General features: G+C 66.6%; 100 protein-coding genes, 1 pseudogene and 1 riboswitch (2 of these 102 only partly in view). Of the genes and pseudogenes, 80 read left to right on the top strand and 21 right to left on the bottom strand.

Going from position 1 to position 115343, the window contains the following annotated elements; all coding sequences use genetic code 11:
* On the bottom strand, positions 1-840 hold the 5' end (the start) of the coding sequence (locus AC3B6A_RS04240; protein WP_488401062.1) for an ATP-binding protein. The gene continues 1503 nt to the left of window position 1, outside the view; only the first 840 of its 2343 coding nucleotides appear in the window; its start codon is at positions 838-840; the stop codon falls past the left edge of the window.
* Between the two features lie 124 nt (positions 841-964).
* On the opposite strand from AC3B6A_RS04240, the gene ada reads away from it, so the two are divergent.
* From ada to AC3B6A_RS04190, 10 genes are all read left to right on the top strand, one after another.
* On the top strand, positions 965-2026 hold the full coding sequence (gene ada, locus AC3B6A_RS04235) for a bifunctional DNA-binding transcriptional regulator/O6-methylguanine-DNA methyltransferase Ada (RefSeq protein WP_488401061.1): 1062 nt from the start codon (positions 965-967) through the stop codon (positions 2024-2026).
* Positions 2027-2271: 245 nt separating this feature from the next.
* Positions 2272-3180, top strand: a complete 909-nt coding sequence (locus AC3B6A_RS04230; RefSeq protein WP_488401060.1) for a glutamate/aspartate ABC transporter substrate-binding protein — start codon at positions 2272-2274, stop codon at positions 3178-3180.
* Positions 3181-3430: 250 nt separating this feature from the next.
* The gene (locus AC3B6A_RS04225; RefSeq protein ID WP_488401059.1) at positions 3431-4177 is read left to right on the top strand and encodes an amino acid ABC transporter permease; all 747 of its coding nucleotides are present in this window, start codon (positions 3431-3433) and stop codon (positions 4175-4177) included.
* On the top strand, positions 4174-4842 hold the full coding sequence (locus tag AC3B6A_RS04220; RefSeq protein ID WP_488401058.1) for an amino acid ABC transporter permease: 669 nt from the start codon (positions 4174-4176) through the stop codon (positions 4840-4842). Before AC3B6A_RS04225 ends, AC3B6A_RS04220 begins: the two co-directional genes overlap by 4 nt.
* The gene (locus AC3B6A_RS04215; protein WP_488401057.1) at positions 4839-5573 is read left to right on the top strand and encodes an amino acid ABC transporter ATP-binding protein; all 735 of its coding nucleotides are present in this window, start codon (positions 4839-4841) and stop codon (positions 5571-5573) included. Before AC3B6A_RS04220 ends, AC3B6A_RS04215 begins: the two co-directional genes overlap by 4 nt.
* 71 nt (positions 5574-5644) lie before the next feature.
* Positions 5645-7318 carry a gamma-glutamyltransferase gene (ggt, locus tag AC3B6A_RS04210; RefSeq protein WP_488401056.1) on the top strand — a complete coding sequence of 558 codons (1674 nt, stop codon included), beginning with the start codon at positions 5645-5647 and terminating at the stop codon, positions 7316-7318.
* Positions 7319-7401: 83 nt separating this feature from the next.
* Positions 7402-9294: a sensor histidine kinase gene (locus tag AC3B6A_RS04205; protein WP_488401055.1), complete on the top strand. Its 1893-nt coding sequence runs from the start codon at positions 7402-7404 to the stop codon at positions 9292-9294.
* A complete protein-coding gene (gene aauR / locus AC3B6A_RS04200; protein ID WP_488401054.1) occupies positions 9291-10625 on the top strand; it encodes a two-component response regulator AauR in 1335 nt (444 codons plus the stop codon). The genes AC3B6A_RS04205 and aauR overlap by 4 nt, the downstream gene beginning before the upstream one ends.
* 89 nt (positions 10626-10714) lie before the next feature.
* Positions 10715-11164 (top strand): hypothetical protein, encoded by a 450-nt coding sequence (locus AC3B6A_RS04195; RefSeq protein WP_488401053.1) that lies wholly within the window; start codon positions 10715-10717, stop codon positions 11162-11164.
* A 414-nt stretch (positions 11165-11578) separates the two neighbouring features.
* On the top strand, positions 11579-11821 hold the full coding sequence (locus tag AC3B6A_RS04190; RefSeq protein ID WP_488401052.1) for a hypothetical protein: 243 nt from the start codon (positions 11579-11581) through the stop codon (positions 11819-11821).
* Positions 11822-11827: 6 nt separating this feature from the next.
* Here the strand turns inward: AC3B6A_RS04190 and AC3B6A_RS04185 are convergent, their stop codons facing one another.
* Positions 11828-12439 (bottom strand): class I SAM-dependent methyltransferase, encoded by a 612-nt coding sequence (locus AC3B6A_RS04185; RefSeq protein ID WP_488401051.1) that lies wholly within the window; start codon positions 12437-12439, stop codon positions 11828-11830.
* Positions 12440-12814: 375 nt separating this feature from the next.
* Between AC3B6A_RS04185 and AC3B6A_RS04180 the strand changes: the two genes are divergently transcribed.
* From AC3B6A_RS04180 to prpF, 5 genes are all read left to right on the top strand, one after another.
* Complete coding sequence (locus AC3B6A_RS04180) at positions 12815-13525, top strand: GntR family transcriptional regulator (protein WP_488401050.1); 711 nt, start codon at positions 12815-12817, stop codon at positions 13523-13525.
* A complete protein-coding gene (prpB, locus tag AC3B6A_RS04175) occupies positions 13522-14409 on the top strand; it encodes a methylisocitrate lyase (RefSeq protein ID WP_488401049.1) in 888 nt (295 codons plus the stop codon). The genes AC3B6A_RS04180 and prpB overlap by 4 nt, the downstream gene beginning before the upstream one ends.
* A gap of 219 nt (positions 14410-14628) precedes the next feature.
* A complete protein-coding gene (gene prpC, locus AC3B6A_RS04170) occupies positions 14629-15789 on the top strand; it encodes a bifunctional 2-methylcitrate synthase/citrate synthase (RefSeq protein WP_488401048.1) in 1161 nt (386 codons plus the stop codon).
* A complete protein-coding gene (gene acnD / locus AC3B6A_RS04165) occupies positions 15789-18398 on the top strand; it encodes a Fe/S-dependent 2-methylisocitrate dehydratase AcnD (RefSeq protein ID WP_488401047.1) in 2610 nt (869 codons plus the stop codon). Before prpC ends, acnD begins: the two co-directional genes overlap by 1 nt.
* A 133-nt stretch (positions 18399-18531) precedes the next feature.
* Complete coding sequence (prpF, locus tag AC3B6A_RS04160) at positions 18532-19719, top strand: 2-methylaconitate cis-trans isomerase PrpF (RefSeq protein ID WP_488401046.1); 1188 nt, start codon at positions 18532-18534, stop codon at positions 19717-19719.
* Between the two features lie 203 nt (positions 19720-19922).
* Here prpF and AC3B6A_RS04155 read toward each other — a convergent pair whose 3' ends face one another.
* From AC3B6A_RS04155 to AC3B6A_RS04145, 3 genes are all read right to left on the bottom strand, one after another.
* Positions 19923-20513, bottom strand: a complete 591-nt coding sequence (locus tag AC3B6A_RS04155; RefSeq protein ID WP_488401045.1) for an LON peptidase substrate-binding domain-containing protein — start codon at positions 20511-20513, stop codon at positions 19923-19925.
* A gap of 112 nt (positions 20514-20625) precedes the next feature.
* Positions 20626-21339 (bottom strand): LrgB family protein, encoded by a 714-nt coding sequence (locus AC3B6A_RS04150; RefSeq protein ID WP_488401044.1) that lies wholly within the window; start codon positions 21337-21339, stop codon positions 20626-20628.
* Positions 21339-21701 carry a CidA/LrgA family protein gene (locus tag AC3B6A_RS04145; protein WP_488401043.1) on the bottom strand — a complete coding sequence of 121 codons (363 nt, stop codon included), beginning with the start codon at positions 21699-21701 and terminating at the stop codon, positions 21339-21341. The genes AC3B6A_RS04150 and AC3B6A_RS04145 overlap by 1 nt, the downstream gene beginning before the upstream one ends.
* A gap of 181 nt (positions 21702-21882) precedes the next feature.
* Here AC3B6A_RS04145 and AC3B6A_RS04140 point away from each other — a divergent pair, with 181 nt between their 5' ends.
* From AC3B6A_RS04140 to AC3B6A_RS04130, 3 genes are all read left to right on the top strand, one after another.
* A complete protein-coding gene (locus tag AC3B6A_RS04140; protein WP_488401042.1) occupies positions 21883-22338 on the top strand; it encodes a MaoC family dehydratase in 456 nt (151 codons plus the stop codon).
* 92 nt (positions 22339-22430) lie between these two features.
* Complete coding sequence (locus tag AC3B6A_RS04135; protein WP_488401041.1) at positions 22431-24161, top strand: C13 family peptidase; 1731 nt, start codon at positions 22431-22433, stop codon at positions 24159-24161.
* Between the two features lie 29 nt (positions 24162-24190).
* Positions 24191-24832 (top strand): oxidoreductase, encoded by a 642-nt coding sequence (locus tag AC3B6A_RS04130; RefSeq protein WP_488401040.1) that lies wholly within the window; start codon positions 24191-24193, stop codon positions 24830-24832.
* 456 nt (positions 24833-25288) lie between these two features.
* Here AC3B6A_RS04130 and AC3B6A_RS04125 read toward each other — a convergent pair whose 3' ends face one another.
* From AC3B6A_RS04125 to AC3B6A_RS04105, 5 genes are all read right to left on the bottom strand, one after another.
* The gene (locus tag AC3B6A_RS04125) at positions 25289-25576 is read right to left on the bottom strand and encodes a YceK/YidQ family lipoprotein (protein ID WP_488403508.1); all 288 of its coding nucleotides are present in this window, start codon (positions 25574-25576) and stop codon (positions 25289-25291) included.
* The gene (gene ubiX / locus AC3B6A_RS04120) at positions 25566-26195 is read right to left on the bottom strand and encodes a flavin prenyltransferase UbiX (protein WP_488401039.1); all 630 of its coding nucleotides are present in this window, start codon (positions 26193-26195) and stop codon (positions 25566-25568) included. Before ubiX ends, AC3B6A_RS04125 begins: the two co-directional genes overlap by 11 nt.
* Positions 26196-26198: 3 nt before the next feature.
* Positions 26199-27551 carry a UDP-N-acetylmuramate:L-alanyl-gamma-D-glutamyl-meso-diaminopimelate ligase gene (gene mpl, locus AC3B6A_RS04115; protein WP_488401038.1) on the bottom strand — a complete coding sequence of 451 codons (1353 nt, stop codon included), beginning with the start codon at positions 27549-27551 and terminating at the stop codon, positions 26199-26201.
* Between the two features lie 401 nt (positions 27552-27952).
* Entirely contained in the window at positions 27953-28096 is a 144-nt protein-coding gene (locus AC3B6A_RS04110; protein WP_488401037.1) for a hypothetical protein, read from the bottom strand.
* A 49-nt stretch (positions 28097-28145) separates the two neighbouring features.
* Complete coding sequence (locus AC3B6A_RS04105) at positions 28146-30065, bottom strand: sigma-54-dependent Fis family transcriptional regulator (protein WP_488401036.1); 1920 nt, start codon at positions 30063-30065, stop codon at positions 28146-28148.
* Between the two features lie 325 nt (positions 30066-30390).
* On the opposite strand from AC3B6A_RS04105, the gene exaC reads away from it, so the two are divergent.
* The gene (gene exaC / locus AC3B6A_RS04100) at positions 30391-31911 is read left to right on the top strand and encodes an acetaldehyde dehydrogenase ExaC (protein ID WP_488401035.1); all 1521 of its coding nucleotides are present in this window, start codon (positions 30391-30393) and stop codon (positions 31909-31911) included.
* Positions 31912-32114: 203 nt separating this feature from the next.
* Here exaC and AC3B6A_RS04095 read toward each other — a convergent pair.
* The 3 genes and pseudogenes from AC3B6A_RS04095 to qhpR all read right to left on the bottom strand — a co-directional run bounded on the left by AC3B6A_RS04095 (position 32115) and on the right by qhpR (position 35764).
* Positions 32115-33247, bottom strand: a pseudogene (locus AC3B6A_RS04095) (IS3 family transposase).
* A 78-nt stretch (positions 33248-33325) separates the two neighbouring features.
* Complete coding sequence (locus AC3B6A_RS04090) at positions 33326-34255, bottom strand: IS110 family RNA-guided transposase (protein ID WP_488401034.1); 930 nt, start codon at positions 34253-34255, stop codon at positions 33326-33328.
* A 456-nt stretch (positions 34256-34711) separates the two neighbouring features.
* Positions 34712-35764, bottom strand: a complete 1053-nt coding sequence (qhpR, locus tag AC3B6A_RS04085) for an AraC-like transcriptional regulator QhpR (protein WP_488401033.1) — start codon at positions 35762-35764, stop codon at positions 34712-34714.
* Positions 35765-36095: 331 nt separating this feature from the next.
* Here qhpR and eat point away from each other — a divergent pair, with 331 nt between their 5' ends.
* The 56 genes from eat to AC3B6A_RS03805 all read left to right on the top strand — a co-directional run bounded on the left by eat (position 36096) and on the right by AC3B6A_RS03805 (position 98828).
* A complete protein-coding gene (gene eat / locus AC3B6A_RS04080; RefSeq protein WP_488401032.1) occupies positions 36096-37460 on the top strand; it encodes an ethanolamine permease in 1365 nt (454 codons plus the stop codon).
* Between the two features lie 11 nt (positions 37461-37471).
* The gene (locus AC3B6A_RS04075; RefSeq protein WP_488401031.1) at positions 37472-38866 is read left to right on the top strand and encodes an ethanolamine ammonia-lyase subunit EutB; all 1395 of its coding nucleotides are present in this window, start codon (positions 37472-37474) and stop codon (positions 38864-38866) included.
* 25 nt (positions 38867-38891) lie between these two features.
* On the top strand, positions 38892-39698 hold the full coding sequence (gene eutC, locus AC3B6A_RS04070) for an ethanolamine ammonia-lyase subunit EutC (protein WP_488401030.1): 807 nt from the start codon (positions 38892-38894) through the stop codon (positions 39696-39698).
* A 635-nt stretch (positions 39699-40333) separates the two neighbouring features.
* Complete coding sequence (locus AC3B6A_RS04065; RefSeq protein ID WP_488401029.1) at positions 40334-41722, top strand: TrkH family potassium uptake protein; 1389 nt, start codon at positions 40334-40336, stop codon at positions 41720-41722.
* Between the two features lie 269 nt (positions 41723-41991).
* Complete coding sequence (locus AC3B6A_RS04060) at positions 41992-42555, top strand: GspH/FimT family pseudopilin (protein WP_488401028.1); 564 nt, start codon at positions 41992-41994, stop codon at positions 42553-42555.
* Positions 42552-43148, top strand: a complete 597-nt coding sequence (pilV, locus tag AC3B6A_RS04055) for a type IV pilus modification protein PilV (RefSeq protein ID WP_488401027.1) — start codon at positions 42552-42554, stop codon at positions 43146-43148. Before AC3B6A_RS04060 ends, pilV begins: the two co-directional genes overlap by 4 nt.
* Positions 43145-44032: a PilW family protein gene (locus AC3B6A_RS04050; protein WP_488401026.1), complete on the top strand. Its 888-nt coding sequence runs from the start codon at positions 43145-43147 to the stop codon at positions 44030-44032. Before pilV ends, AC3B6A_RS04050 begins: the two co-directional genes overlap by 4 nt.
* Positions 44029-44604: a hypothetical protein gene (locus AC3B6A_RS04045; RefSeq protein ID WP_488401025.1), complete on the top strand. Its 576-nt coding sequence runs from the start codon at positions 44029-44031 to the stop codon at positions 44602-44604. The genes AC3B6A_RS04050 and AC3B6A_RS04045 overlap by 4 nt, the downstream gene beginning before the upstream one ends.
* Entirely contained in the window at positions 44591-48046 is a 3456-nt protein-coding gene (locus AC3B6A_RS04040) for a pilus assembly protein (protein ID WP_488401024.1), read from the top strand. Before AC3B6A_RS04045 ends, AC3B6A_RS04040 begins: the two co-directional genes overlap by 14 nt.
* Positions 48043-48492, top strand: coding sequence for a type IV pilin protein (locus AC3B6A_RS04035; RefSeq protein ID WP_488401023.1), 450 nt, complete (start codon positions 48043-48045; stop codon positions 48490-48492). The genes AC3B6A_RS04040 and AC3B6A_RS04035 overlap by 4 nt, the downstream gene beginning before the upstream one ends.
* A 124-nt stretch (positions 48493-48616) precedes the next feature.
* A complete protein-coding gene (locus tag AC3B6A_RS04030; RefSeq protein ID WP_488401022.1) occupies positions 48617-49081 on the top strand; it encodes a GNAT family N-acetyltransferase in 465 nt (154 codons plus the stop codon).
* A 93-nt stretch (positions 49082-49174) separates the two neighbouring features.
* Entirely contained in the window at positions 49175-50041 is an 867-nt protein-coding gene (locus AC3B6A_RS04025) for a substrate-binding periplasmic protein (RefSeq protein WP_488401021.1), read from the top strand.
* A 200-nt stretch (positions 50042-50241) separates the two neighbouring features.
* Complete coding sequence (locus AC3B6A_RS04020) at positions 50242-50901, top strand: DedA family protein (RefSeq protein WP_488401020.1); 660 nt, start codon at positions 50242-50244, stop codon at positions 50899-50901.
* A gap of 7 nt (positions 50902-50908) precedes the next feature.
* Positions 50909-51727, top strand: a complete 819-nt coding sequence (locus AC3B6A_RS04015) for a M90 family metallopeptidase (protein ID WP_488401019.1) — start codon at positions 50909-50911, stop codon at positions 51725-51727.
* 81 nt (positions 51728-51808) lie between these two features.
* Positions 51809-52339, top strand: coding sequence for an inorganic diphosphatase (ppa, locus tag AC3B6A_RS04010; RefSeq protein WP_488401018.1), 531 nt, complete (start codon positions 51809-51811; stop codon positions 52337-52339).
* A 297-nt stretch (positions 52340-52636) separates the two neighbouring features.
* Complete coding sequence (locus AC3B6A_RS04005; RefSeq protein WP_488401017.1) at positions 52637-53263, top strand: START domain-containing protein; 627 nt, start codon at positions 52637-52639, stop codon at positions 53261-53263.
* 621 nt (positions 53264-53884) lie between these two features.
* Positions 53885-55441 (top strand): type VI secretion system protein TssA, encoded by a 1557-nt coding sequence (tssA, locus tag AC3B6A_RS04000; RefSeq protein ID WP_488401016.1) that lies wholly within the window; start codon positions 53885-53887, stop codon positions 55439-55441.
* A gap of 34 nt (positions 55442-55475) precedes the next feature.
* Positions 55476-55976, top strand: coding sequence for a type VI secretion system contractile sheath small subunit (gene tssB / locus AC3B6A_RS03995; RefSeq protein ID WP_488401015.1), 501 nt, complete (start codon positions 55476-55478; stop codon positions 55974-55976).
* 27 nt (positions 55977-56003) lie between these two features.
* A complete protein-coding gene (gene tssC, locus AC3B6A_RS03990) occupies positions 56004-57479 on the top strand; it encodes a type VI secretion system contractile sheath large subunit (RefSeq protein ID WP_488401014.1) in 1476 nt (491 codons plus the stop codon).
* Between the two features lie 14 nt (positions 57480-57493).
* Positions 57494-57901 (top strand): type VI secretion system baseplate subunit TssE, encoded by a 408-nt coding sequence (gene tssE, locus AC3B6A_RS03985; RefSeq protein ID WP_488401013.1) that lies wholly within the window; start codon positions 57494-57496, stop codon positions 57899-57901.
* A gap of 10 nt (positions 57902-57911) precedes the next feature.
* Positions 57912-58409 (top strand): PAAR domain-containing protein, encoded by a 498-nt coding sequence (locus AC3B6A_RS03980; RefSeq protein WP_488401012.1) that lies wholly within the window; start codon positions 57912-57914, stop codon positions 58407-58409.
* A 12-nt stretch (positions 58410-58421) separates the two neighbouring features.
* Positions 58422-59246, top strand: coding sequence for a hypothetical protein (locus AC3B6A_RS03975; RefSeq protein WP_488401011.1), 825 nt, complete (start codon positions 58422-58424; stop codon positions 59244-59246).
* Positions 59236-59568 carry a hypothetical protein gene (locus AC3B6A_RS03970; RefSeq protein WP_488401010.1) on the top strand — a complete coding sequence of 111 codons (333 nt, stop codon included), beginning with the start codon at positions 59236-59238 and terminating at the stop codon, positions 59566-59568. The genes AC3B6A_RS03975 and AC3B6A_RS03970 overlap by 11 nt, the downstream gene beginning before the upstream one ends.
* A 44-nt stretch (positions 59569-59612) precedes the next feature.
* Positions 59613-60149 (top strand): hypothetical protein, encoded by a 537-nt coding sequence (locus tag AC3B6A_RS03965; RefSeq protein ID WP_488401009.1) that lies wholly within the window; start codon positions 59613-59615, stop codon positions 60147-60149.
* Positions 60150-60404: 255 nt separating this feature from the next.
* The gene (gene tssF, locus AC3B6A_RS03960; protein WP_488401008.1) at positions 60405-62192 is read left to right on the top strand and encodes a type VI secretion system baseplate subunit TssF; all 1788 of its coding nucleotides are present in this window, start codon (positions 60405-60407) and stop codon (positions 62190-62192) included.
* Positions 62156-63163 carry a type VI secretion system baseplate subunit TssG gene (gene tssG, locus AC3B6A_RS03955; RefSeq protein WP_488401007.1) on the top strand — a complete coding sequence of 336 codons (1008 nt, stop codon included), beginning with the start codon at positions 62156-62158 and terminating at the stop codon, positions 63161-63163. The genes tssF and tssG overlap by 37 nt, the downstream gene beginning before the upstream one ends.
* 13 nt (positions 63164-63176) lie before the next feature.
* Positions 63177-65759: a type VI secretion system ATPase TssH gene (gene tssH, locus AC3B6A_RS03950; protein WP_488401006.1), complete on the top strand. Its 2583-nt coding sequence runs from the start codon at positions 63177-63179 to the stop codon at positions 65757-65759.
* A 10-nt stretch (positions 65760-65769) separates the two neighbouring features.
* On the top strand, positions 65770-67278 hold the full coding sequence (locus tag AC3B6A_RS03945) for a sigma-54 interaction domain-containing protein (protein WP_488401005.1): 1509 nt from the start codon (positions 65770-65772) through the stop codon (positions 67276-67278).
* A gap of 70 nt (positions 67279-67348) precedes the next feature.
* Positions 67349-67489, top strand: a complete 141-nt coding sequence (locus tag AC3B6A_RS03940; protein ID WP_488401004.1) for a type VI secretion protein — start codon at positions 67349-67351, stop codon at positions 67487-67489.
* A 17-nt stretch (positions 67490-67506) separates the two neighbouring features.
* A complete protein-coding gene (gene tagH / locus AC3B6A_RS03935) occupies positions 67507-68703 on the top strand; it encodes a type VI secretion system-associated FHA domain protein TagH (RefSeq protein ID WP_488401003.1) in 1197 nt (398 codons plus the stop codon).
* 5 nt (positions 68704-68708) lie between these two features.
* Complete coding sequence (gene tssJ / locus AC3B6A_RS03930; RefSeq protein WP_488401002.1) at positions 68709-69191, top strand: type VI secretion system lipoprotein TssJ; 483 nt, start codon at positions 68709-68711, stop codon at positions 69189-69191.
* A gap of 1 nt (position 69192) precedes the next feature.
* Positions 69193-70524, top strand: a complete 1332-nt coding sequence (gene tssK / locus AC3B6A_RS03925) for a type VI secretion system baseplate subunit TssK (RefSeq protein WP_488401001.1) — start codon at positions 69193-69195, stop codon at positions 70522-70524.
* Between the two features lie 4 nt (positions 70525-70528).
* Positions 70529-71398, top strand: a complete 870-nt coding sequence (gene icmH / locus AC3B6A_RS03920) for a type IVB secretion system protein IcmH/DotU (RefSeq protein WP_488401000.1) — start codon at positions 70529-70531, stop codon at positions 71396-71398.
* 15 nt (positions 71399-71413) lie between these two features.
* Positions 71414-74950 carry a type VI secretion system membrane subunit TssM gene (gene tssM / locus AC3B6A_RS03915; RefSeq protein ID WP_488400999.1) on the top strand — a complete coding sequence of 1179 codons (3537 nt, stop codon included), beginning with the start codon at positions 71414-71416 and terminating at the stop codon, positions 74948-74950.
* Positions 74950-75678, top strand: coding sequence for a PP2C family protein-serine/threonine phosphatase (locus AC3B6A_RS03910; RefSeq protein WP_488400998.1), 729 nt, complete (start codon positions 74950-74952; stop codon positions 75676-75678). Before tssM ends, AC3B6A_RS03910 begins: the two co-directional genes overlap by 1 nt.
* Positions 75675-76673, top strand: coding sequence for a serine/threonine-protein kinase (locus tag AC3B6A_RS03905; protein ID WP_488400997.1), 999 nt, complete (start codon positions 75675-75677; stop codon positions 76671-76673). Before AC3B6A_RS03910 ends, AC3B6A_RS03905 begins: the two co-directional genes overlap by 4 nt.
* Positions 76674-76695: 22 nt before the next feature.
* Positions 76696-78738, top strand: a complete 2043-nt coding sequence (locus AC3B6A_RS03900; protein ID WP_488400996.1) for a type VI secretion system Vgr family protein — start codon at positions 76696-76698, stop codon at positions 78736-78738.
* 61 nt (positions 78739-78799) lie between these two features.
* A complete protein-coding gene (locus AC3B6A_RS03895; protein WP_488400995.1) occupies positions 78800-81562 on the top strand; it encodes a glycoside hydrolase family 19 protein in 2763 nt (920 codons plus the stop codon).
* Positions 81559-82452 (top strand): tetratricopeptide repeat protein, encoded by an 894-nt coding sequence (locus AC3B6A_RS03890; protein WP_488400994.1) that lies wholly within the window; start codon positions 81559-81561, stop codon positions 82450-82452. Before AC3B6A_RS03895 ends, AC3B6A_RS03890 begins: the two co-directional genes overlap by 4 nt.
* 149 nt (positions 82453-82601) lie before the next feature.
* Positions 82602-83069 (top strand): hypothetical protein, encoded by a 468-nt coding sequence (locus tag AC3B6A_RS03885; RefSeq protein WP_488400993.1) that lies wholly within the window; start codon positions 82602-82604, stop codon positions 83067-83069.
* A 610-nt stretch (positions 83070-83679) separates the two neighbouring features.
* Entirely contained in the window at positions 83680-83925 is a 246-nt protein-coding gene (locus AC3B6A_RS03880) for an exodeoxyribonuclease VII small subunit (protein WP_488400992.1), read from the top strand.
* Complete coding sequence (ispA, locus tag AC3B6A_RS03875; protein WP_488400991.1) at positions 83922-84809, top strand: (2E,6E)-farnesyl diphosphate synthase; 888 nt, start codon at positions 83922-83924, stop codon at positions 84807-84809. Before AC3B6A_RS03880 ends, ispA begins: the two co-directional genes overlap by 4 nt.
* 123 nt (positions 84810-84932) lie before the next feature.
* On the top strand, positions 84933-85607 hold the full coding sequence (locus AC3B6A_RS03870; protein WP_488400990.1) for a GntR family transcriptional regulator: 675 nt from the start codon (positions 84933-84935) through the stop codon (positions 85605-85607).
* A 113-nt stretch (positions 85608-85720) separates the two neighbouring features.
* Entirely contained in the window at positions 85721-86665 is a 945-nt protein-coding gene (locus AC3B6A_RS03865) for a 4-hydroxyproline epimerase (RefSeq protein WP_488400989.1), read from the top strand.
* On the top strand, positions 86662-87774 hold the full coding sequence (locus AC3B6A_RS03860) for an NAD(P)/FAD-dependent oxidoreductase (protein ID WP_488400988.1): 1113 nt from the start codon (positions 86662-86664) through the stop codon (positions 87772-87774). The genes AC3B6A_RS03865 and AC3B6A_RS03860 overlap by 4 nt, the downstream gene beginning before the upstream one ends.
* Positions 87767-88003, top strand: coding sequence for a 2Fe-2S iron-sulfur cluster-binding protein (locus tag AC3B6A_RS03855; protein WP_488400987.1), 237 nt, complete (start codon positions 87767-87769; stop codon positions 88001-88003). Before AC3B6A_RS03860 ends, AC3B6A_RS03855 begins: the two co-directional genes overlap by 8 nt.
* The gene (locus AC3B6A_RS03850) at positions 88000-89247 is read left to right on the top strand and encodes an FAD-dependent oxidoreductase (protein WP_488400986.1); all 1248 of its coding nucleotides are present in this window, start codon (positions 88000-88002) and stop codon (positions 89245-89247) included. The genes AC3B6A_RS03855 and AC3B6A_RS03850 overlap by 4 nt, the downstream gene beginning before the upstream one ends.
* 95 nt (positions 89248-89342) lie before the next feature.
* Positions 89343-90095 carry an AraC family transcriptional regulator gene (locus AC3B6A_RS03845; protein ID WP_488400985.1) on the top strand — a complete coding sequence of 251 codons (753 nt, stop codon included), beginning with the start codon at positions 89343-89345 and terminating at the stop codon, positions 90093-90095.
* A gap of 240 nt (positions 90096-90335) precedes the next feature.
* The gene (locus tag AC3B6A_RS03840) at positions 90336-91148 is read left to right on the top strand and encodes an ABC transporter substrate-binding protein (protein ID WP_488400984.1); all 813 of its coding nucleotides are present in this window, start codon (positions 90336-90338) and stop codon (positions 91146-91148) included.
* Between the two features lie 70 nt (positions 91149-91218).
* Complete coding sequence (lhpI, locus tag AC3B6A_RS03835) at positions 91219-92937, top strand: cis-3-hydroxy-L-proline dehydratase (RefSeq protein WP_488403506.1); 1719 nt, start codon at positions 91219-91221, stop codon at positions 92935-92937.
* Positions 92937-93602: an amino acid ABC transporter permease gene (locus AC3B6A_RS03830; protein WP_488400983.1), complete on the top strand. Its 666-nt coding sequence runs from the start codon at positions 92937-92939 to the stop codon at positions 93600-93602. The genes lhpI and AC3B6A_RS03830 overlap by 1 nt, the downstream gene beginning before the upstream one ends.
* 11 nt (positions 93603-93613) lie before the next feature.
* Positions 93614-94264: an amino acid ABC transporter permease gene (locus tag AC3B6A_RS03825; protein ID WP_488400982.1), complete on the top strand. Its 651-nt coding sequence runs from the start codon at positions 93614-93616 to the stop codon at positions 94262-94264.
* Positions 94257-94979 carry an amino acid ABC transporter ATP-binding protein gene (locus AC3B6A_RS03820; RefSeq protein ID WP_488400981.1) on the top strand — a complete coding sequence of 241 codons (723 nt, stop codon included), beginning with the start codon at positions 94257-94259 and terminating at the stop codon, positions 94977-94979. Before AC3B6A_RS03825 ends, AC3B6A_RS03820 begins: the two co-directional genes overlap by 8 nt.
* Positions 94980-95037: 58 nt before the next feature.
* Entirely contained in the window at positions 95038-96069 is a 1032-nt protein-coding gene (locus tag AC3B6A_RS03815) for a trans-3-hydroxy-L-proline dehydratase (protein WP_488400980.1), read from the top strand.
* Between the two features lie 102 nt (positions 96070-96171).
* Entirely contained in the window at positions 96172-97089 is a 918-nt protein-coding gene (locus tag AC3B6A_RS03810; RefSeq protein ID WP_488400979.1) for a dihydrodipicolinate synthase family protein, read from the top strand.
* Positions 97090-97250: 161 nt separating this feature from the next.
* Entirely contained in the window at positions 97251-98828 is a 1578-nt protein-coding gene (locus tag AC3B6A_RS03805; RefSeq protein WP_488400978.1) for an aldehyde dehydrogenase (NADP(+)), read from the top strand.
* A 682-nt stretch (positions 98829-99510) separates the two neighbouring features.
* On the opposite strand, the gene AC3B6A_RS03800 is transcribed toward AC3B6A_RS03805, so the two are convergent.
* Complete coding sequence (locus AC3B6A_RS03800; RefSeq protein ID WP_488403505.1) at positions 99511-100506, bottom strand: Ldh family oxidoreductase; 996 nt, start codon at positions 100504-100506, stop codon at positions 99511-99513.
* 261 nt (positions 100507-100767) lie between these two features.
* On the opposite strand from AC3B6A_RS03800, the gene dxs reads away from it, so the two are divergent.
* A complete protein-coding gene (gene dxs / locus AC3B6A_RS03795) occupies positions 100768-102678 on the top strand; it encodes a 1-deoxy-D-xylulose-5-phosphate synthase (protein ID WP_488400977.1) in 1911 nt (636 codons plus the stop codon).
* Positions 102679-102711: 33 nt separating this feature from the next.
* Positions 102712-102890, top strand: a riboswitch (cobalamin riboswitch).
* Between the two features lie 105 nt (positions 102891-102995).
* On the top strand, positions 102996-104867 hold the full coding sequence (locus tag AC3B6A_RS03790) for a TonB-dependent receptor domain-containing protein (protein WP_488400976.1): 1872 nt from the start codon (positions 102996-102998) through the stop codon (positions 104865-104867).
* Between the two features lie 1065 nt (positions 104868-105932).
* On the opposite strand, the gene AC3B6A_RS03785 is transcribed toward AC3B6A_RS03790, so the two are convergent.
* The 4 genes from AC3B6A_RS03785 to AC3B6A_RS03770 are packed head-to-tail and all read right to left on the bottom strand — an operon-like array spanning position 105933 to position 109588.
* Entirely contained in the window at positions 105933-106541 is a 609-nt protein-coding gene (locus tag AC3B6A_RS03785) for an HAD family hydrolase (RefSeq protein ID WP_488400975.1), read from the bottom strand.
* An 8-nt stretch (positions 106542-106549) separates the two neighbouring features.
* Positions 106550-107419 carry an acyl-CoA thioesterase II gene (gene tesB, locus AC3B6A_RS03780; protein WP_488400974.1) on the bottom strand — a complete coding sequence of 290 codons (870 nt, stop codon included), beginning with the start codon at positions 107417-107419 and terminating at the stop codon, positions 106550-106552.
* 13 nt (positions 107420-107432) lie between these two features.
* Complete coding sequence (locus tag AC3B6A_RS03775) at positions 107433-109049, bottom strand: nitroreductase family protein (RefSeq protein WP_488400973.1); 1617 nt, start codon at positions 109047-109049, stop codon at positions 107433-107435.
* Positions 109046-109588, bottom strand: coding sequence for a GNAT family N-acetyltransferase (locus AC3B6A_RS03770; protein ID WP_488400972.1), 543 nt, complete (start codon positions 109586-109588; stop codon positions 109046-109048). The genes AC3B6A_RS03775 and AC3B6A_RS03770 overlap by 4 nt, the downstream gene beginning before the upstream one ends.
* A gap of 178 nt (positions 109589-109766) precedes the next feature.
* On the opposite strand from AC3B6A_RS03770, the gene AC3B6A_RS03765 reads away from it, so the two are divergent.
* Positions 109767-110690: a histone deacetylase family protein gene (locus AC3B6A_RS03765; RefSeq protein WP_488403503.1), complete on the top strand. Its 924-nt coding sequence runs from the start codon at positions 109767-109769 to the stop codon at positions 110688-110690.
* Here the strand turns inward: AC3B6A_RS03765 and AC3B6A_RS03760 are convergent.
* Positions 110675-111175, bottom strand: coding sequence for a hypothetical protein (locus tag AC3B6A_RS03760; protein WP_488400971.1), 501 nt, complete (start codon positions 111173-111175; stop codon positions 110675-110677). The two genes, AC3B6A_RS03765 and AC3B6A_RS03760, sit on opposite strands and share 16 nt — an antisense overlap.
* 379 nt (positions 111176-111554) lie before the next feature.
* Here AC3B6A_RS03760 and AC3B6A_RS03755 point away from each other — a divergent pair, with 379 nt between their 5' ends.
* Together AC3B6A_RS03755 and AC3B6A_RS03750 are read left to right on the top strand one after the other, a co-directional pair.
* Positions 111555-112730, top strand: a complete 1176-nt coding sequence (locus tag AC3B6A_RS03755) for a TIGR03862 family flavoprotein (protein WP_488403502.1) — start codon at positions 111555-111557, stop codon at positions 112728-112730.
* 60 nt (positions 112731-112790) lie between these two features.
* Entirely contained in the window at positions 112791-113396 is a 606-nt protein-coding gene (locus tag AC3B6A_RS03750; RefSeq protein ID WP_488400970.1) for a GNAT family N-acetyltransferase, read from the top strand.
* 398 nt (positions 113397-113794) lie between these two features.
* Here AC3B6A_RS03750 and AC3B6A_RS03745 read toward each other — a convergent pair whose 3' ends face one another.
* Both AC3B6A_RS03745 and AC3B6A_RS03740 read right to left on the bottom strand, forming a co-directional pair.
* Positions 113795-115267, bottom strand: a complete 1473-nt coding sequence (locus AC3B6A_RS03745) for an aldehyde dehydrogenase family protein (RefSeq protein ID WP_488400969.1) — start codon at positions 115265-115267, stop codon at positions 113795-113797.
* 10 nt (positions 115268-115277) lie between these two features.
* On the bottom strand, positions 115278-115343 hold the end of the coding sequence (locus AC3B6A_RS03740; protein ID WP_488400968.1) for a zinc-dependent alcohol dehydrogenase. It continues 975 nt past the right edge of the window; 66 of the gene's 1041 nt are visible here — the last part of the coding sequence; the start codon falls outside the window, past its right edge — the gene reads right to left on this strand; it ends in the stop codon at positions 115278-115280.

Here is a 115343-nt window from a genome sequence, read left to right as displayed (position 1 = left end):
GGCGATCACGCCCACCACCCAGGGCCAGGCGATCTGCAGCAGGTGCATCCAGTCGAACACATCCAGCGCCGGCAGCCAGCGCGCCTGGATTTGCTCCTGCTCGCTGCGCGTGATGTTGCCCAGCGCGCGGTCGAGCAGCGGCACCAGCGGCTCCAGCTCCTTGCGCACGGCGAAGCGCACCTGGCTGTTGCCCAGGCCGCTATCGCCGCGGACCTCCAGGTTGCTCAGGCTCAGCTGTTCGATCAGGTAGCTGGAGGTGATCAGGTTGCCCACATAGGCATCGGCCTCACCGGTGGAGACCGCCTTGAGGGCGGCGGCGGAGTCCTCGCGGATCACGAAGAGGATGCCCGGCACCGCCTTCTCCAGCAGCTCCTGCACGGCATAGCCCTGCTCCACCGCCACCCGCCGGCCGGACAGGTCGTCGAGCACGCGGATGGTGCTGTCGCGGCGGGCGAAGATCAGGCTGCTGGTCAGCAGGTACGGCTGGCTGAAACTCAGGAAGTGCCTGCGGTCCTCGGTCATCGCCACCGACGGCACCAGGTCCACCTCGCCGGCGCGCACGGCGGCCAGCACCTCTTCCCAGGTGTTGAACAGCACCGGCTGGAACTTCATCCCCAGGCGTTCGGCGATCAGCTGCAGGTAATCGGCGCTGATGCCGTGGAACTGGTCGAACTCGTCGATCACCTCGAACGGCGGCCAGCCGGCGCGGTACAGCCCGACGCGGACCGGCTCGTGGGCACCGATGAACGCCCGCTCCTGGTCGGTCAGTGCGAGGCCCGCCGCGTGCGCCGGGGCATACAGCGCGACGAGCAGCAGGCAGCAGAAGCAAAGTCGAAGCAAGGCAACGCTCTCTGAGGTCGGACACCGGCAAGCGTAGTCCGCGGTTTGAAAACGCGATGCGGATTGCCCGCTCGCAACGCCGGACAGACAATTTCCCCATCGGCGAATTCCCTGGAGACCCGCCATGACGAGCATCGAACTGAATCCCGAACGCTGCTGGCAGGCCGTCTGCGAGCGCGACCCGCGCTTCGAGGGGCGCTTCGTCTTCAGCGTGCGCTCCACCGGCGTGTACTGCCGCCCCAACTGCCCGGCGCGGCGGCCCGCGCGCGGCAACGTGGCCTTCCACGCCGACGCGGCCGCCGCCGAAGCCGCCGGCTTCCGCCCGTGCAAGCGCTGCACGCCGAACGGCCCGAGCCCCCGCGAGCAGCTGGATGCGCTGGTCGCCGCGGCCTGCGAGCTGCTCGACCGCGCGGACAAGCCGCTGACCCTCGGCGAACTGGCCGGGCGCATCGGCCTCTCCGCCTCGCACCTGGCCCGCGCCTTCAAGGCCCGCACCGGCCTGACGCCGCGCGCCTGGGCCGAATCCCGGCGCGAGCAGCGCCTGGCCGCCGCCCTGCCGCAGGCGCGCTCGGTGCTGGATGCGGCCCTGGAAGCCGGTTACTCCGGAACCCGCGCCCTCTACGCCAGCGCCACCCCGCTGAGCCCGGCGCAACGCCGGCAGAAGGGCGCCGGCGAGCGCCTGCGCTACGCCATCGCACCCTGCCCGCTGGGCCGGATGCTGCTGGCAGCCACCGACAAGGGGGTCTGCGCCCTGCTGTTCGGCGACGATGCCGGCGAGCTGGAACGGCAACTGGCCGAACGCTTCGGCGCCGCCGAGCGGGTGCGCGACGACGCCGGCCTGGGCGACTGGCTGAACCGGGTGCTGGCGCAGCTGGCCGAACCCGAACAGGCCGCCCGCCTGCCGCTGGACCTGCACGGCAGCGCCTTCCAGCTGCGCGTCTGGCACGCCCTCACGCGCATCCCCAGCGGCGAGACGCGGCGCTACGGCGAACTGGCCGAACAGCTGGGCAGCCATCCGCGCGCCATCGCCCGCGCCTGCGCCAGCAACAACGTCGGCCTGCTGGTACCCTGCCACCGGGTGGTCGGCAGCGCGGGCGAAGGTGGCTACCGCTGGGGGCTGCCGCGCAAGCGCGAACTGCTGCACCGCGAGGAGCGCGCCGCCGGCCAGGTCAGCGACAAGGACTGAGGCCGGCGCACAGCGCCCTTTCGTTCGGATTTCCGAACGTGATTTCCGCGAATATCCGGATGACCGAACGCCGAGCCATTCCCGGCATCGCGCGGATCAAAAAAATATCCTTTGTATTCAGTAACTTGCCGAAATAACGAAGAGTTGGCACAGAGCCTGCTCCTGTTCATCCCGAGCATGCGGCATGGCTACCCCTCGCCAGTCGCAGGACTGAATAACAAACACAACCAGTCGAGGAAGATTCCATGCGTTTCGCACCCCGTGCGCTGGGCGCCGCCATTGTCGCAGCCCTGCTCGCCACTCCCGTGGTCGCCGAAGAACTCACCGGTACCCTGAAGAAGATCAAGGACTCCGGCACCGTCGTCCTCGGCCACCGTGACGCCTCCATCCCGTTCTCCTACCTCGGCACCGATCCGCGCCAGCCGGTGGGCTACTCCCACGACCTGCAGCTGAAGGTCGTCGAGGCGCTGAAGAAAGAGCTGGGCATGCCCGACCTGAAGGTACGCTACAACCTGGTCACCTCCCAGACCCGCATCCCGCTGGTACAGAACGGCACCGTGGACATCGAGTGCGGCTCCACCACCAACAACCTGGAGCGCCAGAAGCAGGTCGACTTCTCCGTCGGCATCTTCGAAGTGGGCACCCGCCTGCTGACCAAGACCAGCTCGGGCATCAACGAATTCTCCGACCTGAACGGCAAGAACGTGGTGACCACCGCCGGCACCACTTCCGAGCGCCTGCTCAAGCAGATGAACGCCGAGAAGAAGATGGGCATGAACATCATCTCGGCCAAGGACCACGGCGAGTCCTTCCTGATGCTCGAATCCGGCCGCGCCGTGGCCTTCATGATGGACGACGCGCTGCTCGCCGGCGAAATGGCCAAGGCCAGGAATCCGGCCGACTGGCACGTGGTCGGCACCCCGCAGTCCTTCGAAATCTACGCGTGTATGGTCCGCAAGGGCGATGCGCCGTTCAAGAAGGTGGTCGACCAGGCCATCGCCGGCACCTTCGCCTCGGGCGAGATCAACAAGATCTACGACCACTGGTTCATGCAGCCGATCCCGCCGAAGAACCTGAACCTCAACTTCCCGATGAGCGATGAGCTCAAGAAGCTGATCGCCACTCCGACCGACAAGTCTGCCGAGCAGATGTAACGGTCGCGCGCGGCTGAGCCCATAAGGCACAGCCGCGCGGGGGATCGGGAGCGCCAGCCAGGCGCTCCCGGCCCATATCCCAACCTGACGAATCCGGAACATCCGCTACCCGCGGGTGGCGGGCCGCTCTGCGCCCGCTTCCGGCTTCGTACCGTGAAAACAAATGCCTGCTCACGCTCCGCGAACCTGCCGCCAATGCAGTTCGGCCGACGCGCAGCGGAACGTGGACAACTCTGAGGGGAAACCCGACATGGATTACAACTGGGACTGGGGCGTGTTCTTCAAGTCCACCGGGATCGGCGACGAACGCTACCTGGACTGGTTCATCACCGGCCTGGGCTGGACCATCGCCGTTTCGCTCACGGCCTGGATCATCGCCCTGGCGCTCGGCTCGCTGCTGGGCGTGATGCGCACCCTGCCCAACCGCTGGCTGTCGGGCATCGCCACCGCCTACGTGGAACTGTTCCGCAACGTGCCGCTGCTGGTGCAGCTGTTCATCTGGTACTTCCTGGTGCCGGACTACCTGCCGCAGCCGCTGCAGGACTGGTTCAAGCTGGGCATCGCGCCGGAAACCTCGGCCTTCATCAGCGTGATCGTGTGCCTGGGCCTGTTCACCGCCGCGCGGGTCTGCGAACAGGTGCGCACCGGCATCCAGGCGCTGCCCAGGGGCCAGCTCGCCGCCGCCAGCGCCATGGGCTTCCGCCTGCCGGCGGTCTACCGCCACGTGCTGCTGCCGCAGGCCTTCCGCATCATCATTCCGCCGCTCACCTCGGAGTTCCTCAACGTCTTCAAGAACTCCTCGGTGGCCTCGCTGATCGGCCTCATGGAGCTGCTGGCGCAGACCAAGCAGACCGCCGAGTTCAGCGCCAACCTGTTCGAGGCCTTCACCCTGGCCACGGCGATCTACTTCACCCTGAACATGAGCCTGATGCTCGGCATGCGCTTCGTCGAGCGCAAGGTCGCCGTGCCGGGCCTGATCTCCGTGGGAGGCAAATGATGGACTTCAGCCAGATCGTTCCTGCCCTCCCCGGCCTCTGGGAGGGCATGCTCGCCACCCTGCAGCTGATGGCGCTGGGCGTGCTCGGCGGCGTGGTGCTGGGCACCCTGCTGGCGCTGATGCGCCTGTCGAGCAGCAAGCTGCTGTCGAACATCGCCGGCTTCTACGTGAACTATTTCCGCTCGATCCCGCTGCTGCTGGTGATCACCTGGTTCTACTTCGCGGTGCCGTTCATCCTGCGCTGGATCACCGGCGAGGACACCCCGGTGGGCGCGTTCACCTCGTGCCTGGTGGCCTTCATGATGTTCGAGGCGGCCTACTACTGCGAGATCGTCCGCGCCGGCATCCAGGCCATCCCCAAGGGCCAGATCGGCGCGTCCTACGCCCTGGGCATGACCTACGGCCAGGCCATGCGCCTGATCATCCTGCCCCAGGCGTTCCGCAAGATGACCCCGCTGCTGCTGCAGCAGAGCATCATCCTGTTCCAGGACACCTCGCTGGTGTACTCGGTGGGCCTGATGGACTTCCTCAACGCCGCCCGCTCGCGTGGCGACATCATCGGCCAGCCCCATGAATTCCTGATCTTCGCCGGTCTCGTCTACTTCGTCATCAGCTTCGCCGCGTCCTTCGGCGTGAAGCGCCTGCAGAAAAGGTTAACCGTATGATCTCCATCGATAACGTCAGCAAGTGGTACGGCGACTTCCAGGTTCTCACCGACTGCAACACCCGGGTTTCCAAGGGTGAAGTGGTGGTGGTCTGCGGGCCGTCCGGCTCGGGCAAGTCGACCCTGATCAAGTGCGTCAACGCGCTGGAGCCGTTCCAGAAGGGCGACATCACCGTCGACGGCACCTCCATCGCCAATCCCAAGACCGATCTGCCGAAGCTGCGCTCGCGCGTGGGCATGGTGTTCCAGCACTTCGAGCTGTTCCCGCACCTGTCGATCACCGAGAACCTGACCATCGCCCAGCGCAAGGTCCTCGGCCGCAGCAAGGAAGAGGCGATGGACAAGGGCATGAAGCTGCTCGACCGCGTCGGCCTCAAGGCCCATGCGCACAAGCACCCCGGCCAGCTCTCCGGCGGCCAGCAGCAGCGCGTGGCGATCGCCCGCGCGCTGGCGATGGACCCGATCGTCATGCTGTTCGACGAACCGACCTCGGCGCTCGACCCGGAGATGGTCAACGAGGTGCTCGACGTGATGGTCCAGCTCGCCCAGGAAGGCATGACCATGATGTGCGTGACCCACGAGATGGGCTTCGCGCGCAAGGTCGCCGACCGGGTGATCTTCATGGACCGCGGGCAGATCGTGGAGGACTGCGCGAAGGAGGAGTTCTTCGGCGACCTGCACAACCGTGCCGAACGCACCCAGCAGTTCCTCGCCAAGATCCTGCCGCATTGATACTCCCGGGGCGCTGCGGTTCGCCGGGGCGCTCCACCTCACCTGACGCACAACAATAAAAAGGAAGTCCCATGCGCGTGCTCCACTTCACGAAACTCCCCCTGGGCGTCGCGATCCTCGCCGCCAGTTCCTCGGTCTTCGCCGCCACCCTCGACGGCGGCGCGGTCGCGGCGCCGGACCAGTACGGCGCCAAGGTCGCCGCCGAAGTCCTGAAGAAGGGCGGCAACGCCGTCGACGCCGCGGTCGCCACCGCCTTCACCCTCGCGGTCACCTACCCCGAAGCCGGCAACATCGGCGGCGGCGGCTTCATGACCCTGTACGTCGACGGCAAGCCGTACTTCCTCGACTACCGCGAGATCGCGCCGAAGGCCGCGACCAAGACCATGTACCTGAACGACAAGGGCGAGGTGATCGAGAACCTCAGCCTGGTGGGCACCAAGGCCGCCGGCGTGCCCGGCACCGTGATGGGCCTGTGGGAGGCGCACCAGCGCTTCGGCAAGCTGAAGTGGAGCGAACTGCTGACCCCGGCCATCGGCTACGCCAAGACCGGTTTCAAGGTCGCCGACCAGCAATACCAGTACCGCCAGGACGCCATCGCGCTGTTCAACGGCAAGACCAACTTCGGCGACTACTTCGGCACCATGAAACCCGGCGAGACCTTCAGGCAGCCGGAGCTGGCCAGGACCCTGGAGCGCATCGCCGACAAGGGCCCGGACGACTTCTACAAGGGCGAGACCGCCAGGCTGCTGGTCGCGCAGATGAAGCACGACGGCGGCCTGATCACCGCCGAGGACCTCAGCGGCTACGAGGCCAAGTGGCGCGAGCCGATGCGCATCGACTGGCAGGGCAACACCCTGTACACCGCGCCGCTGCCGAGCTCCGGCGGCATCGCCCTGGCCCAGCTGATCGGCATCAAGGAACAGCGCGCCGCCGACTTCAAGGGCGTGGAGCTGAACTCCGCCAAGTACATCCACCTGCTCGCGGAGATCGAGAAGCGCGTGTTCGCCGACCGCGCCGACTACCTGGGCGACCCGGACTTCTCCAAGGTGCCGGTGGCCCAGCTGACCGATCCGGCGTACATCGCCAGGCGCGCCAAGGAAGTGAATCCGGACGCCATCTCGGCAACCGAGAAGGTCCGCCCGGGCCTGGAACCGCACCAGACCACGCACTTCTCCATCGTCGACAAGGACGGCAACGCGGTCAGCAACACCTACACCCTGAACTGGGACTTCGGCAGCGGCGTGGTGGTCAAGGGCGGCGGCTTCCTGCTCAACGACGAGATGGATGACTTCAGCGCCAAGCCGGGCGTGGCCAACGCCTTCGGCGTGGTCGGCAGCGACGCCAACGCCATCGAGCCGGGCAAGCGCATGCTCTCCTCCATGAGCCCGAGCATCGTCACCCGCGACGGCAAGGTCAGCCTGGTGCTGGGCACCCCCGGCGGCTCGCGCATCTTCACCTCGATCTTCCAGGTGCTGAACAACGTCTACGACTACCACCTGCCCCTGGAGAAGGCCGTGGCCGCGCAGCGCGTGCACCACCAGCTGCTGCCCAAGGACACCCTCTACTTCGACGCCTACGCGCCGCTCACCGGCAAGGTCGCCGACGAGCTGAAGACCCTGGGCTACACCCTGGCAGACCAGGGCTGGAACATGGGTGACATCCAGGCCATCCGCGTCGACGGCAAGGCCCTGGAAACCGCCTCCGATCCGCGCGGCCGCGGCGTCGGACTGGTGGTCAAGCCCTAAGCCCGCGAGAGCGCACCGTGTGGTACCCGAGCCAGTCCATCGCCGCCCCCCGGTGTTGGGCTGGTTCGGCCCGGGCGCCTGTGATGCAATGCGCTCCCAGCCCATTGCCACCGCCGCTCATCGTGAAGCCACGCCTGCTGCGCAACCTCCTCGTGCCTCTCCTGCTGCTCCTGCTCACGCTGGGCTTCGGCTACGGCGGCTACCTGGTCAGCGACGGCGCCGGCACCCGCGCCCTGATCGGCAGCGGCGAACGCCAGCTGGAGCTGCACGCCCGCGGCGTGGAGAGCGAGATGAGCCGCTATTCCTACCTGCCCAGCGTGCTGGAGCTGGAAAAGAACGTCACCCGCCTGCTGCTCGACCCCACCCCGTACAACCGCAGCCTGGTCAATGCCTACCTCGAAGGTCTGAACAGCCGCGCCGGCAGCCGCGCCATCTACCTGCTGGACACCTCCGGGCGGGTGCTGGCCACCAGCAACTGGCAGAAGGTGGACAGCTACCAGGGCGAGGACCAGTCGTTCCGCGCCTACTTCCAGGACGCCATGGCCGGCCGCCCGGGGCGCTTCTACGGCATGGACAGCACCACCGGCGAGCCCGGCTACTACCTGGCCCACGGCCTGGTCAGCGGCGACCGGATCATCGGCGTGGCGGTGGTCAAGGTGCGGATGGAGGCGCTCGAACAGCGCTGGGAAAAGGCCCGCCTGCAAGCCTTCGTCAGCGACGAGAACGGCATCATCATCCTCTCCAGCGACCCCGCCCTGCGCCTGCAGGCGGTGCGCCCGCTCAGCGCCGACGACAAGGAGCGCCTGGCGCGCAGCCTGCAGTATTACTGGTGGGCGCTCAACGAATGGCAGCCGCTCTCGCGCCGGCCCCTGGGCGAGGGCGTGGAGGAAATCAGCTTCCCGCCGCGCGCGCCGGAGGTCGACGGCCACCGGCCCGTCAGCTACCTGATGCAGACCCGCCGGCTGAACGACACCTCGTGGAACTTCACCCTGCTCAGCCCGCTGCACGACGTGCGCCGCGAGGCGATGATCCACGGCATGCTCGCCGCGCTGGGCTTCGCCCTGCTGGCCTTCCTGCTGATCGCCTGGAACGAGCGGCGCAAGGTCATCGCCACCCGCCTCGCCGCCCGCGAGGCGCTGGAGCAGGCCAACAACGCCCTGGAACGGCGCATCGCCGAACGCACCGGCGACCTGCGCGCCAGCAACCAGCACCTGCGCGAGCAGATCCGCGAACGCCGGCAGGCCGAGGAAACCCTGCGCAAGGCCCAGGACCGCCTGGTACAGACCGGCAAGCTGGCGGTGATCGGGCAGATGTCCACCAGCATCGCCCACGAACTCAACCAGCCGCTGGCGGCGCTGCGCACCCTCTCGGGCAACACCGTGCGCTTCCTCGCGCGCGGCAAGCTGGACGTCGCCAGCAGCAACCTGGTCGCCATCAACGAAATGGTCGACCGCATGGGCCGCATCACCGCCAGCCTGCGCTCCTTCGCCCGGCGCGCCGACGACCACGGCCAGGCCTCCCTGGGCCAGGCGGTGGACGCCGCGCTGATGGTCCTGCAGGTGCGCCTGGGCGAAGTGCCGGTGACCCTGCACCGCGATGTCCCCGACGCCCGCCTGGCCATCGACCAGACCCGCCTGGAGCAGATACTGGTCAACCTCATCGCCAATGCGCTGGACGCCATGGGCCCGCAGGAGGACCGCCAGCTCTGGCTGGAAGGTCGCGTCGAGGGCGACGGCCACTACCGCCTGGTGGTGCGCGACAACGGCCCCGGCATCCCGCAGGACGCGCGCGCGCACCTGTTCGAACCCTTCTTCACCACCAAGCCCGGCGAACTCGGCCTGGGCCTGGGCCTGACCCTTTCGGCCAGCCTCGCCACCGCCGCCGGCGGCAGCCTCGGCGTGGCCCACCCGGAGGCCGGCGGCACCGCCTTCGAGCTCAACCTGCCGCTGCTGCCCGCCCTGGAGAACCCCACATGAGCGAAGAATCCCTGCGCGTCCTGGTCGTCGAGGACGACCCGCACGTCCTCCTCGGCTGCCAGCAGGCGCTGGCCCTGGAAGACATCGACAGCGACGGCGTGGGCAGCGCCGAGGAAGCGCTGAAAAAGGTCGGCGCCGACTTCCCCGGCATCGTCGTCAGCGACATCCGCATGCCCGGCATGGACGGCCTGCAGCTGCTGGAGAAGCTCAAGGCGCTCGACCCCAGCCTGCCGGTGGTGCTGATCACCGGCCACGGCGACATCGCCATGGCGGTGAAAGCCATGCGCGACGGCGCCTACGACTTCATGGAAAAACCCTTCTCCCCCGAGAAGCTGGTGGAAACCGCGCGCCGGGCCCTGGCCCAGCGCGCCCTGACCCGCGAGGTCAGCCAGCTGCGCCGCCAGCTCGCCGGCCGCCAGGCCCTGGAAAGCCGGCTGATCGGCCGCTCGCCGGCCATGCAGGCGCTGCGCGAGCTGATCGCCAACGTCGCCGACACCTCGGCCAACGTGCTCATCGAAGGCGAGACCGGCACCGGCAAGGAACTGGTCGCGCGCTGCCTGCACGACTACAGCCGGCGCCAGGCCAAGCCCTTCGTCGCGCTCAACTGCGGCGGCCTGCCGGAAAGCCTGATCGACAGCGAAATCTTCGGCCACGAGGCCCACGCCTTCACCGGCGCCGGCAAGCGGCGGATCGGCAAGATCGAGCACGCCAACGGCGGCAGCCTGTTCCTCGACGAGATCGAGAGCATGCCGCTGAACCTGCAGATCAAGCTGCTGCGCGTGCTGCAGGAACAGCAGTTGGAACGCCTGGGCTCCAACGAACTGATCCCGGTGGACTGCCGGGTGATCGCCGCGACCAAGTCCGACCTCGCCGCCATGGGCCGCGACGGCAGCTTCCGCAGCGACCTCTACTACCGCCTCAACGTGGTCACCCTGAACCTGCCGCCGCTGCGCGAGCGCCGCGAAGACATCCTGATGCTCTTCGAGCACTTCCTGCAGCAGTCCTCGCTGCGCTTCGACCGCCCGGCGCCGGCCATCGACAACGCCACCGCCGCCACCCTGATGGCCCACGACTGGCCGGGCAACGTGCGCGAACTGCGCAACGTCGCCGAACGCTTCGCCCTCGGCCTGCCGGTGCTGGCCGGCGGCAACCTCGGCCCGGACGCTGGCGAGCCGCGCTTCGCCGAGGCCGTGGAAGCCTTCGAGAAGAGCCTGCTGTCCACCGCCCTGGAACGCCACGCCGGCAACCTCAGCCAGGCCGCGGCGGCCCTGGGCATGGCCAAGACCACGCTGTTCGACAAGGTGAAGAAGTACGGCCTCAAGGGCGAATAGCCTCCCGCGCGTCACCGGCCCCATTGATCTGCGCTACCGCCTCCCGGACACTAGCGCCCTTTCCACCGGCCGCACGAGCGGGAGCCACCATGTCCACCCAAGCCGAAACCCTCTGGAACCAGCTCTGCGCCGATGCCGGCGTCGACCCGCAGCAGCGCATGGCCGCGCGCCGCGCCATCCTCGCCAGCGCCGAGGCGCTGGACGCCAACGTCTACCGTCCGGACGACAACGACCCGGACGCCGAAGAGCTGGACATGGGCGACGCCAAGGTCCTCTTCCTCGGCCCCTTCGAAGCCCCCGCCGACTGGGACGCAGCCGAACGTGAAGACTTCTTCGACGATGCCGACCCGGCGCTGTTCTTCAACGCGCGCATCGAGTCCGAGGCCGAGCCGGGCACGCCGGGCTTCTTCGTGCCGGAAGTCGGCGACTTCCTGGCCGTGATGGACGCCGGCAAGATCCAGATGTACTTCCTCCACGACTGGCGCGAAGACAACGACGGCTGCACCTGCGTGCTGATCCGCGACGATATCCAGCTCTGATCCGAATGACGCTTTCGTAGGAGCGGACCTTGTCCGCGATCCGGCCGAAAGGCCGGCCTGTTACGCCTTCGCGGACAAGGTCCGCTCCTACGAAAAGCGCCCCCTCCTGACCACGCACCGCACGCCCCCGATACACCGCTTGAACGCCCGGCTGAACGCCGCCTCGGACGGCTGGCCGAGCCGCCCGGCCAATTCCGCAACACCGATTTCCCGCTCCTGCAGACAGCCCGACACCACGGCGGCACCGTTCGAGGACTTCTCCGGAGACTGGGCGGCAGCTTTTGCAGCGTCGCCGTGGGAGAAACGCCCTGGAGGAAAATAATTTCCTACAAATTTATCGGATACCTCCGATGAACTCGGCGCCGGGCCGCTGTCTAGAGTAGACGCCCCATTTTTCCCACCGGACCATCCACCATGCATGACGATCCCGACAGCCTCTGGGTCGAAGTGGAGACCTGGTCTCCCTACCGCCCGCAACGCATCCTCCACGGCCGCATCAGCCGGGAAGACTTCCTCGCCCTGCACGAAGGCCATGCGCCCGCCATGGTGCGCCTGGACGACTGCCAGAGCGGCGAGTCGCCCCGCGGCGCGGTGCAGGACCTGTTCCTCAGCAGCTCGCACATCCTCAGCGTCACGCCGCTGGGCCGGGCCGCCTGAGCCGCGTCAGTCGGCCATGCCGCGGTAGACGTAGGTCATCGGCCGGGGCCCCGGCAGGTAGTCCTGGGTCAGCTCGCGCAGGTTGAAGCCGCCGGCCTCGATCAGCGCCGGCATGTCGCGGTCGAGGTGGCAGCCGCCGGCCAGCGGCTTCCACACCGGCGTCAGCCGGTGCTGCCAGGCGCGCACGCCGGCATCCGGCGCCAGGCCGTGTTCGCAGAAGAGGAATTCGCCGCCGGGCTTGAGCACCCGGCGCATTTCCTTCAGCGCCGCCACGGCATCGGGGATGCTGCACAAGGTGAAGGTGCAGACGATGCTGTCGAAGCTGCCGGCGTCGGCGCGGATCTCGCCCAGCTCCAGCGCCACCATCTCCACCGGGATGCCGATGCGCGCGACGCGCTCGCGGGCGAGCTTCTGCATCTGCGCCGCCGGGTCGACCCCGACGATTGTCGACACTTTCGCCGGATCGTAGAACGACAGGTTCAGCCCGGTGCCCAGGCCGATCTCCAGCACCCGGCCCTGGGCGCGGGGCACCAGCAGCGAGCGCTGCTTCATCACATCGCCCAGGCCGCAGGCGAAATCGATCAGCCGGGGCAGGACATAGCGATCGTAGAGTTGCATGTGCGCGATCTCCGTTTTTCCGCCGATCCGAGGATCTGTACGAGAAGTCGTCGAGCGAAGGTGAGGCTAGGCAAAAATCGGTGAGGAAGCGGAGTTTACGTGCTGTAAATGAGCATTCCGAACCGATTTTTAACGACGCATCACCGATGCGCAGACACTTTTCGTACAGAGCCAGGCGGGCTTGGGCAGCACCGGCAGGCAGGCCCGAGGAAGGGATATCCGCCATTCCCGCGGACAGCGCCGCCGGCTGACCGCTCCGCTCAGGTATAAACCCGGGGGCTTGTTAGACGATTGTCGACACTTCATCAAATCTTCATTGACCAAGGTGTATTTGAGGGGTAGCTTTCGCCGCACATCAAGAAGATTGTCGACACCATGAACGATAGCCTGACCCTGCCAAGCCTGCTTGCGGACGACAGCGAGACCCTTTCGGAGCACGTGTTCCGCAAGATCCAGTCGGCCATCGTCAAGGGCGAGATCGCCCCCGGCAGCAAGATTTCCGAGCCGGAGCTGGCGCGCACCTACGGCATCAGCCGCGGCCCGCTGCGCGAGGCGATCCACCGCCTGGAAGGCCAGAAGCTGCTGGTGCGCGTGCCGCACGTCGGCGCGCGGGTGGTGTCGCTGAGCCACGAGGAGCTGCTGGAGCTCTACGAAATCCGCGAATCCCTCGAAGGCATGGCCTGCCGCCTGGCCGCCGAGCGCATGAGCCAGGCGGAGATCGACGAGCTGCGCCAGGTGCTCGACACCCACGAGCGCGACGAGGCCTTCCAGGCCGGGCGCGGTTACTACCAGCAGGAAGGCGACTACGACTTCCACTACCGGATCATCCAGGGCAGCGGCAACCGCACCCTCACCCGCATGCTCTGCGGCGAGCTCTACCAGCTGGTGCGCATGTACCGCCTGCAGTTTTCGGCGACGCCCAACCGGCCGCGCCAGGCCTTCGCCGAGCACCACCGGATTCTCGACGCCATCGCCGACCGTGACGGCGAACTGGCCGAACTCCTGATGCGCCGCCACATCGGCGCATCGCGACGCAACATCGAACGGCAGATAGCCCAGCCCCCAGTAGAACGAGGTGAACAATGAGCAACAAGACCGCAGGCCAGCGCTTCCGTGACGCCCTTGCCGTAGAAAAGCCGCTGCAGGTGATCGGCGCGATCAACGCCAACCATGCGCTGCTGGCCAAGCGCGCCGGCTTCAAGGCCATCTACCTCTCCGGTGGCGGCGTGGCGGCGGGCTCCCTGGGTCTGCCGGACCTGGGCATCAACACCCTGGACGACGTGCTCACCGACGTGCGCCGCATCACCGACGTCTGCGACCTGCCGCTGCTGGTCGACATCGACACCGGCTTCGGCCCCAGCGCCTTCAACATCGAGCGCACCGTGAAGAGCCTGATCAAGGCCGGCGCCGCCGCCGCGCACATCGAGGACCAGGTCGGCGCCAAGCGCTGCGGCCACCGTCCGGGCAAGGAAATCGTCTCCGTCGAGGAAATGTCCGACCGCGTGAAGGCCGCCGCCGACGCCAAGACCGATCCGGCCTTCTTCCTCATCGCCCGTACCGACGCCATCCAGGCCGAAGGGGTGGACGCGGCCATCGAACGCTGCCAGCGTTATGTCGAGGCCGGCGCCGACGCCATCTTCGCCGAGGCCGCCTATGACCTGCCGACCTACAAGCGCTTCGTCGACGCGCTGAACGTGCCGATCCTGGCCAACATCACCGAATTCGGCGCCACCCCGCTGTTCACCCGCGACGAGCTGGCCTCGGTCGGCGTGGCCATCCAGCTCTACCCGCTGTCGGCCTTCCGCGCCGCCAACAAGGCCGCCGAAGCCGTCTACACCGCGATCCGCCAGGAAGGCCACCAGCAGAACGTGATCGAGCTGATGCAGACCCGCGCGGAACTGTACGACCGCATCGGCTACCACGCATTCGAGCAGAAGCTCGACGCGCTGTTCGCCGCCGGCAAGAAGTGATTTCCCCTTCGTTCGGGCCAAGCCTGAACGAAGCGTAGGGTGCATAACGCCCCAGGCGTTATCCACCCTTGGCTGTAACGAACGGCGGATAACGCTTCGCGTTATTCGCCCTACGCCAAGGCGAAGTCCGAGTGGCTTTCGCCAACCAGATTCGAACCGATATCCCGGCCCGCGCCGGGGGAAAAGAACAAGCAACCGGATTTGATGAGGAGACTCGCGATGAGCGCTACCGCAGAAACCACCACCGGCTTCAAGCCGAAGAAGTCCGTGGCCCTGAGTGGCACCGCCGCTGGCAACACCGCCCTGTGCACCGTCGGCCGTACCGGCAACGACCTGCACTACCGTGGCTATGACGTCCTGGACTTCGCCAACCGCTGCGAATTCGAGGAAATCGCCCACCTGCTGGTCCACGGCAAGCTGCCCAACGCCGCCGAGCTGGCCGGCTACAAGGCCAAGCTGAAGGCCCTGCGCGGCCTGCCGGCCGGCGTCAAGGCCGCCCTGGAAACCCTGCCGCCCTCGGCCCATCCGATGGACGTGATGCGCACCGCCGTGTCCGTGCTCGGCTGCCTGTCGCCGGAGAAGGACGACCACAACCATCCGGGCGCCCGCGACATCGCCGACAAGCTGATGGCCTCCCTCGGCTCCGCGCTGCTCTACTGGTACCACTTCAGCCACAACGGCAAGCGCATCGACGTCGAGACCGACGACGACTCCATCGGCGGCCACTTCCTGCACCTGCTGCACGGGCAGAAGCCGCGCGAGTCCTGGGTGCGCGCCATGCACACCTCGCTCAACCTGTACGCCGAGCACGAGTTCAACGCCTCCACCTTCACCTCCCGGGTGATCGCCGGCACCGGCTCGGACATCTACTCCTGCGTCGCCGGCGCCATCGGCGCGCTGCGCGGCCCGAAACACGGCGGCGCCAACGAGGTGGCCTTCGAGATCCAGAAGCGCTACGACAACCCGAACGAAGCCGAGGCCGACATCCGTGCCCGCGTCGAGCGCAAGGAAGTCGTGATCGGCTTCGGCCACCCGGTCTACACCGTGTCCGACCCGCGCAACAAAGTGATCAAGGAAGTCGCCCACCAGCTCTCGGCCGAGCAGTCCAACACCAAGATGTATGACATCGCCGAGCGCCTGGAAAGCGTGATGTGGGAAATCAAGAAGATGTTCCCCAACCTCGACTGGTTCAGCGCCGTCAGCTACCACATGATGGGCGTGCCGACCGCCATGTTCACCCCGCTGTTCGTGATCGCCCGTACCGCCGGCTGGTCCGCCCACGTCATCGAGCAACGCATCGACGGCAAGATCATCCGCCCGAGCGCCAACTACGTCGGCCCGGAAGACCTGCAGTTCGTGCCGCTCAAGGACCGCAAATGATGAACACTCAATTCCGCAAACGCCTGCCCGGCACCGCGCTGGATTACTTCGACGCCCGCGAGGCGGTCGAGGCGATCCAGGCCGGCGCCTGGGAAAAACTGCCCTACACCTCCCGCGTGCTGGCCGAACAGCTGGTGCGCCGCTGCGACCCGCAGGACCTGACCGCCTCGCTGGAGCAACTGGTCTACCGCAAGCGCGACCTCGACTTCCCCTGGTACCCGGCGCGCGTGGTCTGCCACGACATCCTCGGCCAGACCGCGCTGGTCGACCTCGCCGGCCTGCGTGACGCCATCGCCGAACAGGGTGGCGACCCGTCCAAGGTCAACCCGGTGGTGCCGACCCAGCTGATCGTCGACCACTCGCTGGCCGTGGAGGCCGCGGGCTTCGACCCGGATGCGTTCGAGAAGAACCGCGCCATCGAAGACCGCCGCAACGAGGATCGCTTCCACTTCATCGACTGGACCAAGACCGCGTTCAAGAACGTCGACGTGATCCCGGCCGGCAACGGCATCATGCACCAGATCAACCTGGAGAAAATGAGCCCGGTGGTCCAGGCGCGCGGCGGCGTGGCCTTCCCCGACACCTGCGTCGGCACCGACTCGCACACCCCGCACGTGGATGCCCTGGGCGTGATCGCCATCGGCGTCGGCGGCCTCGAAGCCGAGACCGTGATGCTGGGCCACCCGTCGATGATGCGCCTGCCCGACATCGTCGGCGTCAAGCTGACCGGCAAGCGCAAGCCGGGCATCACCGCCACCGACATCGTCCTGGCGATCACCGAGTTCCTGCGCAAGGAGCGCGTGGTCGGCGCCTACGTCGAATTCTTCGGCGAGGGCGCGGACAGCCTGACCATCGGCGACCGCGCGACCATTTCCAACATGTGCCCGGAATACGGCGCCACCGCCTCGATGTTCTACATCGACGGCCAGACCATCGACTACCTCAAGCTCACCGGCCGCGAGCCCGAGCAGGTGGCGCTGGTGGAGAACTACGCGAAGACCCTCGGCCTGTGGAGCACCACCCTGGAGAAAGCCGAGTACGAGCGCGTGCTGGAGTTCGACCTGGGCACCGTGGTGCGCAACATGGCCGGCCCGTCCAACCCGCACCGCCGCCTGCCGACCTCGGCGCTGGCCGAGCGCGGCATCGCCGACGAAGCCAAGCTGCAAGCCGGCAAGGGCGAAGAAGCCCAGGGCCTGATGCCCGACGGCGCGGTGATCATCGCCGCCATCACCAGCTGCACCAACACCTCCAACCCGCGCAACGTCATCGCCGCCGGCCTGGTGGCGAAGAAGGCCAACGCGCTGGGCCTGGTGCGCAAGCCGTGGGTGAAGACCTCCTTCGCCCCGGGCTCGAAAGTCGCCAAGCTGTACCTGGAAGACGCCGGCCTGCTGCCGGAGCTGGAGAAGCTCGGCTTCGGCATCGTCGCCTATGCCTGCACCACCTGTAACGGCATGTCCGGCGCGCTGGACCCGGTGATCCAGAAAGAGATCATCGACCGCGACCTGTACGCCACCGCCGTGCTCTCGGGCAACCGCAACTTCGACGGCCGCATCCACCCCTATGCCAAGCAGGCCTTCCTCGCCTCGCCGCCGCTGGTGGTCGCCTACGCCATCGCCGGCACCGTGCGCTTCGACATCGAGCAGGACCCGCTGGGCACCGACAAGAACGGCAACCCGGTCACCCTGAAGGACCTCTGGCCGACCGACGAAGAGATCGACGCCATCGTCGCCGCAAGCGTCAAGCCGGAGCAGTTCAAGCAGGTCTACATCCCGATGTTCGACCTGGGCAGCGTGCAGGAAGCGGAAAGCCCGCTGTACGACTGGCGCCCGATGTCCACCTACATCCGCCGTCCGCCGTACTGGGAAGGCGCGCTGGCCGGGGAACGCACCCTGAAGGGCATGCGTCCGCTGGCGATCCTGCCGGACAACATCACCACCGACCACCTGTCGCCGTCCAACGCCATCCTGGCGGACTCGGCCGCTGGCGAGTACCTGGCGAAGATGGGCCTGCCGGAGGAGGACTTCAACTCCTACGCCACCCACCGCGGCGACCACCTGACCGCCCAGCGCGCCACCTTCGCCAACCCGCAGTTGGTCAACGAAATGGCCGTGGTCAACGGTGAAGTGAAGAAAGGCTCGCTGGCCCGCGTGGAACCCGAGGGCCAGGTGATGCGCATGTGGGAAGCCATCGAAACCTACATGAACCGCAAGCAGAACCTGATCATCGTCGCCGGCGCCGACTACGGCCAGGGCTCGTCCCGCGACTGGGCGGCCAAGGGCGTGCGCCTGGCGGGCGTGGAAGTGATCGTCGCCGAAGGCTTCGAGCGCATCCACCGCACCAACCTGGTGGGCATGGGCGTGCTGCCGGTGGAGTTCAAGCCGGGCACCACCCGCCTGACCCTGGGCCTGGACGGCACCGAGACCTACGACATCAAGGGCGACGTCTCGCCGCGCTGCGACCTGACCCTGGTCATCCATCGCAGCAATGGTGACGTCGTCGAAGTCCCGGTCACCTGCCGCCTGGACACCGCCGCCGAAGTGAAGGTGTACAACGCCGGCGGCGTGCTGCAGCGCTTCGCCAAGGACTTCCTCGAGTCGTCCGCGGCGTGATGCAACAGCCGGCCCGTCCAAGCGGCGGGCCGGCACCAATCCTGTAGGAGCGAGCTTGCTCGCGAACGGCCCCGCAGCGGGGATGGGTTCGCGAGCAAGCTCGCTCCTACGAAAAGCAAACAGGATCGTACCCATGCCCCACGTACCCCAAGTGAAGATCCCCGCCACCTACATCCGTGGCGGCACCAGCAAGGGCGTGTTCTTCCGCCTGCAGGACCTCCCCGAGCGCTGCCAGGTGCCCGGCGAAGCCCGCGACAAGCTGTTCATGCGCGTGATCGGCAGCCCCGATCCGTACAGCGCGCACATCGACGGCATGGGCGGCGCGACCTCCAGCACCAGCAAGTGCGTGATCCTGTCGAAAAGCACCCAACCGGATCACGACGTCGACTACCTCTACGGGCAGATTTCCATCGACAAGGCCTTCGTCGACTGGAGCGGCAACTGCGGCAACCTCTCCACCGCCGCCGGCTCCTTCGCCATCCACGCCGGGCTGGTCGATCCGTCGCGCATCCCGGACAACGGCACCTGCGTGGTGCGCATCTGGCAGGCCAACATCCAGAAGACCATCATCGCCCACGTCCCGGTGACCAACGGCCAGGTCCAGGAAACCGGCGACTTCGAGCTGGACGGCGTGACCTTCCCCGCCGCCGAGATCGTGCTGGAGTTCCTCGACCCGTCCGACGACGGCGAGGACGGCGGCGCCATGTTCCCCACCGGCAACCTGGTGGATGACCTGGAAGTCCCCGGCGTCGGCACCTTCAAGGCGACCATGATCGCCGCCGGCATCCCCACCATCTTCGTCAACGCGCAGGACATCGGCTACACCGGCACCGAACTGCGCGAAGCGATCAATGGCGACCCGGAACAGCTGGCGCGCTTCGAGCAGATCCGCATCGCCGGCGCCCTGCGCATGGGCCTGATCAAGACCCCGGAAGAGGCCGCGACCCGCCAGCACACGCCGAAGGTCGCCTTCGTCGCGCCGGCGCAGGACTACCGCGCCTCCAGCGGCAAGCTCGTGCAGGCCGGCGACATCGACCTGGTGGTGCGCGCGCTGTCCATGGGCAAGCTGCACCACGCCATGATGGGCACCGCCTCGGTGGCCATCGGCACCGCCGCCGCCGTCCCCGGCACCCTGGTGAACCTCGCCGCCGGCGGTGGCGAGCGCAGCGCCGTACGCTTCGGCCACCCCTCCGGCACCCTGCGCGTGGGCGCCGAGGCCAAGCAGGTGAACGGCGAATGGACCGTGACCAAGGCCATCATGAGCCGCAGCTCGCGCATCCTCATGGAAGGCTGGGTACGGGTGCCGGGCGATTCGTTCTGATCGCCGGCGTTACCGTTGAAAGCACAAGGCCCGCATTCGCGGGCCCTGTTGCATCCGGACCAGGGACGCCCCTACGAAAGCAACACCGCACGGCGCTCCCCGGGCGAACCGCTTTTGATCTCGTAGGAGCGGAGCTTCTCCGCGATGCTCTTCGGCAGGGCTGACATTTCGCGGACAAGGTCCGTTCCTACAAGAGCGCCACGTCAGACGACGAAATCGCCCTGCAGCTGCTCCAGCAACACCTGGATGCGCGCCAGCCGCATGCCGGGGTCGTCCATCTCCAGCAGCACCTGCTTCTGCTGGTGATCGAAGGGCAGCAGGTAGGCCAGCTGGCAGGCCAGCTCCTGCTGGCCGCTGACCGCCCCGCCCATCTCCAGCGCGGAAACCATCGGGTGCATCGACAGCGCCTCCAGCAGCGCCGCCAGGTCGTCGTGCTCCTGGGTCAGCGGCTGGTCGGGTAGCTCCTCCAGCCACTCCACCTCGGCCACGGTCAGTTGGTCCGATTGCACCTCGGCGGAAATCACCCGGAAGCGCCGGCCGCCCTCGACACGGATGCCCAGCAGACCGTTGGGCCGCTGCTGCCAGTCGCGCACCAGCGCCTCGCAGCCGACCAGGCTGTAACGCCCCGGTGCGTCACCGACCTCCTCGCCCTCGACGATGGCCACCACGCAGAAGCCGCTGCCCTGCTTCATGCAGCGGCCGATCATGTCCAGGTAGCGCGCCTCGAAAATCTGCAGGTCGAGCCGGCAACCGGGAAACAGCACGGTGTTGAGGGGGAACAGCGGGAAACTCATGGACACTCCATCATCGGGTCGGGCCTGTTCACGATCTCGCGAACCAGGGCGTTTGCCAACGCACGCTGAACCAGCCGCCCGGGCCGACGCGCATCGGATCGTCAACCGGCTCTCAAGCGATCAGCGCTACCGCCAACGGTAGCAGCACTGCCGTGGCCACGCCCATCAGGCTCATCGCCAGGGCGGCGAAGGCGCCGCATTCCTCACCCTCCTGCAACGCGCGGGAAGTGCCCACGGCGTGGGCGGTCATGCCCAGCGCCATGCCCTGCGCGGCCGGATGGTGGACGCCGCAGAGGCGCAGCAGTTCCGGGCCGAGGATGGCGCCGAGCACGCCGGTGATCAGCACGAACACCGCCGCCAGCGCCGCCACGCCGCCGATCTGGCTGGCCACCAGCATGGCGATGGGCGAGGTCACCGACTTGGGCGCCAGGCTCATCAGCAGCTCGTGGTCGACGCCGAACGCCCAGCCCAGGCCGATGCCCAGCCCGGTGGCGAACAGGCCGGCCACCGGCAGGGTGATCAGCGTCGGCCAGAACAACTGGCGGATGCGTTTCAGGTTGAGGAACAGCGGCACCGCCAGGGCCACGGTGGACGGACCGAGGAGGATGGTCAGCACCTTGGCGCTGGCGCTGTATTCGGTGTAATCGATGCCGCAGGCCAGCAGCACCGCGATGACGATCAGCATCGACACCAGCACCGGCTGCAGGAACACCCAGCGCGTGCGCTCGTAGGCGGCCAGCGCCAGCTGGTAGGCGCCCAGGGTGATGCCGACGCAGAACAGCGGATGGTGGATGACGGACGACACCGCGCCTTGCCAGTCGAACATCAGGCGTTCTCCTTGCGCTGGCGCTGGCGGTCGATGAGCTTCTGCATCAGCCAGCCGGCGAAGACGAAGGACACCAGAAGCGACAACCCCAGGGTGCCGACGATGGCCCAGAAGTCCGCGGCGATCTGCCTGGCATATGCCATCACCCCGACCGCCGCCGGCACCAGCAGCAGCGGCAGGTAGCGCAGCAGCGAGCCGGCCGCCTCGCTGACCGGCTTGCTCACCTCGCCGTTCCACACCAGGAACGCGAAGAGCAGCACCAGCCCAATGATGGGGCCGGGGATCATGTGCAGGATGAGAGCATTCAGGCCCGTGCCGAGCAGTTGGAACAGCACCAGCCAGGTCAGGCCACGTAACAGCATTGGGACATCTCCAGCGCAAGGAGGCGCCATTATGCCCGCCCGGCGCCCGCTATGGCTCGGCATTCGTCCAAAGCATGAGCGCCGGGCCGGCTTGACCCTGCCCGGTACGCGTGCTGATCTACAGGCAGCTTCACGCCCCGCTGGACGCACTAAGAAGAACAACGTATTCCCCGGAGGAAACATGGCATTCGTACCCGCAAGCGCACTGAAGGACTACATCGGCAAGGACCTGGGCCATTCGCAGTGGATCACCATCGATCAGCAGCGCATCAACCAGTTCGCCGAGTGCACCGAGGATCACCAGTTCATCCACGTCGACCCAGAAAAGGCGAAGAAGACCCCGTTCGGCGGCACCATCGCCCACGGTTTCCTCTCCCTCTCGCTGATCCCGAAGCTCTGCGAAGGCCTGCTGGTGATGCCGGAAAACCCCAAGATGGTGGTCAACTACGGCCTCGACAGCGTGCGTTTCATCCAGCCGGTGCCGGTCGGCTCGCGCGTGCGCCTGCAGGTGACCATCAGCGACATCACCGAGAAGAACCCCGGCCAGTGGCTGATCAAGGCGCGCTGCACCCTGGAGATCGACGGCCAGGCCAAACCCGCCTACATCGCCGAATCCCTGAGCCTGTGCTTCGTCTGACAGCCAGCGCACAGCCCTGAAAAAAAGCCCGCGCCAGCGGGCTTTTTTACGTCACACTGCAAGCGCGTCCCGCTGCCCGACCCGAGATCGCCATGCCCCGCCTGCTCCTGCCCCTCGGCCTCGCCCTGCTCCTTGCCGCCTGCGGCGAAGGCGAACCCCTGACGCCGCCCGACGGCCGCCTGCCCGACGGCGCGCGCTACCGCGGCGAGCTGGTCAACGGCCAGTTGCAGGGCCAGGGCCGCCTGGACTACCCCAACGGCGCCTGGTACGCCGGCAGCTTCGACAAGGGCCTGCAGAGCGGCCAGGGCGAGTGGCACGGCAGCGACGGATCGACCTATGTCGGCAGCTTCCGCGAGGGCCTGTTCGATGGCCAGGGGCGCCTGCAGTTCGCCGGCGGCAGCGTCTACGAGGGCCAGTTCAAGCAAGGCGAGTTCGACGGCGAAGGCCGCCTGAGCCAGGGCCAGACCCGCTACAGCGGCGGCTTCCGCAAGGGCCGCTACGAAGGCTCCGGCACCCTCGAACTGCCCGACGGCACCCGCCACCAGGGCTGGTTCGCCCACGGCGAGGCCAACGGCGAAGGCGCCCGCCTGGACAGCCTCGGCAACCAGTACACCGGCCAGTTCCGCGACGGCGCGCTCAACGGCAAGGGCACCTTCCGCGACGATGCCGGCGACCGCTACACCGGCGAATTCCGCAACGACCAGTTCGACGGCAAGGGGCGCTTCCAGAACACCGACGGCGACGTCTGGCTCGGCCGCTTCCGGGAAGGCTCGCTGGACGGCGCGGGCGAATTCATCGGCAGCGACGGCAGCCGCTACCTGGGCGAGTTCCGCCAGTGGCGCTTCGACGGCAAGGGCACCCTCAGCCAGGCCGACGGCCAGACCTACAGCGGCGGCTTCGCCCGTGGCGAGTACTCCGGCGAAGGCACCCTCACCCACGGCGACGGCAGCGTGCAGCGCGGCAGCTGGCGCGGCGGCCAGCGCGTACGCGACGAGCACGGCGCGCTGCTGCCCAACGCGCTGGAAATCGGCCTGCTGGAGCAGGGCCAGCTGCTGGACAAGGCGCTGGCGGCCATCCCGCCCTCCACGCAGGCCATCGAACTCTACGGCCTGAGCCTGGGCGGCGACGGCAAGCAGAGCGTGTTCCTGCGCGAGGCCGACTATGTCGCCGACCTGCTCGGCAAGCGCTTCGGCGGCCGCGGCGTGGTGACCCTGGTGAACCACCGCGACCACCTCACCGACCGCCCGCTGGCCACCCGCGAAAGCCTCGCCCGCACCCTGCGCACCCTGGCCGAGCGCAGCGGGCCGGAAGACCTGATCTTCATCTACCTGACCAGCCACGGTTCCCACGACCACCAGCTGGTGCTGGACATGCCGGGCCTCAAGCTCAACGACCTGCCGGCCAGCGAACTGGCGACCCTGCTCGCGCCGCTGAAGGACCGTCACAAGGTTCTGGTGATATCGGCCTGCTACAGCGGCGGCTTCATCCCCGCACTGAAGGACGACAAGACCCTGATCATGACCGCCGCCCGCAGCGACCGGGTATCCTTCGGCTGCTCCGAGGAGGCCGACTTCACCTACTTCGGCGACGCGCTGTTCGCCCGGGCGTTCCAGCAGACCGACGACCTCAGGCAGGCCTTCGCGCTAGCCAGCGACACGGTGGCCCGGCGCGAGAAGGAGGAAGAGTTCGAAGCGTCGGAACCGCAACTCTGGGCACCAACGGCGGTTCTAAACCAGTGGAAGGCGTTGCGTACGCAGCAGCGCCGGGCGGCGCCCGATGCCAGGAGAGTCGCCGCACAGGCAAAACAGAAGGCCGGCAACTAAGCTTGTCAGTGTGTAAGGGAGAAACACAGATGTACTCAACACCGACGAATATCCTGCTGGCTGGCGCCACTGGCCTGACCGGTGAGCACCTGCTGGACCGCATGCTCAACGAACCCACCGTCAAACGCGTGCTCGCTCCCACCCGACGGAAGCTGGCCGAGCACCCGCGCCTGGAAAACCCCATCGGCCCGCTGGCCGAACTGATCCCGCAGCTGACCCGGCCGATCGACACCGTGTTCTGCTGCCTGGGCACCACCCTCAAGGAGGCCGGCTCCGAAGAGGCCTTCCGCCGCATCGATTTCGACCTGCCGCTGGCGCTGGGCGAACGCGGCCTGGAGCTCGGCGCGCGGCACTACGTGGTGATCAGCGCGCTGGGCGCCGACAGCAAGTCGTCGATCTTCTACAGCCGGGTCAAGGGCGAGCTGGAAGACGCCCTGCGCCAGCAAGGCTGGCCGCAACTGACCATCGCCCGCCCCTCGCTGCTGCTGGGCCAGCGCGAAGAGGTGCGCCTGGCCGAACTGCTCGCCGCGCCCTTCGCCCGCATCCTGCCGGGCAAACTGCACGGCATCGAAGCCTGCGCCCTGGCCCGCGCGCTCTGGCGCCTGGCGCTGGAAACCGGCAAGGGCACGCGCGTCGTCGAATCGGACGAGCTGCGCAGGCTGGGCAAGTAACTTCCTCGCAGGAGCGGACTCCGCCCGCGATGGGCCGGCGCAGGCCGGCAGGTATCGCGGAGAAGCTCCGCTCCTACAAGATCAAAAGCCCCTCCGCCTGACCCCACCTGCGCGCCCCGCTCCGCCAATGGGAGAGGGGATCATTCGGTGCCCAATGAACTCTCGACGCCAGCCGGCACCGCCTCTCCTTGTCAAGGCAAGGTCTGGCGTTAGCGGCTCTCGCAGGAGCGGACCTTGTCCGCGATCACGGGCGTAGCCCGCTCCTGCAGGCCAAACGGTGGATAACGCCGGACCTTGTCCGCCCTGCGCAACTACGCGTCATTGTCTTTCACGCGAGCGGAGAAGCGCTTTTCGTAGGAGCGAGCTTGCTCGCGAACATGCCCCACTGCGAGGCTGGTTCGCGAGCAAGCTCGCTCCTACAGGGGGTGGTGCGGACCTTGCCTGCGATTTCCGCCGTCAGTTCCCGCCCCACACCTGCAGGCCGATGCCCAGTTCCGCCGCCAGGGAGAACGGCAGCAGCAGCGTATCCAGCAACGCGCTGCCCGGCAGGTCGAGGCCCGGGTGGGCCGGCGGCTCGGTGCCGAAGCGGTCCATCGGGCAGCAGCCGCCATTGAGCGAATACCAGTTCAGCCGGGTGCCGGCGTAGATCAGCGGCGCGCCGGGCTTGCTGGCGTCGAGGGTCTTCACCGTGGCGCAAGCGCCCAGTTGCAGCAGCAACAGGGCGGCGAGGAGCTTATTCGTCACTGACAAGATGGTGTTCGCCCCAGCGCGGCAGCATGTCCTGGGGAATCCCCAACTGGTTGAGGATGCGCGCGACGACGAAGTCGACCAGGTCGTCCACCGTCTGCGGCTGGTGGTAGAAGCCCGGCGCCGCCGGCAGGATCACCGCGCCGAGGTTGGAGAGCTTGAGCATGTTCTCCAGGTGGATGCTGGAGAACGGCGTCTCGCGCGGCACCAGGATCAGCTGGCGGCGCTCCTTCAGCGCCACGTCGGCGGCGCGTTCGATCAGGTTGTTGCAGGCGCCGGTGGCGATGGCCGAGAGCGTCCCCGTGGAACAGGGCACCACCACCATCGCGCTGGGCGCGCCGGAGCCGGAGGCCACCGGGGCCATCCAGTCTTCCTTGCCGTAGACGCGGATCTGCCCCGGCGCGGCGCCGGTGTATTCGCTGAGGAAGGCCTGCATCGCCTGCGGCTTGCCCGGCAGGGTCACGTCGGTCTCGGTGGCCACCACCAGCTGCGCGGCCTTGGAGATCAGGAAGTGCACCTCGCGGTCCTCCTGCACCAGGCAGTCGAGCAGGCGCAGGCCGTACTGGGCGCCGGAGGCGCCGGTCATGGCGAGGGTGATGCGTTCGGCTCCGGCCATGGCTCAGCCCTCCAGCGCCTTGGCCAGCTTGCCGTGCAGGCCGCCAAAGCCGCCGTTGCTCATGATCACCACCTGGGTGCCCGGCGTGGCGATGGCCTTCACGCCCTCGATGATCGACTCCAGCGAGTCGCACACCCGGGTCGGCACGGTGGAACCGGCGACGGTGGCGGCCAGGTCCCAGCCGAGGTTCGGCGGGGCATACCAGAACACGTTGTCGGCCTGCACCACGGAATCCGGCAGGCCATCGCGGTGCGCGCCGAGCTTCATGGAGTTGGAGCGCGGCTCGACCACGGCGATCACCGGCGCATCGCCGACGCGCTTGCGCAGGCCGTCGAGGGTGGTGGCGATGGCGGTCGGGTGGTGGGCGAAGTCGTCGTAGATGGTCACACCGTTGACTTCGGCGACCTTCTCCATGCGCCGCTTGACGCTCTTGAACGCCGACAGCGCGGCGCAGCCCAGCTCCGGCACCACGCCGACATGGCGGGCCGCCGCGAGGCAGGCCAGGGCGTTGGCGACGTTGTGCTGGCCGGTCAGTTCCCAGTCCACGGTGCCCTGGGGCTTGCCGTCGAACAGCACCTCGAAGTGCGAGCCGTCCTCGCTGAGCAGCCGCGCCTGCCACTGGCCGCCTTCGCCGGTGGTCTCGACCTGCGTCCAGCAGCCCATGTCGATCACGCGCTTGAGCGCGGTCTCGGCGGTGGGATGGATGATCAGGCCTTCGCCGGGGATGGTCCGCACCAGATGGTGGAACTGCCGCTCGATGGCGGCGAGGTCGGGGAAGATGTCCGCGTGGTCGAATTCCAGGTTGTTCAGGATCGCCGTGCGCGGGTGGTAATGGACGAACTTGGAGCGCTTGTCGAAGAAGGCGCTGTCGTACTCGTCCGCCTCGACCACGAAGAACGGCGTGCCGCCCAGGCGCGCGGAAACGCCGAAGTTCTGCGGCACGCCGCCGATCAGGAAGCCCGGGCTCATGCCGGCGTGTTCCAGCACCCAGGCCAGCATGCTGCTGGTGGTGGTCTTGCCGTGGGTGCCGGCGGCGGCCAGCACCCAGCGGCCCTGCAGCACGTGGTCGGCCAGCCACTGCGGGCCGGAAACGTAGGGCAGGCCCTTGTTCAGGACGTATTCCACCGCCGGGTTGCCGCGCGACAGGGCGTTGCCGACCACCACCAGGTCCGGCGCCGGGTCGAGGTGCGCCGGGTCGTAGCCCTGCATCAGCTCGATGCCCTGGGCTTCGAGCTGGGTGCTCATCGGCGGGTAGACGTTGGCGTCGGAACCGGTCACGCGGTGGCCAAGCTCCTTGGCCAGGACGGCCAGCGACCCCATGAAGGTGCCGCAGATGCCGAGGATGTGGATATGCATGCAGACTCCTGCAATCAAGCCTTTCCAGGCGCTTCGAATGGGCGGCAGAGTAGCACAGCGCACCCCCGCACGGCCCGCCGCCGGGGCATCAGACGACGAGGTGGGGAGGCGGTTCCCGGCGGTGTGCGACGCATCGCCAGTTCTGCGCCGACCCGTAGGGTGGATAACGTTCGACGTTATCCACCATTTGACCTAGGACCGGTGCCGGGACTGTCTTCCGCCGGGAAATCGGTGCCAGAGCGTCCCCCTCACCCAGCCCTCTCCCGCGTGAGAAGCGGGGCGCACAGCCAGGGTTAGAGTGAGGAGCTTTTGATCTCGTAGGAGCGGAGCTTCTCCGCGATAGCCGTGGCACGGCGTCGGGATTTCGCGGACAAGGTCCGCTCCTACAAGGGCAATCCCGCTCAGGTGCGGCGGCTCAGGCCGTGGCGGTTCAGTTTGCGGTACAGCGTATTGCAGCTGATGCCCAGCTGTTGCACCCGGCTGATGATGTGCCAGCGCAGCGCCTCCAGCGAGCCGTAGGATGGGTGGAGCGCAGCGATACCCATGCTGTTCCGGTACGCAGCATTGATGGGTATCGCTGCGCTCCACGCCATCCTACGAAAGGCCCTTCCGGCTCAGGCCGTGGCGGTTCAGTTTGCGGTACAGGGTGTTGCGGCTGATGCCCAGCTGCTGCGCCGCCCGGCTGATGTGCCAGCGCTGCGCCTCCAGCACTTCCAGCAGGGCATTGCGTTCGGCGGCGCCGAGGGTGTCGCCAACCGCGTCGCTCGCCGCCACCGGCCTGACCGCCGCAGGAGCCGGCGCGCGGCGCAGGTCCGGCGGCAGGTCGGCCATCCGGATGCGCCCGCCCTCGCACAGCGCGCACAGCGTGCGCAGCACATTGCGCAATTGGCGCACGTTGCCCGGCCAGGGGTAGTCGAGCAGGTGCCGGCGCACGTCGTCGTCCAGCCGCACCGCGCGGCCCTTGCTCTCCTCGGCCAGCAGATGATCGAGCAGCGCGCCGCGATCCTCGCGCTCGCGCAGCGGCGGCAAAGCCACCACCAGGCCGTTGAGGCGGTAATAGAGGTCCTCGCGGAACTGCCCGGCGGCCACCAGCGCCTCCAGATCGCGGTGGCTGGCGCTGATCAGGCGGATATCCACGTCCTGCGGCTCGCCGCCGATGGGCACCACCTGGCGCTCCTCCAGCACGCGCAGCAGGCGCGTCTGCAGGGTCAGCGGCATGTCGCCGATCTCGTCGAGGAACAGCGTGCCGCCGTCGGCCTGCTGCAGCTTGCCGCGCATGCCCTCCTTGCGCGCGCCGGTGAAGCTGCCGCCGCGGTAGCCGAACAGCTCGCTCTCGATCAGCGTCTCGGGAATCGCCGCGCAGTTCAGCGCGACGAAGGACTTGCCGGCGCGCTCGCCGCCCTGGTGCACGGCGCGGGCGAAGGCCTCCTTGCCGGTGCCGGTCTCGCCCTGCAGCAGCAGCGGCACGTCATGGGCGTAGACCTTCAGCGCCCGGCGGAAATCATGGGCCAGCTGCGGATCGTCGATGCACAGCCCCTTGGCCAGCGGCGCACGCGGCAGCACGGGAGCGGCCGGTACGCAGCGCTGCCCGCGCAGCAGCGCGAACAGCGCGCGCCCGGAACGCGTGCGCAACGGCCAGCTGGCCGTGGGCTGCGGGTCGGCGCGGCTGAAGAGGTCGTCCAGCCGGCAGTCGAAGAACTGTTCCAGCGAGCGCCCGAGCAGGCTTTCGCGATGGCTGCCGAGCAGGTTGATGGCGCTCTGGTTGGCCGCCCGGATGCGCCCGTCGCCGTCGAAGGCGAGCAGGCCTTCGCTGAACAGGCCGAGGCCGTCCGGCCGCAGGTGGAAGCGCAGCAGCCACTGGTCCTCGAAATGGCGCAGGAAGTAGCAGCTCTCGATGGCCTTGGCCGACAGGTTGACCAGCGCCATGGTGTGGAACTGGCTCTGCCGCGAGACCTCGCGGCGCGCGGAGGACACATCGAGCACCGCCAGCAGTTCGCCCTGCGGGTCGAACACCGGGCTGGCGGAACAGGTCAGCCCGGTGTGGCGGCTGCGGAAATGTTCGTCCTGGTGGATGGTCAGCGCCTGGCGCTCCACCAGGCAGGTGCCGATGCCGTTGGTGCCCTCGCGCGCCTCGCTCCAGTCGGCGCCGAGCCACAGCCCGGCCTGCTCGAAGGTGCGGCGGTCGGCGTCCTCGCTGATGCAGTTGAGGATGACCCCGCGCGAATCGGTGAGCAGCACCGCATGACCGGCGCCGGAGAGCTGCTGGTGCAGGCTGTTCATCTCGCCGCTGGCGATCTCCAGCACCTGGCAGTGGCGCTCGCGGACTTCGAGCATGCGCGCGTGTTCCAGCACGGACGGCGCCATGGGCTGCGCCGGGTCGAGGTGGTACTGCTCCAGGCAGCGCATCCAGGAGCGGGCGATCGACGGGTCCGCGCCGGGGGCTCCGGCACGGGCCTTGCCCTCGGCCACGGTCATGACCTGGCGGGCGTGGCGGCTCAAATCGTTGGCGCGCATTCTTGTTGTTCTCCGCAATGGGGACGGGGAGGCAGCCCCGAGGCCCTGGCGCAGTCTTGTCGGACAATCTGCCAGGACGCAGGACAGCATCCCCCACGCGCAGGGCCAATGCAACGCCCGTCCGACCGTCAGGTCGCGACTGTCACGAATACGGGACAAAGTGTCACGACGCAGCGTCCCAGACCTGCCACAGCGCGCTTTCCGGCGTATCCGGACGCAAGCCCCGGAGCCTTGTGCGGCGCGGTTTGCACTGGCATGGCCCGGCCCTTGCTCTACGCTTGTTCAACGTCCTCCCCAACAAGCACAAGACCCAGGAGATCCGACCATGCGTTATGCCCATCCCGGTAGCGAAGGCGCCATCGTTTCCTTCAAGGCGCGCTACGGCAACTACATCGGCGGCGAATTCGTCCCGCCGGTGAAAGGCCAATACTTCACCAACACCTCGCCGGTGAATGGCCAGCCCATCGCCGAGTTCCCCCGCTCCACCGCCGAGGACATCGACAAGGCGCTGGACGCCGCCCACGCCGCCGCCGACGCCTGGGGCCGCACCTCGGTGCAGGACCGCTCGCTGGTCCTGCTGAAGATCGCCGACCGCATCGAACAGAACCTGGAACTGCTGGCTGTCACCGAAACCTGGGACAACGGCAAGGCCGTGCGCGAGACGCTCAACGCCGACATCCCGCTGGCCGCCGACCACTTCCGCTACTTCGCCGGCTGCATCCGCGCCCAGGAAGGCACCGCCGCCGAAATCAACGACAGCACCGTGGCCTACCACATCCACGAGCCGCTGGGCGTGGTCGGGCAGATCATCCCGTGGAACTTCCCGCTGCTGATGGCCGCCTGGAAACTCGCCCCGGCCCTGGCCGCCGGCAACTGCGTGGTGCTCAAGCCGGCCGAGCAGACCCCACTGGGCATCTGCGTGCTGATGGAACTGATCGGCGACCTGCTGCCGCCGGGCGTGCTCAACGTCGTCCAGGGCTTCGGCAAGGAGGCCGGTGAAGCGCTGGCCACCAGCAAGCGCATCGCCAAGATCGCCTTCACCGGCTCCACCCCGGTGGGCTCGCACATCCTCAAGTGCGCCGCCGAGAACATCATCCCGTCCACCGTGGAGCTGGGCGGCAAGAGCCCGAACATCTACTTCGAAGACATCATGCAGGCCGAGCCGACCTTCATCGAGAAGGCCGCCGAGGGCCTGGTGCTGGCCTTCTTCAACCAGGGCGAGGTGTGCACCTGCCCGTCCCGCGCGCTGGTGCAGGAGTCCATCTACCCGCAGTTCATGGAAGTGGTGATGAAGAAGGTCAAGGCGATCAAGCGCGGCGACCCGCTGGACACCGACACCATGGTCGGCGCCCAGGCTTCGCAGCAGCAGTACGAGAAAATCCTCTCCTACCTCGACATCGCCCAGCAGGAAGGCGCGCAGGTCCTCACCGGCGGCCAGGTCGAGCACCTGAGCGGCGACCTCGCCAGCGGCTATTACATCCAGCCGACCCTGCTGAAGGGCACCAACAAGATGCGTGTGTTCCAGGAAGAAATCTTCGGCCCGGTGGTCGGCGTCACCACCTTCAAGGACGAGGCCGAAGCGCTGGCCATCGCCAACGACACCGAGTACGGCCTCGGCGCCGGCCTCTGGACCCGCGACATCAACCGCGCCTACCGCATGGGCCGCGGCATCAAGGCCGGCCGCGTGTGGACCAACTGCTACCACCTGTACCCGGCGCACGCCGCCTTCGGTGGCTACAAGAAATCCGGCGTGGGCCGCGAGACCCACAAGATGATGCTCGACCACTACCAGCAGACCAAGAACCTGCTGGTCAGCTACGACATCAACCCGCTGGGCTTCTTCTGATCCACCCGCCCGGCACACGCCGGGCGGCTTCCTCGATCTCTCTTTGCGCGGCCCGCGGGCCGCGCTTTTTTATGCCCGCGAAAAACTGCCGAGGCGGCGGCTTTTCGTAGGAGCGGATCTTATCCGCGAAGGCCGCAGGCGGTTCGGACCATCGCGGACAAGGTTGTAGTGGTCCGGTTTTTCTAGACACCGCTATAGGAGCATCAAGCCGCCCGCGCCTCGAACACGGCTGGCGGCAACTGCTTCGTTGTCGAATGAAGACGCTGATGGTTGTAGTAGGTGGCGACGAATCGTGTCACATCGGCTTTGGCTTCGTGCTGGTCTCGATAGCGCCGCTCGCCTATCCACTCACGCTTCAAGCTGGCAAAGACTCGCTCCACCACTGCATTGTCCCAGCAATTGCCGCGCCGACTCATGCTCTGCACGATCTGCAAACGTCGCAGCATGTCCACAAAGCGCTCGCTGCTGTACTGGCACCCCTGATCGGAGTGGAACATCAGGCCGTTGTCCGGGTGTCGCATCGACACGGCGAGCTCCAGGGCCTGGATCACCAAATCCGTATCAGCCACGGACGAGAATGCCCAGCCCACGATTCGCCGGGCATACAGATCGACCACGATAGCCAGGTACAGCCAGCCACGCGCCGTACGCAGATAGGTGATGTCGCCGGCCCAGACCTGATTCGGGGCTGCCGGCTGGAATTGGCGATTGAGGTGGTTGGGGGCCGCCGCTGCCGGCTTGGTGTGCCGCCGATAGTGCTGATTGCGCCGTCGAGCCACCGCCAGGCCAGCCTGACGCATTAGGCGGCGAGCCCGTTGCCGACCCACCGCATGCCCCTGCTGACGCAAGGCCGCCGACATCCGGCGTGAGCCATAGGTGTGCCGGCTGCTTTCATGCAGGTCCGTGACGGCCGAGAGTAGCGGGCTGGGTGGTTTCGGGCGCTTATGACGCGCCGCGTAGTAACTGCTGCGCGCCAGTCCAAGCAGGCGACAGCAGCGCGTGACGCTCATGGCCCCCTTCACTCGGTCGATCATTTGCCAGCTCGCAGCATTTCCCGAACGAAGAAGGCCGTGGATTTTTTTAGCGTGTCACGCTCTTCCTGCGCCTCTGCCAGTGCGCGCTGCACCTGCGCCAACTGGCTCTCCAGTGCACGGATGCGCTGGGCATCATCGATGACTGAACCCGGTTGCTCAGCCCGCCATTGCGAGACCCAACGCCGCAACGCCGTCGGTCCCACCCCCATGGCCTGTGCTGCCTGCGGCACCGAGTAGCCCTGCGCTACCACCAGTTGCACTGCTTCGCGCTTGAGCGCGTCCGATAGTTTTCTATGACCCATGTAAATCACCTCAATAGTCGCGTTAGTTAACTCGCTCCTATCTCGGTGTCCAGAATTTCCGGACCACTACACTGTCTTTTACTCGAAGTCAGTTCTCCAGCAAGTGCCGTCCCGGACCATCGCATTGAGCCGTACGATCAGAACTCGCATGCAGGCCACCAACGCGACTTTGGCGCATCGGCCGTTTTCGCGTAGGCCGTGATAACGAAGAGCGAAGCTCTTCTGGTAACGAATGACCGACCAGGTTGCCATGTAGAGGATGCGTCGAATCATGCCGCGCCCTCCGCGGATACGGCGTTGCCCCGACTTCTGGCCGCTGTCGCTGTTGTAAGGGGCCAAGCCGACCAGGGCGGCGATCTGGCGACGGTTGAGTTGTCCCAGTTCTGGCAGGTAAGCCAGTAATCCTGCGACGGTTACCGGGCCTACGCCCTTGACCTGACTGAGTTGCTGGACCTGCTCGGAGTCCACCGCAGCCATGGCCTCGGCGATTTGCTCGTCATAGCTGCAAATTCTGGCCTTCAAGGCCTTGATGGCGTCCTCCAGGCATTGGCGGACAAAGGGGTCGTTGGCCTGTTGCAGGCGCCGGCGCTCATCATCGCGCTGCCCAACCAGTTGCTCGCGACGTTGCACCAGCTCTCGCAGCCGCCGGCGCTCCGGCGAAAGAACCGTACTGGGGGCTTCCTCCAGCGTTTGGGCCAGATGCGCCAGGACGGCCGCATCGATGGGGTCGGTCTTGGCCAACTTGCCCATGGCGGTAGCAAACGCCCGAACCCGTGTGGGATTCAAGCGAGAGACTGCGTGGCCGGCTCGGGACAAGGCATGCAGGACGCCTCGCTCATATCCACCGGTAGCCTCCAGCACAATGCGGCCGGGCTTCTCCTCGGCGAAGAGCGTCACTAACTGCTGATGTCCCGCTTCGTCATTGGAAACGCTCAAGCTCCTGCCCTGTGGGCGGAACCATACGGCCAGCGAGTCCTTGGCAACATCGATACCGATCCAACACGTCATGCTTCAACCCTCGTAAACTACATGGCGAGAGCGCTCTGACTGCCCACGCTTGTGGTTCGAGGTTGTACTCGTTCAACTGTTCGGGCTTTGGTCAGAGGACGGCGGGAGGCAGCTTGGGCTCCTACTCGTGCTGCTAACACTGCGGACCTGCAGCTTGCTTCCCGCCGCTCTCACCTTCGATCCTACCGAAGTCAGCAGACACAAGCGGACCTTGTCCGCGAAATCCCGACGCCGTGCCACGGCTATCGCGGAGAAGCTCCGCTCCTACGAGGGCAGCCCGCGCGGGCATGGGCGTGGAACACGCCTCGGTCTCGCGCGCGGGCCGCGCTTTTATGCCCGGGGAAAACCGCCGAGGCGAGGGGTTTTTCGTAGGAGCGAGCTTGCTCGCGAACCAGCCCCGATGCGGAAGTTGTTCGCGAGCAAGCTCGCTCCTACAAGGGGTGATCTCGGCGTGGGTCAGTCCACGTCGCTACGCCACTGCCGCGGGCTCACGCCGAACCACCGGCGAAACGCGCGGGAAAAGGCGCTGGTCTCGGAATACCCCAGCAACGGCGCCAGTTCGGAGATAGGCCGCTGGCGCTGGCGCAGGTAATGCAGCGCCAGCTCGCGGCGGGTGTTTTCCACCAGCTGGCTGAAGCTCAGCCCGGCCTCGCGCAGGCGGCGCTGCAGGCCGGCGGTGGTGAGTTCGAGCTGCTCGGCGATGAGCTCCAGCGACGGCTCGCCCTCGCTCAGCGCCAGGCGAATCTGCGTACCGGCGTCCTCCACCAGATTCGGCGCCCCGCCCTGCTCGCCCAGGCGCCGGATCACGTCCTGCACCAGGAACAGCAGGTTGGCGTCGCGCTCGGGCATCTGCCGGCCGTAAAGGTCGCGCTTGGGAATCAGCATCGAGTTGCAGCCGCGCTGGAACAGCACCGGCGCATCGAACACCCGGCCGTGCTCCTGCCAGCCTTCCGGCCGCGCGTGCTCGAAACTCACCGCGCGCGGCGCCCATTCGGGGCCCAGCACATGGCGCATCAGGTTCAGCGCCATGCCCAGGGTCAGCTCGGCGTCCTGGCGGCGGTCGAGGATCGCGCCGTGGCGCACCTGGTAGTCGAAGCGGTAGCACTCGCCGCAATCCACCAGGCGGATCAGCGTGTCGTGCTGGTGATAGGGAAAGGCCGCGGCGAAGTTCTTCAGCGCCGCCTCCAGCGTCTCCGAGCAGAGCCCGACGTAGCCCAGCAGGCCCAGCTCGCGCGGCCGGAACTGCTCGCCATAGCGCAGCCCGAAGTTGTCGCAGCCCGACTGCCGCGCGGCCTCTTCGAGCACCTGGCAATAGTTGGTCAGCGCCAGGCTCAGGGTCGGATGCAGCAGGCGCTCCGGATCGATCCCGGCGCGGCCGAAGACCCGGTCGATATCGCCACCCTGGTCGCCGATGAAGCGGCCCAGACCGCTGGCCGCAGCGGACAGCACGCCGATGTTGCTGGCCAGAGGCACGCTCAGGCCGGGGTGGGAGAACAGGGGCTGACTCATGTCGGTTACCGATCTTGTTTTATGAAACACGCAAGGCACTTTGTCCCCGGAAAACGGGGACGGTTTTACAAAGCAAATCCCGTGCCTCGCCGTCATCGCGCAAGCTGCCGGACCCAGCGCCGCGCCTGGCCTGCAGCTGCCACCGCATGGGGCATCTGGCATGAATCCGGCACCGTAATCGGGCACCGCACCCCGCGTGGGGCGATGGGTAACAGCAAGTTGACCCTGCGCGGCGAAAGCCGGTTCCAGCGGTCAAGTCTCGCAAGGACCGCCGCCACTACCATCGAGGCTCAGGTATCCGTCCACGCCCCACGGGGAAAGAGGAATAACGATGAGCGCATCACAACTAAAACCGACGCTTGGAACCTTGCACCTCTGGGGCCTCGCCGTGGGCCTGGTGATCTCCGGCGAGTACTTCGGCTGGAGCTACGGCTGGGCCGCCGCCGGCACCCTGGGCTTCCTCGTCACCACGCTGCTGGTCGCGGTGATGTACACCTGCTTCATCTTCAGCTACACCGAACTGACCACCGCCATCCCCCACGCCGGCGGGCCCTTCGCCTACAGCGTGCGGGCCTTCGGCAAGACCGGCGGGATGATCGCCGGCATCGCCACCCTGATCGAATTCGTCTTCGCCCCGCCGGCCATCGCCATGGCCATCGGCGCCTACCTCAACGTGCAGTTCCCCGGGCTCGATCCGAAGTGGGCCGCCACCGGCGCCTACGTGATCTTCATGACCCTGAACATCCTCGGCGTGAGCATCGCCGCCACCTTCGAGCTGGTGGTGACCGTGCTGGCGGTGGCCGAGCTGCTGGTGTTCATGGGCGTGGTGGCGCCGGGCTTCAGCTTCAGCAACTTCGTGCTCAACGGCTGGGCCGGCTCCGATCAGTTCGGCACGCCGGCACTGGCCGGCATCTTCGCCGCGATCCCCTTCGCCATCTGGTTCTTCCTCGCCATCGAAGGCGCCGCCATGGCCGCCGAAGAAGCCAAGGACCCGAAACGCACCATCCCGCGCGCCTACATCGCCGGCATCCTCACCCTGGTGGCGCTGGCCATCGGCGTGATGATCTTCGCCGGCGGCGTTGGCGACTGGCGCACCCTGTCGAACATCAACGACCCGCTGCCGCAGGCGATGAAAGCCGTGGTCGGCAACAACTCCACCTGGATGCACATGCTGGTGTGGATCGGCCTGTTCGGCCTGGTGGCCAGCTTCCACGGCATCATCCTCGGCTACTCGCGGCAGTTCTTCGCCCTCGCCCGCGCCGGCTTCCTGCCGCGCGGCCTGGCCAAGCTGTCGCGCTTCCAGACGCCGCACCGCGCCATCCTCGCCGGCGGTGCGGTGGGCATCGCGGCGATCTTCAGCGACGGTCTGATCAGCCTGCAGGGCATGACGCTGACCGCGGCGATGATCACCATGAGCGTGTTCGGCGCTATCGTCATGTACATCATGAGCATGTTCAGCCTGTTCAAGCTGCGCCGCAGCGAGCCGGACCTGGAGCGCAGCTTCCGCGCCCCCGGCTACCCCATCGTGCCCGCCATCGCCCTGGCCCTGGCCCTGCTGTGCCTGGCCGCTATGCTCTGGTTCAACAGCGTCATCGCCTCGGTGTTCCTGGTGCTGATGATCGGCGGCTGCTCCTGCTGCAGCATCGTCATCAGCCTCAACCGCGGCACCGACGCCTCGTTCGCCAGCCAAGGTTGAGAGGAGCCGCCATGTCCGGATTCGCCCACAGCGTCGGTGGCCAGACCTGGCGCTTCGACAGCCTTCGCGAGGTGATGGCCAAGGCCAGCCCGGCGCGCTCCGGCGACCGCCTCGCCGGGGTCGCCGCCGGCAGCGACGCCGAGCGCGTCGCCGCGCAGATGGCCCTGGCCGACATCCCGCTCAAGCGCTTCCTCGACGAAGCGCTGATCCCCTACGAAAGCGACGAAGTCACCCGGCTGATCATCGACAGCCACGACCGCCAGGCCTTCGCGCCGGTCAGCCACCTCACCGTGGGCGGCCTGCGCGACTGGCTGCTCGGCGATGCGGCCGACGAGAGCAGCCTGCGCGCCCTGGCGCCGGGGCTGACGCCGGAAATGGCTGCCGCCGTGTCGAAGATCATGCGCGTGCAGGACCTGGTGCTGGTGGCGCAGAAGATCCGCGTGGTCACCCGCTTCCGCAACACCATGGGGCTGCGCGGGCGCATGTCCACGCGCCTGCAGCCCAATCACCCCACCGACGATCCGGCCGGCATCGCCGCCAGCGTCCTCGACGGCCTGCTCTACGGCAACGGCGACGCCATGCTCGGCATCAACCCGGCCACCGACAGCCTGCAATCGATCTGCACCCTGCTGGAAATGCTCGACGCCATCATCCAGCGCTACGAAATCCCCACCCAGTCCTGCGTGCTCACCCACGTCACCAGCTCCATCGAGGCGATCAACCGTGGCGCCCCGCTGGACCTGGTGTTCCAGTCCATCGCCGGCACCGAGGCCGCCAACGCCAGCTTCGGCGTGAGCCTGTCGATCCTCAGGGAAGGCTACGAAGCCGGCCTGTCGCAGAAGCGCGGCACCCTGGGCGACAACCTCATGTACTTCGAGACCGGCCAGGGCAGCGCGCTGTCGGCCAACGCGCACCATGGCGTCGACCAGCAGACCTGCGAAGCGCGCGCCTACGCGGTGGCGCGGCACTTCAAGCCGTTCCTGGTGAACACCGTGGTCGGCTTCATCGGCCCGGAATACCTCTACAACGGCAAGCAGATCATCCGCGCCGGCCTGGAAGACCACTTCTGCGCCAAGCTGCTCGGCGTGCCCATGGGCTGCGACATCTGCTACACCAACCACGCCGAGGCCGACCAGGACGACATGGACATGCTCCTGACCCTGCTCGGCGTGGCCGGCATCAACTTCATCATGGGCATCCCCGGCTCCGACGACGTGATGCTCAACTACCAGACCACCTCCTTCCACGACGCGCTCTACGTGCGCCAGACGCTGGGCCTGAAACCCGCGCCGGAATTCGAAGCGTGGCTGGAACGCATGGAAATCCTCCATCAGCGCGACGGCCACGTGCACATGGCCGACCGCCTGCCCGGCGCCTTCCGCCAGGCGCTGGCGCAACTGTCCTGAAGTCCATCGAATTGAGGAGAAACAGATGAGCGACAGCGCCACGCCCAACCCCTGGCAGGAACTGCGCCGCCTGACCTCCGCGCGCATCGCCCTGGGCCGCGCCGGCACCAGCCTGCCGACCCGCGCGCAGCTGGACTTCCAGTTCGCCCACGCCCAGGCGCGCGACGCCGTGCACCTGCCCTTCGACCGCGACGGCCTCGCCCGGCAACTGGCCGAACGCGGCCGCGACACCCTGCTGCTGCACAGCGCCGCCACCGACCGCGACACCTACCTGCAACGCCCCGACCTCGGCCGCCGGCTGGACGAAGAGTCGGCGGAACTCCTCCGCCGCCACGCCGACCGCCACCCCCAGGGCTACGACCTCGCCGTGGTGATCGCCGACGGTCTCTCCTCGCTCGCCGTGCAGCGCCACAGCCTGCCCTTCCTCGAACGCATGGAGGAACAGGCGCGCAACGAAGGCTGGAGCCTGTCGCCGGTCGCGCTGGTGCAGCAGGGCCGCGTCGCCGTGGCCGACGAAGTGGCCGAGCTGCTGCGGGCGAAGATGGTGGTGATCCTGATCGGCGAACGCCCCGGCCTCAGCTCGCCGGACAGCCTCGGCCTGTACTTCACCTGGGCGCCGAAGGTCGGCCTGAACGACGCCTACCGCAACTGCATCTCCAACGTGCGCCTGGAGGGCCTGAGCTACGGCCTGGCCACCCACCGCCTGCTCTACCTGATGCGCGAAGCCTGCCGGCGCCAGTTGTCGGGGGTGAATCTCAAGGATGAAGCGCAGTTGCCGGTGCTGGAGGGAGACAGCGCGCCCTTGCACGGCAACTTCCTGCTCGGCGGCTGAGCGAAGGTGGCGAGCGATTCCTTAAAACATCGCGCGCCATGATCCCTTGGTCCGGGTGCTGGCGTAGTCGACACAACTCCGCACGCTCGCCACGCGGCTTGCCATTGCCTGGAAAAGCATCGTCACCTTATTGCTCGTACTGGCGCTTCCGTTTGTCCGGCCGACCTTCAGCGATACCGGGCGTCTCGGCTACAGGATGAAGCGACGTACCGGTAAGCATCCGATCGGTTGCCTTGCGTTTGGAGTATTCGGGAAAGCCTCGTCCGGCCCGGGCCATGAACACTCCTCGCGGTGAATATTATCCACTTCAAGTCAATGTCCGCTCATCCCGGGAAAGACCAGGCATCGAGTCGCATTGAGCACGGATGGCAATAACAGGTCTTCCCAGGACTATTCGCCATATCGGTGCCACACCGGATTTGTGCACGTTTGCCCGAGGAGTGGAACGCAGGCTCCGGCCGTACGGAGCGAGAAAATTTACGCATTCTTTACGGCCAACGGGATCGGCAGTAACACGCCGGGGGTTAGCATGCCGGTCTGGAATCAGAGGTCCGATTCAATAAATGCATAAGAGTTCTCGACTCAATACAATCTTGCATCTCTGTAGTTTCCTGGTTGTTTTGTACAGCCTGTCGATGCCCATTCCCGCCCTCATTGGATTGATTTTCGGTGAGAAGCAACTGACCTCGTTCCTGGTGACCTTTGCCATTTCCCTTGCAATTGGCATGACCGGCTGGACTCTGACCAACAGCGGCGAGAAGGTCCTCAGAACCAAGGATGGGTTTGTGGTGGCAGTGCTGTTCTGGGTGATTTTTTCCATCATCAGCACCATGCCCTTGTATCTTGATAGCCGCCTTAATCTTTCGTTGGTCGATGCGGCTTTTGAGGGAATATCTGGCATCACGACGACTGGCGCATCGGTGCTGAATGAAATAGACAGCCTGCCGAAATCCGTCCTCTATTATCGTGCGCAGTTAAACTTCCTGGGCGGCCTTGGCATTATCATCCTGGCAGTTGCGATCATGCCTTTCCTGGGCATTGGTGGTGCAAAGCTCTATCAGTCAGAAATGCCCGGACCATTCAAGGAGGAAAAGCTCACGCCGCGACTGGCGGATACCGCAAAACATTTGTGGGCGATTTATGTCGGCCTGGCATTGATATGCGCAGTGTCTTATTTCCTGGCAGGAATGAACTGGTTTGACGCGCTATGCCACAGCCTGTCGACGGTTTCACTGGGGGGATTCTCTACTCGCGGAAGCAGCCTGGGCTTCTACAACAGCCCCCAGATAGAGTTGGTGGGCGGCTTGTTCTCTATTTTTGCCGCCATCAATTTTTCCCTGTATTTCTTTGCCATTACTCGACGTAGCCTGTTGCCGATCATCAGCAATTCGGAATTCAGATTCTTTCTGGTGATTCTATCTTTAGTGGTGTGCGCCACCAGCATCGAGCTCTATCGAACGGAAACGTTTGGGCTTCAAGACTCCCTAGTGCACAGTTTCTTTCAGGCTACCTCGGTGATGACTGACAACGGCCTGGGAGCCGCCAACTATCCTGCATGGCCGCCACATGTGGTGCTGCTCCTGCTGGGGGCCAGTTTTTTTGGCGGATGCGTCGGGTCGACGTGTGGCGGAATCAAGGCTATGCGCTTTCTTCTGCTGTACCGCCAGGGTGCTCAAGAAATCAAACAGCTCATCCACCCCAGTGCTGTTTTTGCAACGAAGGTGGGAGGTTATTCGGTTTCCGATAGAGTCATTCGCTCAATATGGGCACTGTTTTTCTTATACATCTTCTTCTCGTGCGTCTTTGTCTGGGGCCTGGTCGCGATTGGACATGACCTGGAGACTGCCTTTGGCACGGTTGCAGCCTGTATAAACAACATGGGGATTGGTTATGGCGAGACGTCTGGAGGTTTCGGCACGCTCAAGGAACCCGCAAAGTGGCTGATGTGCCTTGCCATGATCTTTGGCCGCCTGGAGATATTCCCGATATTAATCGTGTTCTCCAGAGCATTTTGGCGATTCTGAGTTAAGGGGATTCCCTGAGGTGCTTCAATTGGCCAAATCCAATGCGATAAGCACTCCTCTCGCACACGACCGCTCCGATACGCCCCCAAACGAAGCGAAAACAACGCGCCTGTGAACGCGACCACATGCCTCACGGGCGGCCGCTGCCTTTAAGATTTGTCTTAAATCGTCCATCCCGTTCAGCGGGATAAAAACCACGCCATTCAGAAACAGACCCTGGATCGGAAGCAGGCGCTGCGCCGCCCGCGCTCCAGGTCGATGGCGAGAACATGCACTCACTGAACCCCCTCCTCCCGGCCGCCGCCCGGCGGCTATCCGGCCAGCACGGTTTCACCCTGGTCGAGATGATGGTCACCCTCTCCATCCTGGCGATCATCCTCTCCCTGGCCGTACCGTCCTTCGACTACCTGATCGCCCGCAATCGCGTGCAAACCGCCAGCAAGCACCTGGCCGGGTTGGTCCAGTACACGCAGGCGCAGGCACAGATCAGCGGGCAACAGGTCAAAATTGGCCCTCTTGACGTTGGTGCCGGCTGGGGGGCCCCGCTGGACGTGGTCGCTATCCGCAACAACTGGCAGGGCAACAAACGCAACATTGTGCTGCGTAGTAAACGCCGTATCGATGACTCCGGCAAAGTAGAGATCAGCATTAACAGATCCGAGGTCGTCAGCTTGGTTTTCGATGGCTGCGGCGTACTCATCCCCATCACTGACTACTCCATCGGCGCTCTTACGCCCGAAATCAAATTCCCATTGATCTTCAACCTGACGTCAGGCTCGTACACCCACAGCGTCTGTCTGCAACGCAGCGGCATGGTGGGAGACTGCGAATGAGCCCGCACCGTCTTATCAACCAGCCTGGTTTCTATCTCATCGAAGTCCTGGTCGCCGTGCTGCTCACCAGCCTCGCGCTGCTCGGCATACTTGCCCTGCAAACTCACAGCACTGCCTACAGCCACGACAGCCAGCAGCGGCAGAACGCCATTCAGCTCGTCGCCGACCTCGCCCGCGGGATGCAGGCCAATCGAGAAGTGCTGGTCCGCAACGGACGCCTGCAAAGCGGCTCGGTCTATCTCGTCGCAGCGGGCGGCTCATTTCCCGCACTCGACAACGAACAGAACTGCGACACCCGTGGGCTGGGCGTGACCGACAGGGCCTCGCGCGAACTGGCCTGCTGGGTCGCCGAAGTGAAGCGCGCGCTGGACACCGACGATACCCTGCTAAGGGACGACAGCTACATCTGCCCCACCCGCAACGGCAGGACCTGCGCCAGCGCGTCGGCGCCCCTGCTGCTGGTCCAGCTGGCGTGGCACAGCCGCAACTGCCGGACCGGGAGCCCCACGGTCGAGGACGACGAAGATGCTGCCTGCCTCTCGGCCGATGACAGCGGCGGCGTGGAGCGCTACCGCGTGAGCCTCCAGCCATGACGAACTTCCCGCAAAACAGTCCCCAGGCCGGATTCTCTCTGATCGAACTGATGGTCGGCATCGCGCTGGGCCTGATGGTGCTCTTCGGCATCCTGCAGCTCTACCTGTCCAACAGCGACCACGCCGCCTTCAACTACGCGCAGCAACAGAACCAGAACAACGCCCGCGTGATCTTCGGCCGACTGGAACAAGAGGCGAGCCACGCTGGCTACAGTGGTTGGCTAGGGAGTAAGGCCACTGTCAGAGCCAGTGGCAATTGGCGAGAGGGGCTGAGTGCTGACAGTTCTGCCGTAGCGATGTCGATGGGGCTCAACCTGGCCATCGATCGGGATGCACCGTTTCCCGGAATGACGGACGTGAGTACCGGGTGCACTTTCGATGAGGGTGAGGTGGTTACGCTCGATAGCGACGGTAAGGGGCTTTGCGTGCGTTACCAGCGCGCCCAGGTAGCAGATACGCAGACTTTTCAGGACTGCACCGCCAGCAGGCTTTACACCAACCGAGTCGGTATCAACAACGCCGGCGGGTTGGTCGGTCCCTCCAACGCGCTCCCCTCTGCCTTAGGTGTAGGAACTGCCGAGGAGCAGCGGAACACACTAATCAGCCACCTGTACCTGTCCAGCCATCAACTGATGTGCAAGACGAATAATCACTCAAGTGGGGTCCCAGGTGCTGTTCCCATCTCTGGTGACATTCACGACCTGCGCTTCGAGCAAAGCGCCACCAACCGTATCCGCGTCGGCCTCGTGCTCAGTTCGGAACGGCCGCTGCTACCGGCCAACTGCACCTACCGGGACCCGCTCACCGGCTCGACCCAGAGCACCGGTAATCGCGGGCTCTGCGCGGCCTTCAGTCAAACCCTCTACCTGAGGAATATCCCGTGAATCGAGCTCGACCACGGCAGGCGGGAAACACCCTGCTGATCGCGCTGCTTCTGCTGCTTGGCATGACCGCCCTCACCCTCGGGGCGTTGCGTAACGGCATGCTGCTGGACAACAGCCTGGCGGACAATCGCGACTACCAGGCCGCCCTGGCCGGGGCCAACTCGGCGATTGAAGAGGCGTACTACCGCGCAACGCTGGCTCCGTCGCTGGTGGTCAGCAACGACGACACCTGCTCCAGCACTGAACAGAAGCAGCAACAGGTCGATTTCTGTGATCGGGCCTGGCTCATCCCCGTTTTTGATGGGCAATTTTGGAGCGGCAGTAGCATCCGGCGCCTGGTTACGGCGAGAACCTATAAGGGCAACGACCTCGGTGCGCCCAGCCAGTTGTCCGAACTGAGCCGGTCACCGCGCTGGTACATCGCGGCCCAGTGTGAAAGCCGCTCTTCTTCCGGCATGGCCAACTGTTTGCGGGGCACCGGTACCTACCTGTTGCAGATGAACGCCATTTCCACCGGGATCACCGACCAGGCAGTGGTCCGCCTTCAGGAGTACGCCCGTGTACAACGCTGATCGTCTCTCGCGGTTGGGCCGCATTGCCGTGGTGACCGTGTTGCTGAGCGTCGCCGCGCATACATTGGCGGCGACCCCGAGCCAGGCCCCTCTGTTCCTCGTCGAGGGCGTTTCGCCCAATCTCATCGTGACGCTCGACGACTCCGGGAGCATGCTATACCCCTACCTGCCAGATATGCCCTCCGCAGGTGGAATGTCCAAGAACTACATCTCCTACTCCTCCAGCGCCGCCAACCCGCTCTACTACAACCCGGCAGTCACCTACGAAGCCCCCTGGAAGGTGACCTTCGAAGGCGGGCGCGTGGTCAGCCAGCGACTCACCACCCGGTTCGACAAGGCCTACTACGACGGCTTCCAGCCCGGCGCGGGCACGTACGCCACAGCCGACCTAAGGTTCATAACCAGCGACGGCTATACAGACATTGGCGTCTACACCCGACCAATAGGCTCAGCCACCTCCGGCAACGGCTACTACTACCAGTTCGATGCGAACTGCCCCCATGCTAAAAACGTCGCCAGCCCCACCCTGAACGCCGCGCAGAACTGCGCAAATGATTTCATCGGCGCAGGCAATTGCAGGAGCGCCTGCTTCAGCCCGCGCTGGGTCACCAGCGACACCGAGAAGCAGAACTACGCCAACTGGTTTTCCTTCTACCGCACCCGCCTGCTCGCCACGCGCAGCGCGGTCAACCTGGCGCTGTTCAACCTGCCGGAGGATATCCGGGTGACCTGGCAGGCTCTCTACAACTGCACCAGCAGCGACTTCAACATGTCGTCCGAAGCCTGCGGCACGCAGACCCTGGCGCCCTTCGCCAACCAGCACAAGGCCGACTTCTACACCTTCGTCAGCAGCCTCAAGACCTCCCCTTACGGCACGCTCCTGTTCGCGGCGCAGAAGCGGGTTAACGACTATCTGCGCAGCAAATCCGCCTACAATCCCTACGCGCGCGTCCCCGGCGCCCCCCGCGACACGAAGACCGAATACGCCTGCCGGCCGACCTACCACCTGCTGATGACCGACGGCATCAGCACGGACAATATCACCTACATTGGCAATACCGACGGCACCTCCACGACATTGCCAGACGGCAAAAAAGACGGTCTCCGGCCCCCCTATTTCGATGATTGGTCGAACACCCTGGCCGACGTCATGTTCAAAGGCTGGGCCGAGGACGCGCGCGACGACCTGCCGAACGAGGTTCCGCCGCGTTTCCGCGAAGGCAAGGATTACTGGAACCCGAAGAACGACCCCGCCACTTGGCAGCATGTGACCACCTACGCAGTGGGCCTGGGGCTAGGGCAGACGTTCAAGTCCCTGACCTGGGGCGGTGACACCTACTCGGGATCCTATGCGCAACTGCTCAAAGGCTTTTTGATGTGGCCGGACCCCGCCACCAACGAGGGCAAGGTCGCTGCCCTCTGGCATGGTGCCCTCGACTCACGAGGCGAGTTCTTCAGCGCCGACTCCGCCAGCGGGCTGACGGCGGCCTTCCAGTCGATCGTCAACGGTGTCGCCAGCAGCCAGCAGGCCGCGGCGTCGGCCGGCACCGTGGCAGCGCCCGGTGCCAGCTCTACCTCGCTCGGCACCGACACCCACCTGTACAGCGCTCGCTACGATCCCTCGGACTGGAGCGGCGATCTCATCCAGTACAACCTGGACAGCCAGGGCAATGCCCAGCAAAACACCGAGCTCTCCTTCCGCGACAAGCTGGATCACCGCTCGGCCGGCAGCCGGACGATCTACGCCAATACCAGCCCGGGCCGGCTCGGTGGCCAGTTGCAGTCCTTCGAATGGGCCAACCTCGACACCACCCAACAGGCGATGCTGAATCGCGCCCCGGGGGCCTCCACCGACGACAACCTGGGCCCGGACCGCGTCGACTGGCTGCGTGGCGACCGACGCAAGGAGGGCACGACGTTCCGGACCCGCAAACACCTGCTCGGCGACATCATCTATTCCTCACCGGTAGTGGTCGGTCCCCCGGACGGCGTCAGTTACTACATGGAGACCGCCGCCAGTGATGTTTCAGGCTACGAATTGTTCAAGACGAAATACGCCAACCGGGAGAAGCGCATCTACGTCGGCGCCAACGACGGCATGCTGCACGCCTTCGACGAGCAGGGAAACGAGAAGTGGGCGTTCATCCCAGCGTCGGTCATTGACCACCTGAACTACCTTCCGTCGCCCCTCTACGCGGCGCAGTCGAAAGCGGAAAACACCAACAGCCTGCACCGTTTCTTCGTTGATGGCTCTGCTGTCACCCAGGATGCCTATTTCAACGGCGCTTGGCGCACCGTTCTGGTCATGGCTCCCGGTCGAGGAGGGCGCGGTCTGTTCGCTCTGGACATCACCGAGCCGGACAGCCCCAAACTGCTATGGGAGCGTCTGAATGCCAGCCAGGGCGATACGCGCCTGCTGGGCAACTTGCTTGAACGACCAGTGATCGCCAACGTCTCCGGTACACCCTATGTCTACACGACTACCGGTTACGGGATTGCCGACGGTAGCTTGCTCTCAATGAGACTGAATGACGGGACGTTCTACCTCTCCAGTTCCGCCACTGGGGAAGAGTTGGGTGGAACGGTAGCCTGGTTCAACACCGCAATCCCCGGCGAGCTGTCGAGCCTCTATTACGGCAGTCTTTCTGGGAAACTCTACCGCTACGCCCTCACTAACATCGACATCTCAGCTGTCGAGGAACCCCTGGCAGGAGGCCTACTGTCGATAATTCCCGAAACACGCGGACAGTCCATGGGCACCGCCGCCGAAGTCACCAGTCACCCGCGTGGCGGACAATTGGTGATCGCGGGAACCGGCAAGTACTTTGAGGCCAGCGACAAGGAGGGTACCTCCACCATCCAGTCTCTCTACGGCATGTGGGATCAGACGAGTTACATGCCCAATGGCCCCAACAGCTACGGCTATGACTACGGTAGCTATGGCATGCCAGCCACTCTTAAACGCCTCAGTGACCTGCAGGAGCAGACTCTGACCGAGAGTGCTGGAGTCAGGCAGCTCAGCAGCAACCGAGTGGTCTGGGACAATAGTGGCAAGCGCGGGACCGGTATCCGCGGTTGGTACCTCGACTTGCCGAAGGGCGAGATGATCCTCGACCAGCCCTTCATGCTGGGTGATGTGCTCTTCGTCACCGTAAGCCACCCTAACGAAGATCCCTGCAGCGCCGGCATCGACTACTGGTTGCTGGCGATAGACCCGAAGACCGGCGGCGCGCTGAAGTTCAACGTCTTCGATGTGGCCGGCGACGGCTCCTTCAGCGAACCCGCCAGCGGCATCCCGATCGACGGTCCGGTGATCCGCATTGGCGACAAGCTCTACGACCCGACCGGAAAGAAAATCCCGGTACAGCTGTTCGACCCGAAGAACCAGGGGCGCTTTAACTGGCAAATCATGAACACCAATCCGGCTATTGATTACCCATGAACCTCCAGACTCTCGCCCCCCGGCGCCGCACACGTGGCTTCACGCTGATCGAACTGATGGTGGTGGTCGCCATCGTCGCCCTGCTGGCCAGCATCGCCATGCCCAGCTACCGCCAGTACGTGCTGCGCGCCAACCGCAGCGATGCGCAGATTCTCCTGCGCGACGCCGCCGCCCAGCAGGAGCGCTACCTCGCGCAGTACAGCAAGTACGCCGACGACCCGGCGAAACTGGCCTTCTCCTACCCGCTCACGGCCGGCAAGCGCCTCTCCCTGCACCAGTTCTACGAACTGCAGGCCAAATACCTGGGCGGCAATGCCCGCACCTACCTGTTGACCGCCGTGCGCCGGGGCACCCAGGCGAACGACAGCGACTGCGGCGACTTCACCCTCGACAACGAGGGAACCCGGGGCGTCACCGCCGGCAGCGTGGATGCCTGCTGGCGTTGATCAAACGCTCGCTTTGATTGCGCTTTCAACAATTTCTGGTGCAGCATCGCGCGTGATGGTCATTCGCTGGCATCGCTCCTGCATTGCCATTCCAGCCCCCTCACATCACCCCCGAGGCCCGCCCATGCGTATCGTGCAAGCCACGCTCGACCACCTCGATCTGCTCGCGCCGCTGTTCGTCAAATACCGCGAGTTCTACGGCATGCTGCCCTACCCCGAATCGTCGCGAAAATTCCTGGAAAAGCGCCTGCGCCGCAAGGAGTCGGTGATCTACCTGGCCCTGCCGGACGACGATGACAGCAAGCTGCTGGGCTTCTGCCAGCTCTATCCGAGCTTCTCCTCGCTGTCGCTCAAGCGCGTGTGGATTCTCAACGACATCTACGTCGCCGAGGAGGCGCGCCGCCAGCTGGTGGCCGACCACCTGCTGCAGACCGCGCGGCAGATGGCCCGCGAGACCCAGGCGGTGCGCATGCGCGTTTCCACCAGCGTCAACAACGAGGTGGCGCAGAAGGTCTACGAGTCCATCGGCTTCCACGAAGACACCGAGTTCAAGAACTACATCCTGCCGATCAGCGGCGACCTGACCTGACGGCCGCCCCGGGGCCCGCTGGTGTCGGCGGGCCGGGCGCACTAGAGTGATGTTCGGCCTTCGACCCGCCGTGCCCACCGGCTAAGGGATTCCATGCGTCGTCCCCTGCTCGTCAGCCTCCTCTTCGCGCTGGTCTGCGCCGGCAGCCAGGCGCAAACCCTGCGCATCGCCACGCTGGACTGGGCTCCCTACGTCGGCCCCGACCTCCCCGGCCACGGCCTGGCCGCGCGCATCCTCGACGAAGCCCTGGCGCTCAACGGCGACAAGGCCGAGCTGGTGTTCCTGCCCTGGCAGCGGGCGCTCAACGAGGCCCGCGAAGGCCGCTTCGACGCGCTGATGCCCGCCTACCTCTCCGACGACCGCAGCCGCGACTTCTACACCTCGATGCCGTTGCTGGACTCCCGGATCGGTTTCTTCCGCCGCCGCGACCACAGGGTGCAGATCACCCCCGGCGACCTCGACAGCCTGCGCCCGTACCGCATCGGCGTGGTGCGCGGCTACGTCAACCAGACCGCCTTCGACGCCGCCGACTTCCTCAAGAAGGAGGCGGTCAACACCGATTGGCAGAACCTGGAAAAACTCCTGCGCGGGCGCATCGACCTGGCGGTGGCGGACCGCTACACCGGCTATCAGTTGCTCGCCCAGAACGCCCCGGCGCTGCGCGATCAGCTGGTGTTCGTGGAACCGCCGCTGGACATCCGGCCGCTCTATGTCCTGGTCCCCAGGAAGCGCGCCGAGGGCGAAGCGCTGGCCGCCAGCCTCGACCGCAGCCTGCGCACCCTGCAACGCAGCGGGCGCCTGCAGCAACTGATCGCCGAGGCGCACCTGGAAACCGCCATGCGCTCCCGGGAAGTGGCGGATCACCCCGTCGCCAAGCAGCTGCCGGCCCCCGCCCCCGCGCAACATCTCAGTGCCACGCACATCCCCGCGCCCCTGAGCTGGCAGGCCAGCCGGTTCTGACGCCGCGCGGCCCTGGCCGGGGCCCCAGCGCATTTGTCACAGGGCGTTTCAGCCATCGCCCCAACCGATTTTTCACCTTCGACCTGTAATATTCTCGAATGACGTTCGTCGCAGGACGCGATGAAGCGCGTTCCCGGCACGCAACCGTCCGTATAATGCGCACCCCCGGCCGCTCACCCCGCTGTCAACACAGGCTTCTCATGGACTTCAATCCGATCGACCTGATTCTCCACCTCGACACCTACCTGTCCCTGCTGGTGACCAACTACGGTGTCTGGATCTACGCCATCCTGTTCCTGGTGATCTTCTGCGAGACCGGCCTGGTCGTGACGCCCTTCCTCCCCGGCGATTCGCTGCTGTTCATCGCCGGCGCCATCTGCGCCACCGGCGGCATGGACCCCTGGCTGCTCGGCAGCCTGCTGCTGGCCGCGGCGGTCAGCGGCGACAGCACCAACTATGTGATCGGCCGGACCCTGGGCAAGCGCCTGTTCAGCAAGCCGGACTCGAAAGTCTTCCGCCGCGACTACCTCGACCAGACCCACGCCTTCTACGAGCGCCACGGCGGCAAGACGGTGACCCTGGCGCGCTTCCTGCCCATCGTGCGCACCTTCGCGCCCTTCGTCGCCGGCATGGCCTACATGCCTTACCTGCGCTTCCTGGCCTTCAGCGTGGCCGGCAGCGTGGTCTGGGTCGGCGGCCTGGTGACCCTGGGCTTCTTCTTCGGCAACGTGCCGTTCATCAAGCAGAACCTCTCGCTGATGATCATCGGCATCATCGCCTTCTCGCTGGTTCCCATGCTGATCGGCGTCCTGCGCCACAAGCTGCGCCCGGCGGCCAAGGCGCAGACCAGCGAGCGTTGATCCGCCCATGTGGTCGTTCAGCGCCTGGCGCCGCCGGCGCTTCCTCGCCCGCCACCCGCTCGACGCGGAGCTCTGGGCGCAGGTACGCCGGCAACTGCCGATCCTCGATGGGCTGAACGACGACGAGCTGCGCCTGCTCGGCGAGCGGGTGCGGCTGTTCCTGCGCGACAAGCGCCTCTCCGCCCTGCCCGGCGTCGAGCTGGACGACTTCCATCGCCTGCTGCTCGCCGCCCAGGCGCAACTGCCGCTGCTGCACCTGCCGGAGCTGAACTGGTACCAGGGCTTCCATGAGCTGGTGCTGTACCCCGACGATTTCGTCAGCCCGCAGAAACACCGCGACCCGGCGGGCGTCATCCACGAATTCGACGACGAGCGCGCCGGCGAGACCTCGCTGCAGGGCCCGGTGATCCTCGCCTGGCCGGGCGTGGAAAGCGGCGGCGGCTGGGACGCCTACAACCTGGTGATCCACGAGCTGGCGCACAAGCTGGACATGCTCAACGGCGACGCCAACGGCCTGCCGCCGCTGCACCGCGACATGCGTGTGGCCGACTGGGCCGCCGCCATGCAGAGCGCCTACGACGAGATGAACCACCGGCTGGACCGCAACCCGCAGGCGCACACCGCGATCGACCCGTATGCGGCGGAGAATCCGGCGGAATTCTTCGCCGTCACCAGCGAATACTTCTTCACCGCTCCCGACCTGCTGCACGAGGCCTATCCGAAGGTCTACGAGCAACTCGCGCTGTTCTACCGGCAAGATCCGCTCTCGCGCCTAAAACAACTACAGCGCGAACATCCCGAATATCAGGAAACTCAGGCGCGATAAGCGATGTCTGTGGCTTGGCCACGGCAATCTGCCTATAATTCGCCGCACTTTTTCGGCCCGAACCCATATCTGGAGTCGTCCATGAGCTACAGCAGTATCCCGGCTGGCAAAGACCTGCCGAACGACATTTACGTCGCTATCGAGATCCCGGCCAACCACGCGCCGATCAAGTATGAAATCGACAAGGAAACCGACTGCCTGTTCGTCGACCGTTTCATGGCCACCCCGATGTTCTACCCGGCCAACTACGGCTTCATCCCGAACACCCTGGCCGACGACGGCGACCCCCTGGACGTGCTGGTCGTGACCCCCTATCCGGTGGCTCCGGGCTCCGTCATCCGCGCCCGTCCGGTCGGCGTGCTGAACATGAGCGACGAAGCCGGCGGCGACGCCAAGCTGATCGCCGTACCGCACGACAAGCTGAGCGTCCTGTACCACGACGTGAAGGAATACACCGACCTGCCGGCCCTGCTGCTGGAGCAGATCAAGCACTTCTTCGAGAACTACAAGGATCTCGAAAAGGGCAAGTGGGTGAAGGTCGAGGGCTGGGGCAACGCCGAAGAAGCCCGCTCCTACATCACCAAGTCCGTCGCCGCCTTCCAGGCCAAGTGATGGTCGCGCGGGTTACCCGCGCCATGAAAAGCCCCGCTCATGCGGGGCTTTTTTGTGACCGGGATTAGGCTTTTCGTCCCGACTTTGTTACCATCTGCGCCCCGCACGCAGCTCGCTGCGCTGCCACAGAATCAAGGCGGTCTGCCCTACCAGAAGTAAGGTTGGACCACCCCCTGAAAGCCGGCCACAAGCCGGCTTTTTTAATGCCCGCGAAAAGTCCCGCAACCACTCGCCGGTCCTTGCGTCAGCGTCATCCAGAGCGCCTAAGATCGGACTATTCCCTCAGGGAGCCGCGCCATGAAACGCCTATCGCTGCTCATCGCCCTGCTGCTCGCCGCCCCGGCCATCGCCCTGGCCCAGGCGGAGAACTGGCAACTGGCGAAGGAGGAGAACGGCATCCGCGTCTACCTCAGCGAAGTGCCGGGCTCGCCCTACAAGAGCTTCCGCGGCGTCACCCTGGTGAAGGCCGATGTCGCCACGCTGGGCCGCCTGCAGGAGAACCTGCGAGTCTCCTGTGCCTGGCTCTATGGCTGCGCACGGATGCGCCTGCTCAAGTACAGCGACGAGGCGGTCTGGGTCTACATCGACACCAAACTCCCCTGGCCCGCCGCCCCACGTGACCTGGTGCTGCAAGTGAGGACCGAGGAAACCCCGGACGGCGGCCTGATCCGCCACCTCCAGGCCGCACCGGACTACATTCCGCCGGTCAAGGGCCGCATCCGCGTGCCGGTGCTGTCCGGCACCTGGCAGATGATCCCCAAGGGCCCCAAGCTCACCGAAGTCACCTACCAGATGCGCGGCGAACCCGGCGGCAGCGTGCCGTCGTGGCTGGCCAACCGGTTCGTGATCGATGCGCCGTTCGAGTCGCTCAAGACGTTGCGGGTGGTGGCGGAGCATCAGGGCGTTCGCTCTCCGGCGTATTAGGCGGACGGCGCGAGTGTCGCCCTTCTAACAAATTACGTGCCAGATATATTGAAAGCGCCGGGCCACTAGCACTCCAGAGGTCAGAAAGATAACTTCCGCTATTGCTGAAGCGGAAAATCAGGTGGATTAACACAAAAATAATCCATCAACTGTGCAACTTCTTGCCACTCACTCGAAACAGCCAATCAGCATTGGCCTCCAAGAAACATCGACACAATTAAAGGTGGCAAAAAGTTGCACAGTCGCATCACCTGATACGCAGCACATCCAGCGTTTTCCCAAGATAATAAACCCCCGCCAAAAGCCTTGTTCCGGGGCCTTCCCGCGATCCGAAAGCTCGAGAACCCATCACGATTCACACCACAAAACCCGCGATCTAGAGCCTTTACTCAAGTAATAGCAATTTGCCAATAAGCTCACACTCAGTTTGAGAAACAAGCCAGGACTACAGATCAAATAGCAAATCTCTTACACACCTGCCTGTGCAAAAAACTGCACTATGCGCGCCGTTCAAAGTGTTTCAGACCTGACCAGGGAAGTTGGCAATCAGGTCATTTTCCACGGTCTTGCCAGGACGCTTCTTATATTCAGAGTCCTGCCGCATCAGGGACGATCGCCGGCATGAGCCATTCCAGAAAACTTGCATCGCATTATCTCGATCTGGCTGCCACTCCCATTTCTTCCGGGAACTACGCAGGCGAGGACGTGCGCTATTCGCCCGAATACGAGAGCCTGGAGACCGAGCTGGCCAAGGCTTCGTCCCTGCATGGCAACGGCCTGGTGGACTGGCAGAAGATCCTCGACGTCAGCGAGGCCATCCTCCGCACCCAGTCCAAGGACCTGCGCGTCGCCGTCTGGATGGCCTGGGCCCTGCAACAGCGCGAATCCTTCGCCGGGCTGCAGGCCGGCATGGCGATGATCCTGCGATTCTGCCAGGAGCACTGGGGCGACCTGCATCCGCGCAAGGACCGGACCCGCGCCGCCGCCATCTGCTGGCTGGTGCCCCGGCTCGAACCGCTGTTCGCCGAGAGCCTGGCCATCAAGGAGCAACTGCCCCTGTTCCGCCAACTGGGCGAAAACCTGCGCGGCCTGGAGGAATGCCTGAATGCCCGGCTGGACGCCGACGCGCCGCTGCTGCTGCCGTTGTGCCGGCGCCTGGACGACATGGTCCAGCGTGCCTCCCAGGGCCAGCCCGAGCCCGGCTCCGTCGGCGCTGTGGTCGCCCAGGTCAAGCAGGCGGCCACCAGCCTCCTCGCGCCGGTCGGCACCATCGACAACGAAAAGGACGCCCACAAGGCATTGCGCGCCCAGCAGGACAACGCACGGCCGCTGTGCAGCTGGTGGCTGCGCCAGAAGGCCACCGACCTGCGCGCCCTGCGCCTGAACCGCACCCTGCTCTGGCTGCCCATCGACAGCCTGCCCGAGCGCAACGCCGAACAGACCACGGCCCTGCGCAGCCTTCCTGCCGACAAGCTGCGCGCCTACGCCGAACGCTTCGAGCAAGGACAGTACGCCGACCTGCTGGTCGACCTGGAGACCAGCCTGGCGCGCGCACCGTTCTGGTTCGACGGCCAGCGCCTGGCCTGGGAATGCCTGCAGGCCCTCGATGCGGAGGCGGCGATGCGCGAGGTGGAAATCCAGTTCGCGCTGTTCCTGCAGCGCCTGCCCGGGGTCATCGACCTGAAGTTCTTCGACGGCAATCCCTTCGCCGAGCCGAGCACCCGCAGCTGGATCAGCGCCCACGTGCTACCGCACCTCCAGGCGCCCTCGACGCCCCGGGAAGTGACCGCGACCAGCGAGTCGCCAGCCTGGGACATCGCCCTCGACGAAGCCCTGCCGATGCTGCGCAAGGAGGGACTCAAGAGCGCCGTTCAGTTGCTCAAGCAGGGACTGCAGGGCGCCCAGGGCGGACGCGAGCGTTTCTTCTGGCAGTTGAGCATGGCGCGCCTTTGCCTGCAGGCGAAGAAGTACGAACTGGCCCGGACCCAGCTCGAAGCCCTCGACGAACAGCTGCAGGAATCCGCCCTGCACCTCTGGGAACCCGATCTCGCCCTCCAGGTGCTGCACCTGCTGCACACCTGCTGCGAACTGCTGCCGCAGAACCACAGCGTTCGCGAACGCAAGGACGAGGTCTATCGCAGGCTGTGCCACCTCGATCTCGAAGTGGTGCTCGACTAGGCCTTCGGGCCGCTAATGCAAAGGAGAAAAGGCCATGGCCAAAGAAGGCTCGGTAGCCCCCAAGGAACGCATCAACATCACCTTCAAACCCGCTACCGGCAACGCTCAGGAAGAGATCGAGCTGCCCCTGAAACTGCTCGTGCTGGGTGACTTCACCCAACGCGCCGACGACCGCAAGGTCGAGGACCGCAAGCCGATCGGCATCGACAAGAACAACTTCGACGAGGTGCTGGCCAAGCAGGAGCTGAGCCTGACCATCAACGTCCCAAACCGCCTGCAGGACGAAGCCGACGGAGATGAGCTGGGCGTATCCCTGAAGGTCAACTCGATGAAGGACTTCAACCCGGCGAGCCTGGTGGACCAGGTTCCGGAGCTGAAGAAGCTGATGGAACTGCGTGACGCCCTGGTCGCCCTCAAGGGCCCGCTGGGCAACGCACCGGCCTTCCGCAAGGCCATCGAAAGCGTGCTCGCCGACGACGATTCGCGCGAACGCGTACTGGGTGAGCTGGGCCTCGCCGCCAAGCAGGACGCCTGAGCCAGGAACTGAAAAGGAAGCCAACACATGAGCACCAGCGCAGTACAGGAAACCACCGGGGCCGGCGTCGAGTACGGCATTCTCGACCGCATCATCGCCGAGACCAGCCTGACGCCCGATGACGAGGCCTATGGCATCGCCAAGCGCGGCGTCTCCGCATTCATCGAGGAACTGCTGAAGCCGCAGAACCAGGGCGAGCAGGTCAAGAAGGCACTGGTCGACCGCATGATCGCGGAGATCGACGCCAAGCTCAGCCAGCAGATGGACGAGATCCTCCACCATGCCGAATTCCAGGCCCTGGAATCCTCCTGGCGCGGCCTGAAGCTGCTGATCGACCGCACCAACTTCCGCGAGAACATCAAGGTCGAGATTCTCAACGTCTCCAAGCAGGACCTGCTGGACGACTTCGAGGACTCCCCGGAAGTGGTCCAGTCCGGCCTCTACAAGCACATCTACACCGCCGAGTACGGCCAGTTCGGTGGCCAGCCGGTGGGCGCGATCGTCGCCAACTACTACTTCTCGCCGAGCGCGCCGGACGTGAAGACCATGCAGTACGTGGCCAGCGTCTCCAGCATGTCCCACGCGCCGTTCATCTCCGCCGCCGGCCCGAAATTCTTCGGTCTGGACAGCTTCACCGGCCTGCCGGACCTGAAGGACCTGAGGGATCACTTCGAAGGCCCGCAGTTCGCCAAGTGGCAGAGCTTCCGCGAGCAGGAAGACTCCCGCTACGTCGGCCTGACCGTACCGCGCTTCCTGCTGCGCAACCCGTACGATCCGGAAGACAACCCGGTGAAGACCTTCGTCTACAAGGAAAACGTCGCCAACGACCACGAGCACTACCTGTGGGGCAACACGGCGTTCACCTTCGCCAGCAAGCTGACCGACTCCTTCGCCAAGTTCCGCTGGTGCCCGAACATCATCGGCCCGCAGAGCGGCGGCGCAGTGGAAGACCTGCCGCTGCACCACTTCGAGAGCATGGGCGAGATCGAGACCAAGATCCCCACCGAGGTGCTGGTCTCCGACCGCCGTGAATACGAGCTGGCCGAGGAAGGCTTCATTTCCCTGACCATGCGCAAGGGCAGCGACAACGCCGCGTTCTTCTCCGCCAACTCGGTGCAGAAGCCGAAGTTCTTCGGCATCAGCGAGGAAGGCAAGACCGCGGAGCTGAACTACAAGCTCGGTACCCAGCTGCCCTACCTGTTCATCGTCAACCGCCTGGCCCACTACCTGAAGGTCCTGCAGCGCGAGCAGATCGGCGCGTGGAAAGAGCGCACCGACCTGGAGCTGGAACTCAACAAGTGGATTCGCCAGTACGTGGCCGACCAGGAGAACCCCAGCGCCGAAGTCCGCAGCCGCCGTCCGCTGCGCGCCGCGCAGGTGATCGTCAGCGACGTCGAGGGCGAGCCGGGCTGGTACCGCGTCAGTCTCAGCGTGCGCCCGCACTTCAAGTACATGGGTGCGGACTTCACGCTGTCGCTGGTCGGCAAGCTCGACAAGGAATGAGCAGGAGCTGAGCGATGAAAGGATACGGCAGCCTGTTCGAGCGCCTGGGCGGCGAAGCCGCCGAGCGTTCCGGCTGGAGCCCGGAGGTGGCCGCCATGGCCTCGGTGGCTGCCCATCTGGCCAAGATGCTCAGCACCCGTGCGGGCAGCGTGCAGACGCTGCCCGACTACGGGTTGCCCGATCTGAACGACATGCGCCTGAGCCTGCACGACTCGCTGAACCAGGCGCGCACGGCCATCGAACGCTTCATCGAAGCCTATGAGCCACGTCTATCCGCGGTTCGCGTCATATCCCTGCCGCGCGATCACGACCCGCTGAATCTGGCCTTCGCCATCGAAGGCGTGCTGGAGGTCGAAGGCCTCCGCCGCCAGGTCAGCTTCTCCGCCAGCCTGGATGGCAGCGGACAGGTCAGAGTCCAGTAAGGAGCACCCCATGCCCGGAAAACCCGCCGCCCGCGTCACCGACCCGACAGCTTGTCCGCTACCAGGCCACGGCACCAACCCGATCGCCGCCGGCTCGCCCAACGTCCTGTTCGACGGCCTGCCCGCCGCGCGCCAGGGCGACCCGTCCGCCTGCGGCGGCGCCATGGCCGGCAACGTGGTGCCCAACGTGCTGATCAACGGCATGCCGGCGGCTACGGTCGGGACGGTGGGAAGCCACGGGAATGTGGTGGTGGGTGGGTCGGGGACGGTGGTGATCGGGACCAGCCATTCGGCTGCACCTTTCGTTGCGCCATTGCCGATCGCCTTTGGTTTCGACGCGCAATGCCTGCTGACCAACAGCCTGGGTGATCCTCTGGCCAATACCCGCTATCTGATCGTCCGCCAGGATGGCAGCGAAGAAAGCGGCATCACTGACGAGAACGGTTTGACTCATCGCCTGGCGTCACATCCCCAGGCCGAGAAATTCGAAATCTTCATCGAGTTCTGAGGGGAAAGAGGGATGGCTGACGAACCCAAGCGCCAGAAGGATGGCGCGAATTACGTAAAGGCTGGTGAAGCCACTTCGTCCGAAGTCAAAAAAACCGACCCTGTAGTGGTTCCCTACTGCCGCTGCAACGGTAAGGAAGTGACCACTCTGAGCGGGTACGAATCCATACCCAGCTACAAGGGCGATCTTCCATCGCCGCTGCAAATCATCTGGTATGCGCCCAAGGGCAACGAGTTGCTGCGAACCGAGTTCTCCGACACGGAAATTCGCACCTGGATAAGAAGCGCAGCTCACTATCACGGGATTCCCCATCTGCTGCTCGCCGTCATCCTGCAGCAGGAGAACGGTCCTGGCGCCAGCAAGACGCTTCAAGCACTACAGTTCGGCGAACGCTCCTTGACGACCTTCCTCGCAATCGTCGACGAAGTTGCCTTCGACATCGTTCCCGACAAGGTAGCCGGCAGCTCCAGCGGATTCGTCAACATGAGCCGCAGAACCCTGAGAAATGCCGCGACCTATACCGAAAACTATTACTGCAAGAAGCCGATGCCCAAGGACGTGCAGTACCGCATCTTCGGCTTCGACCAGGACACCCGGATTCCCGGTGACGATTGGAAGGCCGACCTGTACTACGCAGCGGCGCATCTTCGCGAACTCATCGATCGAGTTACCAGAACGCCCTGCCATAACGGCAACCTGTCGCACGATCAGCTCAAGCAGGTCATCGGCGCCTACAACGGCTCAGGCCCCCTGGCGGAAAAATATGCCAGCGACGCGATGGCTCTCCTGGAACGCGCCAAGACCGGCGCCTCGACTCTGTACTTCTATGAACGCTAAACGAACTGCCCTGCTACTCCTCGCCATTGCACTGCTGGGTGTCCTGCTGCTCACGCGGCTGGCCAGCAACGCTCTGATGCTGCTCATGGATCGAAATAACTTCATTCCCGCAGAAGCCTCGATCCTGACCCTCGCCCCCTACGTCATCAACGAGGGATCGAGCTCCTACTGGCTTTATGCCGAGGATGGCAGCAACTACTACCACTTCACCTACGAGCCCGGTCGGGAATACCTGGTCATGAGCAAGAGCCAGCACTGTCCTGCTTTCGAAAAGGAAGATGTCAGGACCTGGTGCCATACCCAGATACACAGCGCCCCATGATCGGCCAACGGCAACTACGCGCCCCTCGACATAGGCCCTAGCAAGTGACCAGACGCAAAGAACGGCCAGACACGCATTTTCCTTACCTGCCGGAAAACCCGGATATCACCAGGGGTGGGGAGCAGTTTCATGCCTATCCAGCCAAGAGTTTCCTGGGGGGGCAGGGTGTCTTCGCGTACTACGTGATCATGCTACTCGGGCATGAAGAATTATCAGCATTCTTAGCTCTCTTACAGTCACGCTTCTCGACCACCGAGCTACTCAATGAGTCAATAGTCGACAACGAATATCAGGAGTCACTGGCCCTCTCCTACCGCGAAGAGTTCGGTGGATATCTCGTAGAGGCAACCACCAACTCAATCCCCTTGCTTCGATCATTTGACACCCTGTTCACCGCCCCCCCGGCTCCATGGATCGTGTTCCCGAACATGCCCCCCATCGAAGCGGATATGCCCAAGCAAGGTAGCCTCGAATACTGGTGGGAGTACATCTGGGCTTCCTTCTGGACAAGCCGTTCAGAGAGCGAGAGAGAGCTGTTTCTCCAGACGGCCCCCGATAGTTGGCGGGAGGTTCTCTCGTGAAGCTCTCTTACCCATCTACAGAACCCCGCTCTTCGAGGACCGCTACACAGACATTCGGCCGCATGAAGACGACACCACTGTCGGCACCTACTGGATCGACTTCGACAAGCAGAAGCGGAGCTTCGAGATCGGCGTTCCCGAGTGGCGGGAAAACTGGCTGAACACCTTCATCAGCAACGCTCCGTACAGCATCAACGAGAACTGACCTCAACCAAGGAAGAGGCCGGCAGACCACCGGAGAGTCACGGAAAGACCATGTCATTCAACCACTACTACCAGAGCGAACTCACCGCCCTGCGCCAACTGGGACGCCGCTTCTCCGAGCGCAGCCCGGCGCTGGCGCCGTTCCTCGCGCAGGCGGGGCGCGACCCGGATGTCGAGCGTCTGCTCGAAGGCTTCGCCTTCCTCACCGGGCGCCTGCGGCAGAAGCTCGATGACGAACTGCCGGAGCTCACCCACTCGCTGATGCACCTGCTGTGGCCGAACTACATGCGTCCGCTGCCGGCCTTCAGCATTATTCAATTCGACCCGCTGCCCAGTGCCGCGCCGGCCCTGCTGGTTGCGCGCGACACGCAGGTGGAAAGCAAGCCGCTGGGCGACGTACGCTGCCGCTTCCGCACCTGCTTCCCCACCGAGGTCACCGCGCTGCGCGCCGCCGGCGTGAATTACTCGGTGAAGGGTGAAGGCGCGATCCTCAGCCTGCGCCTGGAGATGAGCTGCCCGGGTCACCTGGGCGAGCTGAACCTCAAGCGCCTGCGCCTGCATCTGGCCGGCGAGCGCTACATCAGCCAGATGCTCTACCTGTGCCTGCAGAACAACCTCGACAACATCGAGCTGGTGCCGCTCAATGAGCGCCAGCAGCCGCTGCTCGACGACCACGACCACCCGCTGGCCTTCCGCCTTCCGGGGGATCGGGTGCAGCCGGTGGGTTTCGCCGAAGACGAGGCGATGATCCCCTACCCGCTCAATACCTTCCGTGGCTATCGCTTCCTGCAGGAATACTTCGCCTTCCAGGACAAGTTCCTGTTCGTCGACCTGCTCGGCCTGGACCGGCTGGACGCGCTGTCCGAAGCACAGCTCAAGGAAACCCGCGGCCTGGAAATCCGCTTCGACATCCACCGCAGCGGTATTCAGCGCCTGCAGCCGACTCTGGAGAATCTCAAGCTGCATTGCACGCCCATCGTCAACCTGTTCAAGCACGATGCGCTGCCGATCCGCCTGGACGGCAAGCAGGACGAATACCTGCTGCTGCCGGCTGCTTTCGACGCACAGCACTGCGGCGTGTTCGCCGTGAACAGTGTCACCGGCTGGGACCCCGGCGGCCAGGGACACCAGGATTACGTGCCGTTCGAATCCTTCGAGCACGACGCCAGTTTCGACGTACCCACCGCCCGCCCGCACTACAGTGTGCGCCAGCGCAACTCGCTGCTGCACGAGGGCCTGGATACCTACCTGAGCTTCGGCATCCGCGACCACGCGTCCTACGAGACGCTGTCCATCGAGCTCACCTGCACCAACCAGAATCTGCCGCGCGGCCTGAAGCTGGGCGACATCTGCCTGCCCGGCGACGATACGCCGGACTCGCTGCACTTCCGCAACATCACCCCGGTCACGCCCAGCTACGCACCGCCGCTGAACCGCGACTTCCTCTGGAAGCTGATCAGCAACATGTCGCTGAACTACCTGTCGCTGGCCAACGTCGAGGCGCTCAAGGTGATCCTCGAGACCTACGACCTGCCGCGCTACTACGACCAGCACGCGGAGAAGGTCAGCAAGCGACTGCTCGGCGGCCTCAAGTCGATCGACCACCAGCACGTCGACCGCCTGCACCGCGGCCTGCCGGTGCGCGGCCTGCGTACCGAGCTGACGGTCGACCCCGAGGGCTACATCTGCGACGGCGACCTGTTCGTCTTCGCCTCGGTCCTCAATGAATTCTTCGCGCTCTACGCCAGCCTCAACTCGTACCACGAGCTGAAGGTCAAAAGCACACAGGGAGAGGTGTACCAATGGACGCCGCGCATGGGACAACAGCCCCTGCTTTGAGCCGGCTGCGCCGGGACATCCGCGAATACTCGCTGTTCCAGGCGGTGCAGCTGGTCATCGAGCGCCTGCGCGAGGCAGGCGTCACGGAGGACGAAGAGGCGCTCTACGACCGTCTCGAATTCCAGGCCAACCCGAGCCTCGGTTTCCCCGGCAGCGACATCCAGAGCGTGCAGTTCTTCGAGGAGAACGGCGTGCTGCGCGCGCGCCTGCGCATCAACCTGATCGGCCTGTTCGGCGCCGGCTCGCCGCTGCCGGCCTTCTATGGGGAACAGGCCCTGGGCGACAGCGAGGACGGCAACCCCACGCGGGACTTCCTCGACCTCTTCCACCACCGGCTGCAACGCCTGCTGCTGCCGATTTGGCAGAAGTACCGTTATCACGCGCGTTTCAAGAGTGGCGCCATCGACGCCCTGTCGCACCGCCTGTTCGCCCTGATCGGCCTGGGTGGCGCCGAACTGCGCCAGGCCGAGGAGCTGAACTGGAAACGCCTGCTGCCCTACCTCGGCCTGCTCAGCCTGCGCGCCCACTCGGCTGCGCTGATCGAAGCGGTGCTGCGTTACTACTTCAAGCACGCCGACCTGTTCATCGAGCAGTGCGTGGAGCGCCAGGTGGAAATCCTCGAAGAACAGCGCAACCGCCTGGGCCTGGCCAACAGCCGCCTGGGCGAAGACCTGGTGCTGGGAGAACGGGTACGCGACCGCAGCGGCAAGTTCCGCGTGCACATCCGCGAGCTGGACTGGGAACGCTTCCATGAGTTCCTGCCCATCGGCACCGGTTACCAGCCGCTCTGCGCCCTGGTGCGTTTCACCCTGCGCGACCCGCTGGACTACGACCTGCGCCTGGAACTGCGCCACGACGCCATCCGCGAATTGCGCATCGGCGACCGGAACCCCTGCCGGCTGGGCTGGACCAGCTGGCTTGGACGCGAGCACGCCGACGGCATTGTCACCCTCGGCAGCCGCATTCATTAAGGAACGATGAACCATGATCAACCTCGACCTGCAACAACTCGTCCAGGCACTGGATGCCGAAACCCGCCGCGACCTCGAAGGCGCGGCCGAGCGCTGCGTCGCCCGCGCCGGCAGCAGGATCCTCGTCGAGGACCTGCTGCTGGCCCTGCTGGAGCGCCCCCAGGGCCTGTTGTCGCGCGCCCTGCTGGATGCCGGCGTGGATGCCGGCGAACTGGCCACGGCGCTGCAGCCGCGCAGCGAAAGCAACGCCTCGCGCAACCCGGTGTTCGCCGCCGAGCTGATGCAGTGGCTGCAGGACGCCCTGCTGGTGGCCAACCTGGAACTGCGCCAGAGCCAGATCGACCAGGCCGCGCTGATCCTCGCCCTGCTGCGCAATCCGCTGCGCTACGCCGGCAGCCATTACCAGCCGCTGCTGGCGCGCCTGAATGCGGATCGCCTGCGTGACTTCGCCCTGTCGCAGAAGCCCGAAGACGGCATCGCGCCGGCCACCGGCAAAGGCGAATCGATGCTCGAACGCTTCACCCACAACCTCACCCGCCAGGCCCGCGAGGGCAAGCTCGACCCGGTGCTCTGCCGCGACAGCGCGATCCGCCAGATGATCGACATCCTCGCCCGTCGGCGGAAGAACAACCCGATCGTCGTCGGCGAAGCGGGCGTGGGCAAGACCGCCGTGGTCGAGGGGCTTGCCGCGCGCATCGCCACCGGGGAGGTGCCGCACGCCCTGCTGGGAGTCGAGCTGCTGTCGCTGGACCTGGGCCTGCTGCAGGCCGGCGCCAGCGTGAAGGGCGAGTTCGAGCGCCGCCTCAAGGGGGTGATCGACGAAGTGAAGGCGTCGGCCAAGCCGGTCATCCTGTTCATCGACGAAGCCCACACCCTGATCGGCGCCGGGGCACAGGCCGGCGGCTCGGACGCCGCCAACCTGCTCAAGCCGGCGCTGGCGCGCGGCGAGCTGCGCACCATCGCTGCCACCACCTGGGCCGAGTACAAGAAATACTTCGAGAAGGACCCGGCGCTGGCCCGGCGCTTCCAGCCGGTACAGCTGCACGAACCCACGGTCGGCGAAGCGGTGACCATCCTGCGCGGGCTGGCCCGGGTCTACGAGGCCAGCCACGGCATCTATCTGCGCGACGATGCGGTAGTCTCGGCGGCCGAACTGTCCGCGCGCTACCTCGCCGGCCGGCAGTTGCCGGACAAGGCCGTCGACGTGCTCGACACCGCCTGCGCCCGCGTGCGCATCAGTCTCGCCGCCGCGCCGGAAAGCCTGGAGAAACTGCGCGGCGAACTGGCCGAAGGCGAGCGCCAGCGCCAGGCCCTGCGCCGTGACCAGGAAGCCGGCCTGAACATCGACCGGGACGCCCTCGAAACCCTCGAAGCGCGTCTCGAGGAGGCCCGCGAACAGGAAGTCGAACTGCAACAGCGCTGGCAGCGGCAGCGCGATCTGGCCAGCGAACTGCTCGACCTGCGCCAGCAGCTCGCCGCCGCCCGTGGCGAGCCGGAGCGCGAGGAAGAAAGCGCCGATCTGGAGCAGCGCCTGCACGATGTGCACGCCCTGCTGCGCGATGCCCAGGAACAGGAGCGGCTGGTCAGCTTCGAGGTCTGCCCGCGGCTGGTGGCCGAGGTCATCAGCCACTGGACCGGCGTGCCACTGTCGCAACTGGCCCGCGAGCACAACGCCAGGGTCGCCAGCTTCGCCAGCGACCTGCGCCAGCGCGTGCGTGGCCAGGAGCAGGCGGTACAGGCCCTGGACCGCGCCATGCGCGCCACCGCCGCCGGCCTGAACAAGCCCGATGCGCCGGTGGGCGTGTTCCTGCTGGTCGGCCCCAGCGGCGTCGGCAAGACCGAGACCGCCCTGGCCCTGGCCGACCTGCTGTACGGCGGCGAGCGCTTCCTCACCACCATCAACATGTCCGAGTTCCAGGAGAAGCACACCGTCTCCCGCCTGATCGGCGCGCCGCCGGGCTACGTCGGCTACGGCGAGGGCGGCATGCTCACCGAGGCCGTGCGGCAGAAACCCTACTCGGTGGTGCTGCTGGACGAGGTGGAGAAGGCCGATCCGGACGTGCTCAACCTCTTCTACCAGATCTTCGACAAGGGCATCGCCAACGACGGCGAGGGCCGCGAGATCGACTTCCGCAACACACTGATCCTGATGACCTCCAACCTCGCCAGCGAGCGTATCGCCGCCCTCTGCGCCGATGGCCGACGCCCCGACGCACAGGACCTGGAAGAAGCCATCCGGCCGGCCCTGAGCCGCCACTTCAAGCCGGCGCTGCTGGCCCGCATGCGCGTGGTGCCCTACTACCCGGTGAGCGGCGAGGTGCTGCGCGAGCTGGTGCAGCTCAAGCTCGGCCGACTGGGCGAGCGCATGCAGCGCCGCCAGCTCGCCTTCAGCCATTGCCAGGCCCTGGTCGACCACCTGGCCGAGCGCTGCACCCAGAGCGAGAGCGGCGCCCGCCTGATCGACCAGCTGATGGACGCCCATCTGCTGCCGCAGATCGCCGACCGCCTGCTCGACGCCATGGCCGCCGGCGAGACGTTGCGCCAGGTGCACGCCACCCTCGACGGCGACGCCCGCCCCACCTGCGAGTTCAGCTGAGGTGAGCGACATGTTCCTGCGCATCCCCCAGCCCCTGAACTACGCCGAGGCCCTGCTGGAGCACTACGCCAGACTGGCGCGCGCCGCCGATGCCGGCAGCCTGCTCGGCCAGTTCGTCCGCGCCGCCACCGAGCTGGCGGACTGCGAGCTGGTCCAGCTCTACCTGCTGGACGCCGGCCACAGCGCGCTGGGCCTGAACGCCGAATGCCTGGACGGGCTGCTGCAACCGCGCGAGATGGAAACCCTGCCGGTCGATTACAAGGACGAGCAACTGCTGCAGTACAGCCTTTGCCAGAACCGCGTGCTCAGCCTCTCCGAACTCAACGACAGCCTGCACGACACCAGCTTCCTGCCGGCCAGCGGCGAGCCCTGGCGCGCCCTGCTGTGCCTGCCCCTGCTCGACCAGCAGCAGGCCGTCCAGGGGCTGCTGCTGTGCGCCAGCCACGCGCGCGGCGACCTCGGCGGTTTCGCCAAGTCCCTCGGCCAGCTCGGCACCTTCGTTCACGCCCAGCTCCAGCTGCTGCGCCGCCTGCGCCGTCCCCGCAGCGACAGCCAGCCGGCGACGCCGGCGCCCTGCGCCAGCGGCTACGGAATGATCAGCGAAAGCCCCGCCATGCGGCGCACCTGCCAACTGATCGGCAAGGTCCTGCACAGCCCCTATACCGTCCTGCTCACCGGCGAGACCGGCACCGGCAAGGAACTGGTCGCCCGCGCCATCCATGACTGCGGTGCGCGCCGCACGGCCAGCTTCGTGGTGCAGAACTGCTCGGCGCTGCCCGAACACCTGCTGGAAAGCGAACTGTTCGGTTACCGCAAGGGCGCCTTCACCGGCGCCGACCGCGACCGCCGCGGCCTGTTCGACGCCGCCGATGGCGGCACCCTGCTGCTCGACGAGATCGGCGACATGCCGCTGCCGCTGCAGGCCAAGCTGCTGCGCGTACTGCAGGAGGGTGAAATCCGTCCACTGGGCAGCAACGACACCCACCGCATCGATGTGCGCATCATCGCCGCCACCCACCGCAACCTGGAGGCCATGGTCAGCGCCGGAGCCTTCCGCGAAGACCTCTACTACCGCCTGGCCCAGTTCCCCATCGAACTGCCGCCGCTGCGCCAGCGTGGCGACGACATCCTCGAACTGGCCCGCCATTTCGCCGACAAGGCCTGTGCCTTCCTCCAGCGCGATCCCTGCAACTGGTCCACGGATGCGCTGGAGCGCCTGGGCGGCTATGCCTTCCCCGGCAACGTCCGCGAGCTCAAGGGCATGGTAGAGCGCGCCGTGCTGCTGTGCGAAACCGGCGAACTGCTGCCGTCGCACTTCAACCTGCGCGACGTACCGGCCGAGAGCGGCGGCAGCGCTAACCTGCGCGAGCGCCTGGAGCGGCTCGAACGCTCGATACTGCTCGACTGCCTGCGCAAGAACGGCGGCAACCGCACCCTCGCCGCCCGCGAGCTGGGCCTGCCGCGCCGCACCCTGCTGTATCGCATGGGCCGTCTGAACCTCCTCTCCTGCGAGTCATGACCGAGCCCTCCATGAACCGCCCGCTTCCCTTTCCCAACCACTGGCCACGACACACCAAGGAGGTCGTCTGATGCCCCCTCTTCACTGGCGCGCCGCCCTGCTCGCCCTCGCCACCCTGCTCGTCCTGGGTGGTTGCAGCGGCAACTACAGGTTCAACGACAAGGACTATCGCCCGCTGGGCGAGCCGACGGCGGTCAACCGCGGCAACTGAGCCAGGAGTACACGACCATGGAACTGGTATTCGAAATAGTGAGCGCCAAGCAATTCGTGCCCGCCCAGCTGGCCAGCAAGACCTTCAGGAAAACCGGCGGCATCATCGGCCGCTCCGCCGATTGCGACTGGGCGATCCCCGACCAGAGCCGCCACCTGTCCAACCAGCATGCGCAGGTGAGCTATCGCGACGGCGCCTTCTTCCTCACCGACACCAGCAGCAACGGCACCCAGCTCAAGGACAGCGGCGCGCGCCTGCACCACGGCCAGGCCCAGCGCATCGAACACGGCGCGGTGTACTGCCTGGGCGAGTTCGAGATCCGCGCACGGCTGGTGCAGGACCCGGCGCTCTTCAGTGAAGAGATCGGCCGACCCCGCGCGGCCGGCAGCATCATTCCGGACGACGCCTTCCTCGACCTCGACCCGCTGCACGCCCTCGACCGGCAGGAGCACATCCACGCCGTGAGCGAGGACTACGGCATGCTCGGCACACACCGCGCCGACATGCGCTACCAGGCCGACTACGCGCCCATCGACATGGAGAGCCTGCCGCTGCCGCAACTGGTCGCGCCGCCAGAGGAAGCCGCCGCTGCGCCCGACGCCGAAACCGAGCGCCAGCCCGATGGCTTCTGGCAGCGTTTCGGCGACGAGCTGGGCATCTCCCTCCAGGGGCTCGACCAGGACGCCCGCGAAGCCCTGGCCACCCAGGCCGCGCGCCTGCTGCGCCAGTGCGTCGGTGGCCTGCAGCAGAGCCTGCGCACCCGCACCGAGCTGAAGAACGAACTGCGCCTGGCGCTGACCACCGTCCAGGGCCACAACGGCAACCCGCTCAAGTCCAGCGCCGACAGCCGCGAAGCGCTGACCGCCCTGCTGCTGGGCGGCAGGCCCGGCCAGGCCGGCGCCGAGCAGTCCGTGGCGAGCGCCTTCCGCGACCTGCAGGCGCACCAGGTAGCGCTACTCAGCGCCAGCCGCGCCGCCGTGCGCAGCACCCTCGAACACTTCGCCCCGGAGCAGTTGGCCCTGCGCTTCGAGCGCGACGGGCAGGTCTCCCGCCTGACCGGCGCCGGCGGCCGCTGGCGCGCCTACGGGCGCTACCACCAGTCCCTGCGCCAGGACGACGAATGGAGCGAACGCCTGCTCTCCCGCGACTTCGCCCAGGCCTACGAGGAGCAGGTCCGGCTGATCGCCACCCTCAACAGCGAATCCCAAGGATGAACCGCATGTCCCCTCTCAAGTCCGTCGCCCTGCTCGCCCTGGTGCTGCTCACCAGCGCCTGTTCGGCGCTGTCGCCCTACTCGAAGCTCACCAAGCTGGACCTGAACCTCAGCGCCAGCGACCAGCTCAACCCCGACCTGGACGGCCGCCCCTCGCCCATCGTGGTGCGCCTGATCGAGCTGAAGAACCCGGTGGCCTTCGAGAACGCCGACTTCTTCAGCCTCTACGAACGCCCCAAGGAGTCGCTCTCGCCGGACCTGGTGGCCAGCGAGGAGATCGAGCTGCGCCCGGGCGAGACCCGTGAACTCAAGCTCAGCGTCAACGACGGCAGCCGCTACGTCGGCGTCCTCGCCGCCTACCGCGACCTGCCCGAGACCCGCTGGCGCTACGTGGTGACGCTGGCCCCGGCACAACTCACCCAAGCCCAACTGCACCTGGACCAGAACGGTATCCAGGACGCTGCCTCCATTGCCAAGAAGGACCTCTGACATGGCCGCGCACAAAGTCATCTGGCGCGAAGGCATGCTCCTGCGCCCGCAGCACTTCCAGCAGAGCGACCGCTACCACGACCACCAGCTCAAGTCCCGCACCCGCCTGCTGGGCCGCTACAGCTGGGGCTTCTTCCGCGTGGAGATCGACGCGCAGTTCCTCACCACCGGCAAGCTGGTGATCAGCCAGGCCGCCGGCGTGCTGCCCGACGGCACCCTCTTCGACCTGGCCAGCCGCGACGAGCCGCTGGTCCTGGATATCCCGGCGAACACCAGCAACACCCCGGTGTACCTGGCGCTGCCGCTGGTCACCGGCAACCACGTCGAAGCCCGCCGCCCCGAGCAGATCGACGTGCTGGCGCGCTACACCACCCGCGACCAGGAAGTGGCCGACTCCAACGCCGGCGACAGCGCCAGCAGCCAGGTCACCTGCGGTCACGCCGACTTCCGCCTGCTGCTGGGCGAGCAGCGCGACGACCAGGCCTATGTGCGCCTGAAGGTCTGCGACGTGCTCGACACCTCGCCGGACAAACGCATCACCCTGGACCCGGACTTCATCCCCAGCCACCTGCACTTCCACGAAAGCGGCTACCTGCTGTCGTGCCTCAAGGAAGTCATCAGCATGCTCGGCCACCGCGGCGACACCCTGGCCGAGCGCATCCGCTCCACCGGCAAGGTGGGCGGCGCCGAGGTCGGCGACTTCATGATGCTGCAGCTGATCAACCGCACCGAACTGGTCCTGCGCCACTGCCTGGACCTGGAGCAGGTGCATCCGGAGGAGGTCTACCGCACGCTGCTGGCGATGCTCGGCGACCTCGCCACCTTCTCCAGCGAAACCAAGCGGCCGCGCCTGGACGGCCACTACCAGCACAGCGACCAGGGCGCCAGCTTCCGCACGCTGATGGAAGCCATCCGCCAGGTCCTGTCGATGGTGCTTGAACAGCACGCCATCGAGCTGGTCCTGCAGCAACGCCAGTACGGCATCCTGGTCTCGCCGCTGCACGACCACAAGCTGCTCGCCAGCTCCTCCTTCGTCCTTGCCGCCAGCGCCCAGTGCGAGGCCGAGGAACTGCGCCAGCGGCTGCCGGCACAGCTCAAGGCCGGCGCGGTGGAAGGCATCCGCCAGTTGGTCAACCTGCACCTCCCGGGTATCCGTGTGAAGCCACTGCCGGTGGCCCCGCGGCAGATCCCGTTCCACGCCAACAAGACCTACTTCATCCTCGAACTCAGCCCCGAAGAGCAGGCGCAGCTGGAGCATTCCGGCGGCTTCGCCTTCCATGTCTCCGGCGAATTCGCCGGTCTCGAACTGAAGTTCTGGGCCATCAGGAACTGAGCGCATGACCACGGAAATGGATTACCGCCAGGACGACAAGACCGTACTGGTCGACCGCGAGGGCGACAGCCGCTCGCGCAGCCCGCTCACCGACTTCGCCCAGCCGCCGCGCTTCGAGCAGCTCGAGGAGCGGATGATCTACTCCGCGCGGCTGGGTCCGGAAGAAACCTTCAACATCAGCCTCAATCCGCTGGTGGCCGCCGCCGCCGACCTGCTCTCGGAAGTGGTGCGGCTCAAGCACTTGGTCGTCGACGAGGACCTGCACGCGCTCAACGATCAGCTCAGAACCCGCATCAAGCAGTTCGAACTGCGCGCCCTGCACGAAGGCGGCGAGAACGAAGAGGTGCTGGGGGCCCGCTACGTGCTGTGCACCGTGCTCGACGAAGCGGTGGTGACCAGCAAGCTGAGCGACAGGAGCGAGTGGTCGCAGATGAGCCTGCTCAGCAGCTTCCACAACGAGACATCCGGCGGCGAGAAGTTCTTCCGACTCCTCGAGCGCCTGTCGCGCAACCCGGTCAAGCACCTGCCGATGCTGGAGCTGATGTACCTGTGCCTGTCCCTGGGCTTCGAGGGCAAGTACCACGTGATATCCCGCGGCATGCTCGAACTGGAGGCCGTGCGCGACAGCCTCTACCGGCAGATCCGCCAGTTGCGCGGCGACGTGCAGCGGGAGCTGTCGCCGCACTGGGAGGGCCTGCGCGACTCGCGCCGGCGCCTGGTGCGCATCGTGCCCTGGTGGCTGGTGGCGCTGTTCACCCTGGTCTGCCTGGTGGTGATGTATTCCGGCTTCGCCTGGGTGCTCGACGACCAGCGCGAAGCCGTCCTGCAACCCTATCAGCAACTCGACCCGGCCGCGGTCGAGCCCAAGTCGTAACACAGGGATAGTGTGATGAAGAACTTCTTCAAGAAAGCCGGCGGCTTCCTGCGCCGGACCTGGGTCTGGAGCCTGCTGCTGGTGCTCCTGCTGGCCCTGCTGGTGTGGTTCGCCGGCCCGCTGCTGGCGGTGGACGAACACAAGTTCTGGGAAAGCGCCAGCGCCCGCCTGCTGAGCATCGCCGTGCTGTTCCTCTGCTGGGGCCTGTTCATGGTCTTCAGCAGCTGGCGCTCCATGCGCCGCAAGCACGCGGAAGAGAACAGCGACGACGGCCAGGAACGCCTGCGCCGCCAGGAACTGATCAGCGACGAGCAGCAGGAACTGCACTCGCGCTTCCAGGACGCCCTGCGCATCCTCAAGACCTCCAGCCTCTACCGCGGCCGCGGCGAGCGCTGGCGCAACGAGCTGCCCTGGTACCTGATGCTCGGCCCGCAGGGCAGCGGCAAGACCAGCCTGCTGGACTTCTCCGGGCTGGAATTCCCGATCAACAAGATCGACCGCAAGCTGACCCGCGACACCAACGGCACCCGCTACTGCGACTGGTACTTCGCCGAGCATGGCGTGCTGGTCGACAGCAGCGGCCGCTACCTGGGCCAGGACGACCCCGAGGTCGACGCCAGCGGCTGGAACGCCCTGCTGGAGCTGCTGCGCAAGCGCCGGCGTACGCGCCCGCTCAATGGCGTGGTGGTCAACGTGCCGGTGGACCTGCTGCTGGGCGGTGACGAGCAGGGCCTGGAAGTGCTCGGCCGGAAGATTCGCGCGCGCCTGCAGGACATCCACCGCAACCTGCACGTCGACCTGCCGGTCTACCTGGTGCTGAGCAAGGCCGACAAGCTGCCGGGCTTCGACGAGTTCTTCGACCAGCTCTCCCGCGAGGAAAGCGAGCAGGTGCTGGGCGTGAGCTTCCGCAAGGAGCAGGACGGCACCGACGCCGGCGTCCTGCGCCAGGAGTTCGAGGAACTGCTGCGCCGGCTCAACAGCCAAGTGATCCTGCGCATGCACCAGGAGCGCAACACCCAGCGCCGTGGCCGCATCCTCGACTTCCCGCACCAGTTGGCGAAGATCGGCGACCGCCTGAGCCTGCTGGTGGAGTTCGCCTTCACCGGCAACCGCTACCAGCGCGCCACCCAGCTGCGCGGCTTCTACCTGACCAGCGCGCCGCACCTGACCCAGCGGATGGACGAGGACACCGCCGCCATCGGCGCCAACCTGGGCATGGCCAGCGTCAAGCTGCCGACCCTGCGCCAGGGCCGCCCGCGCTTCATCCACCACCTGTTCAGCCGGGTGATCTTCCCCGAGTCGGAACTGGCCGGCCTGGACAAGCGCGAAACCCGCCGCATCCACTGGGGCCAGCGCGCGGTGTACGCCGCCTCCCTGGCGCTGCTCGCGGTGTTCGGCCTGCTCTGGGCCAGCGGCTTCTCGGCCAACAACGCCCGCCTGACCCAGGTCCGCGACCTGGGCCAGCAACTCGCCCGCGAGCACGCCGCGCTCACCCCGCAGGACGACGCCCGCGCCACCCTCAAGGCCCTGGACACCAGCTACGCCGCCAGCCAGGTCTTCCCGCCCAAGGGCGACGTCGCGCTGCACGAGCGCGCCGGTCTCTACCAGGGCGAGGGCAGCACACCGCCACTCGAAGCCGCCTACCGGCGCGAACTGCAATCCCAGCTCCTGCCGCGCGTGGCGCGCACCCTGGAAGGACAGATCCGCGCCAACCTGGGCGACCGCGAACGCCTGCTCGGCAGCCTGCGCGCCTACCTCATGCTGAACCTGCCGGAGCGCCGCGACGCGGGCTTCCTCAAGGACTGGATGGGGGCTGACTGGTCGGTGCGCTACAGCGGCGACACCCTGGTGCAGAACGGCCTGGGCACGCACTTCGCGCGCCTGCTCGAAGAGCCCTTCGCCTACCCGCTGAACGCGCCGCTGGTGGCCCAGGCCCGCCAGGTGCTGCGTGGCGAATCCCTGGCCAGCGTGGTCTACCGCGTGCTGCGCGAACAGGCCCGCAGCCTGCCCGAGTACCGCCTGAGCCAGCATCTCGGCCCGCAGGGCGCGCTGTTCTCCGGCACCGACTACCTCATCCCCGGCTTCTACACCCTGCGCGGCTACCAGCAATACTTCGTCGCCCAGGGCGCGCCGATGGTGCGTGAAATCCTCCGCGACAACTGGGTGCTCGGCGAAGGCAGCAGCCTCAGCGGCCAGGACCTCAGCCGCCTGATGGTGGAACTGCAGCAGCTGTACTTCCGCGACTACGCCAACTTCTGGAGCGAAGCGGTCAACCGGGTGCAACTGCAGCCGATCACCGACACCAGCGCGGGCGCCGACGAAGTGGCCGGCCTGACCGCCGCCAACTCGCCGCTGCTGCAACTGCTCATCGAGGTGCGCGAGAACACCCGCATCCCGGGTGTCGCGGAAAGCACCGAGACCGCCGGCGATGTCGCCAGCGCCGCGGCCGAAGCCGGCGGCAAGCTGGGCAAGGTCGGCAAGGTGGCGGCAGCCGCCGCCGAACAGGCCCAGGACGCCCTCGCCAGGAGCCTGCCGGACACCGCCCGCCAGGCCATGCAGCGCCGCTTCGAACCGCTGCACGGCCTGCTCGACGACAACGGCGGGCCGGCGGCCGACCTGGCGCCGCTGATGCAGTCGCTCAACGACCTGCAACTGCAACTGGCCGGCCTTGCCCGCGCCAGCCAGCCCGAGCAGATGGCCTTCGAGCTGGCCCGTGGACGCATGTCCGGCCGCCCCGATGCCCTGGCCAACCTGCGCAGCGCCGCCGCGCGCCTGCCGCAACCGGTCAACGGCTGGTTCAACCTGATGGCGGAGGACAGCTGGACCCTGGTCCTGGGCGATGCCTACCGCTACCTCAACCAGCGCTACCAGGCCGAGCTGTACAGCGTCTACTTCAAGGCCATCAACCAGCGCTACCCGTTCAACGCCAAGAGCAACAGCGACGTGGCGATCGCCGACTTCCGCGAGTTCTTCAAGGCCCAGGGCGTTGCCGACCGCTTCTTCGAAACCTACCTGCAACCCTTCGTCAGCGGCGATCCGGGCAACTACCGCCTGCGCAGCGTGGACGGTCACAGCCTGCCGATGTCGGGCACCTTCCTCGAGCAGATGGGCCACGCCCAGGCGATCCGCCGCAGCTTCTTCTCCGACAACCCCGCCGAGCCGCAGGTGCAGTTCAAGCTGGAGCCCTACTCCATCGACTCCAGCCTGAGCCGCGCTGACTTCCGCTTCGGCAACCAGCAGCTGGAATACCGCCACGGCCCGATCGTGCCGGTCGCCTTCAAGTGGCCGACCGACGCGGACGACGGCCGCACCAGCCTGGTCCTCGAGGAGCTCGGCGGCCGCCGCGTCAGTCTGGAGAAGAACACCGGCCCCTGGTCGCTGTTCCGCCTCTTCGACCAGATGCAGAGCGAGTACCTGCACGGCCGCGACGTGCTGATGCTCAAGGCCGACCTCGGCGGCCTGCGCGCCAGCTACCTGGTGCTGGCGCAGCGCTCGCCGAACCCGTTCGACCTCGGCAACCTGCGCAGCTTCCGCCTGCCGGTGTCGCTCTGATGCAGATCGCGACGCGCTGGCGCAGCACCGCGCGCACGGACACCGGCAAGGTCCGTGCGCGCAACGAGGACGCCTTCCTCGACCGCCCGGAGCATGGGCTCTGGGCGGTCGCCGACGGCATGGGCGGGCATGCGCGCGGCGACCGCGCGAGCCGCATGATCGTCGAGGCCCTCGCGCAGATTCCGCACCACGCGGACCACGACAGCCGCGCCCAGCGGATTCGCCAGCAACTGCACTGGCTCAACCGGCGCTTCGTCATGGAGATGACCCAGACCGCCGATCTGCCGCCGCAGGTCATGGGCAGCACCGTAGTCGCCCTGCTGCTGGAGACGGACCGCGCCACCTGCGTCTGGGCCGGCGACAGCCGCTGCTACCTCTGGCGCAACGATCGCCTCTACCTGCTCACCCGCGACCATTCGATGCAGCAGCAGCTGATCGACGAGCAGGGCCTGAGCGCCGAACAGGCCCGGCGCCACCCCTCGGCCCACGCGCTCACCCGCGCGGTGGGCGCCGGCGACCAGTTCGCCCTCGATACCCTGGAGCTGAGCGTCCACCCTGGCGACACCTTCCTGCTGTGCAGCGATGGCCTCTACAACAGCCATAACGAACGCTCGCTCGGCGCGGCGCTGAACCTGAGCTCCACCGAACGGGCGCTGGAGCGACTGTTCACCCACGCCCTGGACGGCTCGGCGCGCGACAACCTGACCGCCGTGGTGATCCGCCGATGACAGCCGAGAACCTCGCCTTAACCGACCCGCTCGCCGGAGCCGGCAACAGCACCTATTTCGCCTTCATCGGCCAGCCCACGGCGCCGCCGCGAGCGGACAGCGAAACGACGGCAGCGCCACCGCTGCCCGACGTGCTCGGCGGCCGCTATCAGCTGGAACGCCTGCTCGGCATCGGCGGCATGGGCGCCGTCTACCGGGCACGCGACCTGCTGCGCGAGCAGTTCGGCGACCCGGACCCGTACGTCGCGGTGAAGCTGCTCAACGAAGAATTTTCCGAATACCCCGACGCCAGCACCCTGCTCTACAGCGAATTCGCCCTCACCATGCGCCTGCGCCACCCGCACATCGTGCGGCTGCACAGCTTCGAGGTGGACAGCAGTTGCCGCCGCGCCTTCATCACCCTGGAGCTGATGCGCGGCCTGACCCTCGACCAGTTGCTCTGCGAACGGCCGCAGGGCCTGCCCTGGGACGAATGCCGCGGCATCGCCCTGAGCCTCCTCGACGCCCTGGCGTATTCCCACGACTGCGGCGTGCTGCACGGCGACCTGAAGCCGAGCAACGTGATGCTCGCCGAAGACGGCGCGCGGCTCTTCGACTACGGCCTGGGCCAGCCCCGGGCAGGCCTGCTGGACGGCCTGCCGCGGCTCGCGCGGGAACGCTTCAACGCCTGGACGCCGCGCTACGCGGCGCTCGAACTCCTCGACGGCGCACCGATCTCGCCCGCCAGCGACCTCTTCGCCGCCGCCTGCGTGCTCCACGAGCTGCTGACCGGCCATCACCCCTACCGCCGGCTCGACGCCCGCGAAGCCAGGGACCAGCAGTTGGAGAAACAGCTCAAGCCGCCGCGCGCGCTCGCGCCGCCTGCCTGGCAGGCCCTGCGCACCGCGCTGGCGCTGAACGAAAACGAGCGGCGCATCGGCGTCCGCGAACTGCGCGATGCCTTCCTCGCGCAACCCAAGGCTGTGCGCCGCTGGTTCCAGCGGCGTAACGGATGATCTTCGAACAGGGAGCCTGAACATGTTCAACCCCGCCAACCAGACCCATTTCAGCCTCAGCATCGAAGGCGTCGACAGCGACCTGCAGGTGCTCGGATTCCACGGCAGCGAAGGCATCAGCCGCCCCTACCGGTTCGAAGTCGAACTGGTCAGCGAGCGCCCGGACCTGCAACTGGACGCACTGCTGCACAAGCGCGCCTTCCTCGCCTTCGCCCCCGGCGGGGCCGGCATCCACGGGCAGATCCACCGCGTGGCCCAGGGCGATGCCGGCCGGCGCCTGTGTCGCTACCACGTCGTGTTGGTACCGCAACTGGCCTACCTCGCCCACCGCGTCAACCAGCGCATCTTCCAACAGCTGACGGTGCCCGAGATCATCGCCAGCGTGCTCGAAGAACACGGCATCCTGGCCGACGCCTACCAGTTCCAGCTCGGCCCGACGGTCTATCCCAAGCGCGACTACTGCACCCAGTACGACGAGTCCGACCTGCACTTCATCCAGCGCCTGTGCGAAGAGGAAGGCATCCACTACCACTTCCGCCACGGCAGCGACGGCCATCGCCTGGTGTTCGGCGACGACCAGACCACCTTCCCGCGTCTCGGCCAGCCCACCCCCTACATCCCCGACACCGGCATGGTCGCCGACATGCCGGTGATCAAGCGCTTCAACCTCGGCCTGGAGGCGCGCACCAGCCGCGTCACCCGCCGCGACTATGACTTCCAGAAGCCCCGCCTGCTGATGGAAGCGGCCTGCAAGCCCAAGGCCGAAAAACCCGAGCCGGACCTGGAAGACTACGACTACCCCGGCCGCTTCACCGACCGCGAGCGCGGCAAGCACCTCAGCCAGCGAACCCTCGAACGCCACCGCGCCGACTACCGCACCGCCCGCGGCGAAGGCGACCAGCCGAAACTGCTCAGCGGCCACTTCCTCGAACTCTCCGAACACCCGCGCGGCGAGTGGAACGACCTCTGGCTGCTCACCGAAGTCCATCACGAAGGCAAGCAGCCCCAAGTGCTGGAGGAGTCCATCACCAGCGATGTCACCGACGACAAGGACGACTTCCACCAGGGCTACCGAAACCGCTTCGTCGCCACCCCCTGGGACGTGCCCTACCGCCCCGCCCTGCTGCATCCCAAACCGAGGGTGCTGGGCAACCAGAGCGCCGTGGTCACCGGCCCCGCCGGCGAGGAAATCCACTGCGACCCGTACGGCCGGGTGAAGGTGCAGTTCTTCTGGGACCGCGAGGGCCAGGCCGACGACAAGACCAGCTGCTGGCTGCGCGTCGCCAGCGGCTGGGCCGGCAGCGCCTTCGGCGGCATCGCCATCCCCCGCGTCGGCATGGAAGTGCTGGTCAGCTTCCTCGAAGGCGACCCCGACCAACCGTTGGTCTCCGGGTGCCTCTACCACGCCGAGAACCGGGTGCCCTACGCCCTGCCGGAACACAAGACCCGCAGCCTGTTCAAGACCAACAGCTACCCCGGTGGCGGCGGTTTCAACGAACTGCGCATCGAGGATCGCAAGGGCCAGGAGCAGATCTTCATCCACGCCCAGCGCGACTGGGACGAGAACATCGAGCACGACCAGCACATCCGCATCGGCCACGAACGCCACGACACCGTCGAGGCGAACACCTACAGCGAATTCAAGGCCGAGGAACACCGCACCACCCACGGCGACCGCAAGGTGGAAACCCGCAGCGACGACCACCTCACCGTCGCCAACAACCAGCACATCAAGATTGGCACCGGCCAGTTCATCGACGCCGGCCAGGAAATCCACCTCAAGGCCGGGCAGAAACTGGTGGTCGAAGCCGGCACGGAAATCACCCTCAAGGCCGGCGGAAGCTTCATCAAGCTCGACCCGGGCGGCGTCACCCTGGTCGGTGCGATGGTCAAGGTCAACGCCGGCGGCTCACCGGGCAACGGCTCGGGTATCGGCATCAAGGCACCGCTGCAGCCGGGGATGGCGGATGCGGACAAGGCGGGAAACGAGATGGAGGAGGCGTTGATCAATGCGCCGCTTGAAGTCACCACCACCCAACGCCGAATGCTGAATTTCTCCTTCTGATCGGATAGCCAGGCCGACGCCCCACCCGCCGGCCCAACGGAACTGGAAACGGAACATCACCATGGAAAAACAGAAGAAAGTCGAACGCTGGTCCTACCCCTTCAAGGCCAAGGGCGAAGGTAGCGCCGCCAGCAGTGAGGTCATCAATCCGCAGGTCTACTACGAGGCTCTGGCGACCGCCGAGAGCGGCTATTACCCCGTGTCCAGCAACGGCCTCTGGCACGGCGGCGTGCACTTCGACCAGAACACCGCGGCGATGCTCGACCAGTCCTCCGTGCGCTGTATCGCCGACGGCGTGGTGGTCGCCTACCGGATCGACGAGACCTACAAGAAGCTCACCTACACCGGGAGCGGCACTCCCAAAGAGGTGACCTACTCGACCGGCTTCGTGCTGGTGAAACATCGCCTGGAGCTACCGCCGGCACCTACCGCCGCACCGGCTACGCCGCCCGCAGGAGGGACACCCGCTCCTGCAGCGCCACCGGCGCCAGAACCTGACCTGACGTTCTACAGCCTGTACATGCACCTGAAGGACTGGCAGGGATACAAGGACCAGCCCGAGCTCGAACGCCCAGCGTTCTGGGTGGGGGATACCCGCGTCGTCAAGCAGAGCGCCCCCGACAAACTTGCAGGACTAAGAGTCCGAGCCACCGCGAATGGCACGCTGCTGGGCGTCCTTCCGCGCGGCACCATCGTTGAAGCTGGTACTCCTGATCCCGGCGCCAACCCGAACTGGCTCAAGTTCATTCGCGCCACGCCAGCCGTAGCAGGGCTGGTGGAAAACACCGGCTTCCTTCACAAGGGCCCCGATAACGGAACAGTTCTGAAGGACTTAGGGGACGGCAAATACATCGTCAACCACAAAGCCGATGACCCGGTAACACCCACTCAGAAAGGAGCCAACATTCGTTCCGCCGCGAACGGAAACTCCACTATCCTTGGCCTTCTTCCTGCGGGAACCCAGGTGCGCATCGCGCCCAGCGCCACTGCCCAGAGCTATCACAAGCTCATCGCGATCACCGGCGGCAGTGCCGTTCCTGCGGTGAGCACCGAACAACTGGCCACCGAAGGATATGTGTGGGTGAAGGATCTGGAAGCCGTGAAGGAACCACAGGCGAAGGGCAGCGTATTCCTCGTCGACCCGCCCGTTCCCATTCAGGCCGGCGCGTTGATCGGTCACCTCGGCAAGTACCAGGCCGCCTCGCAAGGTCAGCCCCACGACCTGCTGCACCTCGAAGTCTTCTCCTGCGACGACGTCGAAACCTTCGTTGCCCAGAGCCGCGCACGAGCCAATCAGCTCAAGCCGGAACAGAAGACGCTGCTGAAAATCCCACGCGAAACCAAGGTCATCACCAAGGAGGGTGCCAGCAAGGACAACCCGCCTCGTCCTTCCGATTCCGGCAATCCCACCGCGTACGACATGGTCTTCCCGCTGGCCGCTCTCAATGCGCTGCCAGCAAATAAGAAGATCACGCTGACTACCACGACAGGTGGCGCTACCACGACGGAACAGTGGTGGCATCTGGACAAGCTGCCCGGCAAGAACGGCAACACTCTCAGCGGCTGGGTGAAGGAAGACGAAATCATCACGCCGCGCCTGCATCCCTGGAGTTGGGAGGGGTTTGACTTCATCAAGGAAACCAGCACGCCAAGCGACCAGTATGTGTGCAAGCTCAGCACGGACGGCGTTCTGGATGATGCGGAGAAGACCAACTACAAGGCGCAGGTCGACGCTGTCGATGGTGGCCCGGTCATGACTCGTCTGTACGAGATCATCGATGCCGACGGGGATGAAAAACTGACGGCCACCGAGATCAAGAACACGCTCGCCAAGCCGTGGCACGCGCAGTCCATCAGCCGGCTGATCGCTCAGTATGAAAGCGAGTGGTACGCCGACGAAGGCCTGAGCAAGTGGGAAGCGCTGAATTGCTACATGGCCAAGGAAGCGGAGAAGGACTGGACTCAGGAGAAGGAAAGGATCAAATCCCTGCTCTGGTGGGAAAACCTCAAGGACAAACTTCAGATACCAGCAGGAAACAGTTGGCACATACACCCCATTTCGCTTCTGGAAGGATTCAGCGTCAGCTCAACCGAACTGATTACCCTGGAGATGCTGAAACTGGCCAACTCGACTGTTTCCGAGGAGCATTACAAGACTATTCTCCCGTACCTCAACAAGTACGCTGAGCAATTCAAGGTCAATACCAAACTTCGCATCGCCCACCTACTCGCCCAGACAGGCCATGAGAGTGGGTTCAAAGTAACCCAGGAAAACCTAAACTACAGCGCCAGACAGATGCGCAAGACCTTTGGCTGCAGAAAGAACCAGGCCGGTTATAACTCGGCCACAGATGAATGTATCATCCTGCCTCGCCTCCGTCCGAAGCTCTGGGATGAAGAAGCAACGTATGCCCACAACCCGGAGAATCTTGGAAACTATGTTTATGCCAGTCGTAATGGAAACGGCAATGAGGCCAGCGGCGACGGCTACAAATACAGGGGCCGAGGCATCATTCAGCTAACGGGAAAGACCAACTACGCAGGCTATACGGCCATTCACAACGCCAACAACCCCGGCGACCCGCAGGATTTCACCCAGAATCCTGACTTGATCGTGCAAAGTACTGATTACGGCATCGAATCGGCGTTTGCTTGGTGGAAAATGAACAGCATGAACAGCTTTATTGATAATTCATATAGCGAGCACGGAGAAGCCAATATCTCCGAACACGTGAAAGAGGTTTCGGTAAAGGTCAATGGCGGGTCCATTGGGCTAAATGAAAGAGTGCAACTATTCAACAAGATTCGGGAATTGGTAAAATGAGAAAAAAGGTCGTTGCACTCTCCATTACTCTCGCATTCAGCGCACAGGTTTCAGCTGCAGCGCTGGATCTTGATCCGCCCTTCGGCGACGCCAGGCGTATCGAGCTCACTTATTCCGATTTTCCCTCGGGAGATAGAGCGCTGTCTGCCACTCTGGTTGCGCAGCCTCCCGTCGAGCCCACGCGGATCGCGAACTTCTGCGAACCGGAAGGTGGCGATCCGGCAATCGGCAACGTGGCAACAGTGGCTGGAAACTCGGCTCATGGCGACATCCTGGCCATTACTTGCATTTACAAAATGAACCACGGCGGAATTGGCCTCGTAGGGACCCAGTTCCAGACGAAGGTATTCGAGAAGAAAGGCAAGACCACCCAGGTGCTTTCTTCAGCTGAAGAGCCGCTGTCTGGATTCGAAGGACAGAGCGAAGACGAAGAGGAGTCTTTCTACTTCTACAAGAGGCCCGAGCTTTTCAAGGAAAAGCTGAAACTGGTCACTGATGGCCAGCAGTCAGACTCCCTAGAACTTGCACATGGTATAGCACTTGAGCTGCTCAAGAGCGAGTCTGCCGAGGCAGCTGGAAAGTACCTGTCCGTCGAGCGGATTGACAGCCTGACCCCAAAATATCCTCTTACCGGAAAAAACGCTGCGCTCTACAACGACATTGGCTACGTGCTGGTTGAGGCGAACAAAATGGAACAGGCGCTCTCGACACTTCTGCCCATTGAAAAGGTCGCCCCGCAGCGCATCCCCTTGTATCTGAACATCGCCGACGCCTACTGGCCCTCGGAAAAAGAAAAGGCCAAAGCCTATTACGCGAAATACCAAGCCTTGATGATTGGCAAGAACAAGAAGAACCTCATCCCTGAGCGGGTAAAAGAAAGAATGAACTAACTGCAAACAGGAATATCCGACCAGCATCGCAACCCCAGATAACTACCCGCTGCCGGGCCAAAACGCAGCGACGGTGGGTGGAAACCCTGGTCACTCGCAATCACGCGCGACAGTGTCCGAAAACGCCTGAATCGCAGAAACAGCGCACCATGATGAAAAAACTGCTTATAACAATCTCGATCCCCCTGACCGTTTCGGCCAATGCCACGGAAATAGTCAAAGGAGATGGAGGCAGCATTATTCTGGACAGCAAGCCCGCCCCATCGATCTACAAAGATATCACGCAGACCAAGGGTGGCGTTTACCGGGAACTGATCCAGACAAATGGAAACCCCGCGCTGTTTACATCCGGCGAAGCGGACATAATTTATACTCTGAAGGAAACAAGCGGAAAGATCCTGATCGACTGTGCCATTGCCGAAACCAGAAGCAACCAGACCGGCATCTCCATAAGAAACTCCATGTGCGACATCAACAAGGAACTTGACACAGACTATGCAGAACTAGGGTATACCTATACGGATCAATGGAAGGATGCTGTCTCAAGTATCGACATCACCAAACTGACCCAGCACAAAAAACCACTGGACATAAAAAAGAGAACTTGGGAGAAATAGAAATACACGAAAGATACAACACCCTTTCTCAACTGGAAAATTCTGCCCCAGAAACCTATCTCAAAAAGGAAAACAACTGCCACATAATTTCCAACCAAAAAACATTCATAAATTATTCGATAACCAACCCCACCCACCCCACGAGCATTTCAACGCTGATTAATGCCGAAACCTATAAATTCAAAAAATACAAAGCGGACGACCTAAATTCCCTTAAATACACGCCATGCAGCGACGACGAAAAATAATAAATCAAATATCGAACCAAAGGCGAAAGGGGACAAAGGCGAAAGGGAACAGGTTTATTTTTTATCTTCAATCCAGGCGCGCAGAGAATAGAAATATAACCGCCCTTTCTCAACCACATGGCTAGAACATGAATTGATGACAGCGAAGGTCTGCACAGACCCACGAGCAATTCAATGCCTTGGCAGAACCGGATGAGCCTGTACGGTTCCACTTCGAAGCGCATCGGACGAACGAATACACCCAAGCACCAGCCCTTATACAAAGCCGCCTGCGGCGTTCCGCAGCGCTCATCGCATTTGCCCACACCCCCCGTCTCTGCTAGTGTCGCGAGGTTTCCGAATACCCCCGCCGAGATGTCCGTATGGCCCGCAAGAAAGCTTCCCTCGACTTCGAACAGTCCCTCGCCGAGCTGCAAACGCTGGTGGAGCGTCTGGAAAGCGGCGAGCTGTCGCTGGAGGACTCGCTGGGGGCCTTCGAGCAGGGTATTCGCCTGACCCGGGAGTGCCAGGCGGCGCTGACCCAGGCGGAGCAGAAGGTGCAGATCCTGCTGGAGCGTGACGGCGAACTGAGCGAAGCGCCCTTCGAGCCGGAAGGCGACGGCGCATGATCGCCGCCTACCAGGCGCGCTGCCAGGCGCGTGTCGATGCTGCGCTGGAAAAGCTGTTCGTCGCCCCCCGAGAAGAACTCACCCGCATCTACGCCGCCATGCGCTACAGCGTGGTCAACGGCGGCAAGCGCGTGCGTCCGCTGCTGGCCTACTCGGCCTGCGAGGCGCTGGGTGGCGCGGCGGAGCGTGCCGATGGCGCGGCCTGCGCGGTGGAGCTGATCCACGCCTATTCGCTGGTGCACGACGACCTGCCGGCGATGGACGACGACGACCTGCGCCGCGGCCAGCCGACCACCCATATCGCCTTCGATGAAGCCTGCGCGATCCTCGCTGGCGACGGCCTGCAGGCGCTGGCCTTTGAGGTGATCGGTAACGCCGGACTCAATCCGCAGGACGCCCAGACCCGTCTGGACATGCTGCTGGTCCTGACTCGTGCGGCCGGTGCCGCCGGAATGGTCGGCGGCCAGGCGATCGATCTCGAATCCGTCGGCCGCAAGATCGACCAGGCCGCGCTGGAAACCATGCACCGGCACAAGACCGGCGCGCTGATCGAGGCCAGCGTGCAGCTCGGCGCCCTGGCCAGCGGCCGCGCAGACGCCACCGCGCTGGACGCCCTGCGCCGCTATGCCGAGGCCATCGGCCTGGCCTTCCAGGTGCAGGACGACATCCTCGACGTGGAAAGCGACACCACCACCCTCGGCAAGACCCAGGGCAAGGACCAGGCCCACGACAAACCCACCTACCCCGCCCTGCTCGGCCTCGACGCCGCCAAGGCCTATGCCCTGGCCCTGCGCGACCAGGCGCTGGCCGCGCTGGATGGCTTCGGCGACTCCGCCGAGCCGCTGCGCGCGCTGGCCCGCTACATCGTCGACCGCCGCAACTGAGCCCCTGTTACCGGGCACGCGCCTTGCGTGTCCATTGCCGTGAAGCGCCCGATCGCCGGGGGCCTCCCAGTGCCGTCTACATTTCGTATACTATATCCGCAAACCATCCGGACGGACGCCATCGTGCCGCTACGCAACGCCCCCAACCTGGGCATCGCCCCTTCCGCGTCGGAGATCATCGCCAAGCATCTGCGCGAGGCGATCATTTCCGGACAACTGCCGGAAAACGAGCCGATCCGCCAGGATGACATCGCCCAGGTGTTCAACGTCAGCAAGATTCCGGTACGCGAGGCGCTCAAGCGCCTGGAGGCGGAGGGGCTGGTGGAGTTCCAGCGCAACAAGGGCGCGCTGGTGACCAAGATTTCCGAGCCGGAACTGGCGCAGATGTTCGAGGTGCGGGTGCTCCTCGAAGCCCAGGCGATCCGCCTGGCGGTGCCGAACATGACCGCGGAAACCTTCGCCCGCGCCGAGCGCATCTGTGCCGAGTTCGTCGGCGAAGATGACGTGGGCCGCTGGGCCGAGCTGAACTGGGAACTGCACGCCTGCCTCTACGAGCCGGCGCAGCGGCCCTACCTGGTCGGCCTGATCCGCTCGATCCACGACAAGCTCGAACGCTACCTGCGCATGCAGATGAGCCTGTCCGACGGCAAGGAGCGCGCCGACCACGAGCACCACGACATCCTCGACGCCTGCCGCGCCGGCGACGGCGAGTTGGCCGCGCGGCTGGTCGAGGAGCACATCAACGGCGTCTGCCGCACCCTCTACGAACACCTGCCGAACCGACCGACGCCGAGCTGAGCGACACGCCGGGGCTGTGCCGATTTCATCATCGCCCCGACGGAAAACCCTCAAGCCCCGAACCCCGCCCCGCGCCACCCTAGGGTCAATCACCAGACACCCCAGGGGGCAGCATGAAACGCATCCAGGTTCTCGATTCCCACACCGGCGGCGAACCCACCCGCCTGGTGCTCGACGGCTTTCCCGATCTGGGCACGGGCAGCATGGCCGAACGCCGCAAGCGGCTGGCCAGCGAGCACGACGCCTGGCGCGCCGCCACGGTGCTGGAGCCGCGCGGCAGCGACGTGCTGGTCGGCGCGCTGCTCTGCGAGCCGGTGGACCCGACCGCCTGTGCCGGAGTGATCTTCTTCAACAACACCGGCTACCTCGGCATGTGCGGCCACGGCACCATCGGCCTGGTGGTCTCGCTGGCGCACCTGGGGCGCATCGGCCCCGGCACGCACAGGATCGAAACGCCGGTCGGCACCGTCGAGGCGACCCTGCACGACGACCGCTCGGTGAGCGTGCGCAACGTGCCCGCCTACCGCTGCCGCGCCCAGGTACCGGTGGACGTGCCGGGCTACGGCACGGTACACGGCGACATCGCCTGGGGCGGCAACTGGTTCTTCCTGATCGCCGAGCACGGCCTGCGCGTCGCCGGCGACAACCTCGAAGCCCTCACCGCCTACACCGTCGCCGTACAGAAGGCGCTGGAAGACCAGGGCATCCGCGGCGAGGACGGTGGGCTGATCGACCATATCGAGCTGTTCGCCGACGACCCCGAGGCCGACAGCCGCAACTACGTGCTCTGCCCCGGCAAGGCCTACGACCGCTCGCCCTGCGGCACCGGCACCAGCGCCAAGCTGGCCTGCCTGGCCGCTGACGGCAAGCTGCAAGCCGGCAAGCCCTGGCGCCAGGCCAGCGTGATCGGCAGCCAGTTCGAAGGGCGCTTCGAATGGGCCGGCGAACCGGCCGAGGGGCGCATCATCCCGACCATCCGCGGCCGCGCCAACATCAGCGCCGAAGCCACCCTGCTGCTGGAAGAGGACGACCCGTTCGCCTGGGGCATCCGTTCGTGAACGACGCCGACATCATCGTCATTGGCGCCGGCATCGTCGGCGCCGCCTGCGCCAACGCCCTGGCCCGGCGCGGGCTGGACGTGCTGGTGGTGGATGCGCGCCTGCCCGGCGCCACCGCCGTGGGCATGGGCCACCTGCTGGTGCTGGACGACAACCCCGCCGAGCTGGCGCTGAGCGACTACTCGCTGCAGCGCTGGCGCGAGTGGAACCACGACATGCCGGCTGAGTGCGCCTACCGCAACAACGGCACCCTGTGGCTGGCGGCCAATGACGAAGAGATGGCCGAAGCCGAGCGCAAGTTCGCCGTGCTGCGCGAGCACGGCGTGGCCGCGCAATTGCTGAACAGCGCGGAACTGCGCGTGGCCGAACCCGAGCTGCGCGCCGACCTGCACGGCGGCCTGGAGATCACCGGCGACGGCATCCTCTACGCGCCGCGCGCCGCCGCCTGGCTGCTGGAATCGGCGCTCAAGCCGATCCGCCAGCGCCAGGCGAAGGTGGTGGAAATCGACGAGCGCCGCGTGCGCCTGGAGAACGGCCAGTGGCTGCGCGCCCAGGCCGTGGTGCTGGCCAACGGCGTCCAGGCCAGCGAGCTGTGTCCGGAGCTGCCCATCGAGCCGAAGAAGGGTCACCTGCTGATCACCGACCGCTACCCCGGCAAGGTCCGCCGCACGCTGGTGGAGCTGGGCTACGTCACCAGCGCGCACAACGCCAGCGGGCCTTCGGTGGCCTGCAACATCCAGCCGCGCCCCACCGGCCAGCTGTTCATCGGCGCCTCGCGGCAGTTCGGCACCACCGCCCCGCAGGTGGAAGGCTGGATGCTGGCGAAGATGCTGCGCCGCGCCGTGGAGTACATGCCGGGCCTCGCCGGGCTCAACGCCATCCGCAGCTGGGCCGGTTTCCGCGCCGCCAGCCCGGACGGCCTGCCGCTGGTGGGCGCGCACCCGCAGCGCCCCGGCCTGTGGCTGGCGGTCGGCCACGAAGGCCTGGGCGTGACCACCGCCCCCGGCACCGCCGACCTGCTCGCCGCGCAGCTGTGCGACGAATCGATGCCGCTGGCCGCCGAACCCTATTCCCCGCGTCGCTTCCCCGGAGTCAACGCCCATGCCTGATCTGTTCCTCGACGGCCAGCCCCTGCGCGTCGCCGCCGGCACCACGGTCGCGGCCGCGCTCGCCCTCGCCGGCGACGGCACCACCCGCACCTCGGTCAGCGGCCAGCGCCGCGCGCCGCTGTGCGGCATGGGCGTCTGCCAGGAGTGCCGGGTGAGCATCGACGGCCAGCGCCGCCTGGCCTGCCAGACCCTCTGCCGCGACGGCATGCGGGTGGAGACCCGCCCATGAACATCGCTGCCGATATCGTCATCGTCGGCGCCGGCCCGGCCGGGCTGTCCGCCGCCCTCGCCGCCGCGCCGAGCGGCGCCAGCATCGTCATCCTCGACGACAACCCGCTGCCCGGCGGGCAGATCTGGCGCGACGGCCCCAACGCGCAGCTGCCGCGCGCCGCCATGGAACTGCGCGAACGCGTCGCCGCCTGCGCCAACATCAAGCTACACAGCGGCACCCGCGTGGTGGCGCTGGCCGGCGAACGCGGCCTGCTGCTGGAAGACGCCGAGCGCGGCTGGCGGCTGGACTACCGCAAGCTGATTCTCTGCACCGGCGCCCGCGAACTGCTGCTGCCCTTCCCCGGCTGGACGCTGCCCGGCGTGACTGGCGCCGGCGGCCTGCAGGCGCTGGTCAAGGGCGGCCTGCCGGTGGACGGGCAGCGCGTGGTGATCGCCGGCAGCGGCCCGCTGCTGCTTGCCAGCGCCGCCACCGCCCGCAGCAACGGCGCGCGCATCCTGCGCATCGCCGAACAGGCCTCCTGGCCGGCCCTGGCGCGCTTCGCCATGAAGCTGCCGCGCTGGCCGAACAAGCTGCTGCAATCCTTCGGCCTGTACGACCCGGCCTACCGCGCCGGCAGCCACGTGCTCGCCGCGCTGGGCAGCGACCACCTCGAAGGCGTGCGCCTGAAACAGGGCGGCAGGACGCTGGAAATCGCCTGCGACCGGCTGGCCTGCGGCTTCGGCCTGATCCCCAACGTGCAGCTCGGCCAGGCGCTGGGCTGCATCATCGAAAACAGCGCGATCCGCGTCGATGCCTGGCAGGCGAGCAGCCGCGACGGCGTCTACGCGGCGGGCGAGTGCACCGGCTTCGGCGGCTCCGAACTGGCCCTGGTGGAAGGCAGCATCGCCGGCCACGCGGCGGTGGGCGAACACGACCGCGCCCGCCCGCTGTGGTCGCAGCGCCGGCGCTGGCAGGGTTTCGCCGACGCCCTGCGCCGCGACTTCGCCCTCGACCCACGCCTCAACCAGCTCGCCGAGCCGGATACCCTGGTCTGCCGTTGCGAGGACGTGCCCTACTCCGCCCTCGCCGGCAAGCCGGACTGGACCGCCGCCAAGCTCGCCAGCCGCTGCGGCATGGGTGCCTGCCAGGGCCGCGTGTGCGGCGCCGCCGCGCAGCAGCTGTTCGGCTGGCAACCGCCGGCACCGCGCCCGCCGTTCAGCCCGGCGCGCGTCGATACGCTGCTGCAGCTCGCCGACGACTGAGTCCCATGCGCGCATCTCCGGATGCGCGCATGGCTTTCCCCCATTCCTTTCGTCCCGTATCTTCAGCCGTGTTCCGTCAGCCGAATCGCTTCCCGATGCACGACCTGATCCCCCAGGGCGCCCGCGACCTGGACAGCCTGCTGCAGACCCTGCAACAGATCGCCCCGTTGCTCGATGCCATGCCCGGCGTGGTGTTCTTCATCAAGGACACCCGCGCGCGCTACGTGCTGGTCAACCAGACCCTGGCGCGGCGCTGCGGGGTGAAGGACGCGCGCGAGCTGCTCGGACGTACCGCCGAGGAGGTGTTCCCCTCGCGCTTCGGGCCGGTCTACACCGAACAGGACCGCCGCGTGCTGGAAACCGGCGGGCAGCTCAGCGACCAGCTGGAACTGCACCTCTACCCCGGCCGCCAGCCCGGCTGGTGCCTGACCCACAAGCTGGCGCTGCGCGATGCGGACGGCAGGGTGATCGGCATGGCGGGGATTTCCAGCGACCTGCAGGCGGCGCAGTCGACCCACCCGGCATTCCAGCGGCTGGCCGCGGTGGATGCGCATATCCGCGAGCACTTCGACAAGCCGATCAACCTCGGCGAGCTGACCGAGCTGGCCGGGCTGTCCGTCGCCCAGCTGGAGCGCCACTGCAAGCGCATCTTCCAGCTCACGCCCCGGCAGATGATCCACAAGGCGCGCCTGGGCGCCGCCACCCGCCTGCTGGCGGAAGATCTGCCGATCACCGAGATCGCGCTGCGCTGCGGCTACACTGACCACAGCGCCTTCAGCCGACAGTTCCGCGCGCTCACCGGACTTTCGCCGAGCCAGTACCGCGAGTCCCAGGCCGCGCTGCGCTGATCCGCAGTGCTCCCATTGGGGGCAGCGGAACACGCGCCTGCTTCATTTGGTAACAGCCTTCAGAAATTTCCTTCAGCCGCCTGCCTGCATCCCGGCGGCTCGCCCCATCAACGGCGGGGCCTGCGTCCCGGCAGTCCCGTTTCCGTGATTTCTGGCACATGCCTTGCTCTAGCAAATATCGTATACGAAATCCAAAGTACAACAACGATACCTGCCCAATACTGACTCAGAGAGGCCCCCATGAAATTCACCCGAATCGCTGTCGCCCTCACCGCTGTTGCCAGTACCTTCCTCGTCGGCCAGGCTCAGGCCGACAAACTCGACGACATCATCGAATCCGGCAAGCTGCGCTGCGCGGTGACCCTGGACTTCCCGCCCATGGGCTCGCGCGATGCGCAGAACAATCCGGTGGGCTTCGACGTCGACTATTGCAACGACCTGGCGAAGGTCCTCGGCGTGACCGCCGAAGTCGTCGAGACGCCCTTCCCCGACCGCATTCCCGCACTGGTCTCCGGCCGCGCCGACGTCATCGTCGCCTCCACCTCCGACACCCTGGAGCGCGCCAAGACCGTGGCCATGACCATCCCCTACTTCGCCTTCCAGATGGTGGTGCTGACCCGCGAGGACACCGGCATCAACACCTACGACGACATCAAGGGGCGCCCGGTGGGCAACACCAGCGGCACCTACGAAGCCATCGCCCTGGAAAAGGACGTGAAGAAGTGGGGTAACGGCAGCTTCCGCGCCTACCAGACCCAGAACGACACCATCCTCGCCGTCGCCCAGGGCCACATCGACGCCACCGTGGTCACCAACACCGTCGCCGCTTCCACCCTCAAGTCCGGCAAGTACAAGGGCCTGAAAGTGGCGGGCAACGCGCCCTATGTCATCGACTACGTGTCGCTGGCCGCCGCGCGCAACGAGTACGGCCTGATCCACTACCTCAACCTCTTCGTCAACCAGCAGGTCCGCACCGGTCGCTACGCCGAGCTGTACGAGAAGTGGGTCGGTGGCAAGCCGGTCGATCTCACCGTTCCCAACGTGTACTACTGACGGCGGGCGCAACATGTCTTCGATGCAGGCTTCACAGGTGCGGGACGCCAGCCTTACCGGGCGGGTCCTGATGGGGGGTAGCGCCGAAGGGGCGCTACTCCATGCCGACACCGGACTGAGCTTCTGGGGTGGCGTAGAGCCCTTCAGCGGCGAGGTCATCGACCGCCACCATCCGCTCAGCGGCAGTCTTCTGCCCGGCCGGGTGCTGGCGATTCCCAGCGGACGCGGCTCCTGTACCGGCAGCAGCGTGATGCTGGAGATGCTGCTCAACGGCCACGCGCCGGCGGCGCTGCTGCTGGCCGAGCCGGACGAGATCCTCACCCTCGGCGTGCTGGTGGCGCAGGTGCTGTTCGGCCGCGCCATCCCGGTGCTGTGCTTAGGCAGCGAGGGCTTCGGGCAGTTGTCCGGCGGCGGCTGGGCCCGCGTCGAAGACGGAAAGCTGACACTCACGGCCAAGCGCCCTGCCGATGGCTGGCAGGGCGTGATGGCCAGCGACGCCGGCCCGTTGCCGGAAGGCCTGGCGCTCAGCGAAGGCGACCGCGCGCTGCTCGACGGCACGCACGGCAAGGCCGCCCAGGCCGCCATGCAGATCGTCCTGCGCATGGCCGCGCTGCAAGGCGCGAAGGACCTGCTCGATGTCGCCCAGGCGCACATCGACGGCTGCATCTACACCGGCCCGGCGAGCCTGCGCTTCGCCCGCCAGCTGGTGGACTGGGGCGCCCGGGTGCGGGTGCCGACCACCCTCAATTCGATTTCCGTGGACCACCGCCGCTGGCGCGAGCTGGGGGTCGACAAGGACTTCGGCGAGCCCGCCAGCGCGGTGGGCGACGCCTACATGGCGATGGGCGCGCAGCTCAGCTACACCTGCGCGCCTTACCTGCTGGACAGCGCGCCGGGCTTCGGCGACCAGGTGGTCTGGGCCGAATCCAACGCCGTGGTCTACGCCAACAGCGTGATCGGCGCGCGCACCCTGAAGTACCCGGACTACCTCGACATCTGCATCGCCCTCACCGGCCGCGCGCCGAACGTCGGCAGCCACCGCGACGAAGGCCGGCTGGCTACGCTGCGGGTCGACGTCGAGCTGCCGGCGGCGTACGACGAGTCGATCTACCCGCTGCTCGGCTACCACATCGGCGCCCTGTGCGGCAGCCACATCCCGGTGGTCGACGGCCTGCAGCCGCTGGCGCCGGACAGCGACGCGCTGAAAGCCTTTGGCGCAGCCTTCGCCACGACCTCCGCCGCGCCGATGTTCCACATCGCCGGCGTCACCCCGGAAGCGCCGGACGTCGAAACCGCCCTCGGTGGCAAGGCGCCGAGCCAGCAGTTGCGCATCACCCCGGCGGACCTGATCCCCACCTGGCGCGAGCTGGACCACGCGCGCGAGCCGGACGTGCAGCTGGTGTCCCTGGGCAACCCGCACTTCTCCGCCAGCGAATGCGCGAAGGTCGCCGAACTGCTGGCCGGCCGGCGCAAGCATCCGGACGTCGCGCTGGTCATCACCCTGGGCCGCGCCGTGCAGGAGCAGGCGCGTGCGGCGGGCCACGTGCAGGTCCTGCAGGACTTCGGCGCGCTGCTGGTCAACGACACCTGCTGGTGCATGCTCGGCGAGCCGATCATCCCGCCGCACTGCACCACGCTGATCACCAACTCGGCGAAGTACGCCCACTACGGCCCGGGCCTGGCCGGCCGCCAGGTGCATTTCGGCAGCCTGGCCGCCTGCGTCGAGGCGGCCTGCAGCGGTCGCGGCGACGGCGGCGTACCGGCCTGGCTGATCGGGGAGGAGCGCTGATGTTCAACTACAGCTTCCACTGGCGCTCCGCCTTCAAGGCCCTGCCGGACATGCTCGGCGGCGCCTTGGTGACCCTGGAGACCGCTGCCCTGTCGATGATCCTGGGGGTGCTCATCGCCCTGCTGCTGACCGTCATGCGGCCGATGAAGAACCCGTTCCTGAGCGGCTTCGCCAACACCTGGGTGTCGATCGCGCGCAACACCCCGTCGCTGTTCCAGATCTACATCCTCTACTTCGGCCTGGGCTCCTTCGGCCTGCACGTCAGCTCCTGGGCGGCGCTGCTGGCGGGGATCACCTTCAACAACGCCGGCTACCTGGCGGAGAACTTCCGCGGCGGCCTCAAGGCCGTGCCGGACACCCAGATGCGCGCCGCGCGCTCGCTGGGCATGAGCGCCTTCCAGGCGTACCGGCTGATCGTCATTCCGCAGCTGCTGCGCATCGTCTATTACCCGCTGACCAACCAGATGGTCTGGGCGGTGCTGATGACCTCGCTGGGCGTGGTGGTGGGCCTGAACAACGACCTCACCGGCGTGACCCAGGACTTCAACGTGCGCACCTTCCGCACCTTCGAGTACTTCGCCCTGGCCGCGGTGCTCTATTACCTCATCGCCAAGGTCATCGTGGCGGTCGCCCGCCTGTTGAGCTGGCGGCTGTTCCGCTACTAGGAGAAGCACGCATGTTTTCCTCGAGCTTCACCACAGGCGACCTGATGTTCCTGCTGCAAGGAGCCTGGGTCACCGTCAAGCTGACCGTCGGCGCCATGCTCATCGGCACCCTCGCCGGCATCGCGCTGGGCTGGCTGCGCGCCGCCCTGCCGCGGGCCACGATGCCGGTCGGCTGGTTCCTCGACATCTTCCGCAGCGTGCCGCTGCTGATCCAGTTCGTCCTGTTCAACTCGCTGAAAAGCATCGCCGGGCTGAACTGGACGGCCTTCACCGTCGGCTGCCTGGTACTGGGCGTGTACGCGGCGGCGTTCTGCACCGAGATCATCCGCAGCGGCATCCTCGCCGTGCAGCCCAACCTGCGCCGCGCCAGCCGCTCGCTGGGCATGACCTACTGGCAGGACCTGCGCTACATCGTCCTGCCGCTGGCCGCGCGCGTGGCCTTCCCCGGCTGGCTGAACCTGGTGCTGGGGGTGATGAAGGACACCGCGCTGGTCATGTGGATCGGCATCGTCGAGCTGCTGCGCGCCTCGCAGACCATCGTCACGCGCATTCAGGAGCCCCTGCTGGTGCTGTGCATCGCCGGGGTCATCTACTACGTCATGAGCTGGGTGGTGGCGCGCCTCGGCACCCGTCTTGAAAGAAGGTGGCAGGAAAATGATTGAAATCGACAACGTGCACAAAGCCTACGGCGAACTCGAAGTGGTCAAGGGCGTCAGCCTGACCGTGAAGAAGGGCGAAGTGGTCTCGATCATCGGCGGCTCGGGTTCGGGCAAGTCCACCCTGCTGATGTGCATCAACGGCCTGGAGCCGATCCAGAAGGGCAGCATCCGCGTCGACGGCATCGAGGTCCACGCCAGGGGCACCGACCTGAACAAGCTGCGGCAGAAGATCGGCATCGTCTTCCAGCAGTGGAACGCCTTCCCGCACCTGACCGTGCTGGAGAACGTCATGCTCGCCCCGCGCAAGGTGCTCGGCCTGTCCAAGGAACAGGCCGAGGCGATGGCGGTGAAGCAGCTCAAGCACGTGGGCCTGGGCGACAAGCTCAAGGTGTTCCCCAACAAGCTCTCCGGCGGCCAGCAGCAGCGCATGGCGATCGCCCGCGCGCTGGCCATGTCGCCGGACTACATGCTGTTCGACGAGGCCACCTCGGCGCTCGACCCGCAGCTGGTGGGCGAGGTGCTCGACACCATGCGCCTGCTCGCCGAGGAAGGCATGACCATGGTGCTGGTCACCCACGAGATCCGCTTCGCCCGCGACGTGTCCGACCGGGTGGCGTTCTTCCGCGACGGGCTGGTCCACGAGATCGGCACGCCGGAGCAGGTGATCGGCAATCCGCAACGGCCGGAAACGGCGGAGTTCCTCCGCTCGGTGAACTGACAGCGCCCGCGCCCGGCGGGCGCGGGAATCCCAAGGCCCAACCGCACAGGAGACCGACATGCGTTCAAGCAAGATCATCCACGTGGTCAGCTGCCACGCCGAAGGCGAGGTCGGCGACGTCATCGTCGGCGGCGTCGCCCCGCCGCCGGGCGACACCGTCTGGGCGCAGTCGCGCTGGATCGCCAGCGACGAGACGCTGCGCAACTTCGTCCTCAACGAGCCGCGCGGCGGCGTGTTCCGCCATGTGAACCTGCTGGTCCCGGCCAAGGACCCGCGCGCGCAGATGGCCTGGATCATCATGGAGCCGGCGGACACCCCGCCGATGTCCGGCTCCAACTCGCTGTGCGTGAGCACCGTGCTGCTCGACAGCGGCATCCTGCCGATGCAGGAGCCGCAGACCCGCCTGACCCTGGAAGCCCCCGGCGGGCTGATCGAGGCCGTGGCCGACTGCAAGAACGGCAAGGTGCAGCGCGTCGAGGTGCGCAACCTGCCGTCCTTCGCCGACAAGCTCGACGCCTGGATCGAAGTGGAAGGCCTCGGCTCGCTGCAGGTGGACACCGCCTACGGCGGCGACAGCTTCGTCATCGCCGACGCCCATGCCCTGGGCTTCAGCCTGCACGCCTCGGAGGCCGCCGAGCTGGTCGCCACCGGGATGAAGATCACCCGCGCCGCCAACCAGCAGTTGGGCTTCCTTCACCCGGAAAACCCCGACTGGGCGCACATCTCCTTCTGCCAGCTGGCCGCCCCGGTGGAACGCCGCGACGGCGTGCTGCACGGGCGCAACGCGGTGGTGATCCGCCCCGGCAAGATCGACCGCTCGCCCTGCGGCACCGGTTGCTCGGCGCGCATGGCGGTGCTGCATGCCAAGGGCCAGATGAAGGACGGCGAACGCTTCGTCGGCCACTCGATCATCGACTCGCAGTTCCACTGCCGCATCGACGGTCTCACCGAAGTCGGCGGCAAGCCGGCCATCCACCCGCGCATCGCCGGACGCGCCTGGATCACCGGCACCCACCAGCACCTGCTCGACCCGGACGATCCGTGGCCCCAGGGCTACCGGCTGTCCGACACCTGGCCGAACGGTTTCTGATTTCCCATCAACCCTGATTCGCCGCGCAGCGGCACCCGACGACGAAATGTCCGGGATTTTCTTCAGACATTTCGTATACGAAATACGACAATTGGAGGCAACATGAGCAAGAAGGTCAATTGGAGTGGCGTCTTCCCCGCGGTGACCACTCAATTCAACGCCGATTTCTCGGTCAACCTGGAAGCCACCCACAAGGTGATCTCCAACCTGGTGCGCGACGGCGTATCGGGCCTGGTGGTGTGCGGCAGCGTGGGCGAGAACACGTCCCTGACCATCGAGGAGAAGATGGCCGTCACCGAAGTCGCCAAGGACGCCTCCGGCGGCCGCGTGCCGGTGATCTGCGGCATCGCCGAGTTCACCAGCCACGGCGCCTCGCAGGTGGCCAAGGCGGTGCAGAAGGTCGGCGTCGACGGCCTGATGGTGATGCCGGCGCTGGTCTACTCCTCGAAGCCGTTCGAAACCGCCGCGCACTTCCGCAGCGTGGCCACCAGCACCGACCTGCCAGTGATGGTCTACAACAACCCGCCGATCTACAAGAACGACGTCACCCCGGACATCCTCATCTCCCTGGCCGACTGCGAGAACATCGTCTGCTTCAAGGACAGCTCCGGCGACACCCGCCGCTTCATCGACGTGCGCAATGAAGTGGGCGACCGCTTCATCCTCTTCGCCGGCCTCGACGACGTGGTGCTGGAGAGCATCGCGGTGGGCGCCGAGGGCTGGATTTCCGGCATGTCCAACGTCTTCCCGCAGGAAGGCGAGACCATCTTCCGCCTGTGCAAGGCCGGTCGTTTCGAAGAGGCCATGCCGATCTACGAATGGCTGATGCCGATCCTCCACCTCGACGCCCGCCCGGACCTGGTGCAGTGCATCAAGCTCTGCGAAGAGATCGCCGGCCGCGGCACCGCCCTCACCCGTCCGCCGCGCCTGGCGCTGCAGGGCGCCGACCGCGAGCACGTCGAGCGGATCATGGCCAAGGCGCTGGCCAACCGGCCGAAGCTGCCGGACGTGGGGCTCTAACTGGAACACCCTCACCCCCGCCCTCTCCCAGGAGGAGAGAGCGTAGATCGTGCCGGCTGAGACCAAGGCTCCAACCGGCACGGACGGCCCCCTCTCCCTCTGGGAGAGGGTCAGGGTGAGGGGGCTCTTCGCTATCGATCGACGACCAGAGACGCCCAACCATGACCGCCCAGAACTTCATCGCCGGCCGCCGCGTCGGCGCCGGCAGCATCCGCCTGCAGAGCCTCGACGCCAGCACCGGCGAGGCCCTGCCCCGCGAATTCATCCAGGCCACGCCCGAGGAAGTCGACGCCGCCGCCCGCGCCGCCGAGGCTGCCTTCCCGGCCTACAGCGCGTTGTCGCCGGAACGCCGCGCGCAGTTCCTCGACGCCATCGCCAGCGAGCTGGAAGCCCTCGGCGACGACTTCATCGCCACCGTCTGCCGCGAGACCGCGCTGCCCGCCGCGCGCATCCAGGGCGAGCGCGGGCGCACCGCCAACCAGATGCGCCTGTTCGCCAAAGTACTGCGCCGTGGCGACTTCCTCGGCGCGCGCATCGACCGCGCGCTGCCTGAGCGCCAGCCGCTGCCACGTCCGGACCTGCGCCAGTACCGCACCGGCGTCGGCGCCGTGGCGGTGTTCGGCGCCAGCAACTTCCCCCTGGCCTTCTCCACCGCCGGCGGTGATACCGCCGCCGCGCTGGCCGCCGGCTGCCCGGTCGTGGTGAAGGCCCACAGCGGCCACATGGCCACCGCCGAACGGGTCGGCGAAGCCATCATCCGCGCCGCCGAAGCCACCGGCATGCCGGCCGGCGTATTCAACATGATCTACGGTGGCGGCGTCGGCGAGGCGCTGGTGAAGCACCCGGCGATCCAGGCGGTCGGTTTCACCGGCTCGCTCAGGGGCGGCCGCGCGCTGTGCGACCTGGCCGCCGCCCGCCCGCAGCCGATCCCGGTGTTCGCCGAGATGAGCAGCATCAACCCGGTGCTGGTGCTGCCGGCGGCGCTGGACGCGCGCGGCGAGCAGGTCGCCCGCGAACTGGCCGACTCGGTGGTGCTCGGCTGCGGCCAGTTCTGCACCAACCCCGGGCTGGTCATCGGCATCGCCTCGCCGGCGTTCAGCCTGTTCGTCGCCAACCTGATCGCCGAGATCGGCCAGCGCCCGGCGCAGACCATGCTCAACGCCGGCACCCTGAAGAGCTACGAGCAGGGCCTGGCGCGCCTCAACGCCCATCCCGGCGTGCGCCACCTCGCCGGGCAGGCGCAGGAAGGCCGGCAGGCGCGGCCGCAGCTGTTCCAGGCCGATGTGCGCCTGCTGCTGGACGGCGAGGAGCTGCTGCAGGAGGAGGTCTTCGGCCCGACCACCGTCGTCGTCGAAGTGGCCGACGAGGCCGAACTGCGCCGCGCGCTGGAGAGCCTGCACGGCCAGCTCACCGCGACCCTGATCGCCGAGCCGGACGACTTCGCGCGCTTCGCCGCGCTGGTGCCGCTGCTGGAGCGCAAGGCCGGCCGCCTGCTGGTCAACGGCTACCCGACCGGGGTGGAAGTCTGCGACGCGATGGTCCACGGCGGCCCGTACCCGGCCACCTCCGACGCGCGCGGGACCTCGGTGGGCAGCTTGGCCATCGACCGCTTCCTGCGCCCGGTGTGCTACCAGAACTACCCCGACGCGCTGCTGCCCGAGGCGTTGAAGGACGCCAACCCGCTGGGCATCGCGCGCCTGGTGGACGGCGAGACGACGCGCGAGCCGCTGGCCCGCTGAGGGTTCGTCGGTGGGGGAGTGAAAGTCGGCCAGTCCCGCACCGACGATCAGCCCCGGCCGTGCGCCGGGGCTTTTTTATGCGCGGCTTTTGCTCTGCGTAGGAGCGGACTCCGTCCGCGATGTTCCTGCTTTTCGTAGGGTGGACATCGCTCTTCATGTCCACCATCGGCGCCCAGCTCAGGCGTCATGGTGGATGTAAACAGCGACATCCACCCTACGCACTGATGGGTATCGCTTCGCTCCACGCCATCCTACGAAAAGCCGCTCCCAGCATGGGGCAGCCAAGGTTTCAGGCGCGCGCAGAGTCCCGTCAGGAGGCCGAGTGGAGGTATTGCGCAGAGGGGCGAGCGGCATGGATACCGCGAGAGGCTTGAAGGGCCAGGGACGGCCCTTGCAAGCCGACCCTCGGAGCAATACCGGAGCGAGGGCAGTCTGAGCGAAGCGAAGACCCGGATGTCGGGACGGGCCCTTTTGGTTCCTTTTGGGGCCCCAAAAGGGACTCGCCCGGGAGGGCGAAACCAAATCTCCCAGCACACACCGAAGCGGCGCATACACACCATACAAAGCTTTCTACGCGCAACGCCGGAGCAGGCTCTTCGTAGGAGCGGACTCCGTCCGCGATCAGCACCAGCGCGATGCAAATCGCGGACAAGGTCCGCTCCTACAGGGAAGGCGCCGCGTGCTATTCCAGCAACTGGCGCAGGTCGGCAACCAGCGAATCGCTGATCTCCACACCCTCCGCCAGGCTGCGCTTGCGCGCGGCAAAGCGGCGCTGCGACGGCAGGCGCGCGCCCATGTCGACGATGGATTCGAACAGCGTCTCCGCCCGCGCCAGATGCTGCGGGGCATCCGCGCCGAGGAAGCGCGCCGGGTCGAGGGCGATCAGCAATTCGCCGTGGTAGGGCGAGGATTTCGTCCCGGCATCGAAGACCGTGGCTTCGGCGCTGGTCAGGTCGCCGATCAGCGGGCCGGCGATCAGCTCGACCATGGTCGCCAGCGCCGAGCCCTTGTGCCCGCCGAAGGTCAGCATGGCGCCGTCGAGCACGGCGCTGGGGTCGGTGCTGGGATTGCCTTCGGCATCGATGCCCCAGCCCGGCGGGATCGCCTTGCCCTCGCGCTCGTGCAGCTGGATTTCCCCGCGCGCCACGGCGCTGGTGGCGAAGTCGAAGACATAGGGATTCTGCCCGCCACGCGGCCAGCCGAACGCGATGGGATTGGTGCCGAACAACGGCCGCGTGCCGCCAGCCGGCGCCACGTAGGCCTGGGCCGGCGTGACCGCCAGCGCGACCAGGCCGTGGGCGGTGATCCGCTCGATCTCCACCCACAGCGCCGAGAAGTGCACGCAATGGTTGATCGCCAGCGCGGCGATGCCCTGGCTGCGCGCCTTCTCCACCAGCTTCGGCAGGCCGAGGTCGAAGGCGCACTGCGAGAAACCACCCCTGGCATCCACGCGCACCAGCGCCGGCGCGGGCTCCGACAATTCCGGCACGGCATCGCGCACGACCTTGCCGACGCGCGCCGTGTGGATGCAGCCGAGCAGCCGCCAGACACCGTGGGACGTGCAGCCGTCGCGCTCGCCGGCCAGCACGGTCTCGGCCACCGCCTGCACGTGGGGCTCGCTGAAACCATGCCGGCGCAGGATCGCCACCGCCAGTTCGCGCAGTTCTTCCAGGCTCATTCGGGTCACGCCGTCCTCCTCCATCGTTACAGTCGTTTCCGTCCGCTGCGGCAATCCGCCGCCGGACCGGTCAGGTCTACAGTGGCCGCTCAGGCGGCGCGCCGCTTGCGTGCAATCGGCGACCCCGGCGACGATTTCGGCACAGGCTCCGGGCGGCGCTCCGACCATCCGGTCGGTAAAAGGATAGGCCCCGCGTTGCTTGGGGCAATCCGGTGCTTCGGGTAAACTGCCGCATCTTCGCCTTCCATAACGATCAGCCTGATGCCCACGACGTTCCACGAGATTCCCCGCGTGCGCCCCGCCACGCCCCTGCTCGACCGCGCCAGCACGCCGGTCGAACTGCGCCGGCTGGGCGAAGCGGAGCTGCTGACCCTCGCTGACGAACTGCGCCAGTACCTGTTGTACAGCGTCGGCCAGACCGGCGGCCACTTCGGCGCCGGGCTCGGCGTGATCGAACTGACGATCGCCCTGCACTACGTCTTCGACACCCCGGACGACCGCCTGGTGTGGGACGTCGGCCACCAGGCCTACCCGCACAAGATCCTCACCGGCCGCCGCGAGCGCATGGGCACCCTGCGCCAGAAGGACGGCCTGGCCGCCTTCCCGCGCCGCTCGGAGAGCGAGTACGACACCTTTGGTGTCGGCCACTCCAGCACCTCCATCAGCGCCGCCCTCGGCATGGCCATTGCCGCGCGCATGCAGGGCTCGGGCCGCAAGTCGGTGGCGGTGATCGGCGACGGCGCGCTGACCGCCGGCATGGCCTTCGAGGCGCTCAACCACGCGTCGGACGTCAAGGCCGACATGCTGGTGGTCCTCAACGACAACGACATGTCGATCTCGCACAACGTCGGCGGCCTGTCCAACTACCTGGCCAAGATCCTCTCCAGCCGCACCTACAGCAGCATGCGCGAAGGCAGCAAGAAGGTGCTTTCGCGCCTGCCCGGCGCCTGGGAGATCGCCCGCCGCACCGAGGAATACGCCAAGGGCATGCTGGTCCCCGGCACGCTCTTCGAGGAGCTGGGCTGGAACTACATCGGCCCGATCGACGGCCACGACCTGCCGACCCTGATCGCCACCCTGCGCAACATGCGCGACCTCAAGGGCCCGCAGTTCCTGCATGTGGTGACCAAGAAGGGCAAGGGCTTCGGCCCGGCCGAGATCGACCCCATCGGCTACCACGCCATCACCAAGCTGGAACCCGAGGGCGCCGCCGCCCACGCCGCGCCGAAGAAGGCCGGCGGACCGAAGTACTCCGGCGTGTTCGGCCAGTGGCTGTGCGACATGGCCGCCGAGGACCCGCGCCTGGTCGGCATCACCCCGGCGATGAAGGAAGGCTCGGACCTGGTGGCCTTCGCCGACAGGTTCCCGGACCGCTACTTCGACGTCGCCATCGCCGAACAGCACGCCGTGACGCTGGCGGCCGGCATGGCCTGCGACGGCGCCAAGCCGGTGGTGGCGATCTACTCCACCTTCCTGCAGCGCGGCTACGACCAGCTGATCCACGACGTCGCGGTGCAGAACCTCGACGTGCTGTTCGCCATCGACCGCGCCGGTCTCGTGGGCGAAGACGGTCCGACCCACGCCGGCAGCTTCGACCTCTCCTACCTGCGCTGCATCCCCGGCATGCTGGTGATGACCCCCAGCGACGAGAACGAACTGCGCAAGCTGCTCACCACCGGCCATCACTTCGACGGGCCGGCGGCGGTGCGCTACCCGCGCGGCACCGGCCCCAACGCCTCCATCGAACGGGCGCTGGCGCCAGTGGAAATCGGCAAGGGCGTGCTGCGCCGCGAGGGCAAGGCCGGCAAGGTCGCCTTCCTGGTGTTCGGCGTGCAGCTGGCCGAGGCGCTGAAAGTCGCCGAGCGGTTCGACGCCAGCGTCGCCGACATGCGCTTCGTCAAGCCGCTGGACGAGGAACTGGTGCGCCAGCTGGCCGCCAGCCACGAGCTGCTGGTGACCGTCGAGGAAAACACCGTGATGGGTGGCGCCGGCGCCGCCGTCAGCGAATTCCTCGCCCGCGAGAACCTCCAGCAGCCGATCCTCCACCTGGGCCTGCCGGACTACTACGTGGAACACGCCAAGCCCGCGCAGATGCTCGCCGAGTGCGGCCTCGACGCCACCGGCATCGAAGCCTCGGTGGCCGCGCGCCTGGAAGCGCTCGGCAACCGCTGAGCGCATCCCTCCCCCGGAGTATTGCCAGTGAACGGGCGCACCGACTAAGGTGCGCCCGTTTTCGTTCGAGGTAACGGGAAGCAGGTGAAAGACCTGCGCTGCCCCCGCAACGGTAACCGACCGCAGGCCCTGGCCTGCCGCGCTGCGAACCGCCACTGTGCATCCGCATGGGAAGGCCGCGAGCGTGGGTGTCGGCAGCCCGGAGACCGCCCCCGAACGCCCAGACAGGTGTTGCGGAGGGCCGCACCGTCAAGTGCGGCCCGCCGCCCTTGCCACGCCCTCCTCGAAAGTCATCCGACCGCTTTTGAGGACGTTCCATGAAACTGACCCGACTCGCCCTGGCCACCGGCCTGCTGCCCGCCCTGGCCTGCGCCGACGCCAGCGTCGCGCCCGACGACGTCTACGCCCTGCCCGCCCTGGTGATCACCTCCGGCCGCCAGGTCCAGCCGCGCGCCCAGGCCACCTCCGCCAACAGCGTGTACACCCGCCGGGAGATCGAGCGCCTGCAGGTGCGCAGCGTGCCCGAACTGCTCAAGCGCGTGCCCGGCGTGCAGATCGGCAGCTCCGGCGGGGTGATCTCCTACTCCGTGCGCGGCACCGGCACCGCGCAGACCCTGGTGCTGGTCGACGGCCAGCGCGTCGCCTCGGCCAGCACCGGCATCGCCCGCCTGGACTACCTGAGCATCGACAACGTCGAACGCGTGGAAGTGACCCGCGGCCCGCGCTCCTCGCTGTACGGCGCCGACGCCATCGGCGGGGTGATCCAGATCTTCACCCGCCGCGGCGAGGCCGGCCTGCACCCGGAAGTGCGCCTGGCGGCCGGCAGCCACGGCACCTTCGAGCGCAGCGTGAACCTGTCCGGCGGCGACCAGCGCACCACATTCAACCTCGGCGGCAGCCTCGACGAGCGCGACGGCTGGGACCGCACCAGCGACAACGTCGGCGCCGACAGCGACGACGACGCCCAGCGCAACAAGGCCGTGCACCTGAACCTCGACCACCGTTTCAACGAGGACTGGAAGGCCGGCCTGAACCTCAACGACCAGCGCGGCAAGAACGAATACGACGACGCCTACAACTTCGAACCGGGCTCGCCGCGCGACGAATTCCGCGTCAGCAGCTACAGCGCCTACCTCGACGGCCAGTTGACCGACATCTGGAACAGCCGCCTGGAGCTGGGCCGCAGCTTCGACCGCAACAAGGCCGTGGGCGCCGCCGACAGCTGGAACAACGGCACCCTGGAAACCACCCGCCACTCCGCCGGCTGGATCAACCGCCTGCAACTGGACGCGGCCAACCAGCTCACCCTCGGCGCCGACTGGTACGAAGACCGGGTCGAGGGCACCACCGTCTTCGCCGAGGACCAGCGCGAGAACCACGCCTTCTTCGCCCAGCACAGCTTCAAGGGCGACCGCTTCGGCACCGAGCTGGGCCTGCGCCACGACGACAACCAGGCCTACGGCAGCCAGAACAGCTGGAACGCCGCCTTCAGCCTGCCGGTGGGCGACAGCCAGAGCTGGATCGCCAGCTACGGCGAAGGCTTCCGCGCCCCCACCTTCAGCGACCTCTACTACCCCGGCGCCGGCAACCCGAATCTCAAGGCCGAAACCTCGAAGACCTACGAACTGCAATGGCGCGGCGACTTTTCCGGCACCCAGCTGGAAGCCTCGCTGTACCGCACCGAAATCGACGACCTGATCGCCTGGGACAGCGCCAGCAACCAGCCGGAGAACATCGCCAAGGCGCGCATCGACGGCTTCGAGGCCAGCATCGCCCGCGAGGTGCTGGGCTGGCAGGCCGCCCTCGGCCTGAGCCTGATCGACCCGCGCGACCGCGACAGCGGCCACACCCTGCCCTACCGCGCGCGCCGCACCCTGAGCCTGGACCTCGACCGCCAGTTCGGCGCCTACGGCGTCGGCGGTTCCTGGCGCGCGGTCAGCCAGCGCTACGACGACGCGGCCAACACCCGCCAGCTCGCCGGCTACGGCGTGCTCGACCTGCGCACCAGCTGGCAGGCCAGCGACGAGGTGCGCTTCGACCTGAAGCTGGATAACGCGCTGGACCGCGATTACACCCTGGGCGACTACCTGCGCCCGACCAGCCCGATGGACTTCATGGGCGAACCCCGCCCGTATCAGGAACCGGGCCGTACCGCGCTGCTGGCGGTAACCTGGACGCCGGAGCTTTAAGGACCGCTTTTCCGTAGGAGCGAGCTTGCTCGCGAACCCGCTCGACGCCGGCCCTGCCGGCGGATCGCGGACAAGGTCCGCTCCTACAGGGTGCACCGCTTTCGTAGGAGCGGAGCTTCTCCGCGATGCTTTTGTCTTTTGTTTGGGCTGGGGTGTTTCTGCGCCGCTTCGGCGTGTGCTGAGCGATTTGGTTTCGCCCTCCCGGGCGAGTCCCTTTTGGGGCCCCAAAAGGAACCAAAAGGGCCCGTCCCGGCATCCGGGTCTTCGCTTCGCTCAGACTCCCCTCGCTCCGGTATTGCTCCGAGGGTCGGCTTGCAAGGGCCATCCATGGCCCTTCAAGCCTCTCGCGGCATCCATGCCGCTCGCCCCTCTGCGCAATACCTCCACTCGGCCTCCTGACGGGACCCTGCGCGCGCCTGAAACCTTGGCTGCTCCATGCTGGGAGCAGCTTTTCGTAGGATGGCGTGGAGCGAAGCGATACCCATCAGGCGGATACCGCTCCGCGTTACCCATACGCAGAACAAGAGCATCGCGGACGGAGTCCGCTCCTACGGTGGGATTGGCTTTTGTAGGAGCGGACTCTGTCCGCGATCAGCCCGGCTCAAGAGCTTCGCGGACAAGGTCCGCTCCTACACGAGCAAATCCCGGGCACGCTGTGCTTTGGGATTTGGCTTTTGAAGACTTCCAGAGGAATCTCCGCGCGCGCCGGAGCGCCCCTTCAGGAGGCCGAGTGGAATCGGAGTTTCAGGGGTTGAGCGGCATGGATGCCGCGAGAGCGTTGTCGGGCCAGGGATGGCCCGTCAACGCGGGCCCCTGAAACTCCGATGGAGCGAGGGAACCCCGGCGAAGCCGGGGCCGGATGATGGGGCAGAGACCTTTGCCTACTTTGTGGCGTTTGACAAAGTAGGTCGCCCGAGGGGGCGAAACAAAGAGTCCCAGCACACGCCGAAGCGGCGCAGAAACACCGAACAAGACGGCGGGTAACTCACCCTACGATCCACAGGCCACATTTCCCGGCAACCGCAGGAGCAAGCCACACCCGCCATTCGCGGACAAGGTCCGCTCCTACAAAACCCCCGCCATCCTTCCCAGCTCCGCGCAATCGCGCGCGTGCCAGTCGGTCAGTTCGGGCCAGGGGTTTTCCGGCAGGTGCTCCGGCAGATTGACCAGCGCGCTTTGCGCCCCAGCCGCGCGGGCGCAGTCGAGGTCGAAGCGGTAGTCGCCGACCATCAGCATCCGCTGCGGCGCCACGTCCCAGCGTGCCGCCAGGCGCAGCAGGCCGTCCGGGCTGGGCTTGGGCTCGGCCTCGCCGCGGCCGAGGATATCTTCGCTGCGGAAGCAATCGCCGATGCCGATGGCATCCAGGGTGATCAGCGCCAGCTCATGGGCGTTGCGGGTGAGGATGCCGAGGCGGTAGCCCGCGCCGTGCAGCGCGCGCACCAGCTCCACCGCGCCGGCCGCCGCGGTGGACGCCACCGCCAGTTCGCGCTCGTGCTCCAGCAGCCAGGCGTGCTTGGCCGCCGCCTCGTCCTCCGGCAGCGCGGCCAGATGAGTGAGGATGTCGTGCTCCTGGGGAATGCCCAGGGCCCGCTTGATCGCCGGGAAGTCGTGCACCGCCAGGGTCAGGGTGCCGTCCATGTCGAACACCCAGTGACGCACTTCACTCAGGAGCATGCCAAGCGTCATGCCCAGTCCTCGCGGTGGCGGATCAGGCCTTCCTGGGTCGACGAGGCGACCAGCTGGCCATCGCGGTTGAAGATGCTGCCGCGCACGAAGCCGCGGCCATTGCCGGCCCAGGGGCTGTCGATGGCGTAGAGCAGCCACTCGTCCGCGCGCAGGTCGCGGTGGAACCACACGGAGTGGTCGATGGTGGCGACCTGCATGTCCTTCTGCCACACCGAGCGGCCGTGGGGCAGCAGCGAGGTGGTGAGGAAGCCGAAGTCCGAGGCGTAGGCGAGGATGTACTTGTGCAGCGCCGGCACGTCCGGCAGCTTGCCGTCGGCGCGCAGCCAGAGGTACTTCACCGGCTCGCCGACGGAGGGCTCGTAGGGGTCGTTCTGGGTCACCGGGCGGATTTCGATGGGCTTGGGGTAGAGCAGCTTGTCGTGGATCAGCTCGGGGAACTGCTCGGCGCTGCGCTGCTTGAGCTCCAGGTCCGTGGGCAGGTTCTCCGGGCCGACCACGTCGGGCATCGGGATCTGGTGCTGGAAGCCTTCCTCGTCGGTCTGGAACGAGGTGCTCAGGGCGAAGATCGGCTGGCCCTTCTGGATCGCGGTGACGCGGCGGGTGCTGAAGGTGCCGCCGTCGCGCACGCGGTCGACCTGATAGACGACCGGTTTGCTGGCATCCCCCGGGCGCAGGAAGTAGCCGTGCATCGAATGCACGTGGCGCTCCGGGGCCACCGTCTGGCTGGCCGCCGACAGCGCCTGGCCGAGCACCTGCCCGCCGTACAGCTGGCGGAACCCGAGGTCCTGGCTCATGCCGCGGAACAGGTTCTCCTCGATAGGCTCCAGGCCCAGCAGAGCCACCAGGTTGTCCAGGATCTGGGTCATGTGCGTGGTTTCCTCAATTGCGGTCTTGCTGAAGTGGGAGGCGGCGCGGCGCCGGGTAGGCGGGAAGGCTGGTGAGGCGTTCGTCCCATACCGCGCGGCCGATAGTGAAATGATAGAGGCTGACCGGGCAGTCCGGCCCCCCGCCGAGCAATTCGTCCAGCGCCGGATCGAAATAGCAGCCGATGCCGGTGCCCGACAGCCCCGCCGCCTCGGCCTCCAGGTAGAGCAGCTGGCCGACCTGCCCGGCTTCCCAATACAGGCGCGGGTAGGTCCAGGCGCCTTCGCCCAGGGCGGCGTCGAGGTCGGCGAGCATGGCGAAGGCGACGCAGCCGTCACTGGCGATGTCCTGGCCGCAGGAGAGGAAGGCGGACAGCCCGCGCGCATCGCCCTCCAGCAGGCGGTACAGCGGCAGGCCCGAGTCGCCGGCCGGTTGCCACTGGAAATCCTCGCGCAGGCCGCCCGGCGCGCGGCCGCTGCGGCCCAGCCAGTAGAGCCCGGGCGCCAGGCCCTGGACGCGGTGGACGAACAGCAGCAGGTCGATGCGCGCCGGCTCGCCAGTGCAGGCCAACGGCACCGGCGAGCGCTCCGGCAGCAGGCGGCGCAGCCAGGCATGGAGCAGTTCGGCCTGGATGCCGCTGCGGCCGTCCATGGCCTGGGCGCTGCGCCGGCGATGGAGGATCGGGCGCAGTGGCAGGCCGGGGTTATCCACGGCGGGTTCGGCTTCCTGCGCGGACCAGTCCCGCACCGGCAGCGCGGGCGCGCGGCACAGCGGATGCACACGCTCCAGCTCCGGCCAGTGCCGGTAGTCCCGCGACAGGCGATTGGGCGTGCCGCTCAGCGGCAGATCGGCGAGGCCCTTGAGCAAGGTATCGGGCAGCGGGAACTCAGCGGCCTGCGGCGGACCGACCCACAGCAGCGCGTCCACGCACTCGCGCTCGTCGAAACCGCCGCGGTCGAGGCCGAACACGGCGTCCAGACGCGCCTCGGCAACGCCGCGCAGCAGACGCACCTCCCAGCCCTGGATGGCCGCCGCGATGCCCAGGCAGGCCAGCGCATGGCCCAGGTCGTGATTGCAGTAACGGTAGGCGCGCTCGCCATATTTCCAGGCCTCGCGCCAGGCGATGCTGGCCAGCGCCAGCAGGCAGCCGCCGGCCGGAAGCGCCGCGTCCAGTCCGCCGGCCAATGACGCGGGCAGCTCGGCGCGCACCTCCAGCACATGCTCGTCGGCGCTGTAGTGCGCCAGCAGCGCGGGGTTATCCACAGCCCCCGGGGGCAGCAGCAGATAGGCCTCGGTCGGGTGCAGGTTGCCGCTGGACGGATTGACCCGCAGCGCCCAGCGGCTGCCGCCGGCCTCCTTCCAGGCCGACAGCGCCAGGCTGTCGTAGAGCAGCTGCGAGAGGCTCTCCAGGGTCAGCGGCGCGGGCTGGCCGATGGGCCCGGCGAACACCTCGTCGTAACCCGGCGACTCTTCCTGCGGCCGCTGCAGCAGCTCGATGACGCGCGCGCCGGCATAGCGGCGGAACGGCGCCGGCTGGGTCGCCCAGTCGAGCTGGCCGGGGCCGGGGGCGAAGCGCTCCGGGCGGTGGCTGCTGAGCGCGTGGTAGGCGCGCACGCCGTCTGCGGGTGTCATGGCCGACGAATCCGGTAGAGCACGTGCCGCCGCAGCGCATGGCCTTCCGGCAGGCGCGGATGCTCGAAGTCGCCGGCCTCGTCCCGCTGCATGCCCAGGCGCTGCATCAGCCCTTGCGACGGCAGGTTGGCCGGCACGGTGAAGGACACCACTTCCGCCAGCCCCAGCGAATCGAAGGCGAAATCCAGCACCGCGCGCGCCGCTTCCAGCGCGTAGCCCTGCCGCCAGTAGGCGCGGTTGAAGCGCCAGCCGATTTCCACCGCCGGAGTGAACGCCGCCTCGAAGGGCACCCACTGCAGGCCGAGCACGCCGATGAACGCGCCGTCGTCGCGGCGCTCGACTATCCACTGGCCGAAGCCGTGCGCGTCGAAGTGCAGCAGGACGCGCGCGGCCAGCAGGTCGCTGTCCTCGCGGCTCAGGCAGGCGGGGAAGTGGCGCATCACCTCGGCATCGGCGTTCAGCGCGGCGAAGGCCGGCAGGTCGGCGGCGCGCCAGGGTCGCAGGAGCAGGCGCCCGGTGCTCAGGCTGGGAATGTCCATCGGCGGCATCGCGGTTCATCGAAGACGTACATGATACCCGGCGAAAGGCACGCAGGCGGCAATCCGTCGGAACGGGCGCAATCGATCAGGCCCCTCGGGGCCGGCGCACGGCCGGCCCTTTCATCCGCCTGCCCCGGCGACGTACCCTGTGGCGCATCGCCTTCGCCCCGCCGACGCCATGCCGCTGCCCCTGGTCTACCACGACGACTACAGTCCGCCGTTTCCGGACAACCACCGCTTCCCGATGGAAAAGTTCCGCCTGCTGCGCGATCACCTGGTCGACAGCGGACTGACCCGCGACACCGAGCTGCTGCGCCCGGAACCCTGCCCTGTGGATATCCTCGCCCTGGCCCACGACCGCGCCTACATCGAGCGCTATTGCAGCGGCGAGATGGGCCGCGAGGAACTGCGCCGCCTCGGCCTGCCCTGGAGCGAAGCGCTGGCCCGGCGCACCGTGCGCGCGGTGGGCGGCTCGCTGCTCAGCGCGGAACTCGCGCTGAAGCACGGCCTGGCCTGCCACCTGGCCGGCGGCACGCACCATGCGCACCACGACCACGCCTCGGGCTTCTGCATCTTCAACGACCTGGCGGTGATCAGCCTCTACCTGCTGGAAAGCGGCAAGGCCAACCGCGTGCTGATCTTCGACTGCGACGTGCACCAGGGCGACGGCACCGCGCGCATCCTGGAAAACGTGCCGGACGCGGTCACCGTCTCGCTGCACTGCGAGAAGAACTTCCCGGCGCGCAAGGCGCAGAGCGACTGGGACATCCCCCTGCCGCTGCACCTGGGCGACGCCCAGTACCTGAAGGTGGTGGAAGAGGCGCTGGACTACCTGCTGCCGCTGTACCAGCCGGACATCGTGCTCTACGACGCCGGCGTCGACGTGCACCGGGACGACGCCCTGGGCTACCTGCAGCTCACCGACGCCGGGCTCGCCGCCCGCGACGAGCACGTCATCCGCCGCTGCCTTGCCAGCGACATCCCGGTGGTCGGCGTGATCGGCGGCGGCTACGACAAGGACCGCCAGGCCCTGGCGCGGCGCCACGGCATCCTGCACCACAGCGCCGGCCGGGTGGCGGCGGAGTTTCAGCTGACGCGGTAGCGCGAATTGTTGGTGCACATGCGCGACGGCGCGCGCCCCTGCTCCCAGCGCTCCCACTCGGTCTCGGAGTAGCCCAGCAGGGCCGCGGCGTACTGCTGGCCGTCCGCGCCGAAGACCTTCTCGCAGACACCCAGCACCTGCTCCGGTACGTGGTGCATGAGCAGCTCCTGGGCCTGCAGGGGGCCGGCGCGCTCCAGATGGCGCGGCAGGAAACGGTTCCAGAGGGTGAACAGGTAAAGGTTGTGCAGCGCCACCTGCAACGCGATGCGTTCGAGCAGCTTCCGCTCGAGCTTCAGCGGCGACTGCGCGAGGTTCCTTTCCAGGCGCACCAGCATCTGCGCCACGGCCTGGTTCAGCAGGCTACGGATTTCATCGCTGGGCAGGCTCTGAATGACGATATCCACGCCATTCACGCGTACCCGCGTATCGCTGCCTTCGCTCCACAGGTGAGCTTCGTGGGAGCGGAGATAATCACGCACTTTCATAGACAGACAGGCCCTTTTTGCAACAGGCCGGCATGCTGACGGATTCACAAAAGCGCCCGAATCCGGCGCATTCCCCTTCACTTGTAGGATCTTTCTGGTGAGCCGCTCACGGGGATGATCCGGTGCCTTCAGGCGACCGCGTCCGAGGTTGTCCACGGCAACTGTGGAGCAGCCTGTGGATAAGCTGCGGGAAAGCGCGTGCAGCGCCGATGCGCGCGGCGTCCGGCGCAACTGGCTGGAAAATGTTCAGCCGGAGCGCCGGGCCGCTGCGCTAGAATTGCGCCCCGATCGCACCTTCCCGCCTGGCCGCCGCATGACTCACACCTCCGCCCCCGCACCCCGCACCGCCGCCATCGTCGGCGCAGGCCCCGCCGGCCTGATGGCCGCCGAAGTCCTGGCCGGCGCCGGAGTCAGGGTCGAGCTGTTCGACGCCATGCCCTCGGTCGGGCGCAAGTTCCTGCTGGCCGGCGTGGGCGGCATGAACATCACCCATTCGGAGCCGCGCGAGGCGTTCCTGTCGCGCTACGGCCAGCGCGCCGCGAACCTCGCGCCGCTGCTCGACGCCTTCGACAACCAGGCGCTGCGCCAGTGGATCCATGGCCTGGGCATCGACACCTTCGTCGGCACCTCCGGCCGCGTCTTCCCCACCGACATGAAGGCCGCGCCGCTGCTGCGCGCCTGGCTCAAGCGCCTGCGCGAGGCCGGCGTGACCTTCCACACCCGCCACCGCTGGCTCGGCTGGGACGCCGACGGCACCCTGCTGATCGACAGCCCGGAGGGCCGGCGCCGCATCGCCGCCGACGCCGTGGTCCTCGCCCTGGGCGGCGGCAGCTGGCAGCGCCTGGGCTCCGACGGCGCCTGGGTGCCGCTGCTGCGCGAACGGGGTGTGGATATCTCGCCGCTGCGCCCGGCCAACTGCGGCTTCGAGGTGGAAGGCTGGAGCGGGTTCTTCCGCGACAAGTTCGCCGGCGCGCCGGTCAAGCCGGTGGCCATGGCCCTCGACGGACAGGCTTCGCACCAGGGCGAGTTCGTCGTCACCGCCGGCGGCATCGAGGGCAGCCTGGTCTACGCGCTGTCCGCCGCCATCCGCGAGCGCATCGAACAGCACGGCAGCGCCACGGTGCAGCTCGACCTGCTGCCCAACCGCAGCCTGGAACAGGTGGCGAAAGCCGTGGCGCAGCCGCGCGGTTCGAAGTCCATGGCCAACCACCTGCGCGGCCGCCTCGGCCTGGACGGCGTGCGCGCCGGGCTGCTGCGGGAGTTGTCCACCGCCGCCGACTACGCCGATCCGCAGCGCCTGGCCGCCTTGATCAAGGCCCTGCCGCTGACCCTCGCGCGCGCTCGCCCGCTGGACGAAGCCATCAGCAGCGCCGGCGGCGTGACCTTCGAGGCGCTGGACGCGGGCCTGATGCTCAAGGCGCTGCCGGGCGTGTTCTGCGCCGGCGAGATGCTCGACTGGGAAGCCCCCACCGGCGGCTACCTGCTCACCGCCTGCTTCGCCAGCGGCCGCGCCGCCGGGCTCGGCGCGCTGAAGTGGCTCGAAGCGCAAGGCTGAGCGCTGCACTTTTTGGAACCATGGTGCTAGATTCTCGACTCCCACCCAGGAGTCACCTGCATGCCACTGACCTTCCGCCGTGCCCGCCCCGATGATGTCGACGCCGCCATCCCGCTGATCTACAGCTCCGGCCCCGACGCCTTCGACTACGCCTTCGCCCGTCCCGGCCGCAACAGCGCCCAGGACTTCCTGCGCCATGCCTTCCTCCAGGGCGGCGGGCAGTTCGGCTGGCGCCAGCATTGGGTCGGCGAGCGCGACGGTGAAGTGGTGGCGGCGGGAACGATGTTCGGCGGCGAGGTGAACCTTGGCTACATGCTCGCGGCCATGCGCCAGATTCTCGGCTACTTCGGACTCGGCGCGCCGAGGGTGATCGTTCGTGGCCTGCAACTGGAACGGATCATCTGCCCGCCGCCCCGGCGCACGCTGTACCTGGCGCACCTGGGCGTCTCTCCGGGCCTGCGCGGCGAAGGGCTGGGCAGCCAGTTGATCGACCACTTCCTGCAATGCGGCCGCCACGCCGGCCTGCCGATGGCGGCACTGGACGTCTCGGTGGCCAACCCCAGGGCCCAGGCACTCTACGAACGCCTGGGCTTCAGCGTGCAGGTCGAGCGCACCTCGACACTGCCCGGCGTCGCCAGCCACCGCTACATGCAGCGACCGCTCTGAGCCGCACTCGGGCACAGGGCCAAGCGGTGGATAACGTCGAACCTTATCCACCCTACGTTCCTACGACAGCAGAGGAATCTCAGGCACGCGCAGAGTCCCGTCAGGAGGCCGAGTGGAGGTATTGCGCAGAGGGGCGAGCGGCATGGATGCCGCGAGAGGCTTGAAGGGCCATGGATGGCCCTTGCAAGCCGACCCTCGGAGCAATGCCGGAAGGAGGGCAGTCTGAGCGAAGCGAAGACCCGGATGTCGGGACGAGTCCTTTTGGTTCCTTTTGGGACGCCAAAAGGGACTTGCCCGGGAGGGCGAAACAATATCTCCCAGCACACACCGAAGCGGCGCAGAAACACCGACCAGAACGGCGAATAACGCCTTAGGCATTATTCGCCCTACGTTCCCAACTACTTCAGGTACCACCCCCACGGCTGGTCGGAGACATACTCGGTCACCTGCTTCACCTCCAGGTAGTTCTCCAGCCCCCAGACACCCAGTTCGCGGCCGATGCCGCTCTGCTTCATGCCGCCCCAGGGCGCCTGGGTGAAGGTCGGTTGCGAACAGTTGACCCAGACGATCCCCGCGCGCAGCCCGTCGGCCACCCGTGCGGCGCGCTGCGGATCGCCCGACATCACCGCGCCAGCCAGGCCGAAGCGGCTGTCGTTGGCCAGCCGCAGTGCCTCGGCCTCGGTCCTGAAGCGCTTCACGCAGAGCACCGGGCCGAAGATTTCCTCGCGCCAGACCGTCGCGTCCTCGGCCGGCTCGTCGAAGATCGCCGGTTCGACGAACCAGCCCTCGTCCAGCCCCGCCGGGCGCTGTCCGCCGGTGAGCAGGCGGGCGCCGCCGGCCCTGCCCTGCTCGATGAAACCGAGCACCTTGTCGTACTGCCCCTGGCTGACCAGCGGCCCGAGCAGCACGCCCGGCGAAAGACCGTTGCCGATGCGGATGGCACGGGTCGCCTCCACCAGACGCTCGATCAGCCGCGGCGCGATGCCCTCCTGCACCAGCAACCGCGAGGTGGCGCTGCACACCTGGCCCTGGTTCCAGAAGATGCCGAACAGGATCCACTCCACCGCCGCCTCGACATCGCTGTCGTCGAAGACGATGAAGGCCGACTTGCCGCCCAGTTCCAGGCTGACATTCTTGATGTCCTGGGCCGCCGCCGACATGATCCGCGAGCCGGTCGGCACGCTGCCGGTGAAGGCCAGCTTGTCCACCCCCGGGTGCTGGCTGAGCGGCCCGCCGGCCTCCGCGCCCAGCCCCGGCAGCACGTTCAGCACGCCCGCCGGCAGCCCCACGGCGTCCGCCGCAGCGGCCAGTTCCAGGGCGCTCAACGGCGTCAGCTCGGACGGCTTGAGCACGCAGGTGGCGCCGGCCGCCAGGGCCGGGGCGACCTTCCACGACGCCATCAGCAGCGGGTAGTTCCACGGGATGATCTGCCCGGCCACGCCCACCGGCTCCTGCCGGATGCGGCAGCGGAAGCGCTCGTCGGGTAGCGCCAGGACCTGGTCCTGACGGCCGTCCAGCTCCCGCGCCAGCCCGGCGTAGTAGCGGAAGCAGCCGATGGCATCGGCCACGTCCCACTGCGCCTCCGGCAGCGGCTTGCCGTTGTCGCGCACCTCCAGCTCGGCCAGGCCGTCCTGGTTGCGCTCCAGCTCGTCGGCCAGGGCTTCCAGCCACTCGGCGCGCTCCGCGCCGCGGCTCTGTCCCCAGCCCCGATTGAACGCCTGGCGCGCCGCGCGCACGGCGTGGTCGACGTCTTCCTCGGTCGCCGCCGGCACCTCCCGCAGGGGCTGTCCGGTGGCGGGGTCGTAACTGGTGAATCGGCCGTCCCGGGCCGGACGGGTCCACTGCCCGTCGATATACAGTCGCTCGCGCATCGTGCCCTCCTCAGGCGATCTTCAGGACCTTGCGGCCCACCACCCGGCCGTGGCGGATGTCGTCGAATATCTGTCC

Source organism: Pseudomonas sp. B12(2026) (assembly GCF_057767015.1).
This window is presented reverse-complemented; position numbering and strand designations above follow the sequence as displayed.

Bases quoted from the DNA above. Each gene is read 5' to 3' on its own strand.
- tagH (WP_488401003.1), top strand. From the start codon at position 67,507: ATGGAACTGGTATTCGAAATAGTGAGCGCCAAGCAATTCGTGCCCGCC.
- AC3B6A_RS03885 (WP_488400993.1), top strand. From the start codon at position 82,602: ATGATGAAAAAACTGCTTATAACAATCTCGATCCCCCTGACCGTTTCG.
- AC3B6A_RS03890 (WP_488400994.1), top strand. From the start codon at position 81,559: ATGAGAAAAAAGGTCGTTGCACTCTCCATTACTCTCGCATTCAGCGCA.
- AC3B6A_RS03775 (WP_488400973.1), bottom strand. From the start codon at position 109,049: ATGACACCCGCAGACGGCGTGCGCGCCTACCACGCGCTCAGCAGCCAC.
- prpF (WP_488401046.1), top strand. From the start codon at position 18,532: ATGCCCCACGTACCCCAAGTGAAGATCCCCGCCACCTACATCCGTGGC.
- AC3B6A_RS04090 (WP_488401034.1), bottom strand. From the start codon at position 34,255: ATGACGTGTTGGATCGGTATCGATGTTGCCAAGGACTCGCTGGCCGTA.
- icmH (WP_488401000.1), top strand. From the start codon at position 70,529: ATGACCACGGAAATGGATTACCGCCAGGACGACAAGACCGTACTGGTC.
- ada (WP_488401061.1), top strand. From the start codon at position 965: ATGACGAGCATCGAACTGAATCCCGAACGCTGCTGGCAGGCCGTCTGC.
- AC3B6A_RS04065 (WP_488401029.1), top strand. From the start codon at position 40,334: ATGCCCATTCCCGCCCTCATTGGATTGATTTTCGGTGAGAAGCAACTG.
- AC3B6A_RS04075 (WP_488401031.1), top strand. From the start codon at position 37,472: ATGTCCGGATTCGCCCACAGCGTCGGTGGCCAGACCTGGCGCTTCGAC.
- AC3B6A_RS03840 (WP_488400984.1), top strand. From the start codon at position 90,336: ATGAAATTCACCCGAATCGCTGTCGCCCTCACCGCTGTTGCCAGTACC.
- AC3B6A_RS04030 (WP_488401022.1), top strand. From the start codon at position 48,617: ATGCGTATCGTGCAAGCCACGCTCGACCACCTCGATCTGCTCGCGCCG.
- AC3B6A_RS03980 (WP_488401012.1), top strand. From the start codon at position 57,912: ATGCCCGGAAAACCCGCCGCCCGCGTCACCGACCCGACAGCTTGTCCG.
- AC3B6A_RS04060 (WP_488401028.1), top strand. From the start codon at position 41,992: ATGCACTCACTGAACCCCCTCCTCCCGGCCGCCGCCCGGCGGCTATCC.
- AC3B6A_RS03770 (WP_488400972.1), bottom strand. From the start codon at position 109,588: ATGGACATTCCCAGCCTGAGCACCGGGCGCCTGCTCCTGCGACCCTGG.
- AC3B6A_RS03905 (WP_488400997.1), top strand. From the start codon at position 75,675: ATGACAGCCGAGAACCTCGCCTTAACCGACCCGCTCGCCGGAGCCGGC.
- prpB (WP_488401049.1), top strand. From the start codon at position 13,522: ATGAGCAACAAGACCGCAGGCCAGCGCTTCCGTGACGCCCTTGCCGTA.
- tssH (WP_488401006.1), top strand. From the start codon at position 63,177: ATGATCAACCTCGACCTGCAACAACTCGTCCAGGCACTGGATGCCGAA.
- prpC (WP_488401048.1), top strand. From the start codon at position 14,629: ATGAGCGCTACCGCAGAAACCACCACCGGCTTCAAGCCGAAGAAGTCC.
- AC3B6A_RS03810 (WP_488400979.1), top strand. From the start codon at position 96,172: ATGAGCAAGAAGGTCAATTGGAGTGGCGTCTTCCCCGCGGTGACCACT.
- AC3B6A_RS03895 (WP_488400995.1), top strand. From the start codon at position 78,800: ATGGAAAAACAGAAGAAAGTCGAACGCTGGTCCTACCCCTTCAAGGCC.
- AC3B6A_RS04150 (WP_488401044.1), bottom strand. From the start codon at position 21,339: ATGTTCGACTGGCAAGGCGCGGTGTCGTCCGTCATCCACCATCCGCTG.
- AC3B6A_RS04220 (WP_488401058.1), top strand. From the start codon at position 4,174: ATGATGGACTTCAGCCAGATCGTTCCTGCCCTCCCCGGCCTCTGGGAG.
- AC3B6A_RS03900 (WP_488400996.1), top strand. From the start codon at position 76,696: ATGTTCAACCCCGCCAACCAGACCCATTTCAGCCTCAGCATCGAAGGC.
- AC3B6A_RS03910 (WP_488400998.1), top strand. From the start codon at position 74,950: ATGCAGATCGCGACGCGCTGGCGCAGCACCGCGCGCACGGACACCGGC.
- AC3B6A_RS04180 (WP_488401050.1), top strand. From the start codon at position 12,815: ATGAACGATAGCCTGACCCTGCCAAGCCTGCTTGCGGACGACAGCGAG.
- AC3B6A_RS03750 (WP_488400970.1), top strand. From the start codon at position 112,791: ATGCCACTGACCTTCCGCCGTGCCCGCCCCGATGATGTCGACGCCGCC.
- mpl (WP_488401038.1), bottom strand. From the start codon at position 27,551: ATGCATATCCACATCCTCGGCATCTGCGGCACCTTCATGGGGTCGCTG.
- AC3B6A_RS03865 (WP_488400989.1), top strand. From the start codon at position 85,721: ATGAAACGCATCCAGGTTCTCGATTCCCACACCGGCGGCGAACCCACC.
- tesB (WP_488400974.1), bottom strand. From the start codon at position 107,419: ATGACCCAGATCCTGGACAACCTGGTGGCTCTGCTGGGCCTGGAGCCT.
- AC3B6A_RS03805 (WP_488400978.1), top strand. From the start codon at position 97,251: ATGACCGCCCAGAACTTCATCGCCGGCCGCCGCGTCGGCGCCGGCAGC.
- AC3B6A_RS03790 (WP_488400976.1), top strand. From the start codon at position 102,996: ATGAAACTGACCCGACTCGCCCTGGCCACCGGCCTGCTGCCCGCCCTG.
- AC3B6A_RS03945 (WP_488401005.1), top strand. From the start codon at position 65,770: ATGTTCCTGCGCATCCCCCAGCCCCTGAACTACGCCGAGGCCCTGCTG.
- pilV (WP_488401027.1), top strand. From the start codon at position 42,552: ATGAGCCCGCACCGTCTTATCAACCAGCCTGGTTTCTATCTCATCGAA.
- AC3B6A_RS04020 (WP_488401020.1), top strand. From the start codon at position 50,242: ATGGACTTCAATCCGATCGACCTGATTCTCCACCTCGACACCTACCTG.
- AC3B6A_RS03820 (WP_488400981.1), top strand. From the start codon at position 94,257: ATGATTGAAATCGACAACGTGCACAAAGCCTACGGCGAACTCGAAGTG.
- AC3B6A_RS03745 (WP_488400969.1), bottom strand. From the start codon at position 115,267: ATGCGCGAGCGACTGTATATCGACGGGCAGTGGACCCGTCCGGCCCGG.
- AC3B6A_RS04015 (WP_488401019.1), top strand. From the start codon at position 50,909: ATGTGGTCGTTCAGCGCCTGGCGCCGCCGGCGCTTCCTCGCCCGCCAC.
- tssF (WP_488401008.1), top strand. From the start codon at position 60,405: ATGTCATTCAACCACTACTACCAGAGCGAACTCACCGCCCTGCGCCAA.
- ubiX (WP_488401039.1), bottom strand. From the start codon at position 26,195: ATGGCCGGAGCCGAACGCATCACCCTCGCCATGACCGGCGCCTCCGGC.
- AC3B6A_RS04050 (WP_488401026.1), top strand. From the start codon at position 43,145: ATGACGAACTTCCCGCAAAACAGTCCCCAGGCCGGATTCTCTCTGATC.
- AC3B6A_RS04110 (WP_488401037.1), bottom strand. From the start codon at position 28,096: ATGGGTATCGCTGCGCTCCACCCATCCTACGGCTCGCTGGAGGCGCTG.
- tssG (WP_488401007.1), top strand. From the start codon at position 62,156: ATGGACGCCGCGCATGGGACAACAGCCCCTGCTTTGAGCCGGCTGCGC.
- AC3B6A_RS03800 (WP_488403505.1), bottom strand. From the start codon at position 100,506: ATGAGCCTGGAAGAACTGCGCGAACTGGCGGTGGCGATCCTGCGCCGG.
- AC3B6A_RS04105 (WP_488401036.1), bottom strand. From the start codon at position 30,065: ATGCGCGCCAACGATTTGAGCCGCCACGCCCGCCAGGTCATGACCGTG.
- AC3B6A_RS04005 (WP_488401017.1), top strand. From the start codon at position 52,637: ATGAAACGCCTATCGCTGCTCATCGCCCTGCTGCTCGCCGCCCCGGCC.
- AC3B6A_RS04035 (WP_488401023.1), top strand. From the start codon at position 48,043: ATGAACCTCCAGACTCTCGCCCCCCGGCGCCGCACACGTGGCTTCACG.
- AC3B6A_RS04215 (WP_488401057.1), top strand. From the start codon at position 4,839: ATGATCTCCATCGATAACGTCAGCAAGTGGTACGGCGACTTCCAGGTT.
- AC3B6A_RS03880 (WP_488400992.1), top strand. From the start codon at position 83,680: ATGGCCCGCAAGAAAGCTTCCCTCGACTTCGAACAGTCCCTCGCCGAG.
- AC3B6A_RS04025 (WP_488401021.1), top strand. From the start codon at position 49,175: ATGCGTCGTCCCCTGCTCGTCAGCCTCCTCTTCGCGCTGGTCTGCGCC.
- AC3B6A_RS03970 (WP_488401010.1), top strand. From the start codon at position 59,236: ATGAACGCTAAACGAACTGCCCTGCTACTCCTCGCCATTGCACTGCTG.
- AC3B6A_RS03815 (WP_488400980.1), top strand. From the start codon at position 95,038: ATGCGTTCAAGCAAGATCATCCACGTGGTCAGCTGCCACGCCGAAGGC.
- tssM (WP_488400999.1), top strand. From the start codon at position 71,414: ATGAAGAACTTCTTCAAGAAAGCCGGCGGCTTCCTGCGCCGGACCTGG.
- AC3B6A_RS03845 (WP_488400985.1), top strand. From the start codon at position 89,343: ATGCACGACCTGATCCCCCAGGGCGCCCGCGACCTGGACAGCCTGCTG.
- AC3B6A_RS04225 (WP_488401059.1), top strand. From the start codon at position 3,431: ATGGATTACAACTGGGACTGGGGCGTGTTCTTCAAGTCCACCGGGATC.
- aauR (WP_488401054.1), top strand. From the start codon at position 9,291: ATGAGCGAAGAATCCCTGCGCGTCCTGGTCGTCGAGGACGACCCGCAC.
- AC3B6A_RS03940 (WP_488401004.1), top strand. From the start codon at position 67,349: ATGCCCCCTCTTCACTGGCGCGCCGCCCTGCTCGCCCTCGCCACCCTG.
- AC3B6A_RS04130 (WP_488401040.1), top strand. From the start codon at position 24,191: ATGTACTCAACACCGACGAATATCCTGCTGGCTGGCGCCACTGGCCTG.
- AC3B6A_RS04155 (WP_488401045.1), bottom strand. From the start codon at position 20,513: ATGAGTTTCCCGCTGTTCCCCCTCAACACCGTGCTGTTTCCCGGTTGC.
- AC3B6A_RS04195 (WP_488401053.1), top strand. From the start codon at position 10,715: ATGTCCACCCAAGCCGAAACCCTCTGGAACCAGCTCTGCGCCGATGCC.
- acnD (WP_488401047.1), top strand. From the start codon at position 15,789: ATGAACACTCAATTCCGCAAACGCCTGCCCGGCACCGCGCTGGATTAC.
- ggt (WP_488401056.1), top strand. From the start codon at position 5,645: ATGCGCGTGCTCCACTTCACGAAACTCCCCCTGGGCGTCGCGATCCTC.
- AC3B6A_RS04205 (WP_488401055.1), top strand. From the start codon at position 7,402: ATGCAATGCGCTCCCAGCCCATTGCCACCGCCGCTCATCGTGAAGCCA.
- AC3B6A_RS04230 (WP_488401060.1), top strand. From the start codon at position 2,272: ATGCGTTTCGCACCCCGTGCGCTGGGCGCCGCCATTGTCGCAGCCCTG.
- tssB (WP_488401015.1), top strand. From the start codon at position 55,476: ATGGCCAAAGAAGGCTCGGTAGCCCCCAAGGAACGCATCAACATCACC.
- AC3B6A_RS03825 (WP_488400982.1), top strand. From the start codon at position 93,614: ATGTTTTCCTCGAGCTTCACCACAGGCGACCTGATGTTCCTGCTGCAA.
- AC3B6A_RS04135 (WP_488401041.1), top strand. From the start codon at position 22,431: ATGCCCCGCCTGCTCCTGCCCCTCGGCCTCGCCCTGCTCCTTGCCGCC.
- AC3B6A_RS03785 (WP_488400975.1), bottom strand. From the start codon at position 106,541: ATGCTCCTGAGTGAAGTGCGTCACTGGGTGTTCGACATGGACGGCACC.
- AC3B6A_RS03760 (WP_488400971.1), bottom strand. From the start codon at position 111,175: ATGAAAGTGCGTGATTATCTCCGCTCCCACGAAGCTCACCTGTGGAGC.
- AC3B6A_RS03975 (WP_488401011.1), top strand. From the start codon at position 58,422: ATGGCTGACGAACCCAAGCGCCAGAAGGATGGCGCGAATTACGTAAAG.
- qhpR (WP_488401033.1), bottom strand. From the start codon at position 35,764: ATGAGTCAGCCCCTGTTCTCCCACCCCGGCCTGAGCGTGCCTCTGGCC.
- eat (WP_488401032.1), top strand. From the start codon at position 36,096: ATGAGCGCATCACAACTAAAACCGACGCTTGGAACCTTGCACCTCTGG.
- eutC (WP_488401030.1), top strand. From the start codon at position 38,892: ATGAGCGACAGCGCCACGCCCAACCCCTGGCAGGAACTGCGCCGCCTG.
- tssA (WP_488401016.1), top strand. From the start codon at position 53,885: ATGAGCCATTCCAGAAAACTTGCATCGCATTATCTCGATCTGGCTGCC.
- AC3B6A_RS04140 (WP_488401042.1), top strand. From the start codon at position 21,883: ATGGCATTCGTACCCGCAAGCGCACTGAAGGACTACATCGGCAAGGAC.
- exaC (WP_488401035.1), top strand. From the start codon at position 30,391: ATGCGTTATGCCCATCCCGGTAGCGAAGGCGCCATCGTTTCCTTCAAG.
- tssE (WP_488401013.1), top strand. From the start codon at position 57,494: ATGAAAGGATACGGCAGCCTGTTCGAGCGCCTGGGCGGCGAAGCCGCC.
- dxs (WP_488400977.1), top strand. From the start codon at position 100,768: ATGCCCACGACGTTCCACGAGATTCCCCGCGTGCGCCCCGCCACGCCC.
- AC3B6A_RS04185 (WP_488401051.1), bottom strand. From the start codon at position 12,439: ATGCAACTCTACGATCGCTATGTCCTGCCCCGGCTGATCGATTTCGCC.
- tssK (WP_488401001.1), top strand. From the start codon at position 69,193: ATGGCCGCGCACAAAGTCATCTGGCGCGAAGGCATGCTCCTGCGCCCG.
- ispA (WP_488400991.1), top strand. From the start codon at position 83,922: ATGATCGCCGCCTACCAGGCGCGCTGCCAGGCGCGTGTCGATGCTGCG.
- AC3B6A_RS04190 (WP_488401052.1), top strand. From the start codon at position 11,579: ATGCATGACGATCCCGACAGCCTCTGGGTCGAAGTGGAGACCTGGTCT.
- AC3B6A_RS03850 (WP_488400986.1), top strand. From the start codon at position 88,000: ATGAACATCGCTGCCGATATCGTCATCGTCGGCGCCGGCCCGGCCGGG.
- AC3B6A_RS03765 (WP_488403503.1), top strand. From the start codon at position 109,767: ATGCCGCTGCCCCTGGTCTACCACGACGACTACAGTCCGCCGTTTCCG.
- ppa (WP_488401018.1), top strand. From the start codon at position 51,809: ATGAGCTACAGCAGTATCCCGGCTGGCAAAGACCTGCCGAACGACATT.
- AC3B6A_RS03755 (WP_488403502.1), top strand. From the start codon at position 111,555: ATGGCCGCCGAAGTCCTGGCCGGCGCCGGAGTCAGGGTCGAGCTGTTC.
- tssC (WP_488401014.1), top strand. From the start codon at position 56,004: ATGAGCACCAGCGCAGTACAGGAAACCACCGGGGCCGGCGTCGAGTAC.
- AC3B6A_RS04145 (WP_488401043.1), bottom strand. From the start codon at position 21,701: ATGCTGTTACGTGGCCTGACCTGGCTGGTGCTGTTCCAACTGCTCGGC.
- tssJ (WP_488401002.1), top strand. From the start codon at position 68,709: ATGTCCCCTCTCAAGTCCGTCGCCCTGCTCGCCCTGGTGCTGCTCACC.
- AC3B6A_RS03855 (WP_488400987.1), top strand. From the start codon at position 87,767: ATGCCTGATCTGTTCCTCGACGGCCAGCCCCTGCGCGTCGCCGCCGGC.
- lhpI (WP_488403506.1), top strand. From the start codon at position 91,219: ATGGGGGGTAGCGCCGAAGGGGCGCTACTCCATGCCGACACCGGACTG.
- AC3B6A_RS03830 (WP_488400983.1), top strand. From the start codon at position 92,937: ATGTTCAACTACAGCTTCCACTGGCGCTCCGCCTTCAAGGCCCTGCCG.